The organism is Gangjinia marincola, assembly GCF_039523415.1.
GTDB classification, from domain to species: domain Bacteria; phylum Bacteroidota; class Bacteroidia; order Flavobacteriales; family Flavobacteriaceae; genus Gangjinia; species Gangjinia marincola.
This window is the reverse complement of sequence record NZ_BAAAFG010000015.1, coordinates 403,699-519,041: the sequence shown is the minus strand read 5'-3', so window position 1 is coordinate 519,041 and position 115,343 is coordinate 403,699. Positions and strand designations below refer to the sequence as shown.

The 115,343-nt window shown below is 36.9% G+C and carries 102 protein-coding genes (1 of these 102 running past the window's edge); 30 read left to right on the top strand and 72 right to left on the bottom strand.

Going from position 1 to position 115,343, the window contains the following annotated elements:
* Window positions 1–33: 33 nt before the first annotated feature.
* The 4 genes from ABD000_RS10145 (at window position 34) to ABD000_RS10130 (ending at window position 7,640) form a co-directional block, all read left to right on the top strand.
* Window positions 34–1,110 (top strand): hypothetical protein, encoded by a 1,077-nt coding sequence (locus ABD000_RS10145; RefSeq protein ID WP_343766866.1) that lies wholly within the window; start codon window positions 34–36, stop codon window positions 1,108–1,110.
* 550 nt (window positions 1,111–1,660) lie between these two features.
* Entirely contained in the window at window positions 1,661–4,384 is a 2,724-nt protein-coding gene (locus tag ABD000_RS10140; protein WP_343766863.1) for a sensor histidine kinase, read from the top strand.
* Entirely contained in the window at window positions 4,384–5,133 is a 750-nt protein-coding gene (locus ABD000_RS10135; RefSeq protein WP_343766861.1) for a LytR/AlgR family response regulator transcription factor, read from the top strand. The genes ABD000_RS10140 and ABD000_RS10135 overlap by 1 nt, the downstream gene beginning before the upstream one ends.
* A 116-nt stretch (window positions 5,134–5,249) precedes the next feature.
* The gene (locus tag ABD000_RS10130; protein ID WP_343766859.1) at window positions 5,250–7,640 is read left to right on the top strand and encodes a T9SS type A sorting domain-containing protein; all 2,391 of its coding nucleotides are present in this window, start codon (window positions 5,250–5,252) and stop codon (window positions 7,638–7,640) included.
* A 63-nt stretch (window positions 7,641–7,703) separates the two neighbouring features.
* Here ABD000_RS10130 and ABD000_RS10125 read toward each other — a convergent pair whose 3' ends face one another.
* From ABD000_RS10125 to hemH, 3 genes are read right to left on the bottom strand one after another with little or no spacing between them, the layout of a single operon-like run.
* Complete coding sequence (locus tag ABD000_RS10125; protein WP_343766856.1) at window positions 7,704–8,705, bottom strand: metal-dependent hydrolase; 1,002 nt, start codon at window positions 8,703–8,705, stop codon at window positions 7,704–7,706.
* Between the two features lie 4 nt (window positions 8,706–8,709).
* Window positions 8,710–10,089: an MATE family efflux transporter gene (locus tag ABD000_RS10120; protein ID WP_343766853.1), complete on the bottom strand. Its 1,380-nt coding sequence runs from the start codon at window positions 10,087–10,089 to the stop codon at window positions 8,710–8,712.
* Window positions 10,089–11,132 (bottom strand): ferrochelatase, encoded by a 1,044-nt coding sequence (hemH, locus tag ABD000_RS10115; protein WP_343766850.1) that lies wholly within the window; start codon window positions 11,130–11,132, stop codon window positions 10,089–10,091. Before hemH ends, ABD000_RS10120 begins: the two co-directional genes overlap by 1 nt.
* Before the next feature lie 197 nt (window positions 11,133–11,329).
* On the opposite strand from hemH, the gene ABD000_RS10110 reads away from it, so the two are divergent.
* From ABD000_RS10110 to ABD000_RS10100, 3 genes are all read left to right on the top strand, one after another.
* On the top strand, window positions 11,330–14,239 hold the full coding sequence (locus ABD000_RS10110; protein ID WP_343766848.1) for a sensor histidine kinase: 2,910 nt from the start codon (window positions 11,330–11,332) through the stop codon (window positions 14,237–14,239).
* Entirely contained in the window at window positions 14,236–14,985 is a 750-nt protein-coding gene (locus ABD000_RS10105) for a LytR/AlgR family response regulator transcription factor (protein WP_343766844.1), read from the top strand. Before ABD000_RS10110 ends, ABD000_RS10105 begins: the two co-directional genes overlap by 4 nt.
* Window positions 14,986–15,093: 108 nt before the next feature.
* Window positions 15,094–16,653, top strand: a complete 1,560-nt coding sequence (locus ABD000_RS10100; RefSeq protein WP_343766842.1) for a T9SS type A sorting domain-containing protein — start codon at window positions 15,094–15,096, stop codon at window positions 16,651–16,653.
* Window positions 16,654–16,713: 60 nt separating this feature from the next.
* Here the strand turns inward: ABD000_RS10100 and ABD000_RS10095 are convergent, their stop codons facing one another.
* Window positions 16,714–17,607, bottom strand: coding sequence for an AraC family transcriptional regulator (locus ABD000_RS10095; protein WP_343766839.1), 894 nt, complete (start codon window positions 17,605–17,607; stop codon window positions 16,714–16,716).
* 194 nt (window positions 17,608–17,801) lie between these two features.
* Here ABD000_RS10095 and hemA point away from each other — a divergent pair, with 194 nt between their 5' ends.
* The 10 genes from hemA to ABD000_RS10045 all read left to right on the top strand — a co-directional run bounded on the left by hemA (window position 17,802) and on the right by ABD000_RS10045 (window position 27,305).
* Window positions 17,802–19,055 carry a glutamyl-tRNA reductase gene (hemA, locus tag ABD000_RS10090; protein ID WP_343766836.1) on the top strand — a complete coding sequence of 418 codons (1,254 nt, stop codon included), beginning with the start codon at window positions 17,802–17,804 and terminating at the stop codon, window positions 19,053–19,055.
* A 2-nt stretch (window positions 19,056–19,057) separates the two neighbouring features.
* Window positions 19,058–19,963: a hydroxymethylbilane synthase gene (hemC, locus tag ABD000_RS10085; protein ID WP_343766834.1), complete on the top strand. Its 906-nt coding sequence runs from the start codon at window positions 19,058–19,060 to the stop codon at window positions 19,961–19,963.
* 8 nt (window positions 19,964–19,971) lie between these two features.
* Window positions 19,972–20,649 (top strand): uroporphyrinogen-III synthase, encoded by a 678-nt coding sequence (locus tag ABD000_RS10080; RefSeq protein ID WP_343766832.1) that lies wholly within the window; start codon window positions 19,972–19,974, stop codon window positions 20,647–20,649.
* Between the two features lie 59 nt (window positions 20,650–20,708).
* Entirely contained in the window at window positions 20,709–21,734 is a 1,026-nt protein-coding gene (gene hemE, locus ABD000_RS10075) for a uroporphyrinogen decarboxylase (RefSeq protein WP_343766825.1), read from the top strand.
* On the top strand, window positions 21,731–22,639 hold the full coding sequence (gene hemF, locus ABD000_RS10070) for an oxygen-dependent coproporphyrinogen oxidase (protein ID WP_343766823.1): 909 nt from the start codon (window positions 21,731–21,733) through the stop codon (window positions 22,637–22,639). Before hemE ends, hemF begins: the two co-directional genes overlap by 4 nt.
* A 63-nt stretch (window positions 22,640–22,702) precedes the next feature.
* The gene (gene hemB, locus ABD000_RS10065) at window positions 22,703–23,695 is read left to right on the top strand and encodes a porphobilinogen synthase (RefSeq protein ID WP_343766819.1); all 993 of its coding nucleotides are present in this window, start codon (window positions 22,703–22,705) and stop codon (window positions 23,693–23,695) included.
* 88 nt (window positions 23,696–23,783) lie between these two features.
* Complete coding sequence (locus ABD000_RS10060) at window positions 23,784–24,881, top strand: CNNM domain-containing protein (protein WP_343766818.1); 1,098 nt, start codon at window positions 23,784–23,786, stop codon at window positions 24,879–24,881.
* A complete protein-coding gene (locus ABD000_RS10055) occupies window positions 24,878–25,354 on the top strand; it encodes a methylated-DNA--[protein]-cysteine S-methyltransferase (RefSeq protein ID WP_343766815.1) in 477 nt (158 codons plus the stop codon). Before ABD000_RS10060 ends, ABD000_RS10055 begins: the two co-directional genes overlap by 4 nt.
* Window positions 25,355–25,430: 76 nt before the next feature.
* Window positions 25,431–26,585, top strand: coding sequence for a serine hydrolase domain-containing protein (locus ABD000_RS10050; protein ID WP_343766811.1), 1,155 nt, complete (start codon window positions 25,431–25,433; stop codon window positions 26,583–26,585).
* A gap of 6 nt (window positions 26,586–26,591) precedes the next feature.
* Window positions 26,592–27,305 carry a 3'-5' exonuclease gene (locus ABD000_RS10045; RefSeq protein WP_343766808.1) on the top strand — a complete coding sequence of 238 codons (714 nt, stop codon included), beginning with the start codon at window positions 26,592–26,594 and terminating at the stop codon, window positions 27,303–27,305.
* 81 nt (window positions 27,306–27,386) lie between these two features.
* On the opposite strand, the gene ABD000_RS10040 is transcribed toward ABD000_RS10045, so the two are convergent.
* A complete protein-coding gene (locus ABD000_RS10040) occupies window positions 27,387–30,497 on the bottom strand; it encodes a S8 family serine peptidase (protein WP_343766802.1) in 3,111 nt (1,036 codons plus the stop codon).
* A 262-nt stretch (window positions 30,498–30,759) separates the two neighbouring features.
* On the opposite strand from ABD000_RS10040, the gene ABD000_RS10035 reads away from it, so the two are divergent.
* A complete protein-coding gene (locus ABD000_RS10035) occupies window positions 30,760–32,442 on the top strand; it encodes an ABC transporter ATP-binding protein (RefSeq protein ID WP_343766796.1) in 1,683 nt (560 codons plus the stop codon).
* A 186-nt stretch (window positions 32,443–32,628) separates the two neighbouring features.
* Here ABD000_RS10035 and ABD000_RS10030 read toward each other — a convergent pair whose 3' ends face one another.
* From ABD000_RS10030 to trhO, 6 genes are all read right to left on the bottom strand, one after another.
* A complete protein-coding gene (locus ABD000_RS10030) occupies window positions 32,629–33,282 on the bottom strand; it encodes a CoA transferase subunit B (RefSeq protein WP_343766794.1) in 654 nt (217 codons plus the stop codon).
* A gap of 134 nt (window positions 33,283–33,416) precedes the next feature.
* Window positions 33,417–34,121 (bottom strand): CoA transferase subunit A, encoded by a 705-nt coding sequence (locus tag ABD000_RS10025; RefSeq protein ID WP_343766792.1) that lies wholly within the window; start codon window positions 34,119–34,121, stop codon window positions 33,417–33,419.
* Window positions 34,122–34,222: 101 nt separating this feature from the next.
* Entirely contained in the window at window positions 34,223–36,538 is a 2,316-nt protein-coding gene (locus ABD000_RS10020) for a penicillin-binding protein 1A (protein ID WP_343766790.1), read from the bottom strand.
* A gap of 5 nt (window positions 36,539–36,543) precedes the next feature.
* The gene (locus ABD000_RS10015) at window positions 36,544–37,032 is read right to left on the bottom strand and encodes a gliding motility lipoprotein GldH (RefSeq protein WP_343766787.1); all 489 of its coding nucleotides are present in this window, start codon (window positions 37,030–37,032) and stop codon (window positions 36,544–36,546) included.
* Complete coding sequence (locus tag ABD000_RS10010) at window positions 37,022–38,182, bottom strand: PSP1 domain-containing protein (RefSeq protein ID WP_343766784.1); 1,161 nt, start codon at window positions 38,180–38,182, stop codon at window positions 37,022–37,024. The genes ABD000_RS10015 and ABD000_RS10010 overlap by 11 nt, the downstream gene beginning before the upstream one ends.
* A 104-nt stretch (window positions 38,183–38,286) precedes the next feature.
* Complete coding sequence (gene trhO, locus ABD000_RS10005) at window positions 38,287–39,318, bottom strand: oxygen-dependent tRNA uridine(34) hydroxylase TrhO (protein ID WP_343766781.1); 1,032 nt, start codon at window positions 39,316–39,318, stop codon at window positions 38,287–38,289.
* 367 nt (window positions 39,319–39,685) lie between these two features.
* Between trhO and recA the strand changes: the two genes are divergently transcribed.
* The 4 genes from recA (at window position 39,686) to ABD000_RS09985 (ending at window position 43,251) form a co-directional block, all read left to right on the top strand.
* Complete coding sequence (gene recA / locus ABD000_RS10000; protein WP_343766778.1) at window positions 39,686–40,693, top strand: recombinase RecA; 1,008 nt, start codon at window positions 39,686–39,688, stop codon at window positions 40,691–40,693.
* A 113-nt stretch (window positions 40,694–40,806) separates the two neighbouring features.
* Window positions 40,807–41,229, top strand: a complete 423-nt coding sequence (locus tag ABD000_RS09995; protein ID WP_343766775.1) for a hypothetical protein — start codon at window positions 40,807–40,809, stop codon at window positions 41,227–41,229.
* Between the two features lie 16 nt (window positions 41,230–41,245).
* Entirely contained in the window at window positions 41,246–41,794 is a 549-nt protein-coding gene (locus ABD000_RS09990) for an RNA polymerase sigma factor (RefSeq protein WP_343766773.1), read from the top strand.
* Window positions 41,794–43,251 carry a hypothetical protein gene (locus ABD000_RS09985; RefSeq protein WP_343766769.1) on the top strand — a complete coding sequence of 486 codons (1,458 nt, stop codon included), beginning with the start codon at window positions 41,794–41,796 and terminating at the stop codon, window positions 43,249–43,251. The genes ABD000_RS09990 and ABD000_RS09985 overlap by 1 nt, the downstream gene beginning before the upstream one ends.
* Before the next feature lie 92 nt (window positions 43,252–43,343).
* Here the strand turns inward: ABD000_RS09985 and ABD000_RS09980 are convergent, their stop codons facing one another.
* Window positions 43,344–44,084 (bottom strand): lysophospholipid acyltransferase family protein, encoded by a 741-nt coding sequence (locus ABD000_RS09980; RefSeq protein WP_343766767.1) that lies wholly within the window; start codon window positions 44,082–44,084, stop codon window positions 43,344–43,346.
* A gap of 170 nt (window positions 44,085–44,254) precedes the next feature.
* Between ABD000_RS09980 and trpS the strand changes: the two genes are divergently transcribed.
* Window positions 44,255–45,226, top strand: coding sequence for a tryptophan--tRNA ligase (gene trpS, locus ABD000_RS09975; protein WP_343766760.1), 972 nt, complete (start codon window positions 44,255–44,257; stop codon window positions 45,224–45,226).
* Here trpS and ABD000_RS09970 read toward each other — a convergent pair whose 3' ends face one another.
* Together ABD000_RS09970 and dprA are read right to left on the bottom strand one after the other, a co-directional pair.
* A complete protein-coding gene (locus tag ABD000_RS09970; RefSeq protein ID WP_343766756.1) occupies window positions 45,227–45,952 on the bottom strand; it encodes a hypothetical protein in 726 nt (241 codons plus the stop codon). It abuts the gene before it with no gap.
* A gap of 2 nt (window positions 45,953–45,954) precedes the next feature.
* On the bottom strand, window positions 45,955–47,049 hold the full coding sequence (gene dprA, locus ABD000_RS09965; protein ID WP_343766753.1) for a DNA-processing protein DprA: 1,095 nt from the start codon (window positions 47,047–47,049) through the stop codon (window positions 45,955–45,957).
* Window positions 47,050–47,125: 76 nt separating this feature from the next.
* Between dprA and ABD000_RS09960 the strand changes: the two genes are divergently transcribed.
* A complete protein-coding gene (locus tag ABD000_RS09960; protein ID WP_343766751.1) occupies window positions 47,126–48,172 on the top strand; it encodes an HU domain-containing protein in 1,047 nt (348 codons plus the stop codon).
* Window positions 48,173–48,245: 73 nt separating this feature from the next.
* On the top strand, window positions 48,246–48,758 hold the full coding sequence (locus tag ABD000_RS09955; protein WP_343766748.1) for an acyl-CoA thioesterase: 513 nt from the start codon (window positions 48,246–48,248) through the stop codon (window positions 48,756–48,758).
* A 6-nt stretch (window positions 48,759–48,764) separates the two neighbouring features.
* Here the strand turns inward: ABD000_RS09955 and ABD000_RS09950 are convergent, their stop codons facing one another.
* The 19 genes from ABD000_RS09950 to ABD000_RS09860 form a co-directional block, all read right to left on the bottom strand.
* Entirely contained in the window at window positions 48,765–49,973 is a 1,209-nt protein-coding gene (locus ABD000_RS09950) for a murein hydrolase activator EnvC family protein (protein ID WP_343766744.1), read from the bottom strand.
* Complete coding sequence (lolB1, locus tag ABD000_RS09945; RefSeq protein ID WP_343766741.1) at window positions 49,973–50,797, bottom strand: lipoprotein insertase outer membrane protein LolB1; 825 nt, start codon at window positions 50,795–50,797, stop codon at window positions 49,973–49,975. Before lolB1 ends, ABD000_RS09950 begins: the two co-directional genes overlap by 1 nt.
* On the bottom strand, window positions 50,798–52,171 hold the full coding sequence (locus ABD000_RS09940; protein WP_343766738.1) for a tetratricopeptide repeat protein: 1,374 nt from the start codon (window positions 52,169–52,171) through the stop codon (window positions 50,798–50,800). It lies immediately after the preceding gene.
* An 8-nt stretch (window positions 52,172–52,179) separates the two neighbouring features.
* Window positions 52,180–53,199, bottom strand: a complete 1,020-nt coding sequence (locus ABD000_RS09935) for a sugar phosphate nucleotidyltransferase (protein WP_343766736.1) — start codon at window positions 53,197–53,199, stop codon at window positions 52,180–52,182.
* Window positions 53,200–53,337: 138 nt separating this feature from the next.
* A complete protein-coding gene (gene dut / locus ABD000_RS09930) occupies window positions 53,338–53,772 on the bottom strand; it encodes a dUTP diphosphatase (protein WP_343766734.1) in 435 nt (144 codons plus the stop codon).
* A gap of 21 nt (window positions 53,773–53,793) precedes the next feature.
* Entirely contained in the window at window positions 53,794–55,260 is a 1,467-nt protein-coding gene (locus tag ABD000_RS09925) for an oligosaccharide flippase family protein (protein WP_343766732.1), read from the bottom strand.
* An 85-nt stretch (window positions 55,261–55,345) separates the two neighbouring features.
* Window positions 55,346–55,873 (bottom strand): hypothetical protein, encoded by a 528-nt coding sequence (locus ABD000_RS09920; protein ID WP_343766730.1) that lies wholly within the window; start codon window positions 55,871–55,873, stop codon window positions 55,346–55,348.
* Window positions 55,874–56,169: 296 nt separating this feature from the next.
* Complete coding sequence (gene atpG, locus ABD000_RS09915; RefSeq protein ID WP_343766727.1) at window positions 56,170–57,030, bottom strand: ATP synthase F1 subunit gamma; 861 nt, start codon at window positions 57,028–57,030, stop codon at window positions 56,170–56,172.
* 105 nt (window positions 57,031–57,135) lie between these two features.
* Window positions 57,136–58,710, bottom strand: coding sequence for a F0F1 ATP synthase subunit alpha (atpA, locus tag ABD000_RS09910; RefSeq protein WP_343766725.1), 1,575 nt, complete (start codon window positions 58,708–58,710; stop codon window positions 57,136–57,138).
* A 31-nt stretch (window positions 58,711–58,741) separates the two neighbouring features.
* Window positions 58,742–59,293 (bottom strand): ATP synthase F1 subunit delta, encoded by a 552-nt coding sequence (atpH, locus tag ABD000_RS09905; RefSeq protein WP_343766722.1) that lies wholly within the window; start codon window positions 59,291–59,293, stop codon window positions 58,742–58,744.
* 5 nt (window positions 59,294–59,298) lie between these two features.
* Entirely contained in the window at window positions 59,299–59,799 is a 501-nt protein-coding gene (locus ABD000_RS09900) for a F0F1 ATP synthase subunit B (RefSeq protein WP_343766720.1), read from the bottom strand.
* A gap of 88 nt (window positions 59,800–59,887) precedes the next feature.
* Window positions 59,888–60,082 carry an ATP synthase F0 subunit C gene (gene atpE / locus ABD000_RS09895; RefSeq protein WP_343766718.1) on the bottom strand — a complete coding sequence of 65 codons (195 nt, stop codon included), beginning with the start codon at window positions 60,080–60,082 and terminating at the stop codon, window positions 59,888–59,890.
* Window positions 60,083–60,114: 32 nt separating this feature from the next.
* Entirely contained in the window at window positions 60,115–61,281 is a 1,167-nt protein-coding gene (gene atpB, locus ABD000_RS09890; RefSeq protein WP_425545359.1) for a F0F1 ATP synthase subunit A, read from the bottom strand.
* 88 nt (window positions 61,282–61,369) lie between these two features.
* Entirely contained in the window at window positions 61,370–61,759 is a 390-nt protein-coding gene (locus ABD000_RS09885; protein WP_343766716.1) for a DUF6168 family protein, read from the bottom strand.
* 4 nt (window positions 61,760–61,763) lie between these two features.
* On the bottom strand, window positions 61,764–61,976 hold the full coding sequence (locus tag ABD000_RS09880; protein WP_343766714.1) for an AtpZ/AtpI family protein: 213 nt from the start codon (window positions 61,974–61,976) through the stop codon (window positions 61,764–61,766).
* Window positions 61,948–62,349, bottom strand: coding sequence for a bactofilin family protein (locus ABD000_RS09875; protein WP_343766711.1), 402 nt, complete (start codon window positions 62,347–62,349; stop codon window positions 61,948–61,950). Before ABD000_RS09875 ends, ABD000_RS09880 begins: the two co-directional genes overlap by 29 nt.
* Window positions 62,350–62,380: 31 nt before the next feature.
* Window positions 62,381–64,978 (bottom strand): type IX secretion system periplasmic lipoprotein PorW/SprE, encoded by a 2,598-nt coding sequence (porW, locus tag ABD000_RS09870; protein WP_486323393.1) that lies wholly within the window; start codon window positions 64,976–64,978, stop codon window positions 62,381–62,383.
* A gap of 86 nt (window positions 64,979–65,064) precedes the next feature.
* Complete coding sequence (locus ABD000_RS09865; RefSeq protein ID WP_343766707.1) at window positions 65,065–65,781, bottom strand: ABC transporter ATP-binding protein; 717 nt, start codon at window positions 65,779–65,781, stop codon at window positions 65,065–65,067.
* A 17-nt stretch (window positions 65,782–65,798) separates the two neighbouring features.
* A complete protein-coding gene (locus ABD000_RS09860) occupies window positions 65,799–67,283 on the bottom strand; it encodes a DUF5687 family protein (RefSeq protein WP_343766705.1) in 1,485 nt (494 codons plus the stop codon).
* Between the two features lie 99 nt (window positions 67,284–67,382).
* Here ABD000_RS09860 and ABD000_RS09855 point away from each other — a divergent pair, with 99 nt between their 5' ends.
* Window positions 67,383–68,435, top strand: a complete 1,053-nt coding sequence (locus ABD000_RS09855) for a 2Fe-2S iron-sulfur cluster-binding protein (protein ID WP_343766702.1) — start codon at window positions 67,383–67,385, stop codon at window positions 68,433–68,435.
* Window positions 68,436–68,532: 97 nt separating this feature from the next.
* Here ABD000_RS09855 and ABD000_RS09850 read toward each other — a convergent pair whose 3' ends face one another.
* From ABD000_RS09850 to ABD000_RS09840, 3 genes are read right to left on the bottom strand one after another with little or no spacing between them, the layout of a single operon-like run.
* Complete coding sequence (locus tag ABD000_RS09850; protein ID WP_343766696.1) at window positions 68,533–69,555, bottom strand: glycosyltransferase family 9 protein; 1,023 nt, start codon at window positions 69,553–69,555, stop codon at window positions 68,533–68,535.
* A gap of 5 nt (window positions 69,556–69,560) precedes the next feature.
* The gene (locus ABD000_RS09845) at window positions 69,561–70,169 is read right to left on the bottom strand and encodes a DUF4254 domain-containing protein (RefSeq protein ID WP_343766691.1); all 609 of its coding nucleotides are present in this window, start codon (window positions 70,167–70,169) and stop codon (window positions 69,561–69,563) included.
* A gap of 47 nt (window positions 70,170–70,216) precedes the next feature.
* Window positions 70,217–71,131 carry a DUF6427 family protein gene (locus tag ABD000_RS09840; protein WP_343766688.1) on the bottom strand — a complete coding sequence of 305 codons (915 nt, stop codon included), beginning with the start codon at window positions 71,129–71,131 and terminating at the stop codon, window positions 70,217–70,219.
* A 66-nt stretch (window positions 71,132–71,197) separates the two neighbouring features.
* Here ABD000_RS09840 and ABD000_RS09835 point away from each other — a divergent pair, with 66 nt between their 5' ends.
* Complete coding sequence (locus ABD000_RS09835) at window positions 71,198–71,443, top strand: DUF6341 family protein (protein WP_343766685.1); 246 nt, start codon at window positions 71,198–71,200, stop codon at window positions 71,441–71,443.
* A gap of 63 nt (window positions 71,444–71,506) precedes the next feature.
* On the opposite strand, the gene purD is transcribed toward ABD000_RS09835, so the two are convergent.
* Window positions 71,507–72,778, bottom strand: coding sequence for a phosphoribosylamine--glycine ligase (gene purD / locus ABD000_RS09830; RefSeq protein WP_343766682.1), 1,272 nt, complete (start codon window positions 72,776–72,778; stop codon window positions 71,507–71,509).
* Between the two features lie 95 nt (window positions 72,779–72,873).
* On the opposite strand from purD, the gene ABD000_RS09825 reads away from it, so the two are divergent.
* A complete protein-coding gene (locus ABD000_RS09825) occupies window positions 72,874–74,181 on the top strand; it encodes a phenylacetate--CoA ligase family protein (protein ID WP_343766679.1) in 1,308 nt (435 codons plus the stop codon).
* On the opposite strand, the gene ABD000_RS09820 is transcribed toward ABD000_RS09825, so the two are convergent.
* Genes ABD000_RS09820 through ABD000_RS09695 form a run of 26 tightly spaced genes read right to left on the bottom strand, consistent with a single transcriptional unit; the run spans window position 74,178 to window position 102,652 of the window.
* Entirely contained in the window at window positions 74,178–74,933 is a 756-nt protein-coding gene (locus ABD000_RS09820) for a glycosyltransferase family 2 protein (protein WP_343766676.1), read from the bottom strand. The genes ABD000_RS09825 and ABD000_RS09820 overlap by 4 nt on opposite strands.
* Before the next feature lies 1 nt (window position 74,934).
* Window positions 74,935–76,287, bottom strand: coding sequence for an undecaprenyl-phosphate glucose phosphotransferase (locus ABD000_RS09815; RefSeq protein WP_343766673.1), 1,353 nt, complete (start codon window positions 76,285–76,287; stop codon window positions 74,935–74,937).
* Window positions 76,288–76,293: 6 nt separating this feature from the next.
* Window positions 76,294–77,283 (bottom strand): UDP-glucuronic acid decarboxylase family protein, encoded by a 990-nt coding sequence (locus ABD000_RS09810; protein ID WP_343766669.1) that lies wholly within the window; start codon window positions 77,281–77,283, stop codon window positions 76,294–76,296.
* A 1-nt stretch (window position 77,284) separates the two neighbouring features.
* Window positions 77,285–78,592, bottom strand: coding sequence for a UDP-glucose dehydrogenase family protein (locus tag ABD000_RS09805; RefSeq protein WP_343766667.1), 1,308 nt, complete (start codon window positions 78,590–78,592; stop codon window positions 77,285–77,287).
* 20 nt (window positions 78,593–78,612) lie between these two features.
* On the bottom strand, window positions 78,613–79,797 hold the full coding sequence (locus ABD000_RS09800; RefSeq protein ID WP_343766663.1) for an O-antigen ligase family protein: 1,185 nt from the start codon (window positions 79,795–79,797) through the stop codon (window positions 78,613–78,615).
* Window positions 79,798–79,800: 3 nt separating this feature from the next.
* Window positions 79,801–80,502, bottom strand: a complete 702-nt coding sequence (locus tag ABD000_RS09795) for a WecB/TagA/CpsF family glycosyltransferase (protein WP_343766660.1) — start codon at window positions 80,500–80,502, stop codon at window positions 79,801–79,803.
* Between the two features lie 22 nt (window positions 80,503–80,524).
* A complete protein-coding gene (locus ABD000_RS09790; protein ID WP_343766656.1) occupies window positions 80,525–81,682 on the bottom strand; it encodes a hypothetical protein in 1,158 nt (385 codons plus the stop codon).
* Window positions 81,669–82,661 carry a polysaccharide deacetylase family protein gene (locus tag ABD000_RS09785; protein WP_343766651.1) on the bottom strand — a complete coding sequence of 331 codons (993 nt, stop codon included), beginning with the start codon at window positions 82,659–82,661 and terminating at the stop codon, window positions 81,669–81,671. Before ABD000_RS09785 ends, ABD000_RS09790 begins: the two co-directional genes overlap by 14 nt.
* Window positions 82,661–83,506 carry a sulfotransferase family protein gene (locus ABD000_RS09780; protein ID WP_343766649.1) on the bottom strand — a complete coding sequence of 282 codons (846 nt, stop codon included), beginning with the start codon at window positions 83,504–83,506 and terminating at the stop codon, window positions 82,661–82,663. Before ABD000_RS09780 ends, ABD000_RS09785 begins: the two co-directional genes overlap by 1 nt.
* The gene (locus ABD000_RS09775; protein ID WP_343766648.1) at window positions 83,496–84,701 is read right to left on the bottom strand and encodes an O-antigen ligase family protein; all 1,206 of its coding nucleotides are present in this window, start codon (window positions 84,699–84,701) and stop codon (window positions 83,496–83,498) included. The genes ABD000_RS09780 and ABD000_RS09775 overlap by 11 nt, the downstream gene beginning before the upstream one ends.
* Window positions 84,702–84,754: 53 nt before the next feature.
* The gene (locus tag ABD000_RS09770; protein WP_343766645.1) at window positions 84,755–86,629 is read right to left on the bottom strand and encodes a heparinase II/III family protein; all 1,875 of its coding nucleotides are present in this window, start codon (window positions 86,627–86,629) and stop codon (window positions 84,755–84,757) included.
* Between the two features lie 31 nt (window positions 86,630–86,660).
* Window positions 86,661–87,911, bottom strand: coding sequence for a phenylacetate--CoA ligase family protein (locus ABD000_RS09765; protein ID WP_343766643.1), 1,251 nt, complete (start codon window positions 87,909–87,911; stop codon window positions 86,661–86,663).
* Window positions 87,912–87,916: 5 nt separating this feature from the next.
* On the bottom strand, window positions 87,917–88,981 hold the full coding sequence (locus ABD000_RS09760) for a glycosyltransferase family 4 protein (RefSeq protein ID WP_343766640.1): 1,065 nt from the start codon (window positions 88,979–88,981) through the stop codon (window positions 87,917–87,919).
* On the bottom strand, window positions 88,975–90,195 hold the full coding sequence (locus ABD000_RS09755; RefSeq protein ID WP_343766637.1) for an O-antigen polymerase: 1,221 nt from the start codon (window positions 90,193–90,195) through the stop codon (window positions 88,975–88,977). Before ABD000_RS09755 ends, ABD000_RS09760 begins: the two co-directional genes overlap by 7 nt.
* 19 nt (window positions 90,196–90,214) lie before the next feature.
* Window positions 90,215–91,498 (bottom strand): flippase, encoded by a 1,284-nt coding sequence (locus ABD000_RS09750; protein WP_343766634.1) that lies wholly within the window; start codon window positions 91,496–91,498, stop codon window positions 90,215–90,217.
* Between the two features lie 9 nt (window positions 91,499–91,507).
* Window positions 91,508–91,987 (bottom strand): hypothetical protein, encoded by a 480-nt coding sequence (locus ABD000_RS09745; RefSeq protein WP_343766631.1) that lies wholly within the window; start codon window positions 91,985–91,987, stop codon window positions 91,508–91,510.
* Window positions 91,974–93,182: a UDP-N-acetyl-D-mannosamine dehydrogenase gene (gene wecC / locus ABD000_RS09740; protein ID WP_343766628.1), complete on the bottom strand. Its 1,209-nt coding sequence runs from the start codon at window positions 93,180–93,182 to the stop codon at window positions 91,974–91,976. Before wecC ends, ABD000_RS09745 begins: the two co-directional genes overlap by 14 nt.
* An 11-nt stretch (window positions 93,183–93,193) precedes the next feature.
* Window positions 93,194–94,318 carry a non-hydrolyzing UDP-N-acetylglucosamine 2-epimerase gene (gene wecB / locus ABD000_RS09735; RefSeq protein ID WP_343766625.1) on the bottom strand — a complete coding sequence of 375 codons (1,125 nt, stop codon included), beginning with the start codon at window positions 94,316–94,318 and terminating at the stop codon, window positions 93,194–93,196.
* A complete protein-coding gene (rfbD, locus tag ABD000_RS09730) occupies window positions 94,315–95,163 on the bottom strand; it encodes a dTDP-4-dehydrorhamnose reductase (RefSeq protein WP_343766622.1) in 849 nt (282 codons plus the stop codon). The genes wecB and rfbD overlap by 4 nt, the downstream gene beginning before the upstream one ends.
* Window positions 95,160–95,723, bottom strand: a complete 564-nt coding sequence (gene rfbC, locus ABD000_RS09725) for a dTDP-4-dehydrorhamnose 3,5-epimerase (RefSeq protein WP_343766619.1) — start codon at window positions 95,721–95,723, stop codon at window positions 95,160–95,162. Before rfbC ends, rfbD begins: the two co-directional genes overlap by 4 nt.
* The gene (gene rfbA / locus ABD000_RS09720; protein WP_343766616.1) at window positions 95,724–96,581 is read right to left on the bottom strand and encodes a glucose-1-phosphate thymidylyltransferase RfbA; all 858 of its coding nucleotides are present in this window, start codon (window positions 96,579–96,581) and stop codon (window positions 95,724–95,726) included.
* Complete coding sequence (gene rfbB / locus ABD000_RS09715; protein WP_343766613.1) at window positions 96,578–97,594, bottom strand: dTDP-glucose 4,6-dehydratase; 1,017 nt, start codon at window positions 97,592–97,594, stop codon at window positions 96,578–96,580. Before rfbB ends, rfbA begins: the two co-directional genes overlap by 4 nt.
* Window positions 97,587–98,573 (bottom strand): hypothetical protein, encoded by a 987-nt coding sequence (locus ABD000_RS09710; protein ID WP_343766611.1) that lies wholly within the window; start codon window positions 98,571–98,573, stop codon window positions 97,587–97,589. Before ABD000_RS09710 ends, rfbB begins: the two co-directional genes overlap by 8 nt.
* A 1-nt stretch (window position 98,574) precedes the next feature.
* Entirely contained in the window at window positions 98,575–100,266 is a 1,692-nt protein-coding gene (locus ABD000_RS09705) for a DUF6909 family protein (RefSeq protein WP_343767314.1), read from the bottom strand.
* A gap of 19 nt (window positions 100,267–100,285) precedes the next feature.
* Window positions 100,286–101,776: a GH3 auxin-responsive promoter family protein gene (locus ABD000_RS09700; RefSeq protein WP_343766609.1), complete on the bottom strand. Its 1,491-nt coding sequence runs from the start codon at window positions 101,774–101,776 to the stop codon at window positions 100,286–100,288.
* Window positions 101,777–101,785: 9 nt separating this feature from the next.
* On the bottom strand, window positions 101,786–102,652 hold the full coding sequence (locus tag ABD000_RS09695; RefSeq protein WP_343766606.1) for a M23 family metallopeptidase: 867 nt from the start codon (window positions 102,650–102,652) through the stop codon (window positions 101,786–101,788).
* Between the two features lie 123 nt (window positions 102,653–102,775).
* Here ABD000_RS09695 and ABD000_RS09690 point away from each other — a divergent pair, with 123 nt between their 5' ends.
* The gene (locus ABD000_RS09690) at window positions 102,776–102,964 is read left to right on the top strand and encodes a Sec-independent protein translocase subunit TatA/TatB (RefSeq protein WP_343767311.1); all 189 of its coding nucleotides are present in this window, start codon (window positions 102,776–102,778) and stop codon (window positions 102,962–102,964) included.
* Window positions 102,965–103,014: 50 nt separating this feature from the next.
* On the opposite strand, the gene ABD000_RS09685 is transcribed toward ABD000_RS09690, so the two are convergent.
* From ABD000_RS09685 to ABD000_RS09675, 3 genes are read right to left on the bottom strand one after another with little or no spacing between them, the layout of a single operon-like run.
* A complete protein-coding gene (locus ABD000_RS09685) occupies window positions 103,015–103,995 on the bottom strand; it encodes a DUF4837 family protein (RefSeq protein ID WP_343766604.1) in 981 nt (326 codons plus the stop codon).
* 16 nt (window positions 103,996–104,011) lie between these two features.
* Window positions 104,012–105,640 carry a lytic transglycosylase domain-containing protein gene (locus tag ABD000_RS09680; RefSeq protein ID WP_343766602.1) on the bottom strand — a complete coding sequence of 543 codons (1,629 nt, stop codon included), beginning with the start codon at window positions 105,638–105,640 and terminating at the stop codon, window positions 104,012–104,014.
* Window positions 105,641–105,653: 13 nt separating this feature from the next.
* Entirely contained in the window at window positions 105,654–106,838 is a 1,185-nt protein-coding gene (locus tag ABD000_RS09675; RefSeq protein ID WP_343766599.1) for a phosphoglycerate kinase, read from the bottom strand.
* Window positions 106,839–106,970: 132 nt separating this feature from the next.
* Here ABD000_RS09675 and ABD000_RS09670 point away from each other — a divergent pair, with 132 nt between their 5' ends.
* Complete coding sequence (locus ABD000_RS09670) at window positions 106,971–108,128, top strand: DNA polymerase III subunit (RefSeq protein ID WP_343766597.1); 1,158 nt, start codon at window positions 106,971–106,973, stop codon at window positions 108,126–108,128.
* A 205-nt stretch (window positions 108,129–108,333) separates the two neighbouring features.
* Here the strand turns inward: ABD000_RS09670 and ABD000_RS09665 are convergent, their stop codons facing one another.
* The 6 genes from ABD000_RS09665 to ABD000_RS09640 all read right to left on the bottom strand — a co-directional run.
* Window positions 108,334–108,567 carry a hypothetical protein gene (locus tag ABD000_RS09665; RefSeq protein ID WP_343766595.1) on the bottom strand — a complete coding sequence of 78 codons (234 nt, stop codon included), beginning with the start codon at window positions 108,565–108,567 and terminating at the stop codon, window positions 108,334–108,336.
* A 384-nt stretch (window positions 108,568–108,951) separates the two neighbouring features.
* Window positions 108,952–109,467, bottom strand: a complete 516-nt coding sequence (locus ABD000_RS09660; protein WP_343766593.1) for an OmpH/Skp family outer membrane protein — start codon at window positions 109,465–109,467, stop codon at window positions 108,952–108,954.
* A 215-nt stretch (window positions 109,468–109,682) separates the two neighbouring features.
* The gene (locus ABD000_RS09655; protein WP_343766591.1) at window positions 109,683–110,558 is read right to left on the bottom strand and encodes a class I SAM-dependent methyltransferase; all 876 of its coding nucleotides are present in this window, start codon (window positions 110,556–110,558) and stop codon (window positions 109,683–109,685) included.
* Between the two features lie 25 nt (window positions 110,559–110,583).
* Complete coding sequence (mnmG, locus tag ABD000_RS09650; protein WP_343766589.1) at window positions 110,584–112,455, bottom strand: tRNA uridine-5-carboxymethylaminomethyl(34) synthesis enzyme MnmG; 1,872 nt, start codon at window positions 112,453–112,455, stop codon at window positions 110,584–110,586.
* Window positions 112,456–112,462: 7 nt separating this feature from the next.
* Complete coding sequence (gene ybeY, locus ABD000_RS09645; protein ID WP_343766587.1) at window positions 112,463–112,882, bottom strand: rRNA maturation RNase YbeY; 420 nt, start codon at window positions 112,880–112,882, stop codon at window positions 112,463–112,465.
* Window positions 112,875–115,343: the 3' portion of a DUF4175 family protein gene (locus ABD000_RS09640; protein ID WP_343766584.1), read on the bottom strand. Its footprint extends 1,020 nt past the window's final position; the window shows 2,469 of its 3,489 coding nt (coding positions 1,021–3,489); its start codon lies off the right edge, out of view; its stop codon occupies window positions 112,875–112,877. Before ABD000_RS09640 ends, ybeY begins: the two co-directional genes overlap by 8 nt.

The following is a 115,343-nucleotide window of genomic DNA, read 5'->3' as shown; positions in this document are numbered from 1 at the left end:
CTATCTTAGCCAAAAATATTAACACTTTATTACATGAGAACTGCTGTATTAAAAACATTAGCACTGCTTTTTTTGACTACGCTGGGTTTTGGTCAAGAAATAAAAAATCAAACAGAACAAATCAAATCCCTAAAACCGGGTAACTATCGAAAAGTAGAGTTAATTGATGACAAAAAGGGAGGATTTAATTATGACCTTTATCCTACTCCTATTGTATTGAAAGAGGTCAAACAAGATCCTAATTTTTCCGAACACAAGTATTTCGTCCTTGAAGAAGATGGTACAGATTATAATTATGTGATTGATAATATGGCATTTCCTGTAACATTTGGTAAGGAATATTTTATGGGTAATGAAAAACTACAAAAAAAGGTTGGCTATGTGCCGCGCGAGTTTAGTAAAGGGCGCACTGTACGTGCCTCTGTGATCGATGGAATCATCTACGATTATAACTGGAAGTTCGATGCTAAAGATAAGAGCACTCATATCCCCTATCGTTTGCTGGTACATGAATCATTCCTCAAGGAAGAAAACGGAAAAGACAGTAACGAGAAGAAAAAGAAACTATCCCTTAAAGAACGTATGATGCAAAAAATGGCCGGTAATAATCCTGAAATGAAGGCAGCACTATATGTAAATAATAAATTGAGAGATATGAACGCTGCTCAAATAGGGCAAGACTACATTCAAGCAGCACTAGCTCAACAGAAAGAGGTAGAGCCTAAATGGTTAGCCGACAAAAACAATGCAAGAAGGGTAAAACTACTCGATGATCGTCGTGAATTGATGTACAAAGCCATGAAAAAGTACAATGATGATTTAATGGATACTCCTGAATGGAGAAGAATCCAAGAAAATAATCGACTAGCTAATGCTGCTGCTGCAAAAAACAGTGTTACCATAAAAAACGGATTTGGTAAGGACGTTTATGTCTATGAAGAAGGGTCTATGAATGGTACGAGGATAAATGCAGGAAGTACTGGGACTTTTAGTTGTTCATCGTCATATTACTATGCTTTTAACGGCAATGCAGGAACCAGAGGTGGAAATGCAGGACCAAAAGCCTACAGCGCCAATTCATCTTGTGGAAGCACGGTGACTATACAATAGAATTCTCAGCCTCGTTGAAAACATCCAATATGAGTTTGATTCAAAACTCATATTATAAGTTTCAAACAAATACATCTTTTTGATCAAAAACTTGTTCTTTTGAACAGAATTGAAAAGTAAAATCTCTTATGCGTTAATAATATCTTCAAACTAAATAGAAGTATTTTTTATAATTCGAAGTGACGTTTGATTCACCCGACTGATATGGGATCAGTCGGGTTTTTTAATAGCCAGTAATTCTGCTCCACAATTTGGTTAAAAGAAATTGTGTGCTTTCAAGTCTTTTGCGATTTTCTTTAGCAATAAATCTCTTTTGTTTAGAAGTTGAATATCTACAGTCCTAAATAGAATAGTATTTTTGAATATTATGATTCGCGGCTATTTCATATTATTCCTACTCTGCATTGTTAAACTGTATGCGCAAGAGCCTGTAGTCATTCATCTTAACGAAAAAGATGAATTACCAGATATTGAATTTTACGATATGTTAGAGGACCGTAAGTCTTTTATCTGGTTCGCCGCAGACAGAGGCCTCTTTAGATATGACGGAGTGAAATTTAAGGAATTTACACATCCTGATAAGAGAGGTTATTCTGTTTTTTCGCTTAGTGAGGATCATATTGGCAGAATATGGTGTATTAATCTGTCTGGGCAGGTTTTTTATGTAAATAAAAATGAACTCGTTTTATTTTTGGATTTAAAAGATGAATTAAATGGTGAACTTCCTTATTTGACAGCTATTGGTGAGTATGTTTATCTTTTTTGTAATGAAAAAATTATTGCACTAAGTCCTAAGGATAAGACATTCTCCATAGACAATTTTGGAAGTAATGCACTAGGAGTACCTACACTGTTTCATGATACTTTGATGGTGACATTTGAAAATAGCCTGTTACAGCTAAATCCCAAAAAAATGCTTTTTGATGATAGCGAATTAACTAAAGCTAACGAGAGAAGAAATAAGAACTTACTTTTTCCTCATCAAAATAAATTATATGCACTAGGTTCAGGAATTGACAATGAGATTTTTGAAATTGACATTATCCTAAAAGAAGTACTGAAAATAAGGTTACCACCCGCTCTTTTGAAATTAGATGTTCATACTATAATCCCTATTGATAGAAACCTTTGGATTTGTACGCGTGATGGTATCTTTATTGGAGATATAGAAGATAATTCCATCGTCATAAAACGGCATTTCTTATCTGGCATATTTATTACAGATGTGGTTAAAAATCAAGAAGGTTTATTCTGGATTTCTACGCTGGATCAAGGTATTTACATTGTTACAGATTTAAATGTATCCAAATTCAATTCTCCTTCACATCATATCACCACGATGGTAAAAATTGATGAAAGTCAAATTTTATATGGAACTATTGAGGGTGAACTTTATTTATATAACCTCAAAGATTTCTCAATAAAAAAGCTAAACACACCTAAAACCATAAATATTTCTGCTTTACACTACGATAAACAAAATGGTATTTTGTACGTAGGGTCTAGTCAAAATGGTTTTGCTTTAACTGATAATTTTTCTAATGTTATTCTCCTCCCTTTTGGACTTAGTGCAAAAAGCATAACAGAGGTCTCTCCAAAAGAAATATTATATGCTTCAGCAGGCTTGAGTTCTTTTTTATCATTGACTGATGACTTAGAACTAATCGAGTCAAAAAATATTCGAGAACATAGGGCTTATAGTGCTCATCATAATCCAATTACAAAATATAATTACGTAAGCGATATTGATCATTTTATCAGTATTGATTCATCGCACAACGAAAGCATAATAACCTATAAAGGAGAAAATTTTTATTCTTCACAGATGGATGCTGATATCAATGGTATTTCATGGATTAGTACCTTTCACCATGGAGTATTGGGGGTGAAAAATGACTCTGTAGTATATGCCTTCGATAAAAACGAGGGATTATTATCTGACCAAATATTCGCTATACATACTCATCAAGATGAAATATATATTGCTTCAGATAAAGGGATACAAGTATTGAATTCGACTACTCATTCATTGAGGACATTAATTGATTTGCAAACCAATTTTCCTGCAAGGATTAATGGTATGGAAATTTTCGATCAAAACCTTGTAGTTGGCACTAATCAAGGTGTTTACGGAATTAATAATAACTACAAACAAAACAGAGAATTTATCCCAAATATTTATATTAGTTCCTTAAAAGTCAAAGATGAAGCGATAGAAGTAAAGGATACTCTTTATCTTCCTTTTGACGAAAACACAATAGAACTTAGTGCTCATGCTAACTTATACAAAGCAAATGATCGGCTGCTCTTTGAATATAGTTTACAGGGCAAAAACGCAGGCTGGTTTCCACTTGAACAGGGAGGAAACAGTATTGTTTTTTCTAACCTAGAACCAGGTCTTCATAGTATAAAAATTAAGGCGAAGGATTCGTACACCAATTTATCTTCCAGAATTAAAGAAGTAGTGGTTTTTATCGAAAAACCTATTTGGCGCAAATGGTGGTTTATACTGTGGTTTTTTGCTATTCTTTCTTTTATTCTATTAACATTATTTCGATTTTTTTTACACAAGCAGAATCTTGAAAAAGTAAAGGCTATTGAAGAATTAGACAGAGAAAATCAGTTAATTCTATTGAAGCTAGAAAACCTACGCTCTCAAATGAACCCTCATTTTGTTTTTAACGCACTTAATTCTATTCAAGAATATATTGTCATTAATGAAAAAAACTTAGCCAGTAATTACTTAGGCAAGTTTGCAGATCTAATGCGTTCATTTCTTTCACTAAGTAATAAAGGATACATTTCAATAGAAGAAGAAGTAAAAAACCTTAACATGTATTTGGAATTAGAGAAAATGCGATTTGAAGAAAAATTAGTATATAACATCCAAGTGGATGACACACTAAATCAAAATGAGATTTATATCCCTACAATGCTGATACAACCTTATGTAGAAAATTCGTTAAACCATGGATTACTACACAAAAAAGATCAACGTATACTAAACATATTTTTCACCAATAAAAATTCTACTCATTTTAAATGCATTATTGAGGACAATGGTATTGGAAGAAAAAAAGCGGAAGAAATTAAACTAGAACGTAGGCCTGAACATAAATCATTTGCAACTAAAACGACAAATAATAGATTAACCCTAATCAATTACGGTAAGGTTAATAAAATTGAGCTGATCATTGAAGATTTATATGATTCGAAAAATATGCCTTGTGGAACTAAAGTAATCTTATTTATTCCTTTAAACTTAATCTCTTAATGATGAAAGTAGTAATAATTGATGATGAGCCAAAGGCAAGAAAACTTTTAAATACGTTACTTACACAGGAATGCCCTCAAGTGAATTTTATAGTTGAAGCAGAGGATCTATTGAGTGGTATTGCCCTGATAAAAAAGGAAATACCAGATATAGTTTTTTTGGATATCGAAATGCCAGGTCACTCTGGATTAAAAATTTTAGATTTTTTAACCCCAGAAGAGATTAGTTTTGAAATTGTTTTTACTACTGCCTATAATGAATATGCCGTAAAAGCATTTGAACTTTCAGCTATAAGTTATCTTCTTAAACCTATTAGAGCTTTTCAAGTAGTAGAAGCTGTTGAAAAAGTTAAAGCATTAAAAACGACTCATCAGATATCGACTAAATTAGAGGAGTTAAGAGAAAACCTAAATACACCTACCTTTAAAAAAATCGGTTTAGTTCATGCCGAAGGAATTAAATTTGCGAATTTTAATGATATCATTATGATGGAAGCCGATAGCATGTATACCAATATAAGCTTATTTAATGATACACTATTAGTGAGTAGACCGCTTAAACACTACGTTGAATTATTGGAAAAATCTTCGCTATTTTTTAGACCTCATCGATCCTATCTAATTAATTTAAATTACATCAAGGAATATATTAAAAAGGATGGCGGATATCTTATTATGGAAAATGATAAAATAGTTTCTATCTCTAAAGATAAAATTGCAGTATTATTCGACCGTCTTAATAATATCTAAAGATGCTTTAAAAAATAATTAGGCTTCTTTAGAAGATAGCATCTCGAATTCAGCAGGTGGCAAGCGTTTTAAACATTCATAAATATAGATTTGTTCTATAATTTAACAATTTATTTATGAAAACACTTTTACCTCAACCTCCTTTCATTCAAAAAATAGCGCAACGTGCACTGTTGCTATTTGGATTAGTAATGATAGGCATGAATGCCGGTGCACAATGTAATTCTACCAACTACAACTCAGAAAATTGTGGTGATCAGCCAGCTAATATGCCTGATCAAAATTCTGTCGTAGCTAAATCTGCCACTAATAATATCTATTACATGTACTCCTCTGCGGGTCAACCTTGGGGGAATACTTCCAATTCTGATGCCATGGACCTAGCCTTTGGGGCCGGTAACTGGACGACTGCTTTTTATGAAAGCGCAGATGCTGCAGTTATTTTTTCTTCAGCGACCTCTTCTGTCTATATGGAAGGTGGTGACACTAATACGAATGCGTTAAATACATTTTTGGCGGGTAATCAAGCCGCCATTGAAGCCTGGGTAAACAGCGGTGGGAGTTTATTGATTAATTCTGCTACTAACCAAGATGTTGACGTTACCGCAGGTTTTGACTCAACTACAATTGTAGATAATGGTAATGAGCCATCGGTTGATGTGGTTGATACGAATCATCCTACTTCACAGGGCCCTAATGCAGTAACGGTAACAACGTTTACAGGAAACAGCTTTTCTCATGCATCGGTAACGGGCACAGGTTTAAATCCTATACTTGTTACTACGGGTAATGCCTCTAAAGTTATTCTAGCCGAAAAATCTTTTGGTGCAGGGCATCTAATGGTGGGTGGTATGACCAACGCTAACTTTCATACTCCTAACGCAGATGCTGTAAATTTTAGAGTCAATGTTTTGGTATATATGGATGAGCAGTCAAACATATCTAATCCGCTTGGTAATAAAGATATTTTAGTAGTAGCTTCTCCAGGTACTGCTGCATGGGGAGATGATGTTGTAGCTAAATTAGAAAGCACAGGTGAACTAGATGCAGAATTTTTTAATTCTGGTAGCGGTACGCCAACTTTAGCTGAACTTAATGAATATAAAACGATATATGTTTTTACCGACGCATCTCCAGCCGATCCAGCAGCACTTGGCAATGTATTAGCTCAATACATAGAAGGAGGAAAAGGTGTTTTGGATGCAACTTTTACAGCAAATGTCCCCATTGCGGGAAATTGGAGCCAATATGAGCTGTATAGTGCTTCAAATCAACAAAGTGATGATGCAGATCTTGGAAATATTCTCTTATCTGATGATGATTTAGTTGAAAATCTTAATTCGTTCACAGGTACCTATAGAAATACCGATGGGACATTGAGTGCAAATGCCACAGTGGTTGCGGAATATAACGATGGTGACAATACACCTCTAATTGTTAAAGCTTCAAATGTTGGCCCACAAAACGTTAGACGAGTATTTTTAAATTTCTATCCTCCATCCTCTGATGCGCGAAATGATTTTTGGGATTCTTCAACAGATGGCGCACAAATGATGGTCAATGCGGTTAAATGGATCATTTTTGGAAGTGATCCAGGTCTTGGCAATAAAGATGTACTAGTTATAGAATCTTCCTCTAATAATGACTGGGCCGAGGATGTGGTGGAAAAATTGGAAAGTACAGGGGAACTTGATGCCGATGTATTTTTCGACCTTAATAATAATATACCCACACTTGCTGAATTGAATGAATATAAAACCATTCTTTTTTATACTGATGGTGGGATTCAGGATGCAACAGCCTTTGGTGATATTCTAGCAGATTATATTGAAGGGGGTAAGGGTGTTCTTAATGCTGCTTTCTCCGGGCATATTTCTCCAGATGGAGGTTGGTCACAATACAATTTATATGATGCAACTTCATTTAACAGTGGTTCACAACATACCCTGGGTACAGTAAATTTGCCAGGCGATCCAATTATGGCTAATGTAAATTCTTTTGACGGCGGATCTAATTCTTATCATGACATCAACGGTACGTTAAGCGCAAATGCCACTGTTGTAGCAGAATGGAGTAACGGTAACCCACTAATTGTAAAAGCAGATGATGTCGGCCCACAAGAAGTTAGACAAGTATTTTTAAATTTCTTTCCTCCTTCAGATATTGAAAGAGCTGATTTTTGGGATGAAACTACAGATGGAGCACAAATTATGATCAACGCTGTAAAATGGGTCATTCAAGGAAATGATGTGCTAAACTCTAAAGACTTTAATACCAACACCATATCCTTTGGATTATATCCTAATCCAGTACAAGACATGCTTAATGTTGAGATGGGTGCAGATGCGCAATTCAACTCTGCTGAAGTATATAATCTACAAGGACAAAAAGTAACTGCCTCGACTCAACCTACGGTCAATGTTGCAAACCTATCTAGCGGAATTTATCTTATCAAGGTAACTTCTTTAGATGGGGGTATTCAAACTAAGCGTTTTATTAAAAAGTAATTTTTTTCATAATTCGTATTGACGCTTAGTGTAAACCCGACTGGTGTAGGACCAGTCGGGTTTTTAATTGCCTTTTAATCTACCCCATAGTTTATTCAATAGAAACTGTGCACTTTCTGGAGTTTTACGATTTTCTTTGGCGGTGAATTCACCATCTCTTTGGGTCAATTCGTAGGCAAATACAAAAACCTCTTCGGTTTCATTGATGGGCATTAGTCCAAATCGTAAGTCATAGAAAAACCAAACACCTTCTATTTGTTCCATCAAATACCAGCCTTGGGCAATATAAATCAACCGCTGAACGTTCTTTTCTTGGCGAATTTCTTCGGAAGCATTTCTCTGCTTCTTAAAGCGTGTAAAAGTGATAGGCCTAGTGTCAAAAAAAGAATATTCCCCCAGCAAATAAGCGTCTTCAGTTTCTACATTTGCGTTCCATAGGATCGTATTGAAAGCTGAAGGTCTTGTTAATATTCGGGTGTAGGCAATTTGCTGCTCTTGTAACGCAGCTTCAAACTTTTGATACGTGATATACTTTAATATAACTGTTAGCAGCAGGTATCCTGTGGATAAGTAAATCCCAAGCCAGTTCGTTTTTTTCCGCGAAAGCGAACCTTTTTTCTTGAATAAAACCACCATTACACAACATAAAAAAGGTAGTGTGTACAAGGGGTCGATCACAAAAATACTGTTGATGGCTATACGTGTATCTAACGGCCAAAAAAGTTGCGTTCCCCAGGTGGTAAAAGCATCTAGTAAGGGATGGGTGAATAATCCCCAAAAAAATAACCACGCCCAAGGCTTCCATAATAAGTGCTGCTTACGTTCTAGTTTTGACGTAAGCCAACCTAATGCCGGTGCCATGAGGATGGAGAAAAAAATGGAATGACTAAATCCACGATGGATTTCTGTGGCAGTGATTTTATCTGTAAAATAGTTTGCAGCCACGTCTAAATCTGGGATCGTCCCTGCAATAGCGCCATATAACAATGCTTTATTGCCAATTTTATGACCTAACACCGCTTCACCAACCGCAGCTCCTAACACGATTTGAGTTAAGGAATCCATAAGTTTATGATGATTCTGATACTAGTTCTCGTTTTACTGCCCTACGTAAGTAATATCCTGTGACCACTGTAGAAAGCACGTCGGCAATAGGAAATGATATCCAAACTCCAAACACGCCTAAAAAACGGGGTAAAATCAAAATCAACGGAATTAAGAAGAAGCCTTGCTTAGTGAGACTAAGCAGTAATGCGGGAATCGCCTTACCTGTCGCCTGAAAATACGATGCGCCAATTAATTGTATCACAATTACCGGAGTAGCAGCAAATACCCAGCGTAATGCATTTGGCGTTCGTGCCAATAATTCTTTATTATTGGCCAAATTTTCTGCGGAAGAATCGCGATTGCTGATGAAAATTTCTACAATAGGTTCTGGAAACAGCATAATCACCGCAAAAATGATCAAGGCCAATATCCCGGAATAAATGATAGAGGTGTTAATCGCTTTTCTAACCCGCTGAAACTTGTCTGCTCCATAATTATATCCCGCGATAGGCATAAAACCTTGGTTTACTCCAATCACCGGGAATAAGGCAAACATCAACATGCGATTGATAATACCGTAACTGGCGACATCCATTGCGTCTCCATAGGTGATCAACACGTTATTTAGTAAAATAGTAAGCACGCTAATTACGCCTTGTCTGGCTAAGGTGACAGCACTGAGGCTATTAATTTCTGAAACAATTTTTTTCTTGAGTTTGAAGCATTCCACAGAAAGACGCAACTCACTTTTAAACACAAAAAACCAGAGAATAAAGGCGAAACAAAGCGCATAAGAAGTAAACGTAGCCCATGCTGCTCCTTCCATCCCAAAATCAAATACATGGATGAGCAAATAGTCCATGAAAATGTTACCTATGGCTGGGATGATCATCGCATACATGGCAAACTTAGGCTTACCTTCTGCTCTTATGACATTATTTCCCATCATGCACATCGCCAGCATCACAATCCCATAGAGAACAATGCGATAATATGTCAACGCCAAGTCTTTAAAAGATTTGTCTGCGCCAAAGAATTCAATCAACCTATCCTGAAATACTAATCCTATTAGGGCAAGTGCTCCAGAAATTAAGAGCGTTAGCGTGATTTGATTCCCAAAAACGCGCAACGCTTTATCATTATCGCCAGAACCCAAAGCTCTAGATAGTACAGAGCTTCCCCCTATCCCGAAGGCTAATCCAATTGCTCCAATAAAAAAGGTGATGGGTATTACAACGGTAATGGCAGAAATGGCCAAGGGACCTATCCATCTCCCTACAAAAATGGTATCCACAATCATATTTAGCGACATGACCAGTATACCAATGGAGGCAGGTACTGCCTGCTGAATAAGAAGTTTAGAAATAGGCGCTGTGCCCAGCTGTTTGGATTTACTTGCCATTAAGCAATGGCGGTTTTTGTGTCTACGATCGCCCACTCATCAATCCAGCGCGAAAGTACTTTTACCCAATCTTGGCGATCATTTAAACAAGGTATGGTGGTAAATTCTTTACCTCCCACTTCGTGAAAGATTTCTTCACCTTCCATCGCAATTTCTTCTAGCGTTTCTAAACAATCACTCACAAAGGCGGGTGTTACAATGGTCATATTTTTGATCCCCTTTTTACCCATTTTTTCAATGGTTCTGTCTGTATAAGGTTGCAACCACGGATCAAAGCCTAGTCTGGATTGAAAGGACGTTGAATAGGTATCTTCTTTAAGTTCAAGGTATTGCGCGACCAATCGAGTAGTTTCAAAACATTGATGACGATAGCAATACTGATGCGCCGGCGAGGGTGATTTACAGCAAGATCCATCTATTTTGCAGTGAGATTTAGTAATGTCACTTTTTCTAATGTGGCGCTCTGGAACTCCATGGTAACTAAATAACAGATGTTCATAGTCCACATGATACAGTTTTTCTTTAATGCTCTCTGCCAATACCCTTATATAGTCAGGATGATTATAAAAAGGCGGCATGGTCGTGAAACTCATATCAGGAAAGTGTTCTCTACGTAACTCTTCGGCAAGTACTAAGATAGTCTCTGTAGTAGCCATGGCGAATTGTGGATAAAGCGGAATTAAAAATACCTCGTTTACTCCCTGATCGTGTAATTTTTGAAGTCCTTCTTTTATAGTTCCGCTACCATAACGCATAGCTACCTCAACGGGTACGCCTGTCATTTCATCTACTTTCTCTCGTAGACGTTCAGAAAGTACAATAAGCGGTGATCCTTCTTCCCACCAAATTTTTTTATAGGCCTTGGCACTTTGCTTTGGCCGGGTATTTAGAATGATTCCTTTTACGAGTAGTGTACGCGCCCATTTAGGCACATCAATTACGCGTTCGTCCATTAAAAATTCACCCAAATATTTTTTAACGTCTTTAGGGTCGGTACTATCTGGAGAGCCCAGATTGACCATCAAAACACCTTTATTTCTCATGTAGCGTATTCTTTTTCAGTAGCATCCAAAAATACGAATTACCCTATAGATACACCTTAAAATTATGTGAAGGAACCCAAAGCCTTAAGTTTAAAATTTAAATGCTTTAGCAAGGTGATCATAAGTCTTAGCAATCAAACAATATCCTTTAGCAATTATTCTCATGCTTCTATAGTCATAATTTTATATTTGTGTTTATGCGGGTGTCGATTTTATTTCTTTTTATCTCCTCTCTATGCATTGCGCAGCACCCTGCTTATCTTAAGCTTGGTGATCGTGATCAGGTTCCAGATATCGAATTTTATGATTTACTGGTAGATCAAAAAGGAAACCGATGGTTTGCAGCAGATAAAGGATTATTTAGGTATGATGGAACGACATTTATTGAATATACAAATAAAGAAAAACGCGGATTTTCTATCTTTGACTTAAATGAAGATCAACAAGGTAGGATCTGGTGTCTGAATATTTCTGGTCAAATATTTTATGTAGAGAATGATGAACTGATCATATTTAAAGATCTTCAAAAGGAGCTAAAAGGTTATCTGCCTAAATTAGTGGTTAGTGATAACAAACTCTTTCTTTTTGGGCTGGATGAAATCTTCCAAATTGACATCAAGACCAAAAATTTTGCGCGTATCGTTTCTATCGATGGAAGAAGAGAAATTGCTGAGCCTGCGCTTCATGGAGATATGTTGATCACATCCATTGATGATAAGCTCATTGATCTGCTTTCAGGAAAAGCGCTATCAACGGATAACGCGTTTCTTAGAAACAACCTTGTTAAGAGTGCATGGTATTCTTATCAAGGAACATTATTATATTTAAAGAAAAATAAAACCAATAAACTTTATAGATATAATTTAGAGCGCAAAACACTAATCGAACTAAAACTACCAGAGGTTTTAAGGTATACCAGAGTTCAGAAGTTCAGTATCATTAATAACGAGTTATGGTTGTGCAGCGAAAAGGGTGTTTTTAGTTTAGCTATAGATAAGGACAATGTGATCGTAAATGATCGATGGTTTAAAGATTTTCATATCAGTGATATTGAGAAAGATCTGCAAGATCATTATTGGATATCAACACTCACCGAAGGACTTTTCTTAGTCCCTAATCCAAATATATGTACACTTACCGGAGTAAATCACAATATTACAGTCTTAGAAAAAGAAAATGATAGTGTTCTCTTCTTTGGCACACGTGATGGGAATATATATGGCTTCAATCGAAAATCACAAAAGATCATTTCTCAAGCCCTTTTAAACAAAGGAGCCATCAAAGACTTAGTTGTTCACAATGAAAAAGGAGTAATATACGTGCTTGCTGATCGAGGTGGTTCTATCCATTCCTTAAAAGGTCTAAGCAAAATAGGTAATTTTAATGTTGTTGCCGGAAAGAGTATTGATCTAGTCGATAATAATAGACTTATTTATGCTTCGGCAGGGAGTAGTGGTTTGGTTGAGTTTGACAAAGATTTTAATAGCCATAAGATAGTTCTTCAGTCACCTAAACGATCTTATGCAAGCAGTTTTAATACTTTTAATACTACAGCTTGGGTCGGTAACGTAGATCAATTGATACGATATGATCGTACCTGGCTACCATCAGAAATAAAATATAATAATGAAGCACTTAGTGTTAATCATATTACTCATGCTACCCATGGTCAAACCTGGTTGGCCTCCTTTGATTTAGGAGTTATACATATCGATCAAAATGAAAGTACGACGCTTATAGATCATGACAAGGGGCTTTTGTCATTCAAAATAGCTGCCCTAAAAACAGATAAAAATAGCCTTTGGATAGCATCAGATAAAGGAGTTCAATTTTATAACACTCACAAGGATGAGTTACAATCCTATACATCCTTCAATGGTATCCCTACAAATAAAATAACTGATGCACTGATTTATGATGATACCGTCTTATTTTCTACCACCGCAGGTATATTTAGTCTTAACAAACAAACTTTAGGGACCAAGCAATACTTACCTGAAATTTTGATAGAAAGCTTAACAATCAATGATAATTCAAGAGAGGTGTCAGATACGTTAAAACTGAGCTTTAAAGAAACCAAAATAGGTATGAAGTTTCGATCTAATGTTTTTAGAGCAAATGACCATATTCAATATGCATTTAAATTAAAACAAAACGATAGTGTAGGCTGGTCCACCTTGGATTTAGGGAATAATAATCTGGTTTTTAATAGTCTTGGTGCCGGAAAATATCAACTAAAATTAAAGGCAGTCGATCGACTAACCAAAGCTGAGTCCCCTATAAAAACAATCTACTTTTCAATTGAACAGGCCATTTGGAAAACATGGTGGTTTTTACTTTGGTGTTCAACTGTAGTGATTTCAATTATTTTAGGGATAGCCCGGTATATTATAAAGCGCAAAGCTATCGCAAAACAAAGAGAGCTTAATCAACTAGAACAGGACAAGCAAATGATCCTGCTTAAATTAGAAAATTTACGATCTCAAATGAATCCGCATTTTGTATTTAATGCGCTCAATTCGATACAGGAGTATATCATTTTAAATGAAAAACACCTTGCAAGTGATTACTTAGGTAAGTTTGCCGACCTAATGCGCAAATATTTAGAGCACAGTAACAAAGAATACATAACATTAGCCGAAGAGATAGATAGTCTTAAGATGTATCTTGAGCTAGAAAAATTACGCTTTGAAGATCAGTTAGAATACAGAATTGAAGTAGATCAAAACATTCATCAAGAGCTCATAGAAATACCTGCAATGCTTCTTCAACCTTATGTAGAAAATTCCATAAAACATGGTTTATTGCATAAAAGAGGTCAACGTAAGCTACATATAGAATTTAAAAATCAAACCGATTATCTTATATGTGTCATTTTAGACAATGGCATTGGCAGAAAAAAAGCGAACGAACTTAACAATCGAAAAAAATCAAATCACAAGTCTTTTGCCACAAAAGCAAATGCAAATCGAGTAACCCTGATGAATTTTGAAAAAAAAGAGCAGATTAATGTTCGAATAATTGATTTATTCAATGATAGGGAAGAAGCAATGGGAACAAAAGTAAAAATCACAATCCCAAAACAGCGTAAAGAAATTAATGTATGACAGCCGTTATTATAGATGATGAACCAAAAGCGCGTTTATTATTAAGCACCATCCTAAAAGATGATTGCCCTGATATCAAACAACAATATGAAGCCGAAGATTTATTACAAGGCATTAGGCTTATTAAAAAATATAAGCCAGAACTCGTATTTCTTGATATTGAAATGCCGGAGCATTCAGGATTAGAATTACTTGATTTCTTAAGTCCAGAAGACATATCCTTTGATTTAATTTTTACCACTGCTTACAATGAATATGCGTTAAAAGCATTTCAGCTTAGTGCTATTAGCTACCTGTTAAAGCCTTTGCGACCACAGCAGGTCATAGAAGTCGTTCAACGTGTAAAAAGCAAATTGCACACCACTCAAGTATCAAAAAAATTAGAACAACTTAAAGAGAATCTAAATTCACAACAGTTTTCAAAAATTGGTCTTACTCACGCCAAGGGAATTACTTTTGTCAAGATCAACGATATAATTTTGTTTGAAGCTTCTGGAATGTATACCTCGGTATTATTAAAAAATGAAGAAATTGTCGTAAGCAAACCACTTAAATACTACGTTGAATTATTAAAAGATCAACCTCTTTTCTTTAGATCACATCGTTCATTTCTTATCAACCTTAATTTCTTAAAGGAATTCATACGAGTAGATGGAGGCTATTTACTCATGGAGAATAATAAACGCGTCTCTATTGCAAAGGATAATGTGGATTCGTTCCTAAAAGCTATTCAAGAAAGGTTTTAGCAATTAAACCAACCTATCTAGCAACTCAGGAACTTGCTTTAGCAATTTTGCCAGTGACAGCAGTACATCTTGCTTGTATTATTGTAGTAAATTCTTAAAACACTTATAATGAAAAAGACTTTACTTTTTATGCTAGGCGTAAGCCTAGCAAATTTAATGCACGCGCAAATTTATGTAGACCAAACTGCTACTGGAGACAACAATGGTACTAGCTGGGATAACGCGTATGTTGATCTACAAGATGCACTGACTAATGCTAATCCAAATGATGAAATCTGGGTCGCTCAAGGAAGATATGTACCTCCACAAGCAGGACGATTTGCTTCTTTTATTACCCAACCTTCTCAAATCGGTCTAAAAATTTACGGCGGATTTAATGGTATAGAAACTGCACTAAACCAGCGTGATTTTAGAAATAATCCAACAGTTCTAGATGGCGATAAGAACGGAGATGATACTCCGGGAGTCATTGATGCTAATAATGCATTTAGACAAGATAATGTCTATAATGTAGTCTTAATACAAGGAGATGACGTCACTATTGATGGTTTCACCATAGAAAATGGACATGCAAACGGTAATGATCTTCCTCAACAAAATGGTGCTGCCATTAGAAAAACTCAAGCTCCAGCGAAACTGACCGTAAAAAATTGTTTGATCACAAATAATTACGCTAATACCAGTGCTGCAGGTATTTTCTTTTGGGTTGACAAGGTAGGTTCTGAATTGATCGCAGAAGGAAATGTATTTACGAATAACAGAGCTCAGTGGGGCACAGGCATTTATGCTGTATTATTAGACCCTAATCCTACTGCTACGATGGACGTGCGCGTTTTAGGAAATTTATTTGCGAAGAACGAGGCCATAGGTGGTAATTCTTTAGGTGCTAGCGCACTTTGGGTAAGGGGCCTTGCTACACAGGGAATAGTTGATGTAGATATTATTAACAATACGATCTACAACAACGTAGATAATGTACTCTCTAATCAAGGAGAAACCAGAACCACGGTAGGCGTAGACGCTGTAGGAACAAGTACTATTTCCACTACCTATGCAAATAACATTAATGATAATAATGCAGATTTAAGCGGTACAGTCGCTTCAAATAATATTATGACTGTTTTAAGCGGGACCTATTTAGGTAATGAAGCAGATGTTTTTATAAATAACAATCTAACTGATGTAAGTTTTGGTGGTGCGGCAGACATTCCGCCCGCTTCATTAGCTAATAACATTTTAGGAAACCCATCTTATGTTGATGAAGCAAATAATGATCTTAATTTAGTTCAAGGATCTTTGGGAATAGACGCAGGAGATAATACCTCGCTCCCAGCAGGATTTACAAGTGACTTAGCTGGTAATCCAAGAATCGTCAATACTACTGTTGATGCAGGAGCTTTTGAATTTCAAGGAAATCTTTCTGTAAGTAGCCTGAACAAAGAAAATTTCAAATTATCTTTTTATCCTAATCCGGCAACAGATGTTCTAACGATTAATGCTGAAAACAAAAAATTGACAGAAATTTCTATCTTCAGTCTACAGGGAAGAAAGATTTTGCAATCAAAAAATAATACAGTCGATGTGAGCAAACTGCAAGCGGGAATATACTTGGTCAAAGCTGTATCACAAGAAGGAATAATAATGACCAAAAGATTTATAAAAAAATAAGATCTTCAAACACCCAGAATCGTTTATTTAATCCTTTGGTCATTTTGACCAAAGGATTTTCTAATTTTGAGTTTGCATGTACTGCTTTGGTGTGATTCCAAACTTCTTTTTAAACGCTGCAATAAAGTGGCTTGATGTGCTATATCCTATTTTTAAACCCACTTCATTCACATTGTGTTGCCCTTTTTCTAATAAACTACGGGCGTATTCTAATTTATAATCTACTAAAAACCCGTAAACAGTATCCCCGTATATTTCCTTGAATCCTTCTTTTAGTTTTTTGAGAGATAATCCTATTTTCTCAGAGAGTTCCTGCAAGGTAGGAGGCTCTGCCATATGCTCAATAATAAGCTGTTTGGCCATTTTTATTTTGCGCACATTCTCTTCATCTGCTAAAAAAGGGCATTGTTCAACATCTGGCTCATCGGGATGATTAAAATATAATCCAATAAGTTCGTATGCCTTTCCTTTAAGGTAAATATCACGGACAGATTCGTGTAAATTAAAATTGAGCATTTGATTAAGCACTACTGCCGTAGAGGGAGAAATCACACCGTCTTTATAGTACTTCTTACTCTTATTCTCCTCGCTCAAAAAGTCAACATAGCTAGCCTCTTGGGAAAAGAGCGTATGAAATTTTTTCAGGTGAACTAATATTGAAACTAACCAAGAGTTTTCAGCAATCTGTAAATGCAAAGGCAAATCCTGCTGCGGATTATACAGTAGCAATGACTTCTGTTCGCTTAAGGGCAAGCGGTAGTTTCCGTTATTAAAAACAAAAATTCCGTTTCCCTTAGCACAAAAATGAAACTGAATATAAGAGCTATCTACCTGATGCTTAAATTCTTCCAGAGAATCAGAATTATTTTTATGGGTGATGATGATAAAGTCATCTTCTATGTTTACCAATTCGCTTGAACTTCTAGCGACATTTTTTTCAATATTTTGTTTCATACCTATACTTTATTATTTAGAATTATTCCAAATAAGAGTCTTTAATCCTCCTAATTTATTGACATTTGATGATATTTCAGTCAAAAATAATTAAATTAGTTCGATACGAACCGCTATCGTTATAATTAGTACTTATAGCGTTATCTAATTAGATGCTTGCCACCTAATTTTGCATTCCAATTGTGTTAGAGTCTATGCAGAATAGAAAAGAGGCAGGTAGTTCTATCTTTTACGTGATAGGATTAAGCTACAAAAAAGCCGACGAAGAAGTTCGTGGTCATTTTAGCTTGTCTGAAGACGCTAAACGCAATGTCATTCTTCAAGCTAAAGAACAACATATTCCCGCCGCTTTAGTTGTTTCCACCTGTAACCGTACTGAAATTTACGGTTTTGCGCAGCACCCCTATCAACTTATCAAGATTTTGTGTGAAAATACCGTTGGAACAGTAGAAGAGTTTGAGGAGGTTTCTTACGTATACAAAAATAATGATGCTATTGAGCACATGTTCAATGTAGGTACCGGGCTTGACAGTCAAATACTGGGTGATTTCGAAATTATAAGTCAGCTCAAAAAAGGCTTTAAAGAAGCTAAAAAGCATCATATGACCAATCCGTTTTTGGAGCGACTGCTCAATGCGGTGATCCAGGCAAGTAAACGCATTAAAAACGAAACGAATCTTTCTACAGGAGCGACTTCGGTAAGCTTTGCATCGGTCAAGTACATCTTAGAAAATGTTCCAGAAGTCTCTGAAAAAAATATTTTACTTTTTGGAACTGGAAAGATCGGTCGTAATACCTGTGATAATCTCGTAAAACACATCGATAACAAGCATATTACGTTAATAAACCGTACTAAGGATAAAGCCGAAGCACTAGCTGGAAAATTTGATATTACCGTAAAAGATTACGCCAATTTACAGGCAGAAATTAGGCAGTCTGATGTTTTGATCGTAGCAACCGGTGCGCAGCAACCTACCATTTCAAAAGAGTTACTATATCCCCAAAAAGAGCTACTCATTTTGGATCTATCTATCCCAAAAAATGTGGCTAACGATGTAGCAGAAATTCCCGGAGTAACCTTAGTCCATCTGGATGATTTATCAAGGATGACAGATGAAACCATTGAGAATAGAAAAGAAGCCATTCCGCTTTCGCGGAAAATCATCAGCGAAGTAAAAGCAGATTTTGACACATGGTTGGCCTCCCGAAAATTCGCACCAACCATCAAAGCACTTAAAACAAAGTTAGAGACCATCAAAGATGCCGAAGTTGATCACCAACGCAAAAAAATATCCAACTTTGATCAGGATCAAGCCGAAATTTTAAGCTCTCGCATCATTCAAAAAATCACTACGCACTTTGCCAATCACCTCAAAGAAAACAGCACTGATGCCGAAGATAGTTTGACGTTGATTCATAAAGTATTTCAGTTAGATCATACCAACTAAGCATGTCAAAGGTCATAAGAATAGGGACCAGAGATAGTGAACTTGCACTCTGGCAAGCAAACACGGTTAAAGATCAATTGGAAGAATTAGGCCATCAATGTTCACTCGTTCCGGTAAAATCAACCGGGGATATTGTGCTGGATAAACCCCTATACGAATTAGGTATAACCGGGATATTCACTAAAACACTGGACATTGCTATGCTCACCGGTCAAGTTGATATCGCGGTACACAGCATGAAGGATGTTCCTACCGCTTTACCGCATGGCATCGTCAAAGCTGCGGTTTTAAAACGACATAACGCCCAAGACATTTTAGTGCATAAAGGAAATCTGGACTTTTTAAAAACTAAGGGCAAAATCGCTACCGGAAGCTTACGCCGAAAAGCACAATGGTTACATCGTTTTCCTGATCATGAGGTAACAGATTTGAGGGGGAATGTAAATACCCGACTCCAAAAATTGAAGGATTCCGATTGGGATGGGGCCATCTTTGCCAAGGCAGGCTTAGAGCGAATAAACGTTTTACCTTCTCATCACACCGTATTGGATTGGATGCTTTCTGCCCCAGCGCAAGGTGCCATGATGGTAGTTGCATTACAAAAAGATGAAGAAATTTTAGAGGCACTTGCTCCCTTAAATCATCATGAGTCTGATATTTGCACATACATAGAACGTGACTTCTTACGCACCTTAGAAGGTGGATGCACGGCTCCTATCGGGGCTTTTGCATCCATAGAAAATGACATCATTTCCTTTCATGGCGTTTTACATTCGCTCAATGGCAAAGAGAAAATTAAGGTCGACAAAGAGTTGCCCATAATTCAATACAAGAATATGGGTAAGGAATGTGCCCAAATATTACTACATAACGGGGGCGCCAAGATGATGAAACGAATTAAAGAGTAGATGGGGTAATGCGCATTCTCTCCACCAAAATATTGACCTTAGCTCAAAAAAATCATCTCATTCATGCTGGTTTTCATTATGTGGAGCGAAATTTTATTGAAACTCTAGCGATAGATTTTGACGTTCCGCAAAATACTGAGCACATCATTTATACCAGTCAGAAGGCTGTTGAAGTAATAGCAGAAAAGCGGGACCAAATTAACTTGCAACATGCTCATATCTATTGCGTAGGTGAGAAAACAGCTGCCTTTGCTAGAGAAATTGGATTTCATGTTGTTGAAATTGCCCCGAACGCAGCAGATTTAGCTAAAAAGCTTATTGAATCCTACGCAGATAAGGCTTTTACCTTTTTCTGCGGAAAACAACGTAGAGATGAGCTGCCTCATGCATTGAAGGAAGCTAAGATTAGGGTTGAAGAAATTGTGGTTTATAAAACTATGCTCACTCCTGAAGAATTAAGAGGTCATTTTGACGGTATTCTTTTTTTTAGCCCAAGTGCCATTCAAAGTTTTGTGTCTAAGAATACTTTTTCAGAAGAAGTAACCGCATTTTGTATTGGTGCGACCACCTCTAAAGAAGCTGAAAAGCACACAAAAAACATTGTGGTAGCCAATCATCCTTCCGTAGAGAATGTATTGGTACAGGTAATAAAGAAATTAAATAGGTCATTTCGACAAGCTCAATGACCAGAATACGAAATATACTATTAAAACGAATCCTAGGCAGGAATTTAGGATAACATATTATGATAAAAAACGATCTATTTCTAAGAGCATTAAAAGGGGAAAGCGTAAACCGCCCGCCGGTTTGGATGATGAGACAAGCAGGACGTTATCTGCCAGAATTTATGGCGCTCAAGCGTAAATACGATTTCTTTACACGTTGCCGTACGCCAGAATTGGCTTCAGAAATCACGGTGCAACCTATACGTATCATAAAACCAGATGCGGCGATCTTATTCTCAGATATTTTGGTGATCCCGCAGGCCATGAATATTGATGTTGAAATGAAAGAAGGGATTGGACCTTGGTTACCTAATCCAGTTCGCACAACGGCAGATGTAGAACAAGTGATTGTTCCAAATATTGAGGAAACCTTAGGGTATGTGATGGATGCTATTGATATGACCAAGGAGATGTTGAATGATGACGTCCCGTTGATTGGTTTTGCAGGATCCCCATGGACTATTTTATGCTACGCGGTAGAAGGTAGAGGCTCTAAGAGTTTTGATAAGGCAAAACGTTTTTGTTTCTCTAATCCGCAAGCAGCTCATGCACTGCTTCAAAAAATAACAGACACTACAATTCTTTACCTAAAAGAAAAAGTAAAACACGGCGTGAATGCAGTACAAATTTTTGATAGTTGGGGCGGGATGTTATCTCCTGTAGATTATCAGGAATTCTCCTGGCCATACATTAATCAAATTGTAGATGCGCTGGCTGACGAAACTGAAGTCATTGTTTTTGCAAAAGGCTGTTGGTATGCCCTAGAAGATATGGCAAAAAGCAGGGTCTCAGCGCTTGGCGTGGATTGGACGTGTTCCCCGGACCTAGCAAGAAAATTTACGGGTAGTAAGGTCACCTTACAAGGTAATTTTGACCCTTCCAGATTATTTTCGCCTATTCCTGACATTCAAAAAATGGTCAAAGAAATGATCGATGGCTTTGGGAAAGATAAGTATATCGCCAATTTGGGGCACGGTATATTACCAACAGTGCCCGTAGATCATGCAAAAGCATTCGTAGATGCGGTGAAAGCATATGAGGCATGAAAGAGCAATTCTTAACATACATAAATCATCTACAAAACACCATTTGCCAAGCCTTTGAGAAAATCGATGGTAGAGCGACTTTTCAAGAGGATTTTTGGGATCGTCCCGAAGGTGGCGGAGGCAGATCGCGCATCATAGAACATGGAAATGTCTTTGAAAAAGGCGGTGTTAATACCTCAGCGGTACACGGCACACTACCCCAATCCATGCAAGCCTACTTTGGGGTTGAAGATGCAGACTTTTTTGCTTGTGGTATTAGTCTGGTAATGCATCCGTATAATCCGTTTGTACCAACAGTTCACGCAAATTTTAGATACTTTGAGATGTATGATAAACAAGGGGAAATTGTAGATCAATGGTTTGGTGGCGGATTAGATTTAACTCCGTACTACGTATTTGAAGAAGACGCCTCTCATTTTCATCAGGTGTGTAAAGCTGCTTGCGATCAACATGATAAATCTTTTTATCCCGCGTATAAAAAACGTTGTGACGAATATTTCTGGAATGCGCACCGCGATGAAGCACGTGGCGTAGGCGGATTATTTTTTGACTATTGCAAAGCAACCAGCGAAATGAGCATGCAGGACTGGTTTGCCTTTGTGACAGAGGTAGGCGATCATTTTTTAGAAGCCTACATTCCTATTGTTGAAAAAAGAAAAGACACTCAGTTTAAGGCTTCTCATAAACGCTGGCAAGAAATACGCCGTGGGCGATACGTAGAGTTTAATTTAGTGCATGACAAAGGCACCTTATTTGGGCTTAAAACTAATGGGCGTATTGAAAGCATTCTTATGAGCCTACCCCCAACCGTTCAATGGAAATACAATTATCATCCTGAAGAAGGTAGTGCAGAAGAAGAGCTGATTAATACTTTAAAAGAACCTAAAGAGTGGGTCAATCCCTAAAACCAAATCTCAGTTTTCTTTGTGTTTAAATGCTAAAAATTTACTGATAAAACATCGACATTTATGTTCCCATTAAGAAGAAACCGCCGCTTAAGAACAAATGAAGCTATTAGAAGCTTGGTACGAGAAACGATCATTAGCCCGAATGACTTTATTGTTCCGCTGTTTGTGGTCGAGGGAAAAAGCGTGAAAGAAGAAATTCCTTCTATGCCTAATTATTACCGCATGAGTTTAGACCTATTAAAAAATGAGGCCAAAGAATTATGGTCGTTAGGCCTCAAATCTGTGCTGCTGTTTGTCAAAGTTGATGACCAGTTAAAAGACAATGCAGGCACAGAAGCACTTAATCCTATTGGCTTAATGCAACAGGCAATTAAGACCGTAAAAGATGCCGCACCAGGGATGTTAGTAATGACAGATGTGGCGCTTGATCCTTATTCTATCTATGGGCATGATGGCGTGGTTGAAGAAGGCATCATCGACAATGATGAAACTAATCACATCCTAGCAAAAATGAGCGTTTCTCATGCTCAAGCAGGAGCAGATATCGTAGCGCCCAGTGACATGATGGACGGCAGAATTTTAAGCATACGTCAAACCCTTGAAAATGAAAATTTTCAGGAGGTAGGGATCATGAGTTATAGCGCTAAGTACGCCTCGGCCTTTTATGGACCGTTTAGAGATGCATTGGACTCAGCTCCCGTGGATCAAAAAAATATCCCACAAGATAAAAAAACCTATCAGATGGATCCTGCCAATCGGGATGAAGCCATTAAAGAAACCTTGATGGATATTGAAGAAGGAGCAGACATTGTCATGGTGAAACCCGGCTTATGCTATTTAGATATCGTGAGAGATATCAAAGAAGTGGTTGACGTACCAGTTGCCGTATATCAAGTAAGTGGTGAATATGCGATGCTCAAAGCAGCGGCAGAGAAAGGATGGCTGGATCATGATGCCGTAATGATGGAACAGATAACCGCCGTTAAGCGTGCGGGAGCTAATATGATCGCTTCTTATTTTGCAAAGGACGTAGTGAGGTATCTTCAGCAATAGCCAATAACGAAGCTGCAAAGGTGTTATCATTTCTTTAATAGTTTATGCGCGTGTAAATTGTGTACCTTAGCAGTAAGAACAAACATTCATGAGCCTACTTCTTTTTTACGCTTTTATTTCTATTTTCTTTTCGTTTTTATGCTCAATTCTAGAGGCAGCGCTACTTAGTGTTACCCCAACCTTTATCAATATCAAAAAAGAAGAAGGCAAGAGTTATGCAACGACCTTAGAACATCTTAAAGAAGACGTCGATAAGCCACTTATCGCGATTCTTACACTTAATACCATTGCACATACGGTTGGAGCGATATTAGTGGGTGTTCAAGCCGAAAAGCTTCCGTATAAGGTAGAGCTTTGGGGAATCAATATGGTAGGAATTGTTTCTGCGATTATGACCTTTTTGATTTTAGTGCTTTCTGAAATTATCCCAAAGACCATCGGCGCTACCTACTGGCAAGGATTGGCGAACTTTACATCAAAAACCTTAACTATCATGATATTTCCGCTTAAATACACGGGAATATTGTGGTTCTTACAACTCACCACCAAACTCATTGGTAAATCTGAACACGGCAGCGTACTTACACGTGAAGACTTCTCTGCCATGGCACAAATAGCCGAAAAAGAAGGTGTATTCGAAAAATCTGAATCTAAGATCATCAACAATCTGCTTAATTTTCAGCAAATTCAGGCGAAGGATATCATGACGCCACGCACTGTAATGAAAATTGCTTCTGAAGAAAAAACGGTCAGAGAATTTTTTGAGAATAACCAAAGTCTACGTTTTTCACGTATCCCCGTATATAAAGGCAGCGTTGATAATCTGGATGGGCATGTTTTAAAGGCTGAGGTGTATAAAGAAATGGCTAAAGGCAACGGTGGCATGAAACTGGCTGAGCTCAAACGTGATATTATGATCACGAATCGCAATATTCCGATCCCAGAATTATTTGAAAAGTTTGTTGAAACCCGAAATCATATCGCGCTTGTGGTAGATGAATACGGTACGATCAGTGGTTTAGTCACGATGGAAGATGTGATTGAAACCTTACTGGGTCTGGAAATTATGGATGAAAGTGATCACGTGGAAGACTTACAAACCTTAGCCCGCCAAAACTGGGAAAAACGTGCTGAAGAACTAGGCTTATTACAAGAACTCTTCGATAATAAATCTAAAGAAGAATGAAAACAGCAGTGATGGATACGCCCATAGGCGCACTGCAAATCAAAGGAGATCAAGATGGAATTTGCGAGGTACTTTTTATTGAAGATACCGATTTTACTCAACCCCAAGAAATTCCGTCGCTACTGTGGGATGCTGTAAATCAACTTCAAGAATACTTTGATCAAAAAAGAACATTCTTTGATTTAAACCTAAATCCCGTCGGGACAGATTTTCAGAAAAAAGTCTGGAGAGTACTGGCTGATATTCCCTTTGGTAAAACAACCTCGTATTTAGCTATTGCCAAACAATTAGGGGACCCTAAAGTAATTCGTGCAGCAGCCTCAGCCAATGGCAAAAACCCCATTTCAATCATCATTCCATGTCATCGCGTGATTGGGAGCGATGGGTCCTTGACGGGTTATTCCGGCGGACTCCACCGTAAGAAATGGCTGCTGGCACATGAAAGTCCGGTGACACAGCAATCTTTATTTTAGGTAGCCTTAAGTTATTCGATTAGTACATCGACTGATTGATAACAATTTTTTATCTTTCTTTTTTAAATCCTCTCCTTTGAAAAAAATACTATCCTTTTTTAAATGGTTGCTGGCTGTGTTGCTTCTGCTCATTGCACTCCTTTACATCACCGATTATGATTATATCTTAAAAGGAGTACGTGTGGTATATATGACCGGTCATACCACAGCTTTCATTGATGATCATGTCTATTTTGAGAATGATACTATTAACAGTGGTCAACCTCAACAATGGCCATTGCATAAAGCCTATAATTCTGTTGAGGTAACCGAAGAACTTTCAGAAGTAAATCAAAAACTGGGAACCATTGCCTATGTCATCATTAAAAACGACAGCATTTGGTTTGAAGAATATGCGGAAGATTATGGTACCTACTCACATACCAACAGTTTCTCCATGGCAAAAAGCATAACCACGGCACTAATGGGAAAAGCCATACAACAAGGTAAAATCAAAGGATTAGATCAAAAAATTACCGACTTCTATCCTGAATTTGCTAATGCGGAAGCTACTGTGGGCGACTTAGCCTCGATGACATCAGGTATGAATTGGGAAGAAAGCTACAAGAGCCCCTTTAGCATCACAGCGCGTGCTTATTACGATGATGATTTAGCCGAAACCATACTGGATCAAGAATTTACCCAAACACCGGGTGAGGCATTTCAATATAAAAGTGGAAATACACAGCTATTAGGAATGATTATTCAAAAAGCAACCGGTCAAAAACTTGCTGATTACCTGTCAGTATCTTTTTGGAAACCTATGGGCATGAGCGACTCGGCCTACTGGCAATTAGATGATGATGAAAATGAGTTAGCCAAAGCTTATTGTTGTATTGCTAGCAATGCACTGGATTTTGCACGCTTTGGTAAGTTGTTTAAAGATGGAGGATCTTGGAATGGAAAGCAGCTCCTGGACTCAGCTTTTGTCGCTACTGCTACTAAACCACGTTTTAAAGGAGAGCCCTATGGCTACGGCTTTTGGATAAGCAATCACATGAATAAAGATATTTTTGTGATGCGCGGTATATTAGGGCAGTATGTGATTACTATACCAAAAGATAATGTGATCATTGTTAGACTTGGTCACCAAAGGGGTACAAAAACCGGTAATAATGCCTTTACCAATGATTTTTATACCTTTATTGAAGAGGGATATACAATGATGAAAAATGCCAACCTTCTTAAATAAAACGCGGTGCTTTCAAAACTCAACATAGAACATATACTTTTCTTAGACATTGAGACTGTCCCAGAGTATGAGAATTTTGATTCGCTAACTCCTGAAAAAAAAGCCCTGTGGGAACATAAATCTCAATACCAACGAAAAGAAGATTACACGGCCGAAGAATTTTATGACCGTGCCGGTATTTGGGCTGAGTTTGGCAAGATCATTTGTATTTCTGTGGGTTATTTTAAAAATAAAGGGGACATTAGAAACTTTAGAACTACAACCTTTTATGGAGAAGAGAAAAGTCTACTGCAAGACTTCAAAAATCTATTAGAAACTCACTTTAATCGACCTCAACATTTGCTATGCGCCCATAATGGAAAAGAATTCGACTTTCCTTATATCGCACGCCGAATGCTGATTCACGGCATTGCACTGCCGTACAAGCTCAATCTTTTCGGTAAAAAACCTTGGGAAGTACCCCATTTAGATACCTTAGAGCTTTGGAAGTTTGGCGATTACAAGCACTATACGTCATTAAAATTACTGACCAATGTATTAGGTATCCCTTCTCCTAAAGAAGATATCGATGGCAGTATGGTAAGAGACGTCTTTTACAAAGAGAACGATCTGGATCGCATCATTGAATACTGCGAACGCGATGTGGTTGCTATCGCTCAGGTTTTGCTTCGGCTTAGGCAAGAGGATTTGTTGGATGCCACCGAAATAACTTCAGTTTAACCCTTTATTAAATAACAAAAAGCCCTCCATCGCATTTGCGACGGAGGGCTTTTCCGCTTGACGGAAAATAATACAACGTTACTATTTTCTAATTAGTTTCTTGGTTTCTATCATTCCATTTGAAGAGGTTATTTTAACCAAATAAACTCCGCTTTCTAAACTAGACACGTCTACATCATCTGTTAATTGATTAGTAGTAATATTAGTATAGGCCTTCGCCATCACTAACCTACCGCGTACATCAAAGATATTCATAGTTACATCTATAGCGTCTCCTTCCACATCTAATCCCATTGTGATTTTTGCAAGATGAGATGCAGGATTTGGAGATATCGTTACGTCCTCTTCTAAGAAAGTAGTTGATGTAGTGTCATATACATTTGTTCCTCCAAGCACAGCAATGCTATTTGTTGCATTAGCTGTATTTGCTGTACCGCGAATGCTTACTTGATCGATATAAATTTGATCTGCATTGGCTGAGGCATCACATCTAAATCTAAATCTGGCGTTAGATGGGAATGCATAGCTTGCGCTAGGAATATTTACCGTTGCTGTATAGAACGTATTGTTCTCAAAGTTAGTTCCTCTAGCGTAAGTCGCGACTGTTCTCCAGCTTGATCCATCATAATACTGTACCCAGAAGTCTTCTCCATTCTCCATGCTGTATGCATAGAAATAAAATTCAACCGATACGTTATCGTAGGCACGTACATCATAAGTTGCTGCGGTTGTCATAGAAGATGCAGTTCCAGAATTATCTCTAATTCTAATAGAATAAGATCCTTCATAAGATCGTGACCCATTATAACGATAGCAATCACTACCACCATCACTCCAGCCATCCCATCCGGTTTCAAAATAACTCGCTAATAACAGGTCGTCCAAAGCTCCCCCACCTCCCGGTACAGAGGTTGTAGTTACAGATACACTATTGCTGCTTGCCGATACGTTACCGGCTGCGTCTTTTGCACGAACGCTAAAACTATACGTCGTTGCTGCGGTCAAGCCTGTGATAGAAGCAGATGTCCCCGCCGTTTCACCTAACAGAGAGCCGCCTTGATATACTTCATAAGCAGTAACACCTACGTTATCACTTGACGCATTCCAAGAAAGATTTACCGTAGTTTCTGTTACGTTTGAGGCGGAAAGGTTAGCCGGTGCACTTGGTGCAATAGTATCTGCTCCATCACCACCATTCTCAACACAGAATGTGGTACTCTCTGAAGTACCGAAGCTTCCGCCAGACTTGATCAAACCTTCTGGTGAAGAAAGTGTATACTGACCATTACCATAAGCACAGCAAATCCCGTCACCGTAACTATCTGTAATGGTAAAGGTGTATTCTCCATCTTCTAAGGCTCCCATAGTGGTATTTACAGTCGTATTTGCAGCGCTGTATCCGCTACCAGAGGCTACTGTCACGCCGATTGCATTCGTAAGTGTCCAAGCAGTTTCTGCAGGATAATTATCTAAGGTAAGTGATAAGGTCACATCATTGGTTACACAAGCTACAGGATCTGTTGGACCTCCACCAGTTGATGATGTTAATCCTGTTACGATAAGACTAAAGTTTTGGCTTCCGCCAGAAAGTGATCCTTTGTTCGTTACCGTGATCGTGTAAGTTCCTGATGCATTTGCAACATCTACACGCTCATATGGATCAACACTGTTGTCTCCTTTTCCATTTGTTGTAATTCCTGTTAATCGATAGGGATTGTATGTATTTCCACTTTTCGTTACCCTAATATCTAAATCATTCACTAATGCCGGGACAGAAGAGTTGGTAGAATTATTTACTTGTCCGGGAACATCTGTCCATGAAATTGAAGCCATGAGCGTATTTACGTCTGCCACATCTACCGTCATGGTATAAGATTGACCAGAAGTCAATGTTAACTCTCTAATATCTGAACCTACCCCATTTGCAGTAATGGCTTCTGCAGCTCTTTTAGTATTCATTAATCCCCATCCATAGACGGCATCTGGACCTGCTGGACCAGCATCATCTGCCGTATGAAGTGCTAACCCTTTTAGCGTAGCCGCACGCATAAACGTTCCATTGAGGTCATTGTAATGTTCTTGTAATAAAAGTAAACTCCCAGTGACATTTGGAGATGCCATCGATGTACCTGTAATACTTGCATAGGCATTATCACTGCTCTCATAAGTAGAGTAAACACTAGTTCCATTACCTGTAATATCTGGCTTTATTCTAAAATCATCAGTAGGTCCTTCACTACTTGAACTGTTGATGGATACGCTAATTAAATCTCCATTAGATGCAATATTTGCATCCTGGGCATTGGCAACTACTAAGTTATTTTTTGAAGTAGAATGTCCCGTCAATTTGTCGTAAGATGAATTTCCACCAAGGGGATTACCGTTATAGCTATTTTGATTTCCATCGTTACCGGCGGCAACGACCATGAGATAATAAGGTGCATTGTGCATTACATTATCCCAATCTCTAGAATCCTGAATGTAAGCACCAAAATACTGATCTGGTACGAGGTCTGAACGGTATCCATAACTGTGGTTAGATAATAACATCCCATTCGCTGCTGCGTTGGTCGCTTCTGCAAGGTCATTGTTCCACATATATCCGCGTACGCGAGAATTTGGTGCCATTCCCTTTGCATTCGCCTGTACGCCAGAAGCAGTGATTGTACCGGTTACGTGAGCCGCGTGAAAATTAAGTTTTGTGCCACCTTCACTAGCCGCATCTTGAATAGTAACTCGGTTTGTGCCACCAGCACCATCGTATTCTTGATGGGTAACTCTCGCATGACCTCCATCCCAAACGTAAGCCGTCATGTTTTGACCATCAAGATTTAATCCAAGACTACCCCCACTATTTAGGTGATCAGCACGAGTCGATCTTGCCGCAGCAACGTTGTATGTTCTGTAATAAATAGGACTTCCATCATCGGCAAAGCGCTGTAACTCTGCAACCCCTCCATCCTGAAGAGTAAGTCTGATGGGTAAATTTCTAGTATTTGCTAATTGAATAGCATTTTGTTTTTCTTTTCGATAGTTATCTGAAAATTGACTCTCCAACTGTATCAGTGTAGAAACATTTGATTTAGACTTAATCGCCTCAAGCTGTGGTTGAGTTTGCGCATGCGCGACGAATCCGCCGGCTAAAACCATCATAGCAATGAGGTTTCCCTTACGTAATAATTTCATTTTCATGAATAAAATAATTAATGATTAGTGTTATGAGTTTTTAACTCGCTATTAAAGATTTATATTATTCTCAAAAATTTGATCAAAAAGAATCACTAATTGAATAAACATTAGAAAATTTTTAAAAACGATTTCAAATAACTGTTAATAAAATCTTAAGTCAAAATTTTTTCGACAAAAGACAACATTTTTATATGTTAAAATTGACAATTTGATAACACTAAATTAATATTGCCCCGATACTGTTAATTGATTGTACATTTGTGTTATGAATCAACAACATCCCCTTGCAAAAATTACTAATCTCTCAATTACATTTTCTCAAAATGAAGAAAAGACCAAGGTTGTTCATACCATTAGCTTTGAAATTCGGTCAAATGAGATATTAGGTGTTGTTGGCGAATCTGGTTCTGGTAAATCGGTCATGTCCCTTTCGCTCATGGGATTACTTCCTGAAACTTCACAAATCGATGCTGATAAGATGTTGTTTCAAGAAAAAGATGTTTCTCGTTTATCTGAAAAAGAATGGCAACGCTTACGCGGAAATGAAATTGCGATGATCTTTCAGGAACCTATGAGTTCCCTCAATCCAAGCATGAGGTGTGGTAAACAGGTTACAGAATTACTTCTCAATCATACAAAACTCACATCTACCGAAGCAAAAAAAGAGGTCATTCAACTATTTGAAAAAGTAAAACTACCCCGACCCGAAGCGATTTTCAAAAGTTATCCCCATCAACTCAGCGGTGGTCAAAAACAGCGCGTAATGATCGCCATGGCCATATCCTGTAAGCCCAAACTTCTCATTGCAGATGAACCCACCACCGCGTTAGATGTAACCGTTCAAAAAGAAATTCTGTCTTTGCTAAAAGAGATACAACAAGAGACTAATATGAGTATTCTTTTTATTTCTCATGATCTGGCCGTGGTAAATAATTTTGCAGATCGGGTCATGGTCATGTATCAAGGCTATATAGTGGAAAAGGGAGAAACTAAACAACTATTTAATCATCCAACTCATCAATACACTAAAGCGCTGATTGGTGCCAGACCAAGTACCACATCGCGCTTAAAACGACTTCCGACTATTAAGGATTTTCTAGAAAACCGAATTTCTTCTGACATCATATCACCTCACCAGCGAGAAGAAAATCACAACCTCATATACAGTAAAGAACCTTTACTTCGTGTTGTGAATGTGAAGAAAGAATACATTTCTAAGACAGGGGTTTTTCAAAAAAATAATATTGTAAAAGCAGTAGATAAAGTATCTTTTGATTTATATGAAGGAGAAACTTTAGGTCTTGTGGGAGAATCAGGGTGCGGAAAATCAACCTTAAGCAGTGTCATTTTACAATTGACTCCGGCTACTAAGGGAGAGATTATTTATAAGGGAAAAGATCTTACTACGCTTTCGCGGAAAGAAATGCAATCCTTAAGGAAAGACATTCAAATTATATTTCAGGATCCGTTTTCTTCCTTAAATCCTAGAATTTCTGTGGGTGAAGCCATCATGGAACCTATGAAAGTACATGGATTGTACGACACCAAAGCCGCCCGAAAAGAAAAAACCATCGAACTCCTCAAACGCGTAGGACTTACCGAAGCTCATTTTTATCGCTATCCGCATGAATTTAGTGGCGGTCAACGCCAGCGCATTGGAATTGCACGCACTATTGCTCTACAGCCTAAGATTATTATTTGTGATGAATCTGTTTCAGCCTTGGATATTTCGGTACAGGCACAAGTACTTAATTTACTTAATGAACTAAAAGAGAACTTTGGATTTTCATACCTCTTTATATCTCATGACCTTGCCGTAGTTAAATTTATGGCCAATAAGTTATTGGTGATGAAGGACGGTAAAATTGTTGAGCAAGGAGAAGCAGATGAGGTTTATACAAATCCTCAAAAAGAGTATACCAAAGAATTGATTAAGGCGATTCCTTAAGGACAAAAAAGTTATAGGCTGTAAAGACCCCAGAGGGTTCGTATTTCGACAGGCTCAATAACCAAGCTTTGGGGTCTATTTTATTTCAGACAAAAAAATCTAAAATGAATGCTTTGTCACTCCTGCGAAGGCAGAAGTCTATTCTATATTAGAAAGTGAAAAAAGTCTGCTTACGCGGATACAATATTAAAACTTCATCTCAGGCACATCACCCTTAACAATGAGTTCACCTTCTGTGGCTTTTTTGATCTCTTCGATAGACACACTCGGTGCACGTTCCAATAATTTAAAGCCGTTTTCAGTTACCTCTAGTACTGCCAGATTAGTGACTATTTTTTTTACACATTCAACTCCGGTGAGCGGCAAAGAGCAGCGTTTTAAAAGTTTGGATTCTCCGCGTTTGTTGGTGTGCATCATCGCCACAATAATATTTTCTGCACTGGCAACTAAATCCATGGCTCCGCCCATGCCTTTTACCATTTTACCCGGAATTTTCCAATTGGCGATATCGCCATTTTCAGCTACTTCCATCGCGCCTAAAATGGTTAGATCAACATGCTGACCTCTAATCATCCCAAAACTGGTCGCCGAATCAAAAAAACTGGCTCCCGGCAAGGTTGTAATGGTTTGTTTACCCGCATTGATTACATCCGGATCTTCTTCACCCTCAAAGGGGAAAGGTCCCATACCTAATACGCCATTTTCACTTTGAAATTCTACCTGGATATCATCCCGTACGTAATTTGCTACTAAAGTCGGTATACCAATACCCAAATTGACATAATATCCATCCTGAACCTCTTGTGCTATTCGCTGCGCAATTTGATTTTTATCTAACATATCTATTCCCTGCGCAGGCAGGGATCTTTTTGATTATTTCTACTTCTGTCATTCCGCACTTGATGCGGAATCTCACTATTTTTAGCTATTAAAATCAAATGGATTCTGTGTCGTAGCACAGAATGACATCTAAATCAATCCTTCTTCTCCCTCACCGTTCTTTGCTCAATTCTCTTTTCATAGTCTTTTCCCTGGATGATGCGATTGACAAAAATACCCGGGATATGAATCTGATTAGGATCAAGACTGCCTGCGGGTAAAAGTTCTTCTACCTCTGCAATTGTGATATTTGCCGCTCCGCACATATTAGGATTAAAATTTCTGGCAGTCCCTTTAAAGATTAGGTTTCCCGCCTCGTCTCCCTTCCACGCTTTGATAAAAGCAAAATCTGCTTTAAAGGCATGTTCTAGCACGTGCATTTTACCGTTAAATTCACGAGTTTCTTTTCCCTGAGCGACTTCGGTTCCATATCCTGCAGGCGTATAAAAAGCGGGTATTCCGGCTTGAGCAGCTCTGCATCGTTCTGCCAGGGTTCCCTGTGGGATTAGCTCTACATCAAGTTCTCCATTAAGCATTTGCCGTTCAAACTCATCATTTTCTCCTACATAAGAAGAGATCATCTTTTTGATTTGCTTTTTCTGCAGTAACAATCCCAGACCAAAATCATCCACCCCTGCGTTATTAGATATACAGGTGAGTTCCTTAAGGTTTAACTCGACCAAATGTGCGATCGCATTTTCAGGTATACCGCTTAAGCCAAATCCGCCTAACATAAAAGTCATTCCGTCACTTACTCCTTCTAACGCTTCTGCTATAGAGTTTACTCTTCGGTTTATCATATTTCTAATATTAACCTCTGAAAATTACGAAAATCAAAATAATTCGGCATAAAAAAGCCCATAAAGATTTTCTTCATGGGCATTAAAATGATGTTATGTTTTTAACGAAAATCTAGCTGTTCATTCACTTGTTCTATTTGATTGAGCTGTTGCTCTCCCAACTCTTTACAATTAACAGAAATAGACAATTTATCGGGTTTTTTAAATCGCTCTTTTGAAACTTCTAACTCTTTATGTTCATATACAGATTTCATATACATCCCCCAAATTGGGAGAGCCATTGTCGCTCCTTGACCTTCATTAGTGCCCGCAAAGTGGACTGCCCGATCTTCGGCACCTACCCATACCCCGGTAACCAGATTTGGAACAATACCCATAAACCAACCGTCACTATTATTTTGAGTGGTTCCTGTTTTTCCTGCGATTGGATTATCAAACTCGTAAGGATAACCTGTCACTCCTTCGTATTTTTTTGTTCCTTTTGCCCAACTACCTCTTAATCTTCTTCCAGATCCTGATTGCGTTACGCCTTCCATCAAATTAAGTGTAACGTAAGCTGTTTCTTTACTCATCACATCATCACTTTCGGGAACATGTTGATATAACACTGTCCCAAATTTATCTTCAATACGATCAATAAAATTTGGTTCAACATAAACGCCCTCATTTGCGAAAGCTGCATAAGCCGAAACCATTTCATATACGCTTAAATCTGGTGTTCCTAGTGAAATGGAAGGTACTGGCGGAATTTTTTCTTTATCAATCCCTAATTTACCTACTAATTCCAACACTTCGTTAGGACCAACCTCATCGATCAAACGTGCTGTGACTGTATTTACAGAGTTGGCCAATGCATCTTTTAGGGTCATCATACCGGCATATTCACCGTCACTATTTCTAGGAGTCCAGTCTTTAGTGTTTCCATGCTTTCCTGCTGGGATCGTATATTGAGAACGGGGTAAACTATCGCATGGTGAACGTTTTACTTGTGCAATGGCCGTAGCATATATAAAAGGTTTAAATGTTGATCCAGCCTGGCGTTTCCCTTGATATACGTGTTCATACTTAAAATGTTTAAAATCAATTCCTCCAACCCACGCTTTTACCGCTCCGGTCTGTGGTTCAATGGATACTAACCCTGTGTTTAAAAAAGATTTGTAATATAATATAGAATCACGCGGAGTCATCGTAGTATCTATGTCTCCTTTCCAAGAAAACACACTCATCTCGATAGGTTGATTAAAGGATGCTTTTATTTTTTCTTCACTAAATCCCTTTGCGCTCATTTGTCGCCAGCGATCTGAAACCTTCATGCTTCGAGTGATTGTTTTTTCAACGTCGTCTTTTGATATATCGCGGAAAGGCGCCGTTTTATTTTTTTTCTGTTCTTCTAGAAATAAACGTTGTAAGTTCGACATATGTTTATCTACAGCGTCCTCTGCTATTTGTTGCATGCGGCTATCAATGGTCGTATAAATTTTTAGTCCGTCCTTGTATAAATTGTATTCAGATCCATCTGGTTTAGGATTTTTTTCAATCCAGTCTCCTAAAAACTTTTGCAGGTGACCTCTAAAGTAAGTTGCAATACCTTCATCATGACCCTCTGGCGAAAAATCTATTTCTAGCGGAAGCTTTTGAAGGGAATCTTTCTCTTTTTGAGAAATAAAACCCAAACGGTGCATATTATAAAACACCTGATTTCTGCGATTTAAATTATTCTGCTTAAATTTTTCCTTACGCGGATTATATAGATCAGGATTTTTAAGCATTGCTGCTAACGAAGCAGACTCCTGAATATTAAGCTCTTCAGGTTCTTTTCCAAAGTAAATTCTAGAGGCGGAACGTATCCCGATTGCCTGATAAATGAAGTCAAACTTATTGAGATACATGGTTAGGATTTCTTCTTTAGTGTACTGTCGCTCTAGCCTGATTGCAATGATCCATTCTTTTGCTTTTTGCGCAATTCTTGATATGATATCACGTGAAGGTTGTTCTGTAAATAAGAGTTTTGCTAACTGCTGGGTGACGGTACTTGCTCCTCCCTTACTTCCTAAATATGCGACAGCCCTTGCCGTTCCCCGTGCATCAATTCCACTGTGTTTATAAAAACGTTCGTCTTCAATTGCGATGATTGCCTGCGGCAGATGATCTGGTAAATCTTCAAATATTACTGGAGTTCTGTTTTCTTTATAATATTTCCCTAGTGTTTTACCATCTGCAGAGAAGATTTCGGTAGCGAGATCGGTTTCAGGATTTTCAAGTTCTTCTAAGGAGGGAAGGGGACCAAATACACCCCAACTTGCTAAAAGAAATACAAGAAATACTAATAACACACCGGTTCCAAATAAACTCCAAAACCACTTTATGTATTTTTTAAAGCCGTTGTTAGAAGAATTCTTCTTAGTTGCTTTTGCCATAATTATTATCTTGTTTTAGGCTTTTCAATTCTAAATCCAACTTCAGTTATTCCTGCTAGGATTTCATCTCCTTCAACAGTGCCGTTTTCGCGCATTGCCTGAAATATTTCTAAGGTATACTCCCCGTCTTCAGAAAAAATAATACCTTCCTTATACCACAGCTTATTTTCTTTAACATCGCTAAATCCCTCTCCCATCCATTCCCCATTTGGAAATGCCATTCTATATTCTAATGTGTCTGTAATTACTTTACCATGAGGGAACTGCATCTTAGTGATAAGAAACAGATTGCTGTATGGAAATGAATTTGTACTGCGAAGATTAATAAATAAATTGTACGTGTTTAATGTGTCTGGCGGCGTCATGGTAAATGTAGCAGGTTGGTCAATCTTCCATCCATTTGATGTAGTTTGATATTCATCAAAGACATGCGTTTCATCGCAACTTACCAAACTGATTATAAGAACAACAAGTATATGTATTTTATTGTGCATTTTTTTGGGACTTGCGCTTTGCTTTTCTTGAAGATTTTTTCCGTTTGTTATTTCTGCTTCTGGGCTTATCAAAACGATTAATGCTGTCTTGACCTACCACATTTTCAAAGTTAGTTGTTTCTTCTACTTCTACTTCTGTGACAAAATCTTCCAGTCCTGCTACCGGTTTTCCACTTTTAGCCCGCTCAATAATTTCATTTGCTTTTACAACAGTAAGCATATGCCAATTTGTCCACTCACCCTCATAGGCATACCAGAGCATTCCTTTAAAAATATCTATTTTTTGACAAATAGCCATTCCCTTTGCTGTCTTTAGTTTTACATCTTGCTTAGGAAAATCCTTTAGTGCATCCAGATATGCATCTAATTCATAGTTGAGACAACATTTAAGTTTGCCACATTGCCCGGCAAGCTTTTGTGGGTTTAGGGATAATTGCTGGTAGCGTGCCGCAGAGGTATTAACAGATCTAAAGTCGGTTAGCCAGGTAGAGCAGCAAAGTTCTCTCCCGCACGATCCTATTCCTCCCAGTCGTGATGCTTCTTGTCTAAAGCCAATTTGGCGCATTTCGATTCGCGTTCTAAACTCTTGTGCAAACTCTCTAATGAGCTGCCTAAAATCAACGCGCTCTTCTGCCGTATAGTAAAACGTTGCCTTTGATCCATCTCCCTGAAATTCGATATCGCTAATCTTCATTTTGAGTTGAAGTCGCAGTGCTATTTCCCGCGCCCGAACTTTCATTGATTCTTCTTTATCGCGTGCCATTTGCCATATATCAATATCTTTTTGTGAAGCTTTACGGTAGATTTTTTTTACTTCTTCGTCTTCCTCTTTCACCTTTTTACGCTTCATTTGAACGCGCACCAGCTCTCCTGTAAGGGTTACAATACCTATATCATGTCCGGGAGAGGCTTCAGTGGCTACAATATCACCAATGCTAAGAGAAAACCGATCTAAGTTTTTGAAAAAGTGTTTACGACCATTTTTAAATCGTACCTCTACAATGTCAAAGGGAGTTGTGCCTTGAGGAGGCCTCATATTTGAAAGCCAATCGAATACGGTAAGCTTATTGCATCCATCGGTACCACAAGTACCATTATTTTTACAGCCTTTGGGCTGCCCGTTTCCTGATTGGCAGGTAGTACATGCCATAGTGTTGGATATATATTGAAATGTCTATCGGACTAGCCGATAACATTGATGATGTTACATAAACGTTAAAGATACCAAATAATTATGGGACCATTTAACGCAACCTATTTTTTAAAGGCTAATTTTTCAGAACGACCCTTTTTAAAGATTTGATTGCTGTTGCCTTTACCTTTTCGCAGGGCTTTTTGTTCTTCATAGGGCAAAGCAGCGATTTCTTTACATTCTTGTGAACAACAGGTATTCATTTTTTCTTGACAGTCTTCACATTGTATAAATAATAAGTGACAGGCCTCATTCGCACAGTTTATATGTACATCTGCCGGTTGCCCACATTGATGACATTGCGCAATCACATCTTCACTAATTCGTTCTGCACGTCTATCATCAAAAACAAAGTTCTTGCCGATGAACTTATTCTCTAGTTCCTTTTCATTCACCTGGCGGGTATATTCAATGATTCCGCCCTCTAATTGATATACGTTTTTAAATCCTTTATGTTTAAAGTAGGCGCTGGCCTTTTCGCAGCGAATCCCGCCGGTACAATACATAAGGAGTTTTTTATCCTCCTTGTGATCTGCAAGCTCCTCTTCAATAATCGGTAGTGAGTCTCTAAAGGTATCTACATCTGGCGTGATGGCTCCTTGAAAATGACCAATCTCGCTTTCATAGTGATTGCGCATGTCTACAATAATGGTGTGATCATCTTCTGCCAGCTCATTAAATTTTTCGGCAGTGACGTGAATTCCCTTGTTAGTAACATCAAAGGATTCATCTTCTAATCCATCTGCTACAATTTTATGGCGCACTTTTACCTTCAGCTTTAAGAAAGATTTACTGTCCTGTTCAATGGCGATATTCAATCGTACATTGTTTAGAAAATAAATAGCGTCTATAAAAGCCTTAAAGGTTGAAAATTTCTTGGCCGGGACAGATAATTGTGCATTAATCCCCTCATGTGCAACATAAATTCGACCTAAAACTTCTAGCTCATCAAAGGCTACAAATAAATGATTTCTAAAAAGTAAGGGGTTACCAATGTGTGCATATTGATAGAAAGAAAGCGTAAGACGTTCTTCACCGGCCTCATCAATAAGCGCTTCTCTTTCTTTAGCACTTAAGGTGTTGTACAGTTGCATGCTATACGTGTTTAAGTGATTAGAATGCAAAGATAGTATTTGCGCGCGCTTTTAAAACAAAAATGCCTTTGATATTGTATCAAAGGCATTTTTACGAAGGCTAATTCGTTATTAAAAATTAATGGGCTCTTAAAAGAGCTTTATCATTAGTCTTACGTTAGCCTCCGTCTAAACAAAAACTGCTCATCACGGGATGCGATGAGCAATTATTATTTGCCGATAAAACATTCTTTATTTGAAATTTCATAGGCGTTGTTCACATTGCTTACTTAATAGATGCAGAAAAATAAAAAAGGTTGCGTCATAAAATTGTACTGGCTAAAAAGAAGTGGTATTTTAGCAGCGATTCAATCTGAAAATTAGACGCATGAGCTCAGAGAAAGAAGCAAAATTAAAAGCATTAAAACTTACCTTAGATAAATTAGATAAAACGTACGGCAAAGGAACGGTCATGAAAATGAGTGATCAATCGGTACAGGATATCCCTGCAATCCCTACGGGTTCTTTAAGCCTGGATGTAGCATTAGGAGTAGGCGGGTATCCTCGTGGTCGTGTCATTGAGATATATGGTCCTGAATCTTCTGGTAAAACAACACTAACATTACACGCAATTGCCGAAGCTCAAAAAGCAGGTGGAATAGCAGCGTTCATTGATGCAGAGCATGCTTTTGATCGTTTTTATGCTGAAAATTTAGGAGTGGATCTGGAAAATCTAATTATTTCGCAACCAGATCATGGGGAACAGGCACTGGAAATTGCTGATAACCTGGTTCGTTCTGGCGCAATTGATATAATCGTCATAGACTCTGTAGCTGCACTTACTCCTAAGAGTGAAATAGAAGGAGAAATGGGAGACTCAAAAATGGGACTTCATGCCAGATTGATGTCCCAGGCCTTAAGAAAGTTAACTGCCTCCATTAGTAAGACAAATTGTACCATGGTATTTATCAACCAATTAAGAGAAAAAATTGGTGTCATGTTTGGAAATCCAGAGACAACTACAGGTGGTAATGCGCTTAAATTCTATGCCTCGGTACGATTAGACATTAGACGTAGCACGCAAATTAAGAATTCAAATAGTGATGTGATGGGTAACCGTACCCGCGTAAAAGTTGTTAAAAACAAGGTGGCACCACCGTTTAAAATGGCTGAATTTGATATTATGTACGGCGAGGGTGTTTCTAAAGTAGGAGAAATCATAGATATAGGTGTTGAATACGAAATTATCAAAAAAAGTGGCTCATGGTTTAGCTATGAAGATACAAAGCTTGGTCAGGGACGAGATGCCGTAAAAAGTCTATTAAAGGACAATCCTGATTTATTTGAAGAACTTGAAAAGAAGATTCACGATTCAATAAAGATAGCGAAAGAATAGTATGCTATAGAAAGTCAAAATGATAAAAATCCTGAAGCTTTTTCAGGATTTTTTAAGTTTATACGCAACCATTCCATTTAAACTGCATCTATAAAATATTAAATGCAATTGTGATGAATTGGAAAAACGTTGTAGCGATACTATTTATGGTGTTTGTCGCCAGCTGTAGTTTAGACGATGGTGATGATTTCGTTTTCGATGTGGCCCCTACTATATCAGTAGATCTGCCTGATAGTTTGCAAAAAGGTCAAACGTATCAGTTCAAAGTCATCTATGAGCGTGAATCCACCTGCCAGGCAGGTTATGGATTTAATTATAGCACAGACGGCAATGAGCGGTTTATTAGTGTTCTAACTCAAACACAGGTAGGAGCAACGAATTGTGTTGAAAATGATACGCTCACTGGAATTATTTCGTTAAATTTTATTGTTGACGGGACTATTGATGATTTTTACGTCTTTAACTTTTGGCAAGGAGAAGATGAGGATGGTGAGCAAGAATACCTAAGTATAGAAGTGCCCGTGAAGACTGATTAATTTAATTCAAACCTCATTGAGTTTAAAACAGCTCATAAAAGCATGCGAAAAGAAAGATGTTAAAGCGCAAGAGCAGCTATACCATCTGTATGCTGGAAAATTGTTTTCGGTTTGTCTTAAATATTCCTCCAATTATCAAGAGGCTCAGGATAATTTACAAGACGCTTTTATAAAAGTTTTTAATAAAGTTGAACAATTTAAGCACAAAGGCTCTTTTGAAGGTTGGATCAAACGCATAGCGATTAATACATGTTTACAACGTTATAGAAATCAAACGCTATTTGAATTAGTTAATGAAGAAGCTATTGCAGAAGTACAAGAGGTTGAAATTGGAGAGGATGAGTTAGACCTTTCTGATTTACTAAGCTTAATCCAGGAATTACCAGATCGCTATAGAATGGTATTTAACCTGTATGTTTTAGATGGATATTCCCATAAAGAAATTGCCGATATGTTAACCATAACGGTGGGAACGTCAAAATCTAATCTTTCAAGAGCAAGATTAATATTAAAAGAAAATATCGTATTGCTTCAAAAAAAAAGTGAAGCAAAGTCCATATCATAATGAGTAGTAAAAAACATATCGATCGCGTATTTCAAGAAGCCTTTAAAGAGTTTGAGGAAACTCCACCGGCGTCTAACTGGAATGCGATTTCTAATCGCCTGCATCACAAGAAGAAACGTAGAGTCTTGGCATTACCTCTTTGGTATAAGCTGGGCGGTGCAGCTGCTGTACTGGCTCTATTGACTTGGAGTGTACTATCTTATTTCTATCAAGAATCACCTACGAATCAGATTGTAGATGAAAAAAAGGTAACGCCATTTCCATCTAATAAGGAAGAGATTTTTTCTGTTTCGCCTAAAGATTCAGAAACAGAAGCCACTAGCAAAGAGGCATCCTCATCGGCAATCACCACTAGTGCAGTAGAAAAAGATAAATTTTTAAATGACAATAACACATCTCTTGGAAAAAAGAGTATTATCAGTTCATCTTATACCAAAGTAACTAAAGCGTCTCAAAAAGAAGCTTCAAATGTTGCTTCATCTACGCAAGAGAATACGTCTTCTCAAGCTATCGACACTCAGCAGAATTCACAAAAATATACTAGAGAAAATTCTTTTTCTGTTCCTTTGGAAAAAAACGAACAAGAGCAGGCAACTTCAATACGTATTGCACAAGCTGAAATGAATACTAAAAAGGATGAAAATTCCAATACAGCTTCCTCAGAAAAAATCTCGCTCATAGAAGAAGCTCAAAAAATAGCCGAAGCCGAAGAAATCGTTGCGCTTTCTAATACTTCTACCAAACGCTGGGAAGTTAAACCCATGGCCGCTCCTGTATTTTATGGTGGTGTTGGTGATGGCAATGCAATAGATACACGTTTTAGCGATAACAGTACAAGCAGTGATATAACACTGGCTTACGGTGTAAATATTGGTTACGCCATTAATGACAAGCTTCAAGTTCGTACAGGAGTCAATCAAGTTTCTCTAAGTTATAACACTCAGGATATTTCATTCAATCCCTCTGTAGGTGCAGTTTCATTAGATAATGTAACGAATGTAAATGCGGCGAGAAACATAGAAATTCACGATGGAATTCCATCTACTCCTAACGCAATGGCGTTTGGCGAGATTCAAAATAGAGTGATAGAACCTATTCCGGGATCTATTAATCAAACCTTAGGTTACATTGAAGTTCCAGTTGAACTTTCGTATAAATTAATTGATCGTAAAGTTGGTGTAAATCTTATTGGTGGTGGGAGTACATTATTTTTAAACGATAATGCCATTGGCATTGATAGTGAATTTGGAAGAACAACAATTGGGGAAGCTAACAATCTAAATGAAGTAAGTTTTTCTACCAACGTTGGACTAGGATTGGATTACGAATTAATGAAGAATTTTAAACTGAATCTTGAACCTGTTTTCAAGTATCAGATCAATGCATATAGCGAGAATCCCGGAAACTTTAGACCCTACTTTTTTGGAGTCTATAGTGGATTTAGCTTTAAATTTTAGTTTTAGGTTAGTTTTAGTTGGTTAGGTTAGTTATTGCGAAAGCAATGATGGAGGATGCCGCCCCCAATAAATGGGGGGCGGTTTTCTTTTTTCTAAAACTGTTGAGTAATTAATTCCCGTTCAATAATATCAAACGCCTTTTGTCGTAATTCTTTTTTATCCTGTTGACTCATGTTATGGGTCTCTATAAACGACTTTATTTTACCCCTGAGTGTTCCCGGTTTACCACTAATAAAAGTGTACGAAAAATGCTTCTTATTATCATAAAATACCATAGGAACAACAGGAATTTGATGATCAATCGCCAATCTAAAAGCACCGTCTCTAAAGGTGTCCAGAACAATCGTCTCATCATCTGGAACGCCACCTTCAGGAAAAATACAAATACTTATCCCCTGATTTAATCGTCTTTGAGCTTGTTCAAAAACAGCTTGTTTACTTTTTGCATTCGTACGATCAACCAGAATACAGGTTCGCTTGTAAAAAAAACCGAAAATAGGAAATTTGGCAAGCTCCTGTTTTCCTACAAATACAAAAGGCTCTTTAATAATGTAAAGCATCATCATGATATCTATCATAGACGTGTGATTGGCAATTAACATATAGCTTTTTCCCGTTATCAAATCTTCTTCTTTTTTAATTTTAAGCCTAAAGCCCATACTAAACAAAATCACCTTTGCCCAGATACGTGCTATCTTAAAAAAATAAGGATACCAGGTTTCTTTCAACACCAAAATGATTAACAATGGGGAGAAAAGAACAATCACAATTGTTAAGACAATATAAAACCATATACGCCAAAGAATGATTGCGATATTTTTAATCCACTGCATGTTGTATAATTGAAAATAGAGTCACCGCAAAAGAACGAAAAAAAATTACCTTTGTCCCTCATGTGGGCATAGTAAAAAGATCTCTCTGAGTAATGAGAGATTATATTAAGCCTGCTAAATGTAAAAGGTAATACTAGTTTAAAAAGGTTTTCGCCTTCGCGGAAAATATTATGGCACGAATACTTACAGGAGTTCAAAGTACCGGCACACCTCATTTAGGAAATATATTAGGTGCAATACTCCCGGCTATTGAAATGGCAAAAAATGCCGAAAATGAGTCTTTTCTATTTATTGCAGATATGCACTCATTGACGCAGATCAAAGATGCAAAAACATTACGAGAGAATACACTGGCAACAGCTGCCACTTGGCTTGCCTGTGGTCTAGATGTTGAAAAAACTGTCTTTTATCGGCAGAGCGATATTCCTCAAGTGACAGAACTTGCCTGGTACCTCAACTGTTTCTTTCCTTATCAGCGCCTTATGCTAGCGCATTCCTTTAAAGATAAAGCAGATCGATTAGAAGATGTTAATGCAGGTCTTTTTACCTATCCTATGCTTATGGCTGCAGATATATTGTTATACGATGCAGAGTTTGTTCCCGTAGGGAAAGACCAATTACAACACATTGAAATGACGCGTGATGTAGCCGCTAGGTTTCATGCGGCTATGAATACTGAAATATTTGTTCTACCAGAACATATAACACAAGAAGAAACCATGTATGTCCCAGGTACAGATGGGGCGAAAATGAGTAAATCCAAGGGAAATATTATCAATATCTTTTTACCCGAAAAAAAACTGCGCAAGCAAATTATGGGAATTAAGACAGACAGTACACCAATAGAAGATCCTAAAGATCCAGATACCTGTGCGGTGTTTGCTCTATATAAGCTTATGGCCTCTCCGGAAGCTGTTCAATCCATGCGTGCTAATTATGAAGGCGGAAATTATGGTTACGGTCACGCTAAACAAGCGCTGTTTGAAGAACTACTGAGCTCCTTTAAAACCACTCGTGAAAGGTTTGACTATTATATGGAAAACCCTTCTCAAGTCGAAAAGGCGCTTGCCATTGGTGCTACTAAAGCCTCAAAAACAGCAGATGCTGTATTAGATCGTGTACGTAAGGTTTTAGGATACTAATTATAAAATTTCGTCGTGTAATTGATATTTTGTGGGCGTTAAGTAGTACTTATATAGTATAAAGACCCCTATCACGGGGAAAATATGCTCTAGGGTAGCAACGATGACCATTTCACTCACCTCTTGATTTTCTACCACGTAAATGAATGCCTGTGCAAATTCTGATAACAACAATATAAGTACGGCAATAAACATCCATAGTGTTTTTTGAGAGGTAAGCGCAATAAAATTAGCAAATGCAAAAAAGCTGATGAGTATAATCATAAACAGATAAGCAATGACAATAATGTTTTGAATACTATTTAATTCTTTGTCGCCCACATAAAAAAGAATACCGCCTGCAACAAATAAAAGCATAAAGAATATTCCGTAAACAGTAAGCTCATTGCCTTTTAAAAAGCTCTTTTTAAACCTTCGTATATTTTCTAAGAGGATCATTACATAGCCAATGAAATAGATGATTGCTCCTATAACAATAATATCGTATTTTTTAGGAGGTTCTCTTAATAGATAGATAGTATATAATAGTAATCCTACAGTAAAACATCCAAGGGTATAGGCTAACCACCTGGAGTTTGGACGTTGCAAAGAAACGAAAGCAACTGTAAGTAATAATGTAATTACACAACGCGTCAAATAGGTGTACTCCAGGTTAGACGTAAAGGCAAAATAACTAAGGGTAAGAAGTAATAAGGTAAAAAATGCTTTAAGAATGTTTAAAATCATATTTAAATTAATTCAAATAATTTTCCCGGTAAAGGCCTTACCAATCCGTTTAGTTCCATGTTGAGTAAAATCGACGCTATCTTATAACCGGCTATATCGGTATTTAAGGCTATTTGATCCAGATGCAACTTCCCTTCTTTTAATACTCCATAAACTGCTTTTTCTTCGGCATCCAGTTCTACAAAGAGGCTTTTTTGTACTGCAGGCTTCTCATCAAGTTGCCATCCTAACATATAAACTAAATCTGCTGCACTGGTTAGCAAATGAGCCTTCTGTTGTTTAATTAAATTATTACATCCTTTACTTTGCGAATCTGATGTTCTTCCGGGAACAGCAAAAACGTCTCTGTTGTACGAATTCGCTATTTCTGCAGTGACTAATGAGCCTCCTTTTTCGGCACTCTCAATCACTATCGTTGCTTGCGAAATACCTGCAATGATACGGTTTCTTTTTAAAAAGTTATTACGCTCAAACTCATCAGAGCTCCAAAAATCAGTGTAAAAACCACCGTTTTCTTCTACTTGTATGGTGTATTTTTGATGTGTCTTAGGATAAATTTGATTAAGCCCATGAGCAAGACAGCCTATTGTTTGTAAATTGTTCTTGATTGCGGCTTTATGTGCTGTGATGTCTACACCATACGCAAATCCCGAAACAATAATTGGATTAACAGGACCAAGTTCTTCCATCAATCGATTACAAAAGTCAATACCGTGTGATGTTACTTTTCTTGTTCCTACCACACTAATCACCTTTGAATTGTTCAAATTGATATTACCTCTACTAAAAAGCAACAATGGTCCATCAAGGCAATGTTTTAAGTTCTCAGGATAAGTGCTATCCATAAAGTAGGAAACATCAACTGTGTGCTCTTTGATATAGGATAATTCTGCGGTCGCAGCATTGCGATGAACAGGATCAAACAAATCCTTTATACGTGCCTCACCTATTCCATCAATTCTCAATAGATTTGACTTCTTTTCCTTGAAAATTCCTTCGGCAGAACCTACATGGTGTAATAATTTTTTTGCTGAAGCGTCTCCTATATTGGGAACATGTTGTAAGGCTAATAGGTAAAGTAACTCAGAATCATTCATTCACAAGATGATAATATTAAGCAATGTCGGAAAAAAGATTTGTTAATAAAATATAGGCCAATAGATTTTTTCCCCTGTGAAAAATTTTAATTTTGAATATATGCGTTTGGATACTCACATCTCTGATTTATTATATCGCTTTGACTGCGTAATTTTACCAGAATTTGGTGCTTTTTTAGGTCAACGCCAATCTGCACGTGTGCATCACATTACCCGGGCATTCTATCCGCCAAGAAAGCAGTTGTCTTTTAACAGTCAATTGACTACAAATGATGGCATCCTTGCAAATTATGTCGCTACTGCAGAAGGAATTAGTTATGAAAATGCTGTGATTAAAATCCAGCAGTATGTGCGCTTTCTCAGGGCTACGCTTCAGGAGCAAAAAAAACTAATCATTGATCAGATTGGTTCTTTTTCGTTAACCGAAGATCAAACACTACAGTTTCAGCCGTCGTATCATTTAAATTATTTAACAGAAAGCTTCGGGATGCAGACCTTCACTTCAGAAGCAATTAACAGAGCAATTCTAGAAGAAAAGGTTATTGCGTTACAGCCTGAAGAAAATACAGTTCCAATCGCTTCAGCATCGCAACCAGAGCCTACGCCAAATATTGTTGCAGCTGAGTCTCCTACAGTCATTACGCTGGAGCAAGAAGAAAGCAACCCTCGTCGTAAAAAACCGTATTGGCGGTATGCAGCCGTAGGTTTACTGGCTATTGGAGTTGCAGGTTATTCTGGGCTTAGATCGTATAGTAATGCTGTTCATTCTCATAATCTTGCTGCCCAACAGCAAGCTGAACAGCAATTAGAACAAGAAATTCAAGAAGCTACTTTCTTTGTTTCTTCGCCTTTACCCAATGTGAGTTTTGTGCTTACTAAAGAATCTTTTAAGTATCATGTTATTGCTGGGGCATTTAGAGTAGAAGCAAATGCACAAAAGAAAGTTGATCAACTTAACGCTAATGGTTATGAAAACGCCAGACTTGTAGGCGTAAACTCTTACGGACTGCATCAAGTGGCGTATCAAAGCTTTAATGACCGATCTGATGCAGTGAATGAATACCTACGCATAAAACGCGAAGAGGACACCAGCGCATGGCTGCTGACTAAAGAAACGGACTAAGCTTTTTGGAATAGTTTATCATCCTTAAGCATCCCACACAAACTGTATTTGATATCTTTGTCCAAAATTTTCTATGGACGCAAAATCTCCTTCTCAATCCTGTACCACGCTTACAGATTTAGTACTCCCCAGTGAAACCAATCCTCTTAATAACCTTTTTGGAGGGGAGCTTTTAGCCCGTATGGATCGTGCTGCCAGTATCGCTGCGCGTCGTCATAGTCGTAGAATTGTGGTCACGGCATCTGTTAACCATGTAGCTTTTAACCGCTCTATTGCATTAGGAAGTGTCGTAACTATAGAAGCAAAGGTGAGCAGGGCATTTAGTACTTCTATGGAGGTGTTTATCGATGTGTGGATAGAAGATCGTGAAAGTGGTGCGCGTAGTAAGGCCAACGAAGCTATCTACACGTTTGTAGCGGTAGATGATATGGGCTTGCCTGTAAAAGTACCTGCTATCTCACCAGAATCTAAACTGGAAAAAGACCGTTATGACGGAGCTTTACGAAGAAAACAGTTAAGTCTAGTTCTAGCTGGTAAGATGAAGCCCAGCGAAGCAACTGAGTTAAAAGCAATTTTTGAAGAGTAATATTCTCTACATCTTGTAAATCCAATGCGCCGGATTTAGTTTTTGCGTATTCCTATAAATATAGAAGTTTACCGTTGCTTTACCGGTAGACACACTTAGTCCTACTTGCCCTAAAGGCTGTTTTAGCGTGACTACATCCCCTTTTTTAACAAATACCTTGGACAAATTATTATACACGGTAAGGTAATCTCCATGGCGTACAAAAACCGCTTTATTTGAGCCTTTAACTTGTTGTACCTCACTCACCGTGCCACCAAAAACAGCTCTCACTTCTTCGTTTACTTTTGTATCAATACGCACGCCATTACTATTGATGGTGGCCGTTTTGACAATAGGATGAGGTTGTTTGCCAAAACGCATTGAGACTCGCCCACTGGCGACCGGCCAAGGGAGTTTACCTTTGTTGCTGGCAAATTCTTCGGCCAGGGCTTTGGCTTCAGGACTCAGCGCAAATTTTTCGCTTTTAGTAGTTCCCTTGGCTTTATTTGCTCTGGCGATTGCCTCCCATATCAAGCGATCAATTTCTGCATCAATCTTATCAATCTCTTGCTGTTTTTGTTTGATTTCGGCAGCATAAACCTGTTCTTTTTCCTGTATCCCTTTAACTAATACTTCCTGTTCAGCTTTTGCTTTACCCAAATCTGCTTGTACCTTTTTATTATCGGCCAACAACTGCTGCTTTTCCTTTTTTTGATTTTCTAAATCCTCAATCAACAGCACCAATGTATTGGTTTGACGTTTGATTTCTTGTCCTTGCTCTTTTTGATACTCGGCATACTGCTGCATGTATTTGAGCCGTTTATAGGCCTGCAAAAAATCTGCTGAAGACAGCAAAAACATGATCCTGCTTTTTTGAGAGTTACTGCGCCTTGATTTAACGATCATGGCAGCGTAATCCTTTTTGGTTCGCTCCAATTGAACTTTGAGGGTATCTATTTCTGTATTAGTTTGATCGATTTCTTTAGTGAGTAAATTTGCTTCCTGATTGGTGACTCTGATCAAATCCTCTGTGATCTTAATACGATCATTTAGGTCTTCTACCTGTGCCAATACAGATTGTTTCTCTTTTTTCACAAAAGAGCTGAGTTCATTAAGTTTAATAATTTCTGCCTTAAGCGCTTCTCTCCTTTTCTCAAGGGTCGCTTTGGTTTGTGCTGAAGCGATTTGGCTTGCGCCGAAAAAAACAATTAGGTATAAATACAGGAATACTCTCATTATTCTACCGTAATTTCTTCATAGCCAGAAGGGATTGAAAAAGGAAAACTCATAGGATCATTTAGCTCAATTCCTCTAAACTCTACTTTTATCTGGCTGGTTTCGTCTTTTTGACGGGCTAAAATTTCTACGTTCTGTGGATAAAGTTTGTCGCCTATACGTTGATATTCAGTATAACTTACCTCTAAATGCTCCCCAGAGTCCACTTTATCTATCTGTTGAAAAGCTGTCTTTAAAGTCGACGGCTGCAATAGGAAAAGCTTACGCAGATTTCCCAGCTCTTTCTTTGGAGTGAGTTGTATAAAATTATCTTTAAACGTTACCTCAACCTTTTTAGGAGTTACCTCATCCATGACTTGTCCCAACAATACATTTTGAAGCTGATTAAAGGTTAATGGTGTTCCTAAAAACTTGCTTATGATGTCAAAATCACCATCAAAATAGGTGCCGCCGATCTTTTCGTAATACTGCACCTTATCTGGTGTGATCATTGCCTTTGCAACTGTAATTAATCCGGCAAATTTTGCACTCATCCAAATGGTTTTGTCTTTTTCCATTCTAAGAGAGATGGTGACAGACTGTGATTTTTTTGCGTCACTGTAATTAATCCGCAATCTGCTTTGAAGCGTTTTAAAGCTTGGCGCCGCCGTGTTGTGTTGTCTAATAATTTCTACGGCAGATGTGGATGTTCCATCTGCGCTTATGATTCGCTTAGTTGATTTACATGAGGTAAGTAATAGGCCTGCTATTAGTACAGCATATAAAACTCTGATTGGTCCAATAAAAGGATTTCCTTTAATCTTATTCTGAATAGAACTTCTCATTTACTCATTGCTGTTTTGCACATTCTTAGCTTTTTCTCTGTATTCTTTTGCTTTAACTTCATCTCCTTTTCCTGCGTACGCCATTGAGAAAGCCTCAAAAAATGACGCCGATAAAGCGGTATTCCCGGCCACAAAATCAAGTCCCATCATTAACAGATCAATGGCTTCATCATACTCTTGTAATCCGTTAAGTGCTTTTGCCTGCAATACATATAATTTCGCCTGGGTTGGATATAGCGCCAGCGTATTTTCAGTAAGTTCTTGAGCCTCTTTAAATCGTTTTGCCTTTAATTGTAAGTCCGCTGTTTTTTTAATGAGAGAAAGATTAGTCGTCTCTTGTTTTACAGCGCTTTCATAAAAGCCTAATGCCTTTATGGTGTCATTTTTAGTGAGATAAAATTCCCCTAACATGCGATCCATACCTTCTCCTGATCCTGAGGTAACGAACTCCTCCAAAATAGTTTTAAGGTCTGGTTCTACCTCTGGGTGTGTTTCGGCGTAGGTAATGAGAGCGTTAAGCGCATCAAATTTTGTAGTAGGGTCAATTTCATTGCTGCTGATTACCGCTTTAATTGAATAAACCGCTTTTGAAGTCTGCTTGCTGGCAATGTAATCTTTGTATAGTACAACCTGTACATTGGGATCTTGTGGACGTACGACTTCCAGTTTTCGCATCATTTCTTTGACCTTATCGGGCATATCAGCCGTCTTATACGCCTCAATAAGTTCGATGTAATAGGTGTTATTTTCAGGATCAGTAGCGATTCGCTTTTCTAGGTTTGCTATTTTACCTAAAATGTTTCCGCTTTGCGCATAAATACGAGTGCGTAAAGAATCTCTATATAGACTCTGTCCTTGTGCTACATCAATTTTATCTAAGGCAAGCAAAGCCTTGTCATACTCGCGGGTAAGCATGTACAGATTGGCTAATTTTTCTTGATATTTCATGTCAAAGCCCAGCAGTTGATGAGTCGTTTCTATAGCTTTTTCGTATTCTTTTTGAGCAAAATACACCTCGTAAAGCTGCACCAACAAATCTTCGTCTTTAGGCTTAAGTTCTAAGGCTTCCTTTACATTTTTTTCGGCTTTTACGTAGTTTTTAAGTGCAGTATGATTTTTAGCAAGTTCATAATACACCACAGCATCGAGAGGTTGAAGTTTTTGACATTTTTCTAACGCCGTAATGGCCTTTTCATAGTTCTCAATTCCTTTTTGCTTTAAGGCTTCAAAAAACAGCTCTTGAAACTCGTCACTTACATCTCCTAAATCATCTACATTCACATCTGCTCCAGGCCGAATTTCATCCTGAGCGAACCCAACCGCAGTCCAATAAAGCAGCGTAATGATCAAGGTTATTTTATGTAAATGATTCATGTGACTTCTTATTCTAATACGCTGTAATCGCCTATACTTATTGTCTTAAAGTTGCCATCATAGGTGGCGTGATTACCTATCATCGCGTTTTCTAACTGGGCATTTTTAATGCTTGTATTGGTTTGAATCAAGCTGCTTTTAATGACAGAATCCTCCACCACGCAATGATCACCTATCGACACATGTGGTCCCAGCGTGACGTTCTTTAAAACCACATGTTCTCCGACAAAACAGGGCGGAATGATAGATGCATTTTCCAGTTTAGCAGAAGATGCTACCAGCTGTTCTTCTTTGTCTTCATGTAAAAAGTTCAGCATCCTGCTGTTGGTCTCCACCGTAACGTTCTTATTCCCGCAATCCATCCATTCATCTACTTTGCCTGTGACAAAAGTTTTTCCATTAGCCATCATGCGCTTGATCCCATCATTAATTTGATATTCTCCCCCATTGATAATGTTATTGTCCAATACATACTGGAGCTCTTGTTTCAAAACGCCAATATCTTTGAAATAATATATTCCAATCACAGCAAGATCAGAAACATATTCTGTTGGCTTCTCAACCAACTCTACAATCTCTTGTTTATCATTGAGTTTGACCACACCGTAGGCTTCGGGTTGATCGACTTGTTTTACCCAAATCACACTATCTGCGTTTTTATCCAAATTAAAGTCTGCTCTAATCAAGGTATCTGCATAGGCAACCACTGCAGGACCAGAAAGCGAGGATGCGGCACTCATAATCGCATGACCTGTCCCTAGAGGTTTATCCTGACGATAAATAGAGGCTTTGGCTCCTAAGCTTTCCGCTAATTCGGTAAGATTATGTACTACGTCTTCGCCAAAAAATGCGGGGTCACCTAAGATAAACGCAACCTCATCGATGGGTTCACCCAACACCTTTGCAATGTCGCTTACCAAGCGATGTACAATAGGCTTGCCTGCCACAGGGATGAGTGGTTTAGGTACGGTTAACGTATGCGGTCGTAATCGTGAGCCTCTTCCGGCCATGGGTACAATAATCTTCATAATGTTCCTCTCCCTAGCCCTCTCCAAAAGAGAGGGAATCTATACGGGTAATTTTTAATTAAACCTTGTTTTTTCGCTTGCGCGGAAAACTTTTATTTATCGTATTTATCTTTAAGGTTTTTGAAACCTTGAAGAACTTTATTTTACTCCTGTACTGCCGAAACCTCCACTCCCGCGGGTGGTTTCGTCCAATACTTCTACTTCTTCCCACTTAGGTTGTTCGTGTTTCGCAATGACTAATTGAGCTATGCGCTCCCCATCCTGCACGACAAATTCTTCTTGAGACAAATTAATCAAGATGACTCCAATCTCTCCTCTATAATCTGCGTCAATCGTACCGGGTGCGTTGAGCACAGTAATTCCTTTTTTTGCCGCCAGACCACTGCGGGGTCGTACTTGTGCCTCTACGCCTTGTGGTAGTGCAATAAACAAGCCGGTTTTTACTATTGCCCTTTCTAAGGGTTTTAATGTAATTGACTCTGCAATACTGGCTCTAACATCCATGCCCGCAGAACCTGCAGTTTCGTATGCCGGTAGTTCGTGTGAGGATTGATTTATAATGCATATGTTCATATGTTGAACTTTTAGTTGTTGCTAAGTTGATTTACTTTCGGCAAAAATACGTTTTAATTGCTTTTGTTCTTGCCAATACACTAGTCCAATAAACAAGACTAATAAGCCAATCCCTACGGCTAAGTTTTGGCGAAAGCCATAAAATGATATTGCTGAAAATAAGGTCGCGGTTAAAACATAGCCTAAAATCTTTTTGAGGTTGTAGGGAACTTTGTAATACTTTCTTCCGAAACTATAGGATAACACCATCATGGTCGCGTATGCCATCAAGGTCGCTACCGCCGAAGCCATGTAGCCGTATAGCGGAATAAAAATTATATTTATAGCAATGGTTATAACTGCTCCAACCACCGAAATATATGCGCCGAATTTGGTACGGTCTGTAATTTTATACCAAACCGAAAGATTGTGGTAAAGTCCTAAGCATAAGTTTGCCAAGAGAATAATAGGAACGATTTCTATTCCTTCCCAGTAACTCGAATCTGGAATAAGGAGTCGTTTAATATTATCCTGAAAAGCTATGACTGCTAATAGAATAATACTGCCAAATATGCTAAAGTATAGAGTGATTTGGGCGTAAGTGTTCTGGGCATTTTTTGCAGAAGCGTGATTAAAAAAGAATGGCTCAATTCCCAACCTAAAAGCAGTACCAAAAAGTGCCATAAAAACGCCTATTTTATAGCAAGCGCTATAAATACCTGTTTGACTATCAGCAATATCATCTGGCAGAAGGTATCTCAATAATATTTTATCTAAGGCTTCATTGATGGTAAATGCTAAACCTGCAACAAGTACGGGGAGGGCATATTTCATCATCCCTTTCCAAATAGTTGCATCAAACCCAAACCGAATTTTAGCATATAAAGGCGAAAGTAATCCTAAAGTAATGGCACTTGCGATGAGATTTGCGATAAATATATAAGCGATTTGATGGTTTGGAACATAAATCGTTCGCCATATGCCCGTCTCTAAGGCTAATTTTGGTAGCCATACCAAGAAAAAGATATTGAGTAGCAGGTTGATGAGCACATTGATGATTTTGATGGTCGCATACCTCAGCGGACGCTCATTAGCTCTATACCACACAAAGGGTAATACGGCTAATGCATCAAGACCTAAAATTAAAAGCCCATAGGTGATAAAATCTGTTCTGTAGTCCAGCAGGTTTGCTAATGAATCTCTGCAGAGGATTGCTACGCCAATAAAAATTAGTGTTGATATGGTTAGTGAAGTGAGTGTAGTGGATTGAATCGCTGCTTTTTGGTCTTTATGTTTGTTAACAAACCTAAAAAAGGCAGTTTCCATCCCGTAAGAAAGCAATACGTTACCAAGAATAAGATATCCCATCAAGGAAGCGTAGACACCATATTCATTATTTTTTAAAACGCTGGTGAATAAGGGTACGAGAATAAAGCCTATTGCTCTGGGCAGTACCGTGGCTAATCCATAGATAAATGTTTGCTGAAAAAGCTTTTTAAAGACGCTCAATTGCGAAAATTTAAGTCATAAAAATACGCAAATTGAAGCCGTCTTGAGAATAATTTAAACTGAAGAATCAAGAGAATATGAACAGCTATTGTTTGCTGTCGTTACCGCCATTGGGTGCTATCATGGGCATATCCATGTTTGGCATTTTTTTGATCTTGTCAAGCTTGATGTAATGCATTTTTTGGTCTACCTTATAACTTACTACAGCTTCACTTTTAGTCAGGTCAAAGGGAAAATCTTCGTTCTTTTGGGGCACCTCATTCTGAGCTTCTTTAGCAGGATCAATGTCCATAATCATATCGGCCTGATCCTTACCTATAGGATTTTTATCTGTTCTAAATCGGCCTACATAAAGTCCGGGTTCTCTGGTGTCTTGTTGTAAAACGACCATTTGATTTTGAAAATACACTCCGTGTAATTTTAAGTTGTCTTTCTCACTGGATGCAGGAATAAATAAATTAATCCCTGATCCTCCACCCTGGATACCGGCTGTCCACTCGTGATAGTACGCTTCACCAAATTGAAAGGGAGATTTGTCTTGAGCAACGAATTTGTTTTGCGTCGCGCATCCTGCAGAAAATATAGTTACCAAAGTCAAAAGAAGTACTCTCATCATAGTTGTTTTAAATTCCTTTATAAGCACCAGCTAAGTCAAGAAATCTATTTAGGTTAAAAGTATGAACAAAGTTAGTGCCAACAAAACGATTTACTACAAGTTAGCTGATGCACCAAAATAAGAAATCCCTTGTGAGTTATCACAAGGGATTTAATGTTATTGAACGATTTAACTTCTTAATGAAGTTTAAGAAGATTCCCGCTTTGCTCCTCCGCTGAAGCTTCGGTGACATGCGGACGCGGAATGCGTTTAATTATTCAGAGCTTCCGCTTTTTGGAACATTTGGCTTGCGCCTAATTATTCAGAGCCTCTGCTCCTCCAACAATTTCAAGAATCTCATTGGTGATGGATGCCTGTCTTGCTTTGTTGTAGGTGAGTTTAAGTTGGTCTCTTAACTCGGTAGCATTATCTGTTGCTTTGTGCATGGCCGTCATACGTGCCCCATGCTCTGCCGCTACAGAATCTCTTAAAGCTTTGTACAATTGCATTTTAAGCGCCTTGGGAATTAATCCCTGTACGATCTCTTCTTGCTCTGGCTCAAAAATATACTCTTGTACTTTGGTTTCTTCAGCTTCTTCGGTTACTAAGGGTAAATATTGCTCTGTAGTAACGATTTGCGTTGCAGCATTTTTAAACTTATTATAAATCAATACTACTTTGTCGTAAGTACCTTCCGCGAAAGCGGTCATCACTTCTTCGCTAATCGTCTCAGAATTTTCAAAGGACATATCATCAAAAATTGCTGTGATATTTTTATAAATTTTAAACTCCTTTGAAAGAATATCATTTGCCTTTTTACCAATAGTCAAAAGCTGCATGTTCTTGCCTGCAAATTCATTTGTCGCCAAAGCTTTTACGCCTTTGACAATATTTGAATTAAAGGCTCCGGCTAAGCCTCTATTAGAAGAGACTGCAATAATAAGTACGTTATTCACATCACGCTTTTCTGAATAAACGCTTGCGCTATCTCCTTCAAGACTTGCACTTAAGGATTGTAATAACTCGGTCAACTTAGTCGCGTAGGGACGCATTTTTGTAATAGCGTCTTGTGCCTTGTTCAGCTTTGCCGCAGATACCATTTTCATGGCACTGGTGATCTGCATCGTTGAACTAATCGACGTGATTCTACCGCGTAATTCTTTTAAGTTTGCCATTCTTCCTATCCTAAATCCTTTCCTAAGGAAAGGACTTTTTTAGTTATACTTTATCAAACCGTTCCTCCTTGTTTTCCTTCCCTTTGGGAAGGTTAGGATGGGATATTAATACTTAGAAGATAAATCCTTAGCTACTGCTGTAAGGGTGTCAATCACCTCATCGGTTAATTTACCTGCTTTCAACGTATCTAACGTATCCCTGTGCTTTGCATCTAAAAACTCAAGGTATTCTGCCTCAAATTCTTTTACCTTCTCTACCGGCACGTCTCTAAGCAAGTTTTTTGAACCTGCATAAATAATTGCAATTTGATTTTCTACCGGATATGGATCATTTTGTGCTTGCTTAAGGATCTCTACGTTACGCTTACCTTTTTCAATCACATTAAGCGTAGCTGCATCAAGATCAGATCCAAACTTAGCAAAAGCCTCTAATTCTCTAAACTGTGCCTGATCCAGTTTTAAGGTTCCGGCAACTTTCTTCATGGATTTAATCTGCGCAGATCCCCCAACACGTGATACCGAAATACCTACGTTAATCGCCGGGCGAACACCTGAATTAAATAAATCTGATGTCAAGAAAATCTGACCATCTGTAATCGAAATTACGTTTGTAGGGATATAGGCAGATACATCTCCTGCTTGAGTTTCAATCAATGGCAATGCCGTTAATGAACCTCCTCCTTTTACCTTATCCTTAAGTGAATCTGGTAAGTCATTCATGTTTTTTGCGATCGTATCATCATCAATCACCTTAGCCGCACGCTCTAACAAACGTGAGTGAAGGTAAAATACATCTCCAGGATACGCTTCACGTCCCGGTGGACGACGTAGTAAAAGAGATACCTCACGATACGCTACCGCTTGCTTAGATAAATCATCATAAATAATTAATGCAGGGCGACCTGTATCTCTAAAGTACTCCCCGATTGCGGCTCCACCAAATGGTGCATAAACCTGCATTGGTGCAGGATCTGATGCATTTGCTGCTACTATAGTCGTATAGGCAAGCGCTCCTTTATCTTCTAACACTTTAGCAATCCCGGCAACAGTAGATGCTTTTTGACCAATTGCTACGTAAATACAATATACCGGCTCACCAGCGTCATAAAATTCTTTTTGATTAAGAATGGTATCAATACAAACGGTTGTTTTACCTGTTTGACGGTCACCAATCACCAACTCACGTTGTCCTCTACCAATCGGTACCATCGCATCAATTGCTTTAATCCCAGTTTGTAATGGCTCAGTTACCGGCTGACGAAAAACTACTCCAGGAGCCTTACGCTCAAGAGGCATTTCAAAGGTTTCGCCTTCAATAGGACCTTTACCATCGATAGGATTTCCTAAGGTATCTACTACACGGCCTACGATTCCTTCACCCACATTAATCGAAGCAATACGCTGTGTACGTTTTACCGTATCTCCCTCCTTAAGCATGCTGGAAGGACCTAAAAGTACCACACCTACATTATCCTCTTCAAGGTTAAGTACGATCCCTTCAAGACCGGCCTCAAACTCTACCAATTCACCGTATTGTGCGTTACCCAAACCGTACACACGTGCAATACCATCACCTACTTCTAGGATGGTACCCACTTCATCAAGTGAAGCTTTTGCTTCAAAACCTGAAAGTTGCTCTTTTAATATTGCTGAAACTTCAGCTGGATTTACTTCTGCCATTGTTGTAAGCGTTTAGTAATAGTATTCTATATTATAATTTAGACACGTACGCGTCTGTTGTTAACTCTCGTTTTAGTGCACTTAGCTTCCCTGCTATGCTCGCATTATATTGAAGATCACCTACTCGTAGAACAAAACCACCGAGAATGCTTTCATCAATTGTGTTTTTTATACTAGCTTCATGGCCTGTAAGTTCTTTAACCTTAGCCACGATCTTTTTCTCCATATCCTTAGTCAAAGGTACAGCCGTGGTGACTGTTGCAACCTGGCTGTTATTCAATTTATCATAAAGCTGAATATACTTCGCAGCGATATCATCCAGAATCTCAACACGCTTATTCTCGATAAGCACATCAAATAGATTCATGGTTTCTGCAGAAGCATTTTTAAACACACTTCTAAGTACGTTTCGCTTGATATCTGACGCAATCACAGCACCCATTAATACCCCTGAAAGTTCTCCATTTAAGGCTAATGTATCTTTGATTTGCTGCATATCTACATATACCTTTTTAGCACTTCCTTTTTCCTGTGCCAGTTCCAGTAATGCTCTCGCGTAACGTATGGATGCTCTACTCGTCATTGGTATTAATTTAAGGTAACATCACCTAACATGTCATCAACTAATTTCATTTGCTTGTCTTTGTTATCAAGCTCATGACGTACCATTTTCTCTGCAATTTCTACAGAAATTTTTGCCACCTGGTTTTTGATATCTGCTAAAGCAGCTTGCTTTTCACTCTGGATAGCTTCTTGGGCTTTAATCAAGATTAAATCTGCTTTTGCTTGTGCCTCATCAGTAGCATCTGCGATCATCTTGTCTTTCATTGCACGGGCATCTTTTAATAACGAATCGCGTTCTGTTCTTGCTTCTTGCAAGAGTTGATCATTGTCTGCCTTAAGGTTTTGCATTTCTCTTTTTGCGGCTTCGGCTGCATCAAGAGCTCCCTGTATACCTTCTTCTCGTTCATTGAGTGAGTTGAGAATTGGTTTCCAGGCAAATTTTACCATCAAAAAAATAAGAACCAACAGTATGACTGTTTGCATAATAAACAGCCCTGGTGAAAAATCGTTTAATAATTGATCCATAATTGTTTCTTCTAAATCTTTGTTTGTTTAATTAACATCATGTCCTGCAACCAACCGTTGCAGGTTCATGATGTTTTGGTTTTATGGCTTACTTTCCTAAGAAAAGAGCACCAAATGCTAAACCTTCAAGAAGTGCAGCAATGATAATCATTGCAGTCTGGATTTTTCCAGTCGCTTCAGGTTGACGAGCAATACCTTCCATTGCCTTACCACCAATCTGTCCTAGACCAATACCAGCACCGATTACGATTAAACCTGCACCTACTAAATTTGGAACTGTCATAACAAAATATATAAATAATTAAACAAAAAATTCTAAATAAAATTCTCTTTTACTTCTTCTGCGACACCAGCCTCTTCATGCCCATGATCGTGATCATGTTCTGCAACAGCCATGCCTATGAACAGCGCAGATAACATGGTAAAAATATATGCTTGTAAGAAAGCAACAAGTACTTCTATCAAGGTTATAAATAGCGATAATGCAAATGATAAAGTCGTTGAACCTACAGCCGTCATTTGAGCTTTAAGTGTGATCATTATAGCAATCAAACTCATTACCACGATATGTCCTGCACTAATATTTGCAAACAGACGCACTAATAAAGAGAAAGGTTTGATTAGAAAAGCACCCGCTAGCTCAATAATCGCTAAGACAGGTCTCAATAAATAAGGAACACCAGGCATCCAAAGCATGTGCATCCAATAATCTTTGTTCCCGCTAAATGTATAGATAATTAGAGTGAATATTGCCAACGCAGCGGTAACTGCTATTTGACCGGTAACATTAAATCCTAGCGGAGTCAAGCCTGCAAGGTTTAAAATCCAAATGAAAAAAAATACAGTCATTAAATACCCTGTAAATCTTCTGTATTTTGGTCCGATATTAGGTTTTGCTATTTCGTCGCGAACATAGATTACAAGAGGCTCTAATACTCTTCCAAAACCTGTGGGGATATTTTTCTTTTTGTATTGTCTTGCTAAAGAAGAAAACCAAAACAACATAAGTAATCCGATGACAAGGATTCCAAAAACACTTTTTGTAATAGAAAGATCTAGGGGTTTTGATGCATTAATGGGATGACTTTCTTCATCAAAGCGAACCGTTGTAGCTCCTTGTTCTAATTCATATATCTTACCGTGGACTTTTACGAATCTGGCGCCATTTTTCTCTACCACAACCTCTCCTTCATCATCATGATGAAACGCTGAAGACATAAAGGTTACTAAACCTTCACTTGACCAAAGAATTACAGGCAGTGGAAAACCTACATGCTTGCGCTCACCAGCATCGTTTGTATAAGAATACAAATGAAAGTCATGTGCATCTTTGATATGATGAAGTATATATTCGTTAATTTCTTTGTCTGTATTGACCCGATCTCCTTCGTTAGAAGATTCTGACTTAGCGAAGATATTGACAGGAGCTGTCAACATTAAAAATAAGATAAGTAAACTAAAAGATTTTAATTTTAACTCCATTCCTTCTTGATCAAAAAATTAGCTTCCTGAAATTCGGCGCAAATGTAAGGAATAAATCCTATTTAAAAATGACTAATAAGTATAATTTTTAGCGTTGTTTCCTATTGAGAATTTTAGCCATAAAAATCACTTCGAAAAAGAGAAAAAATAATGCTGGAATAAGCAACGATAGGCGCTCTATCAGCGCTAGCTTTTCAATTGAAAAAATAGCGTTTCTATAAGCCACAGAAAAAATTAACACCTTAACTACTACTGTTGCTAAATATATAAAGCCTAATTGAGGCTTAATTCGTTGATATGATGAAAAAAAATCGGCAATAGCAATCACCAAAAATGCAAAAAGACCAAAATAGAGATAAATACTTTGCAGTGAGAATCGAAGGACTTCTTCTTGGTTAGCCAAGTACGAATTATGCGACCAAAAAAGCAAACCTCCCGCAAAGATAAGTGAGGAGGTATAAACCACAACTAATTTCAATTTGCTATTTGTTTAAGGTATTGACTTGTCTAATTACCACAAACATGGATAAAAAGATCGCAAATAAAGTTACCATAGGCTCAAAGAAAGCCTTCTCATATTCCTCATCTAGCCAAGAACCCAATAAATTTCCTAAAAATATTGTAGCCCCCATTTGGAAGGCAATGGTTGAAAATTTAGCCCACTGATTAAGCGGTTCTTTCTTTCTTTTGGTCATTAGATAATGACTTTACGCCGCCCTTCATAGAACAGGTTGCATTAAAGTTTGCCCCTGGTTCTACAGCAAGTTTACCTATTACCACATCTCCTTCGATATGAGCTGTAGAGCGAAGGGTTAATGTGCCAGATACATTTAATTTACCGTTAAACTTTCCTTCAAAGTCTGCATTTTCGCATTCTAAGCTTCCATTGATGTAGCCACTACGACCCACAACTACCTTGCCGGGTGTTTTAACGGTTCCTTCAATATTCCCTTCTATTCTAAAACCACCTTTGGCGATAATATCACCTTTAATGGTAGTTCCTTGCGAAATTTTATTTTGCTCCTTAGAAAGGTCTGCAGATGCGGTTTGTTTTTTTTCTGAAAACATAATTTGGGGTCTTTTATATGTTAGTTTAAGGCTAAGGTTTTGATTTTTCTTCAACTAAAAACTCACCTCGTCCTTTTTTTGACTTGTAAATATCAACATTTTTATGGATTTCTACAATTTTATAATTTGCCGAGGAGATTACGAAGAAAGGTCTCTTAATTTTATAGTCACGGCGCTCTGCTAGTAATTCTGCAAATCCTTGAGCTCCTAAACTGGTATTCAATCCATGAACTACCACAAATATTTCATCTGGATTATACCGGTCCAGTGTAACACTCATATCGCCATAATTGAGATCCTCTATTGCAAGCGCAAGTGTTTGGGACAAGTCCATTGCCTGATCAATATTTTTATAATCATATGGATATACCACATGAAATTTTCGTTGATCAGTGTCGCTTACAAAGGCAGAATTTTCTAATACCGGAATGTTCTCTTTGTATAACTCGTTGGCCTTTTTTCCTTCAGGTGACTGGGGATAGTTAAGCGCAACGTAGTTAATACCAGATTTATAGGTATTAAACCCGTAGAGTTTTCCGGCAGCGGTGGCTTTTAATAATTCAAACTTGGGAACTATGGGATCTCCACTAAACTGCGTGATATATTTTTCTGCGGAAGCGATTACCTTTTCAAATTCCTGTTTGTCAAATAAACGATAAAGATCAGTATAGATCGCTTCTGGGCTATTGATTTCTTGGTTATAACCATCTGGATTTTTAAGAATAGCAGCGTATCTGGAATCCGGATGATTTTGTATAATGTTTTGTTTGATTTCTTCGGCTTTAGCCAACCTATTTTGCGCTAAATATATTTTATAGAGATTATATTTTGAAGGGATGATCAGGCGATCTTCGGGCTCATTACTTAATAAAGCGGTAAACTTATCTTCAGACAATTCAAACTCTTCAAATTTTTCTTTATAAATTGTCCCTAACTGGTAATAAGCAAAGTCGCGGTCTATTTTTATGCTGTCAATAATATTTTGATCTGTGGGTAATTGGGATATATAATTTTCAGGGTCGTATAAAGGATTATTTTTGGCGACAGCAGAGGATTTATCAATGTCTTTAGCAGTAGAAGATAAGCCTACACTTATGGTAGAGGTATAACGCCAATCGTCTTTAAGTTCAATGTCTCCCCATATCGCAAAAAACTGTTGTTTACCGTAGGCAGCAACGGTTTGGTTGTAGAAATAAAATTGCGTTTTATCACCCGGTAGTCCGGTAAAGCCTCTATTTGCTCCGGCAGTGTTTTTTACCTTAGAATAAAGATTTTTAGCTATGGCTTCTTGTTTTTCGGCTTCTAATCGTGCTAATTCGGCTTGTTTTAAACGTTCAATGTAATCCTCAAAAAAGAGGCGCTGATCTTCTTTTGACATGGCTAATAAAGACAAAATACTATCTTTCTCTTTGGCGATTCCTTCATACAGAATTACATCATCCAGATTTTCTCTTTTTCTCTTTATACGCCTAAAAAGTTTAGTATTTTCATTTAATTTTGTGAGTGTACTATCGTAATACGCGCCCGCAACTGGGTATTTAGCTTCATCAAAGCTAAAGTCTCCAAGTGTAAGGTAGGAACGCGCATTTAAAAAATTATCAGGACTATTGGTTCGTAAAGACTTATTGTAAAATGTCGTGGCCAAATTGACAGAGTCTTGCTTTTTATAAAACTCTGCAAACTCAACGTAAATCTTATCAAGGTAAGGTCTGTTTTCACGGTCTTCTTCTAATTCAATCAACAACTCTTTGAAGGCAATAATGTCTTCTTTGGTAGTATCAAAGTTTTCCGCTTTTTCAAAATATGCGTTTGCCTGATAGATTCTTGGTGTTTTTCTATTTAGCGCTATCACCTCATCAAAAGCCATATTTGCACTATCTATCTTAGCCAAGCGATCATATAATTGCCCTTTGATGTATAACAGCCTGCCTTTTTTCTCATAATCTTTCAATAGAGGTATAGCTCTTTTTAATGAAACTAATGCGCTGTCTTTATTTTCTAGATTTATATATGCCTGCGCTATCATTGCGTAAGCATCTGCTTTAACTTCTTGGTCAAGATCATCATCCTCCTGCTCTATCATCTTAGTAAGCCGCTCAATTGCTGTTTCATTGTAATCTAGGCGTATATTGATTTTTTGTTTCCAAAGCCTAACATGATTGACCTTATCGCTGGTAGGGTATCTGTTGAGAATATAATTGAGTGCATCTAATGCGGGAATAAATCGTTGATCGTAATAACGGGACTTTGCTAACAATAAAAACGCCTCGTCCATTTGATAATTGGCTTCACGACCTTTTATGATCATGCCGTGCTTTTGGATGGCTTTAGTGGCTTTTTCTTCTGCAATATCAAATCCACTGGCAGATGTAGATGATCCGGGTAATGCGATATCGTCCTTAATCTCCATTCGCTCAACGGGAAGTATTTCCCAGTAATTATCCTGATAACTCTGCTGGAGCTGTTGCTTAGCCTGTTCTAATGCCAGATTACCATTATAAAGAATATTATAGTAGGTGCCCATTGCATGAAAGTTACGGTTGAGCCAGTTATCTTTTTTCCTGGAACAACTCGATACGACAAGCAATAAGACTGCTGCGAATGATAGAAACGTTATTTTTTTCAACATAAAAAGATCTATGATCTTAACTCTATGATACTCTTTTTAGTATACGAGAGCGGCAAAAATACGCTTCTTTTTTGTAGCTATAAAATTTACTCTTGCGTAACAACTTCTTCTCCTGAAAAGTATCGCTCTAATTCTGTTAACGTGGCGGTACTTGTTTCAAGATCTTTCACAACTTTTCCCTTTTCTAACACAACGATTCGTTCGCATACTTCGGTTACATGGCTAAGGTCATGGCTGGAAATTAATACCGTAATTTCTTTATTATCTGCCAGCTCTCGAATTAATTTTTTTAGCTTAATTTGAGTCGATGGATCAAGGTTTGCAAAAGGTTCGTCTAAAATGATCACTTCAGGATGCCCGATGAATGAAGCGACAATTCCTACTTTTTTTTGATTTCCCTTAGATAGATCACGTAGGTATTTTTTCTTGTTTAGAATTTCATCATTAAAAAATTCTTTAAACGGCTCTAAGAACCCATTTATATCAGCTTTGTTTTGACCTCTAAGTTCGCCTATGAAATAGAAATACTCTTCAGGTGTTAAATAACCGATTAAAAAGCTCTCATCAATAAAGGCGGTGGTGAAGGGTTTCCACTGTTCACTTTCATGAACGGCAATTCCATTATTCTCGATATGACCCGTTGTGGGTTGAATTAGATCCAACAGCAAACTAAAATATGTTGTTTTTCCGGCTCCATTATTTCCTACTAATCCAAAGCTTTGTCCTTTTGGTATTTCAAGTGATTCAATATCCAGGACTGTAACTCCTTTGTATTTTTTCGTAAGATTTTGAGATGTGATCATGTGATATAGATATAAAATTATTCTCCTTCTTGTTTGAACCCTGCAATCATGCTATACTTATTCTTACGGTAATACCCGGCAATGATATTCATAAAATATCCTCTCAAGGCAATACCTATAATTCCTAGAACTCCCAATACAATTGTAGCCGCATCAAAACCAATAAGCTTGTAGACGCCGTACCAAATCAGTAGTGGTAATAACATTAGTGGTAAACTCACTAGCCATTGCGTCGCCCCAGTGCCTTGATAATTCATGAATGGGCTCTTTTCTAAGTCGATTTTCTTTTTATTAAATGATCCTGCAAAAAGCAAGACAGGAATATTTACTCCAATATTATACAACGCACAGGCTACATTTAAGGCAAGAATATTCCACCCAAAGTATACGTATGGTATACTTAATAAAAACAATACTACTACACTAAACGTGATTAAGCCCGCTTTAGATGCCAGATATTTTCGTAATGGAATATTTTGCGACATCATCATGCTGTAATACCCACTATCCCAGGAAGGAATGAACTGGCCAAAGTTGATCATGAAAATCCCGGTCATGAAAATCCCGACAAAAACAAAAAAAGCAGGCATTCCCTGGTACGTTTCTTGCGGATAAAAGATCAACCCATACCCCAATAACACCAGAGATAGCCAAATAGTAGTCTTTGGGCGCTTATTGCGCCAAATAAGCTTAAGATCTAACTGAAGAAATGGAGCAATCTCTCCAAATCTGCGCGTCCAACTTAAATCTGTCGTTTCAGCTTCTTTGGTTTTTGTTTTTAAAGAAGCATCTAAATAAAATCGTGAGTTGAGAACATTAAAATTCCATACATAAAGACCTACGACAATGAGTAGCGGTATAATAGCTAAATAAGGTTGGATTATAAGGGCATTAAGCATCTTCCCAGTAAACGCTGTAATTCTAAATATATCTAAATATTCTAGGACAATAAGAACAACTGCAACGATTATAAATGGCAAGAACGCCTTTAAATTATCTGCAAACTTCTTTTTAATCAAGAAATTTGCATAGTTGGTTGCATATACTAAACAGATCATTGCAAATGCCCATGCAGCCATATTGAGCGCCCCGTAGTCTCCTTCTTTAGCCGCAAAAACAGCAAACGGTATAATGATTAGAAGATCTAACAGGTTAAAAAAGCTTACAAAAGACTTAAGTAAAACAAAGTGTACTACTTTTTTCTTTGGAACATTGTTGATCAATAAGGGTTTGATACTTATTACGGGTAGTGTTTGCATAAAAAAGCGTATCACCAATTCTGCTGCTAACCAAAGTAATACTAAACGATTCACTAAAACCACAGGATCCTGATCTGGAAATACTTTCTTTAGACCGGGGTAGAGTGCAACGCCCATTACTAAAAAAGCTACTGCAAAATAAATCGCTAGGAACGCCATTAAAATTTTTAACGCAATACTCTTTCCTAAGCTGGCTGATCTAAAAAAGGATTTCCACTGTAGTGAAATAAAATGTTTATACATAGGATGAATGACTTAGCTATTCTTTAGTACTCAAATTTATCATTTTGTTACAGTAATAGTTATATCCACTTCTCTATTTTTGCCAAAATTTTATACTGAATGGGTGCATTTCATACATTACGCATAAAACATATTGAACGTGTTACAGTAAAATCAGTCGCAATTACCTTTACCGTTCCTCAAGAGTTAGAAGAAGAATTTACATTTTTAGCCGGTCAATATGTAACCTTAAAAACCACCATTGATGGTGAAGAAGTTAGAAGAGCCTATTCGATTTGTAGCTCTCCGTCAAGCGGAAAACTAACCGTAAGCGTAAAAGAAGTAGATCAGGGTACATTCTCCCGTTATGCAAATCAACAGCTTAAAGAAGGAGATACTTTAGAAGTTCATGCCCCGGAAGGCAAATTTACCTTTACTCCAAATCCCGAAAATGATAATGCTTACGCTGCTTTCGCAGCCGGAAGCGGAATAACTCCCATCTTATCTATCATAAAAACGGTCTTAACACAAGAGCGTAAAAGTAAATTTGCTTTGGTGTATGGTAACAAATCGCCAGAACTTACCATGTTCTATGAAGATTTATTGGAATTACAACAGGAATATAAGGACAGATTTTTTGTGGATTATGTCTTTAGTCAAACCAATGAAGAAAACTGCCTATTTGGACGAATTGAGAAAAGCACCGTGAACTACATGCTAAAAAATAAGTTTAGCGCATTTGATTTCACATCGTATTACTTATGCGGTCCTAAGCCTATGATTGATATGGTAAGTGAGGTACTAAGTGATCAAGGAGTTGGCGACAGTCGGATTCATTTTGAGTTGTTTACTACAAATGATGTAGAAGGTAAAGTAGAAACTGACTTAGATGGTCAAACCTCCATCAAAATAATTGTTGACGATGAAGAATCGTCCTTTCACATGCCTAAGACGTCAACCATTTTAGAAGCTGCTTTGGACAAAGAGTTAGATACACCCTATTCATGTCAAGGCGGAATTTGCAGCAGCTGTATCGCACGCATCAAAGAAGGCTCTGCCGAAATGAAAAAGAATCAAATTTTAACGGATAGTGAAGTGGCCGAAGGACTTATCCTAACCTGCCAGGCCCACCCTACAAGCGATACCGTTGTAGTTGATTATGATGATGTATAGCTTCAGCAAGATCAGCCGCCAACCGCAAGCTAAGTTAACATTGATCGAAGTCTTTAAGCTTGCCGAAGCGACCCGTATACAAATTGAAATCGCTTAATTACCCTAACACTTCTTCAACTTTTTCAATTAGCATCGCCGGGGTAATAGTATTGATGGCATTTTCATAACCCGTAGGGTACTTATTTCCATAGATTGAAGTTGGAATTGCAGGATACGTTTCACGATCTGAGAGTAGTTGATGTTCAAATGGTTGAGCAAACGGAGTGAATCCTGCATAGGGATGGGTTACGCCCCACAACGTAATGACGGGTACATTATAATTTGCAGCTAGATGCCCATTCCCGCTATCCATACTGATCATCAAGTCGAGATTGGAGATAAGTGCAAGTTCTTCAGGAAAAGTGAGTTCTCCTGCTACAATGATTACAGTATCACCTTCTTTAAGTCGTGATAGCGTGTTGGCTTCAGTTGAAGCACCAAATAAAAAGATACTGTAGTCGCGTTCAATCAATTCTCTAACGACAACCTTAAGCAGGTCTAACGAATATTGCTTTCCAGCGTGAGCCGCAAAAGGAGCAATGCCAATCCATTTTTTTTGTTGAGACCCTGTGAGTTGGATGATTCTTTTTGAAAGTTTTTGTTTTGAGAGAAACGTTGGGTCAAGCGACAATTTAAATCCTAATGTTTGAAAAACATCTGCATAGCGCTGATGGGTTGGCTTAAGTTGTTTAAGGATTTTAGTATTAGATTGTACCAACGTTTTCTTTTGAGCTCTGCCCTTATCAATAACTGCCTTAGGCCGATTTTCTAGAAACATCCCCAACAATTTTGTGCGAATAACATCGTGCAAATCTGCAATATGGGTATAACTGATATCGTTGAGCTCTTGTGCTAAACGACGTAGACCCAATATTCCCTTGTGTTTTCCTCTAATTTCTGCAGGATGAACAGTAACATTTTCTATGGATGAAAATATAGCTGCGAACATATGCTGGGTGACTACGGTAATTTTTACCGATGGGAAACGTTCAACTAAATTGAGTAATAAGGGAATGGTCATAGCAACATCTCCCATTGCAGACAGGCGTACCACTAAAATGTGAGCTGAAGGTTTTGTCACCCGATCTATTTTTGCTTTCTAAGTACTGGATTCAATTCATCATCGTTGTACATCTTCATTTGCTTATATACTTTCATGTACTTATCTCCAGAAGCAATATCCTGTAATAATTGATCAATAGCAGAAGATAAATCTACCCGTTGTTCTAACAAAATATCTAGTTTTGCTCTACACGATTTTTGATGTGCTTCACTTGCATCACTGCGTGAAGCTTCTTCTTGCATATGATAGATTTTCAATGCGAGGATAGATAAACGATCTATTGCCCAGGCCGGACTCTCTGTGTTTATGGTAGCGTTTTCATCTGGCTTAACGTCTTGATATTTTTCAAGAAAGTAACTGTCAATGTACTCTACCATATCTGTTCGATCTTGATTAGATGAGTCAATTTGTCGTTTTAGCGTAAGTGCAGCTACGGGATCAATTTGCGGATCTCTTATAATGTCTTCGTAATGCCATTGTACCGTATCAATCCAGCATTTACGATAAAGTAAATGTGCGATTAAATCACTATTCTTATCATATGGATTCGCAAAAGGTTGGTTTACTTTATCCACCACGTGATAGGTTTTAATAACTTCTTTAAAAATGGTATTTGCTTTTTTTGAAAACATAGATGTGTTTTAGCTCTTAGGGTACAAAGATAAACTTCTTTCGCTGTTTATGAATATAGAAATAAGCTGAATGGAAGCAGGATAATTATCCACAGTAGTATTTCTTTAAATAAGGCATCGCCTTCTTGCTGAAAATAATTTGCTGTTATGATGGAAAAGGGAGCCGCTAGAAAAAGTAATTCTGATCCTTTTTTTACCGGACTTAATAAGACTAATGCTATTGCAAAGAACAGATATGCCAAAATAGTAATATGACCTCCTTTTATATTAGCCGAAGCTCTTTTAAGTACTGAAAGATACGTAAATAAGCACCAAATGAGTAGCGTTAGTAAAAAGCTTAGCGGAATGATAATCCGTGCGGAATTATATATTGAAAAATCTCCCGAAGATGAATAATTCACCGATAATAAACGTATCGCAAATAAATTTTCTATGCTTATCAATAGTATAACTACCGCACCAATAGCCACAAAAGGAATAAAAAAGTTCTTTTTATCTCTACGCCCGTTGATGGCGATCACAACAAACACAAGTATTAGAAATAAACTACACCAAGAGAAAAACAAACTTGCCACTACAAAAGTCAATGCAGCATCAAAAAATTTACCTTTAACTTTTGGAGTGTCGTTCGTTTCGACCAATCTAAAGACACCTACTACGCACAATACATTCGCAAAGAGTAAGCTTACATCATCAAAGCTTAATCCCAGCGTAGAAACAAAGCCTGTAAAAAAAAGTAATGCTAACATATTCACTCTGGTAAGGTGATTTTTTACCGCCATTTGATGGACTACAAAAACTGTAGACAGCAAGCATAAAAGTACAATCACCTGTCTGCCAATATCTAGCTCTATGGGAAATATTGGAGCAAAAATTACAATGAGGATATAGCTCAAGAGCATATAAACCAATAGCATGATAAAATTGATTGGTTTAGAATTTTTAAAAAAGCTTGTAAGCATATACTAATTTCTTACTTTTGTAACCTAAAGATAATTCTCTTTTAGTAGAGGATGAACTTATACAATATGGAAGATTTTTTTAAAGGTATCGAATCGTTTTTTGTTGATTTTTTATTTTCACCTTTTGAAGCATTACGCGCAACTGAATTAGAAAGTTGGTTTATGGCAAACGGACTCAACTGGATTTTTATGATTATTGGTTTTGTAGCATTTGTCTATTGGATGATACAATTGAAAAAATTCAATGACAATAATGAAGAGAACCGTGAAGTAATTTCACATTCTTTTTTACACAACAAGGACTTTAGATAATCCTACAATGCTCATCGGCTTTTTCAAATCCCTTTGTAAATAATATAAAGGGATTTTTTTATTTTAGAGATCAAAGCCAATATCTTTTCTTATGTATTTACCTTCAAAAGATATGCGTTCTACATTTTGATAGGAAGTAGCGAGTGCTTTTTTGAAATCTTCAGCCATTGAGGTTACGGCAATCACCCTTCCTCCATTCGTCACTAATTCATTATTTTTTAATGCCGTTCCTGCATGAAAAACAATTGAAGACTCTATTGTTTCAACACCGCGAATCACTTTTCCTTTTTCGTACGCTTCGGGGTATCCACCAGATACTAACATAACCGTAGCAGCAGCATTGGAGTCTATCTCTAATTCTACCTCATCTAAGCTTTGATTTGCGGTGTGCTTAAAGAGTTCAACAAGATCTGATTTAAGTCGAGGTAGTACCACTTCGGTTTCAGGATCACCCATGCGTACATTGTATTCAATGACATAAGGCTCATTGCCCACATTGATCAATCCAAGGAACACAAATCCATTGTATTGCATAGCTTCGGCTTGAATTCCTTGAATGGTTGGTTTGATGACTTTTTCTTCAATTTTCTTCATGAGAGCTTCATCGACAAATGGCACAGGAGATATCGCTCCCATCCCGCCTGTATTTAATCCAGTGTCACCCTCACCAATACGTTTATAGTCTTTTGCTGTAGGGAGGATTTTATAATTCTTCCCGTCGGTGATCACAAAAACGCTCATTTCGAGTCCGTTCAAAAATTCTTCAATAACTACAGTCTCACTTGCCGCTCCAAATTTTTTATTGGTCAGCATTTGGGTGAGTTCTGCTTTAGCTTCGGCAAGATCGTTAAGGATTAATACTCCTTTTCCGGCAGCAAGGCCATCAGCTTTTAGTACATAAGGGGCTTTTAGCTTGTCTAAAAATGCTTTTCCAGCATCAAGTGTTTCCGCAGTAAAACTTTGATAAGCCGCAGTTGGGATGTCATATTTTTGCATGAACTGTTTTGCAAAATCTTTACTTCCCTCAAGCATAGCTGCTTTTTTAGAGGGTCCAATAACCGCAATATGATTAAGTTCTTTATCCTCATTGAAAAAATCATAAATCCCATTTACCAGAGGATCTTCAGGTCCTACAACTAACATTTTAATAGAATGCTCTAGGACGAACTTTTTTATTCCCGCAAAATCATTAAGGTTTAATGGAACATTGATGGCTATAGCTTGTGTACCGGCGTTGCCTGGGGCAACATAAAGATGGTCACATTGTTTGCTTTGCACCATTTTATGAGCAAATGCGTGCTCCCTGCCGCCTGATCCAAGGATAAGAATATTCATTTAAAGTATTTTTTGATGCGTCAATCGCAAATTGATGCTCATGAATTAAAATCAAAAATAAATGTTTGTACCTTGCTTGCCTAATATTTTAAGCATTGAATTTATTTGATTTATCCTTACGCTTAAACGGCTTCCCAATTTTAGAGGCGAAGAAAAAGCTAGCAGAAATTCAGAAAATTCCAGAAGCTGACTACGCCAATTATATTACGCAGAAAAAGCTTGAAATAGTCACATTTCATCAACGTCATAATTCCTTCTATCGTGAAATTTCTAAAGGAATACTTCCTCAAAATTGGGAGCAACTTCCTATTCTCACAAAAAGCGATTTACAACAACCTCTTGAAGCAAGACTTTCTGATGGATTTAACCCTAAAAATATATATGTAAATAAAACTTCCGGGTCCAGCGGACATCCTTTTGTTTTTGCGAAAGACAAATTTTGCCACGCTTTAACCTGGGCACGGATTAATGCTTTGTACAACCAACATGGTATCACAAATGGGGTCGATAAAGAAGCACGTTTTTATGGAATTCCCAAGGCTGGTGTTGCCAGAAAGAAAGAGCGATTTAAAGATCTTATGGCCAATCGATATCGCTTTTCAATTTTTGATTTAGGTGTTGAACGACTTGAGAAAATTCTAATAAAATTTGAAAAGGAACCATTTGTTTCTATAAATGGCTATACTAGTTCTGTTGTTTTATTCGGAAGGTATTTAGATAGCAAGAATATAATTTTAAAAGATTACTGCCCTTCCCTAAAAGCTTGTATTGTCACGGCAGAAATGCTTTTCCCCGAAGATAAAACCATGCTCACAAAAGTGTTAGGGGTTCCAGTTGTAAATGAGTATGGCGCATCTGAAGTTGGAATAATGGCATTTACAAATCCATTAGATGAATTTGAGATAGATACCTCAACCCTTCATTTAGAGGTGTTAGATGATCACAATATACCAGTAAGGTACGGGGAAGAAGGCAACATCGTAGTTACTTCTCTTTTTAACAAAGCGCATCCCATTATTCGATATAAAATTGGAGATCGCGGAATTATTTCACCTGACTCCAGCGCAAAAAAAACAATTTTAAGCGACGTAAAAGGTAGAGTTGATGATATTATTAAATTACCCAGTGGTAAAGTTGCTGCTGGTCTTACGTGTTATTATATTACTAAAAAAGTAGTGGATATCAATAAGGCATTAAAAGAGTTTGTAATCACTCAAACTCACTTAGATCGTTTTATTGTATCCTATGTAAGTGATCAAAACCTCACTCCAGAAGAAAAGAATCTCATTGAAAAGTCTTTTGAAGAATATTTAGAAGGAGGATTAAAAATTACGTATGAACGAGAAGAAGTTTTAGATCGCTCAAATCGAGGCAAATTAAAGCAATTTAAGTCGTTGATTTAATTTTTATACTTCAAATATCCATAGTACATCCAGTTCACCATATAATAAGCACTTTTTAAAAGAGATAAGTCTTCTACGTTTCTATAAAAGTACCATTGTGATGAAATTAATTTGAACTTATTTCTAGACAAAGAGTTTTCGCGAATTCTGTAGATCGCTAGAGGTTCTTTAATCCCTTGAGCAAATGGGATATCCTTTAAGTATCTTAACCATAATCCCATATCTTGGCGCTTGCGAACCAATGGCATATACTTTTTGCCTAACGTCTTTAGGTGTATAAATGCAGTTAAGCAGGCAATGGAATTACTTTTCAATATGGCATCATAATCGACCTTTGCAGGAACAACAAAGTCTGAATAGATAAATTCTAATTCTTCATTCGATCTTCGATATGATGAAAAAACAAAGGGTACACCAGTAATATTGATCTCTTCTAAGCTTCTGGATATAAAATTAGGAAACCAGATGTCATCGCTATCAATAAATGTAATAAACTCTCCTTTTGCGTGTTCTATTCCTTTATTTCTTGCCACTGCACTACCAGAGTTTTTATCTAATGAAATAACCTTAAGGCGAGAATCCTCTATTGCTAGCTTTCTCAGCTCATTAAGGGTATTATCTGTTGAAGCATCATCCACAATAATATGTTCCCAGTTTTCATATTCCTGATTACGTACAGATTTTATAGTATCGCTAACGTACTGCTGTGAATTATGTGATGGAGTGATTATGCTAACTAGTCCTTCTTTCATCTTAATATGCCTTTTCTTCTCCTTTGATAGCATTGATGATTGTAAGCAAAATAATTTTTAAGTCTAAGAGAATTGACCAGTTTTCCAGGTAAAAAATATCATGTCTGACACGATTGATAATATCATTTTTAGACTCCACCTCTCCTCTATATCCACTTACTTGTGCTAAACCTGTTATGCCTGGTTTAATAAAATGACGTACCATAAATTTATCTATACGCTCTGCATACATATGGGTATGACTTACCATATGCGGACGAGGGCCAACTACAGACATCTCTCCTCTAAACACATTAATAAATTGTGGGAGCTCATCTATACTGGTTTTACGAATAACTTTGCCTATCTGTGTAATACGATTGTCATTTCTCTTGACCTGATGGATATCTGCGGTCGGATTAGGTTTCATTGATCTAAATTTATAACAATAAAACTCCTTATAATCAAGTCCATTTCTTTTTTGTTTGAAAAACACAGGTCCTTTTGATTCTAGTTTAATCAGGATAGCCAAAATAGGCGTCAACCAGGATAGTAGAAATAGGATCACAAAGGTTGAAACGAATAAGTCAAAAACACGTTTAATCAATTGATTAATGGGTTCATCAATTGGAATACTTCTTAAGGATAAAATTGGGATATAACCATAGTACTGATAATTAAGGCGCTTTGCGTAAATCTCTCGTGAATCTGGTAAAAATTTGACTACCTTGAGATTATTATCTGCAAACGCTATAATTTCATCTAGCTGTTTTTGAGATAATTTATCGATAGAACAATAAATTTCATCAATTTCTTGCTCAATAATATACTCTAAATGCTGCTCTAATTCGTTACTTTTTTCTGAAACATCAAAAAGTGCTTTGAATTTGTATCCATAATCTGGATTATATACAAAAAAATCTTTGAGCTGTCGTGTTTTTCTGTTTTTCCCAAAGATTACTACGTTTCTAAAATTTCCACCAAGCGTTGATCTAAATCTTTTAAGTAAATAGAAAATGAGAAGTTTAACAATGAGTATTGTTGAAAAAACAATACCAATATAGATTCCTATCTGTTGGACAGGTTTATTATACTGATTAAATATCCCAAAAAAAGCAAAGACTATTAAGGTAAAAATGGCAAATTGACGAATGGACAGCGTTAATATCTTAGTGACCTTAGTAAATCTATAGACTTCATAGAAATCTGTATTCATGGATAGAAAAATCCACGCTATAGAAGAAAAACAGCAATAATAGAAGTACCCGATTTTATCAAACGACAATCCTGAAGCAAAAAGCAGAATAATTAAAATATCCAACAGATAAGAAATTGGCCTTAAATAGCCAGAGTATCTGCCGTGCTTAAAAATCATATGAAATTATTTTCTAATATGGCTTGAAAAATCTTTATGTTCTTTTTTAAATAACTCTTCTTGAGATAAGTTTTTAAAATAATCATATGTTTTTGCCATACCCTCTTTTCTGGAAACTTTTGGCTCCCAACCTAAGATTTCTCTTGCTTTAGTGATATCAGGTTGACGTTGCATGGGGTCGTCTTTTGGTAAATCCATATATACCACTTTTTGATCTGTTCCTGTCAACTTAATAATTTCTTCTGCAAAATCTTTGATTGATATTTCATTTGGATTTCCAATATTTACAGGATTGCTGTAGTCACTCATTAACAAACGAAAAGCACCCTCGACCTGATCATCTACGTAGCAAAATGATCTTGTTTGAGAACCGTCTCCAAACACAGTCAGGTCTTCTCCTCTTAAAGCTTGTCCCAGAAAGGCGGGAATTACCCTGCCATCATTCAGTCTCATTCTTGGCCCATAAGTGTTAAATATACGTAGTATACGTGTTTCTACCCCATGAAATCGATGGTACGCCATTGTAATGGCTTCTTGAAAACGCTTAGCCTCATCGTACACACCACGTGGGCCAATGGTATTCACATTTCCATAGTATTCTTCAGTTTGTGGATGTACTAACGGATCTCCATACACCTCTGATGTACTTGCAATTAAGATTCTTGCGTTCTTTTCTTTTGCCAAACCCAATAAATTATGTGTCCCTAAGGCACCCACTTTGAGGGTTTGAATTGGGATTTTTAGATAATCAATAGGACTTGCCGGAGATGCAAAATGCATGATATAATCTAAATCTCCAGATACATTTACAAACGTGGTTACATCATGATGGTAAAATTCAAAATTGGGTAATTTAAACAGGTGTTCAATGTTTTTGAGGTCACCAGTAATTAAATTGTCCATTCCTACTACGTCAAATCCTTCTTTGATGAATCGATCGCATAAATGTGATCCTAAAAAACCCGCAGCACCTGTAATTAAGACCCTTTTTGACATTTTAAACTGTTTTGCGCCCTATGGAATAGTAGGAAATATTTTGATCTTGCATTTCTTCAACGTCATATAGGTTTCTACCATCAAAAATTACAGGATTGTTTAATTTTTCTTTGATTTTATTAAAATCCGGTGTTCTAAAAATGCTCCATTCTGTACAAATTAAAAGTGCATCTGCGCCATCAAGCGTTTCATACATGCCGTTCGCAAAGTCTATTTTATCCTTAAGTTTACGTTTTACGTTTGGCATAGCTTCAGGATCAAACGCGGTTACATTTGCGCCCGCGGCAATTAATTTATCTACCATATACAAAGAAGGAGCTTCTCTAATATCATCTGTTTCGGGCTTAAATGCTAGTCCCCAAAGCGCTATTTTTTTTCCGCTTAGATTGCCTTTAAAATAAGATTCTATTTTTGGCATCAATACTGTTTTTTGGTCATTGTTAATATCAATGACTGAAGAGAGGATTTTAAATTCAAAGTTTGCATCTTTCCCAGACTTATGTAGTGCCTTTACATCTTTTGGAAAACAAGATCCACCGTATCCTATGCCTGGAAATAAGAAACGTTTTCCAATTCTTGAGTCCGTTCCCATACCGCGTCTTACATGATCTACATCTGCTCCTACTTTTTCGCAATAGTTTGCTATCTCATTCATGAACGTGATTTTTGCCGCCAAAAAAGAGTTTGAAGCGTATTTAGTTAGTTCGGCTGATTTCTCGTCCATCACAATGATTGGATTTCCTGAACGTACAAAAGGTTTGTAGAGGCGTTTCATTAACTCTATAGCTCTTTCACTAGAAGAGCCTATAACAATACGTTCTGGCTTTAAAAAATCATCTACCGCAAAACCTTCACGCAGAAACTCAGGGTTTGAAACGACGTCGAACTCAGTACTCGTGTACTCTGCAATGGTTTCTCTTACTCGATCTGCCGTCCCTACAGGAACCGTACTCTTGTCCACAATCACTTTATAATCTGTAATATACTCTCCTATGTCCTTTGCAACACCAAGGACGTAACGTAAGTCAGCTGATCCGTCTTCATCTTCTGGTGTGGGGAGTGCTAAGAAAATAATTTCGCCGTGATCAAGACCCTTATGTAAGTCTGTTGTAAAAGTAAGTCTACCTGCCTTAATATTTCGCTCAAACAATACATCAAGATGAGGCTCATAAATAGGCACTTCACCAGATTGCATTTGTTTTACTTTATTTTCATCTATGTCAACACAAATGACTTCATTTCCTGTTTCGGCTAAACAGGTTCCAGTAACTAATCCTACATATCCTGTTCCTACAACGGTTATTTTCATGTTATTTCTTTACAACTAAGTTATACAACATCTAATTGATGCTTTTTTGTTTTTAAAGGTTCATAGACCAAAAAAATCATTACCAGACCAACATAATATGCTCCTATTTGACGATGGTATAAATTTTCTATTAAAAGAAAAAATACAATACTCAAGAGTAATGCTATTTTTACGTAATCCTTCTTTCTGGCTACAAAAGTGCCAATAAAAATAGCGATAAACAACAAAAAGGCAGGTATCCCTGCACTTAACATGAAATCAACAAATTGATTATGTGAATTTATCACGTTTTTGTTTGTTTGATGGTTAATTCTTTTTGTTACATTTTCTTTAGTACCTTGAAAACCTATCCCTTTTAATATATAATCGTAATGTTTTAGCATATGAAACGATTCATTCCATGCATCACTGCGAATATCATCCTGAAAAATATAATCTACTATTCTTTCTTTTTCTACAGAACGATTAAAGCGATTCCTCAACTCTGGACTTGATACAAATGCAATGCTTAAAACTAGTACAAGACCTAAGACTGAGATTAATCGATCTACTTTCTTTGTTTTATAGAAAAGGCTCAACAACACAAGTATGCTGATTAAAACAATTCCCAGCCTGGAAGAAATGAGTAATACAAATGCAGTAACAATGACGATATTTATTGCATAATATCTATTTAACGGCTTAAACTTGCTTCCAATTAAATCTACTGATAAGATTATACTTATCACACAGAGGAATCCCAAGTATAAGCGTTCAATGGGCAATGCATTTGCAATATGGTCTCCCTTAACAAATTGATAGGTCTCTACTGATCCAAGATAATAGCTTAACATATTACCTACAGAAATGAGTACGCATAAAAAAACCGATCCAATGAAAATTTGTTTAACGTACCTAAGATTGTTGATGGGTAAAATTAATCCTATAAATAATAATGAGAGAATTATTCTTCCAGGAACATCTAAAGGTTGCTCAGGATGAAAGATTAGTTGATTGAGAAAAGTGTACGCACTAAATACGATCAAAAGGACAATAGGAGGTAGTATTACTTTTTTTGTATCCTCCTTTCTAATTACAAAAGGAAAAAGCAGAATCAAACTAAACAACAAAATATTAGGTCCAATCCTAACATATCTTTCTAGTGGGAGTAAAAAACAAATTCCATAGAATAGAAGAACATACAATTTTTGTAGTAACTGTTGCATGTTTTACTCTTTAACTTGTCTCATTTTTTCTTTCATAACCATCCATATAAATTTGGTGTTCCCGACTAAATATCTTTTCCACATACGCCTTGGTTCTTGTAAAAACCTGAATAACCACTCCAGTCCTGCTTTTTGCATCCAACGTGGTGCACGTTTTACCTTTCCTGATATAACATCAAAGCTACCGCCAACACCCATAATGAAATTTACTGCTTTTAGTTGATCTCTATAGTCGTAAAGAAAGTTTTCCTTCATGGGAGAAGATATAGCTACAAATAACATGTTAGCACCACTTTCACTGATCTCTTTTGCGATTTGTATTTGCTCATCTTTTTTAAAATAGCCGTTTCTGTAACCTGCTATAATATGGTCTCCGTAGTTTTTCTTATACAAATTTACTACTGTTTTAACGACCTCTTCTTTTGCTCCCAGTAGATATATTTTATAGTTTTTTTTTGAAGCGTATTCTACCAAATTTATCATAAGGTCTATTCCTGCAACCCGCTCTTTTAATGGTTTTCCTAAATATCTTGAAGCCCAAACCACCGCTTGTCCATCTGCATTAATGATATCACTGGAATTTACACTTTCTTTTAATTCATAGTCATTCTGCATTTGTACAATCTTCCCCGCATTGACAACAACATGGTGAAGCTGTTTCTTTTCCTCGATCGCCTTTTGAACCATTTCAAGTGTCTCTTGCATGGTTAGATTATGTATAGATGTATTAAATAATTCTTGTTTCAAATGAAGTAGTATCTGAGGTTTTTAAAATTTGCTGTACGAACACGATGTACATTACCACGGTTGGGTTACTTAAAAAATTTCCTGAAAGCATAATAATAAAGCTCAAAAAAAATAATAGCGCTACAGCCTTATAATTCAACGTAAATGTAACAAGTAATTTGTAATACATATAGATGTAAAGTATTGTCCCAACAAGTCCAAAAAAATGCAACACATCAATTAAATCCAATTGAGATCTCACATAAGGATCATCAACTCCTCCAAAAAGATAATGTATGAAGGACCAGTGATTAGTGATATGTGGTAGTGTTCGATTTATGAAAAGATCATTTCTAAATGACAATATAGATGATAAAATCCCTTTTTCTTCTTGAATAGTAGTAAAGCTTGTGTAATTATAGAAAACAATATAAAATAAGCCAAGCCCAATGAGTGATACTAGGCTGATTAATAATACCCTTGCTTTTGTTGAAATACACATTTTATAAACTTTGAAAAAGCCAAAAAACAATATAGAAAGATAGACAGACTTTGTCCCAATAAGTAGTGAGGATATCATAACGATAACAAATAAACTATCATATCTTAAAGGTAAATTTCTTTTAAAAAGTACATAAAAAACGGCAATGAGGTAGAAATAAGATGAAGTGGATGAGTTCCTTAACAATCCATTGTAACCAAATCGTCCATATTTGTATGTTTCAAAGACATGAATGTCAAAAATAAGTCCAAGAATAATAAACATGGCATTTACTATAATAAGGAGCTTAAATGCTTGTATTAAAAACGACTTTGCCTTTTTTGATAGAGGATTAAAGTAAAAGTATTGCAATACTAATAATGCAAAGATGTACTTACCAAAAATTTTTATGCTATACATAGTAAAGCCTCCTATCAAAAAATTTTGTCCCAATATAAATCCTGCGGTTAAAGTCAAGAATCCAATTATAATCGACTTTCTTTTTTTTAAAGAGACAGTCATCTCCATTAAAAAATAAAGTGCCACACTAATTTTTGTGAATAATTGAATTGAGTTAGGAGAATTAGCATAGAATCCTATTTTACTTATAAACTCAGTTATATAAAAAAGAATTAATATACTGCCTGCGAAATAGGTTTTTAGATTAAACAATTTCATAGGTCACAAAATTGTGATGATCCTTAGTAGATTCAATAAATTCTTTTAATTTTTTTAACGAATATGGTGTAAATGCTTTAGGATGCCCTATTAATACAAAGTGTTTATGCGTTTTTGCACGTTGTGTATAGTTAGTAAAAGCTTTTTGTATTAATGTAGATTTGAAACCATCTATAGATACGACGCTGTAAGAAGAGATTGTGAGCAATTTCAATTTTTGACGCGTTGATAATGGTATGGCAGAACCATCACCAAATGGTTTATGTTCCTTGTTCTTAATAAGCTTTTTTGACGCAAACTTCCAAAAAAACAAAGGAGTGACTTTTATTGAACTAATGGGAACTTCAAGAAATTTTCCATTCTCTTCTTGTTTTGTGAGATTTTCATCAAAACTGTACTGGGTCACGTAAGGATCGATAGCTCTAAAGTCAAAATTTTGTAGTGAGGATGAGTAAAATCCTTGAGGATAGACAGAACTATCAATACGCAGATTGTTTGACTCAAAGCCTGGTTTTAGGTTAGAAAAAGGTTGAGCACTCCACCCACCTGCCCGATATGCTATTGGCTTTTTATTTGTGATTTTTGTTAATACATTAGTATAGCGATCAAAAATATTAGTTACTTCCTCCTGTTTGAAACAATCAAGACGATATCGCTTTGTATTCATATGCCATTTCTTACCGTCAAAAAAAGAATCTTCCCAGTGAGGATGTATATGAAGTTCGATCGAGTGACCCTTTGCAACAAGTTCTTTTAATTGATTTTTTATGACGGTGTAATCGTCTTCTAGTTGAGGGTATTGTTTCTTTTGTCGTTCTAACGCAAGAAGATAACCAGAATCAACAAAAAAAGTGGCTGAAATATTATAAGGATCTAAAAGTTCTGTAAGGTGATTCGTAGGTTTTATGATACTCTCTTGTACTGATCCTGTATGCGCTCCAAAAAATAATTCGTAATCTAAGGTTATGAAGATATTCATCACATCTTATATTTATTAACGATCAATAAAGGTAAAGATAGCATGTAATATAATAGCTGATGACTTCTTTTCATTTCTTGCCTCCAAGAAATTTTTTGACTAATCTTAATTTGATTTTTTGAAACAAGACGATTTCCCCCAATAAAGTGTGGCGTCTTTATTTCCTTAGACAGTAACGCTGTTTCTTTAAAATTGAAAACATGTTCATAAATTCGCTCAAGAGTTTTGTTAGGATTATTAATAAAGTCTTCGTACCTAATCTTTATTATGTTTTTATCCATACGTGCAATTAATTCACCTATTGTATTGATAAGAAGATAGTAGATAAGAGATGAAAATGGCGACCTTGGTGTTTGTACTTTTTTCTTAAAAGAATGTATAACACCCCGCACATCGCGAACTAAGAAAACACCTTTAATCTCATTTTTATTGCTTTTTCTTAATAAAAGATAACGTGCAATGTATTTAGAAGAATCCAACATCCAAGTAGAAGATGTAGCTTTACGAATAGCTGAAAATACTTCTTCATTTGCCTTTATATAATCCCGTGAATTGTGATTGCTTAAAAGATAATTCAATATATAGCGATGATTGTGTTTTTTCTCAATACTCCTATAATTTTCATTTGAGACGTGACTAAACCTAATCTCTTTTATAATTTCTTTCCAAAACATACATGCATCAAGAACACTACCACACGAGCACGACTTGTTGTCAAAATAATATTCGAAAAATTGATGTAGTTCGCCAACGGTTTGAATGTTTGGATGTGTATGTAATGCAGATGCCAATAACGTCGTACCGCTACGACCGGCTCCTAATAAATAAATTATTTTATTTTTCAAAAAGAGGTTTATTAATAAGTTTTTGGTCTCTTATATAATGATAAACACACAAAGATAAGATTAAGCTAAAAATTTTAATACCTAACTCCCTCTCTAGCATACTTTCTGTAAGGCAACTAAATAAGAAAGACAACAGCAAAACGGTATAAAAATAGTGTTGAGAAATGATCGTATATCTTAAAAAAACGACTATCACAGTTATAAATATAGAAAGCCCTATTAGGCCTGTACTCGCTAAGTATTCAGCATATTGGTTATGTGCATTAAGATTTTTAGCATAAGCTATTTGATCATCCATCTTATTATACTGCTCAAGTCTTAAAATATCATCTGTTGTAGATCCTGCTCCAATAATTGGATGCTCTAGAAAAATATTCCATGAAGCGATAAGGCGTGAGAACCGCTTGTCTCCTAATTCATCATCTGTCAAATTAAGCATTTTCACATATTTACGCTGTAAGTATTTTGAGGGATGAACGTAAATTACAGCGGCAAATAGCATAATTACAGCTGTACTAATAAAAATGAACCGTTTCTTTTTAAAGAAAAGTGTAAATCCTATGCTTAAAAGGATCAATAAAATAATTGAATTTCTTGAAACCAGATGAAATAGAAATAATATAAAGAAAAATATTACTGCGTAGATAAGTATTCTCTTTGAGTTCGCTAATTCTTTAGCCTTTTTACCCAATAAGTAGTATTTCACTAAAAAACTAATTGCAATAATTATAATAAATCCTAAATAGGGAGGATGAATATCTAATATTCTTGTCAAGTATATGTTACTACGTTTCCACGCCAGTAAGTTTGAAAGAGGTTCGTTATTTCTTACTACAGCCTGTATTGCATTGATCCAGCAGATCGTTATAGCTATAACACAACCTAATACTAACGCTTTAAAAATTATTTGATCTAATCGTTCAGAGCGCTTCGCTAATACAACCATAGATAACGGTAATAACAAAAATGGAAAATATCGCACTACTTCTTCAATTCCTTTACTTATATCCCTGGCATTGATTAATCCTACTAATTTTATTACAATTAAGGTCATAGGGATAATCCCTAACCAGACTAGATTTTTTATTTTAAATTCACTCTTGCTTTTAGTATAGAGATAGAAACAATAAATTGCGGAGCCAACAAGAAACCAAGTGCTTATATTCTTATGAAGCGGTAAAAGCAAAGCTGTCATGAAAATCAGACTCTCTTCTATTGTATATTTTCGTATATATATTTTGCTTAACTTCATTTATATGAAATCCTTAATGAAATGGACCTTGTTTCTTTACTTTTTATAGTGGTGGTGTATACTAAGGTCTTTGCCTGAACTTTTACATTATATTGAGGAGAATACCAACCTTGTAAATTATCCTTCTCTCCTTCGCTAATAGAAGCTTCGTTGAGCCAACTACCTTGTAATATTATTTTTTCATTTTCATTTATAAGAACAATTTTTTTGTTTGCCTCTTGGATTATGACATTTGGATGAAAATGCAAAAAATAATGAATCGTTTTAGATTTTTTGTTGTTGTCTGAATTAATGAGAACATCCCTAATTTGAATTTCTTTATCCATTCTATTGAAATATATGGCTCTTTCATGCTGAATAGATTGAGATCTAAATGCGTTGGTTGTTGCTCTGCAAAAGGCTTTCTCCTGACTTGATGTATACTCTTGAACCGTTGTTTCCGGAAGATTTATCCAACTCATTCTTCCGTTATTTACGGCATGATTTTTATTGTTGACAGAAATGGTATTATGTGCTGAAATTCCCTTAAAATAGTTTCGCCAATGTGTAAATTTTTTATGATATTGATAGGTGCCGCTATCAACTAAAAATTCTTTTCCGCGTAAGCTAAAATTAATATGAAAAATATCAGAATGTCCATGAGCGGCAGAAATGTAATCTCCAATTGTACCACAATCAAAGGAGAGTTTTGCTCTTTCCTCTTGATCGTAGAGAAACAGGTATCCAGAATCTTTGAATAGTGTATCGTTTAATTCATTATATCTCTTTATTGAGTTGAGTGATTCTCCATAAATCAGATAATTTCTAGCATCAACCTCTCCATCCACACAGTAATTATTATAAAATAAATGATTAGAAGATTTTAATAGAGATTGGTATACTGAATATTTCTTGTCGAAATAAGGAAGGATAACAGCACCTTCATCATTATCACCAAATATAGTACTCAATCCTTCATAGCTTATGTGACTTGTAAACTTGAACAATGATTCTACTTTTTCTAAAACTGAAGAAGGTATCTTAATCTTAGTGCGTTTTAAAAAGTCAATTGCTATCAGAATTTGTTCAGAAATCTCTGCATGGTAATGTGTACATAATTCCATATGAACACCATCCTTATTGATTTGAATATTGATCTGGTCATAGAGCAGGTTTTGCCACCGAGTTCTCTCTTTATGGGGTAATTCAAAATAACATGATAAGACCACTAATCCCATCGTTTCTGCCATGAGATGATTATTTGCAGAAGAGTAACGGGAAAGGTGGTTTTTTAGATAAATATAACTGTTTGAAAGAATGCGTAAGATTGTTTGATCGCATGACAGGGAGATCAAACCTCTGCCCTTTAAAGCTTGATGTGAGTAAACTAAGTTCACAGCCCGTATCGCTACTTCAATCCCCGAAGTCCAGTGTATAGAATATAAATAGGGATTTTGTTCATCCCAACTGGTTATCATACCATCAATTATACTCAACATCCTTTTATCCTTTTCTTCTATCGCTTTTAATGATAAGAAAGGCAAGAAGTACATTCTGGATAACTCTGCAACAACTTTTACATCTCCTACAACATCAAAATCTTGTCGATCAACCTCACTATAATATTTTATGGGTGAACTTATGTTATTATGATAATCTTTTCTCCAATCATCAACCTCGTATACATTTATTAATTGATCAAACAACAGATATTGTGACATATCATTTTTACCCTCGAATAATTCTTTAAGCACTGACTCACTATAGGTTACCGCGTGAAGAGATGGATTAAGCTTGAGAAGTTTTGGTTGACGGGTGGATTGTATACGTCCCTTAAATTGATGTTGTATAAATTGAGGGATGCGATAAAAGAATACTTCTTTTACGCTCATTAATTTTAATCGATTATAATACCATTGTAATTTATTCAAGACGGCTGATAACGAGTTTAAATTTATTACTAGAGGTTTTTATCAGCTCATCTTCATGTATGAAATTGATGTTGAAGGTAGCCTGATCCCCAATTCTTTTTTTAATATTATAGATAATTTTGTCTTTTTCGGTGTTATTGAATTGTTGTTCAATGACGAGGTTAACGTCGAATTCTGCTTTTTTGTCCTGAATGATCTGGGCATATTTCACGTTATTTATTCCTTTAAAAACGTGGTCCATCCTACCTATCTTACTTCCATCATTTAAAACAACATAATCGTCCACCCTACCTATGATTTTTTGAATACGGATAGGTTTCTTTGAAACAATTTCTACTTGGTCATCTACCCTATATCTAATGAGTGGAAATCCAGGATTTATTAAATTGGTGGTTAGGATATGATTTTCTTTATATTCATTGTAACTATAAAGTTTAGCTTCTTCATAGAATTCTTGATTAAATTGTACTAAAGAGATTGTTCGCTCTGCATTACCATAACGATCAAAAATTTTAGTATTCAACATTTTCTCAATCTTTTCTTTTTGATGATCGTATAAGGTTTCTGAAGAAGTAAATACAACAGGTACATTGAGTGATCTTTTTAAAGATTGACAAAAATTAGATAGGATTTCAAGGGAGCTGGGATATGCCAGAATAGCATTTGGTTTGAAACGTTCAATTTCATCCAGATAAAACTTAGCGTATTCACTTGATAAGTTATAGCTTGAGAGATATAATGTATTTGAAAACTTATCGAAGTATTTCATCCTACTTTTATCTAAAACACCTCTAAGGGAAACTACTTTCTGTCCATAATGATGCCCGGCGTTATTTCGAAATACTTCATTATGAGCAGCCTCGTTTAACACACAATCCAGATCGTAATAAACCTTGAGAGGAGAGCCAGAAGTTCCGCTGGTATGACTAGTATGTCTTATTCTATTGCCTATGTATAACTTGTCAATTTGGTCTTTTATAATTGCTTTTGTTATTGGAGGTAAATTCTTGACGTCCTCCTGATTTTGAATTTGACTAAGGTTTACTCCGTGATCATCATATAGTTTTTTATAAAACAAAGAATTAGTGTAGGCATTCTCAATATGTGCTCTAATTTTTTCTTGTTTTAGTTGCTCTAATTTATCGTTAGAAATAGTATAGTAGTCATTGACTTTTTTCAATCGCCTCTTAAATAAAAAGCCATATTTTAAATGAGCATCTAAGAAACTTTTCAAAAAGTTCATTCTACCTAAATTTTACTGTAAATTTTGTTTAGTTTGTTTAAGACATTTTCTACGTAGTATGGCTCAACCAATTGTTTACTGTTATGACCATGATCAATTATCTTTTTAGGCGTCTTAACGTAACTAAGTATTGCTTCTTTAATGGCATGCACATCTCCCGGCCGTATAAATATACCATTAAAACTCGGCTTAAGAATTTGAGGTATGCCACCAATTTGTGTCGCTATGAGTGGGAGTTCATAGTTCATCGCTTCAAGTAATGAGATTGGTAAACCTTCATGATAGGAGGGTAAAATCATTATATGTGATTTCTGGTAAAGATCAGATTTTTGCATATGATTAATCCATCCTTTAAAAGAAACTATTTTTGATACGCCAAGTTCTTCTATTTCTTGTAAAAGTTTTTTTTCTTCGCCTCTACCCCCAATAATAAGCTGTATATCTTCCTTTATTTCATTTTCTAATAGTGCAATTGCCCGAATAAGATCAAAAATACCCTTATCTTGATTTATTGTTCCTAGGAACAATAGGTTTTTCTTTTGATCGAAATTTTTAGGCCGCGGAGTCCCTCTGATGATCGGATTATTGAGAATGTAGATATTTTGATTTGAAAATTCCTTTTCAAAATATTCTTTCCACTCCTGAGAAAGAACAATTAATCCGTGGCAGGAATTAATCATATGTGAGACAGCATTCTTTACCAAAAAACCGGAGTTTTGATAAAAAATGGGATACTTACCTCCATGAATATGATAGACTACTTTTTTTCTTAAAAGTTTAACTATGAGAAAAAACATATATTTTCTATAAAAACTACCATAAGAAGCTCCATGTATATGAATTATAGCTATCCTGCGATAATAGCAAATGAGGTAGATAAGAAAATGAAATAATCTAAAAGGCAGCAGCAAAAAGTTAATGTGCTTATTTTGAACTAGTGCAGAACTAAAAAAATTAAAATCTTTCCCGATGAAGGTTGCATATGTTTTTAACACTGAAGCTATTCCTCCTCTTCTACGATGATAGTTGGGCCCTATAAATACTACTTTATCAAAATCCTGTTTCACCATCTAATTATTAAAGCGACAGAGCTTAATACCAACGTGCATATAAATACTGCTCTAATTACTTGAACAGATTCATTGTTTAATTTCAGCTTAAAACGGGGGTTAAAAATAAACAGTAAAACCAATAAGAAATATATCAACTTTGGATCTATAGGAAAGTTACCCGCACGCACACTCCAGAGTAAGTTGAAAAAGAAGGCAATGTATAATATCACATAAAAGGGTGATTTAAACGTAGTAAATCTTCTATACAGGATGCTTGAAATATAACCTATTATAAAGGGTATTATTAAGCTAAATATTCCAAAATCCATATAATAACTATAAGGAATTGCAGCAGATCGTGCTGTTTTTGATCTACTAAAATTTTTCTGCAAATATGTCGCTCCATGGTCGCTATACCCGGGAATTAATACCGAAAGATAAATTCCAAGCGTATATCTACCTGCAAGTGTTTTACCATCTAAATTATTTACTACTTCAGCACCAAATTTTTGAGATCCTGTTAGATCACCATGGACAACCCAGGCAACAACTTCTAAGGTTGATCTTTTTTCAGAAAGGTCTAGTTTTTCTTTACCTCCATGTCTTTTTATCTGTACCCAGCCAATCAAAAATATAACAAAGACAATCCCGACTAAAATTCGTCTGAATAATTTCAGACTTATTTTCTTCATATTAGCGTATAGGAAAATTGCTCCAAGTACGGTGAATACCAGCAATGATCTTTCTGCAAAAAGCAGGTTTAAACTAACTGATAAAAGAAATTGTAGTAGATAAATGAATTTTTTCTGTTTTAAAAAGAAATAATACGCAATGATCCCTAAAAGAGCCATCATTTTAGTTGGAAAATCAACAAATCCTCCTAAACGTCCCAGTTTAGTCCTGATATATGGATCTGAGCTAAATAAAGGGATATCGCCAATGTAAATGAATTTTGCAAAGAAGAAAAACAAGCTAACTCCAAAAGCCAGTTGAAAATAGCTTATCATACTATTCTCTACCTCCCGCGACTGAATGACAGGTTTCTTTTGATAACAATAATATCCTGCGAGGTAGAAAAACACATAAAGCGCATATAACCAAAAGTAGTCTCTTGTGTTACCAACTAAATGTCCACTCCAACCTAATCCATTAGGAATAAATGCCAGTGCACTAATGAGTAAAAAGAACACTAGGTAAAGGTGCGGATGGGCTACATATTTGATCCACTTCATTTTAAATCGTCTTATGGTATTAGTGAATCCATGACTTAATTGATTTTTTTCTATATAAATACACTGCTCCCAGTATATTCCAAACCATCATCCCTACACCGCTTGCGAATGCTACACCTTTCGCTCCAAAAGATTGAACCAAAATGAGACTTAATACTATATTAATTATCAAAGATAATAAGATAAATTGTTGCAATTTTACCTGCAATCCAGTCATTTGAAATAGTGGCCCTACAGGTCCGGTCAATACATTAGTAATTTGAGCAAAAATTAAAATTCTAAGGACAAGACTACCTTTAATATATTCTTCTCCAAACAGTCCTAAAAAAAATTCAGGAAACAACATTAACGTAAGAAAGACTGGAATACCACATATCATCATTAATCTGGATGCAAAGGATACAGAATTATTCAATAGGGTCTCATCATTTCTAGCATAGAACTCTGCAATCTTAGGTGTTGTTATTGTTGCCACAGCGTTATATATAAAAGATACTGTCGCAGCAAGTTTGACTGCCGTACTATAAATGCCGATAGTTTCCTTGCTACTAAAAAACCCCAACAAAAATATGTCGCTCCATCCCATAAGCATAACGATGGATGAAGATATCATCATAGGATAAGATTCTCTTAAAATGAATGACGTACTAAGATGATCTACTTTTGTACTGGAAATGTTTTTATATCTAAAAAAAAGATGGGTAAAAGCCAGGAAACCGGTAGCCAGAATCCCAATTGAATATGCCAGAGTAGGAATTTGCAGGTTTACATATCCTTTTAGGTATAAGATCCATATTAGGAAAAGTGGAAAGGCAAACTTGAGTATGTGTACGTAAACTCCAAATGGGGTAGTTTCTTTTTTTCCTTTAAAAATACTTCCGCAAATCTCCAATAACGATATTGCAGGTATCCCTAATGCGGCCCAGCGAATATTTACGACGATATCTGGCATTTGATACATATATGCTATCAAAGGAGCTAAAAAAAATACTAGGGCTCCTACCAAAATTGAACTGATTATCGCAATAATAGCTGATTTACGTATAATATGTTTCTCTTGCGAGGAATTGCGAGATGATGCTATCCACTTTACTAAAGAAGTGTCAATTCCAAGTTTTGCTATAATTACTCCTACTGATAAGAATACTAAACTTATAGCAAATCCGCCTTGTATAGTAGGTCCAAACTTACTGGCTACAATCCATGTAAATAAAAATCCAAATCCATAGCCAACTACCCTGGTAAAAAAAACTTTAATTGCCTTTTCTAGTATTTCTTTGCTGTTTGCAGAAATGTTCAGCATGGATAAGTTTTATAGGCTAACTCTAGTGATGAAAATATTATCTCCATAACGTTCTTTGTATTTACCCCTATTATATAAGAAAAGTCTCATCTTTTTTATATAACGAACCGGAGTATTTACTTCTCTGATAATGTATTTATGATCGTTAAATGTGTGTAACTCTGGTTGAAAATCCCAACTTAAATAACTTTTCCCATCTGGCATAAATTTGGCCTGATCACCCTCCAGTTTTAAGTGAATTCCAAAGCTATATTTTTTAATTACCTCAGGAGTAATATCATCATTTAACATAATGGCAATGCGATATGAGTTATCATCCAGCTTAAAGAAGCCAATTTTTTGAACACTTACTTCATCATTGATTTTTTTATAAATTTCTCTGGAGTTTTCTAATTCATATAGCCCTTTATTCAAATGATCTGTTACTATATCTGTACAGGAAATTAAGAACAGAAAGCTTATTACCGGTATTTTTTTATAGGTTGCCACAAAAATCTAACGTTATTTTATGTTCTATTTTTGGTAGGTGTTTAAATTCCTTGTGCGCTACTAAAAAAACGATAATGTCTGCGTGTAGGATAGCATCATTTGCAGGGACTATTTGTCGATCCGTTACAGCACCAACTAAGTTAGGTTCAACCTCAAGTGTCTTAAAACCTTCTTTTTTAAGCGTATCTGCTACTTGGAGCGCAGGTGACTCGCGCAAGTCATCAATATCTGGTTTGAACGCTAATCCCATACATGCAATAATGGGGTCACGATCATGCTCAATTTTAAACGCAAGTGCTTTGTTTTTCACCTTTTCAATCACCCATTGGGTCTTATATACATTACGCTCTCTGCTGGTTTTAATTAAGGTGCTTTCATTAGGAAATTCTGAAACTATAAACCAAGGATCTACAGCGATACAATGACCCCCTACTCCTGTCCCGGGGTTTAAAATATTTACTCTGGGGTGTTTATTCGCTAACGCGATCATTTCCCAAACGTTAATTTCTGCTTTATCACAAATCATCGAAAGCTCATTGGCAAATGCGATTTGATTGTCTCTGGAAGCATTTTCTACCAGTTTTACCATTTCTGCTGTTTTCGCATTGGTGGGATGGAGCTGTCCCGAAACGAAATGCTTATAAAAAGCTATTGCTTTTTGGGTCGATGCCTGGTCTATACCTCCAATAGCTCTATCATTATGTTGCAGTTCGTGTAATATGTTGCCTGGTAATACACGCTCAGGACAGTAGGCAATATATATATGTCCTTTTAATTCTGGTCTGGTAGTATAAATAAGCTCTTCCATTTTACGCGTAGTACCAACAGGACTGGTTGATTCTAAGATTACCAGAACACCTTTCTCTAATACTGGAATTATGCTCTTTGTGGCTGATAACACATAAGAGAGATCTGGCATGTGATTATCTTTAAACGGGGTTGGAACAGCAATTAAGTAGACATCAGCTTTTACAGGGCTTGTAGTTGCCGTTAGATCTCCTTTATGGACAACATGATGAACTAAACCATCCAAATCAGGTTCTACGATATGTATTTGGCCCTTGTTAATCGTTTCTACAACGTTTTCTCGTATATCGATCCCGGTTACACGTAAACCCCTGCTAGCGATTAGGGCTGCTGTAGGTAAGCCTATATAACCTAATCCCATCATTACTACGCTTGGTTTGTTACTCATCTGATCAAATTCTATTGTTCTAAGATATAATTCATAATACGCTCTGTTGCTTTGCCATCACCATATGGATTATGAAGCATTCCCATTGTTTTATAATATTCTTGGTCTGTGAGGAGTTTATTGGACTCCTCAACTATTCGTTTTGTATCTGTTCCAACAAGCAAGACCGTTCCTTCCTTTACAGCTTCTGGCCGCTCTGTGGTATCTCTTGTTACTAATACAGGTTTACCTAGACTTGGTGCTTCTTCTTGTATCCCACCGCTATCTGTTATGATAAGATAAGACTTTTCCATTAACCAAATAAAAGCTGGATACGCTAGAGGAGCTACCAATTTTATATTTTCTATTCCTCCTAAAAGGTGATGCACCGGCTCCTTTACATTAGGGTTGAGATGAACCGGATATACAATTTCTACTTTACTGTTTTTGGTAGCAATATCTTTAAGTGCTGTACAAATCTTAATCAGACCTTCTCCATGATTCTCCCGTCTATGACCTGTAACCAAAATAACTTTTTTTGATAAATCAATCGTACCTTTAATTGTTTCTATTTCCTTGTCCCTAAATGAAGATTCATTTACCTTTTCAATTCCGTATAAAAGTGCGTCAATCACCGTATTGCCAGTTACTAAAATAGAATCTTCGGTAACATTTTCCTTGAGCAAATTTTCTTTAGAAAGTATCGTAGGCGCAAAATGAAAATCAGCAATCTTGCCGGTGAGTTGTCGGTTAAATTCTTCTGGAAAAGGATATTGTCTGTCAAATGTTCTTAACCCAGCTTCAACATGACATATTTTTGCTCCACTATAAAATGCCGCTATTCCCGCCGCCATTGAAGTCGTAGTATCCCCGTGTACATACACATAGTCAGGCTTTACCTCTTCAAGTACGGGTTTCATTTGCTCAATTATGGTTGCAGTCAAACTATATAGGTTTTGATTTGGTGTCATTACGTTTAAATCAAAATCTGGCTTAATTTCAAAAAAATCAAGTACTTGATCAAGCATTTCTCTATGCTGAGCAGTCACGCAAACTTTTGTGTCAAAACGATCATCTTTTAAGAATGAGTTCACCAACGGAGCCATTTTTATAGCTTCTGGGCGTGTGCCAAAAACGATGAGGTTCTTTTTTTTCATGTCGTTTCTATTAAGTGCGTAAGACTATCTTGCCATGAGAGAATATCTGGATACATTTTTAGTGCTTTTCTCTTACTCAAAACACTATTCATAGGTCTTTTTGCTTTGGTCTGATAAGCATTTGAAACAAGAAGGTCAACCTCCTTGCTCCTTCCTAGGCCATTAGCAATGGCTTTAGCAAAATCAAACCAGGTACATCTTCCTAAGTTACTAAAGTGATACGTTCCATACTGCTGAATATTATTCTTGATTAAAAACAACACGTACTCAGTCAAATCATTTGCATTAGTAGGGGTTCCTATTTGCGCTGTAGTGATACGTAATGTTGATCCTTGAGCTATCTTTTTTTTAATTGTTTTATAAAAATTATGTCCAAATTGGGAATATAACCAAGAGGTTCTTATAATGAAATGCTTACTGCATATCGCCCTTACGTATTCTTCTCCTTTTTGCTTTGACACTCCATAAACATTGATGGGATTTGTTAGATCCGTTTCCAGGTATTCTCCCTTATTGTTTCCATCAAATACGTAATCTGTAGATACATGTATAAGGGTTGCGTTATGCTTTTCACATGCTTCGGCTAGGTGTTTGGCTCCTAATGCATTAACTTTAAATGCCTTTTCCTGCTGAGTTTCTGCTAATTCAACATTAGTAAATGCTGCAGTATTGATGCAATAGTGGACCTTATGTTTGTCAAAAAAAGAGTCTACTTCCGCTTGACGGGTAATATCAAGTGAGCTTGACGGGGCTAGAATAAACTCGACCTCATTTATAGTTTTGCTGTGTAAATCTATACATTGCGCTAACTGACCGTTTGCCCCTGTAACTAGTACCTTTTTCACCCTTGAGCTTTTCTATCGTCTAGATACTCCCGTAACGTAGGAAGATCTTTATCTTTTTTTGAAAGAATCATATCATCTTGATTTAAGTGCCAGTCAAGATTCAACTCTGGGTCGTTATATCGAATTCCTCTCTCACTGCCCTTATGATAAAAATTATCGCACTTATAACAAAAGATGGTATTCTGTTTAAGAACAGAAAAACCATGAGCAAGACCCCGGGGAATAAAAAGCTGAAAATTATTTTCTTTGCTTAATTTTATGCTGAAGCTTTTTTTAAATGTTTTACTTAGTGGGCGAAGGTCAACAACCAAATCTAGTACTTCTCCTTCAATTACCCGTACTAACTTAGATTGAGCATATTTACCCTCCTGAAAATGCAAGCCTCGTACTGTACCATATGCTGAAACCGATTGATTATCCTGAACAAATTTAGGATTTAGCCCCGTCAATTCAGTAAAGGTCTGGCTGTTATATGTTTCCATAAAGCTCCCTCTATCATCTTTAAAAACCTTAGGCTTAATCAAATAGCAGCCTTCAATAGGTGTCTTATCAATATTCATCTATGGTACTTTAGAAAAATTTATACTATAACCACTTTTTAGAAAGGGAGCAGCTAATTGATCCAATTGATCTCTTGAGATATATCCCATCTGAAATGCAACTTCTTCAATCGCCCCGATTTTTAATCCCTGTCGCTCCTCAATGACCTGTACAAATTGTCCCGCCTGCATCAAAGAATTAAATGTTCCTGTATCTAACCAAGCAGTTCCTTTATCGAGAATACTAACATGTAATTTATCTCTTTTTAAATATTCATTATTCACATCTGTAATTTCCAATTCACCTCTGTCGCTGGGGCTTATATTCTTAGCGATGTCTACTACTTCATTATCGTAAAAATAAATTCCGGGAACGGCGTAATTGGATTTAGGGTGGGTCGGTTTTTCCTGAATGCTTATTGCTTTACCTTTATTATCAAACTCTACAACCCCGTAACGTTGCGGATCATGAACGTGATAAGCATATATAATTCCTCCCTCAGGGTCATTATTGTGCTGTAATAATTCTTCTAATCCAGACCCGTAAAAAATATTGTCTCCTAAAATTAAGGCTACTTTATCACCCCCAATGAAATCTGCGCCAATAATAAATGCTTCGGCCAGACCATTGGGTGCATTTTGAACAGCGTATTCAAACCTGCATCCCAAATTTTCTCCATCTCCTAACAAATTTTTAAAAGCTGGTAGGTCATGAGGAGTAGAAATAATGAGTATTTCTCTTATCCCAGCGGACATTAATGTAGATAACGGATAGTAAATCATGGGTTTATCATAAACAGGCATTAATTGCTTGCTCACCGCTAGTGTACATGGATGCAATCGGGTGCCAGATCCTCCCGCCAGAATTATTCCTTTCATGATGTATATTTAGTTAAATACCAATCAATGGTTTTTGTAATGCCGGTCTCAAAATTCTCGTCTGCTTTCCATCCCAGCTCATTCTCAATTTTACTTGCATCAATCGCATACCTAAAATCATGACCGGGTCTGTCTTTAACAAAGGTAATTTGATCAGCATAACTTCCATTATTTCTCGGTTGCTTTTGGTCCAATACTTCACAAATTTTATTCGCTATATACAAATTATTGCGTTCGTTTCGTCCACCAATATTATAGGTTTCTCCTAGTTTTCCTTTAGCTAAAACAAGTTCAATTCCTTTGCAATGATCCAACACGTATAACCAGTCCCGTATATTTTCGCCATCACCATAAATTGGAATGTCTTCTCCTGCGATTGCTTTTCTAATAATCGTTGGTATTAGTTTCTCATCGTGCTGATGGGGACCATAATTATTGGAGCAATTTGTGGTCACTACGGGCATACCGTATGTGTGAAAGTAACTACGCACAATAAAATCTGAAGCTGCTTTTGATGCACTGTAAGGGCTATTGGGCGCATATGGTGTTTCTTCGGTAAATAAACCTTCTTTACCTAATGTTCCATATACTTCATCTGTAGAAACATGTAAAAATCTTACTTGACTATACTCTTCTTTTAATTTAAATGGTGCGTCCATCCAATGAGCGTATGCAGTGTGTAAGAGATTAAAACTACCTGTTATGTTCGTATCAATAAAAGCACCTGGATTTTTGATAGAGTTGTCTACATGAGATTCTGCTGCAAAATGTATTACCTTTTTAAAACCGTATGTATTAAATAAGTTATTTAATGTACGCTTATCACAGATATCTCCTTCTATAAAAGTATAATTAGCCTCTTGAGAAACATTTATATATTCCAGATTGGCGGCATACGTCAATTTATCAAGATTGACAATGTGCTCCTGGGGGTGGTTTAGTACATAATGATTTACAAAATTTGATCCTATGAATCCGGCTCCTCCTGTAATAAGGATATTTTCTTTACTCATGAGATTGGGATAACTTTTTTAAATATGTATAAAACCTAATGCAAAGAACCACAGCTACGAATAAACCGATCAAAAGCACAGGTAGTATTATCATTTTATTCGCTAGAAGGCCTTGTTTTACAACAGTTAGTTTGGGATTATTAAGTAACAAAATAATATCGTCACTTCTAATTAATGCAGAACGTAAACTTTCATTTTCTTTTATAACCTCTCTTTTGGTCAAAATCAAATCGTTTAATTGAGCATCTTCTTGCGAGTCTATGTAAATACTACTAGGTAAGCTTGAGGTTTGAGGAGTCTTTACTCTTTTGATGAGTGTGTCGATCTGTTTAAGAATAACTTTATTCTCAACAATTCTAGCATTGATATCGTCCAGATAACTGGTTCGTAATTTTTTAAGATGTGCATTATTACCTAAAAATTCAATAACCCGTTTAATGGTTTGATTAGAAGCACTGCTACTGGTGGTGATTTTAATTTTATGTTTTTGATACTCAGTATAAAAAGCCTCAGAACTCAATAGGTCTTCTTCATATTTTATTTCGTTGAAAAATGCTTCCAAACTCCTAGGATCAACTTGTGTTCTTGAAATTAAATCGACTACATTCACAATAGGCGAAATTTTTATGCCTAATAAATCAGCTCCGTTTTCATCAAGTTTAAAACCATTTTCAACCAAAAAGACAGAATCTCTCTCGGCAACTTTGCGATTTAATAATTCAACAGCAGAATACACATAACTGGTCGCATCATAATTATTATGCACTACTAGAGTAGCTTCTTTTACAGGTTCAGCTTGTTTATTTAAAAAATATCCTATTACCGCACCAACAATAAGAAGTACGATAATGACAATCGCATATTTTAGGAAAAACTGGATTATACTATAAATGAAGATCAAAAATTGTTTAAACCCATCTTTAATTTTTTGAAAAACAACACCTAAATCGATCTCATCGTTATATTGCTGATCACTCATACTAAGCTTGATTAAATATTTGTTCTAAAATTTTTTCGGTAATCAAATAGGTAGGTTTTACACCTGTAGTTCCAAGTCCGCCTGAAGCTAACGTACTTCCCGTTTCTAAAGGATTATCACTCGCATAATAGGCATACCTCACTTTAACTTTTGGTGAAATACTCCCGCGTAATTTGGACGCTGCCTGAATAGCCTTTTGATAATGCGCACCTTCCATCTCAAGCCCAATGACGTTCCAGGTCGAGTCGTGAAAAAACTTAAGGATATCTCTATTTTGTAAGGAAGTCCCTAAAACGGTTACCATTGCACCACTAAAAATAGATAGACCATTGCCTTCTAAATCTTTCTTTTTTAATCGGTTTTTAAAGGGATAATTATCTGCTGTTCCCTCAAAAAGATGGGCACTAGGGATCATAATGTCTCCCTTACCACCCTCTAAGATACCTGCCTTACCCATTATAGAAATTGATTTTACATCCAAATGGATGTTCTGATCATCAATACGATAAGGTTTTAATAATTCATCCATGGTCTCATAGGCCTGTTCCCCAAATGCATAATCCATCACAATAATTACAGGCTTTTCTTCTTTATCCTCTAAAGTAGTACAAAATCGTTGATCAGGGCAATTAAATCCGGCTGTGTCAAATAGTTGAACATTAATATTAGCGCCGCTTTCATCCGTAATAAAATACATCCCCTGGTTGAGCGCAAGTTTGAGTACACGTTGCCGCAGTTGCTCATTGTTAGACTTGCTCAATTGTTCATAAACATACTGAGTTGAGTGCTTTTTAATCAAAGAATCTAAGGCTTGAGGCGCGTATAAAGTGTTCATTACACTATGCATATTTGCACTAACAATGTGTAATGGGCGATTAATTAAATTATGCTTTACCAGCTGTTTTTTAATAGCGTTTGCCCAGCGTTCACCGTGTATGTGATGTCCTAAACGCTCTCTTAACACCGGGCTAAAGGTAATAATGCGTTTTGTTTCATCAATATCCTCTTGAATACTTAGCTTACCTAACCAATAGACTATATGAAGAAAACGTTCTCCATTTTCTTTAAGCGCAAATTTATCATACACCTGTAGGACCTCCTCAAACGTTCGTCCTAAAATATTGGCCGTGTGTGTAATCGCAATTTCTCTTTCCTGTTGTGTAAGATCCTTTTTTCTAAGGACAGCTTTTTCTAATTTCTCCCAGTCTCTTGTGGTATTACCTTCTTCATCGATAACCACAGCATCTCTGATTTTTTCGGCCTCAATAAAAAGGAATGTGAGATGGGTTAAAATATCGTATATCTCTGAGCGTCCTCGCGTAATTTCGATGTTCATCTGCTCCTCATCAATACGATAGCAATTTCTTCTTCGTTTAGGAGGAACAATTGGGGTGAAATGAGAGTTCTTATATCCTTCATCACTGGTGAGGTTAATAAACTTACATTCCTCGATTCCCAGCGGTAATCGATCCATTATATAGAGTAAACCGTTGAGCTCAATTTTTTCTTCGGCTACAGTACCATATATTTCAGGACGTAGTGTGAGCAAGGCTTCTTTAAGGCTTTCTCCAGAAACTCCTGTGGGCTTATAAAATCCGCGATTAAACAGGTGACGCATTGTAATGTAGAGTCGCTCAATGGCGTTTGAGCTCTCTTGTGCGCGCGTTCTTCCTGGTATGGTAATCATCGTCATAATTGCGGTCAAAGGTACATTATTTTAGCGTTTCAAGAACATCTGCGATCTTTCGATCATTCGATAATCTGGGGAGTTTATTTTGTCCTCCTAGCTTACCAATAGATTTCATATATTTTTTAAATCCCTCAGGTGCTACTCTGGTTATTTTTAAAGGTCGAAGGATACTCCCGCTAATTAAATCATCGTAGTATGTATTTTGCTGCTGCATGGCCTGATCAATCGCTTCCGCGAAAGCGGACAAATCCTTAGGTTCTTGATTGAATTCGATCAACCATTCATGATAGGGCAAGCCCGAAGCCGGGTTAACCTGTGGTGCTACCGTAAATTCATTGATAGTCGCTTCCTCTTTAGCCAAAGCGATATTCAACGCATTTTCCACCTCATTGGCGATTACGTGCTCACCAAATGCCGAAATAAAGTGTTTAATTCTTCCTGTAACGATAACACGATAGGGTGAAATACTGGTAAATTTAATAGTGTCGCCCAGATTGTACGCCCATAAACCTGCTGTAGTAGAAATGATCATGACGTAGTTTACATCTAACTTAACGTCACCAATGGTCAAACGGGAAGGATTCTCATCAAAAAATTCGTCTGCCTTGATAAATTCGTAAAATATGCCTGAATCTAATAGAAGTAGTAATCCTTTATTTTTTTGCGAATCCTGAAACGCAAAAAATCCCTCTGAAGCTGGAAAAAGCTCAATACTATCTACTCTTCTGCCGATGAGCTGCTCAAATTTTGCACGATAAGGTTCAAAATTAACACCGCCATAAATGAAGAGATTGAACTTTTTAAAGAGATCCCCAACGGGTTTATTAGTGCGTTCAATTAGCCGTTCAAAATACATTTGTACCCAGGAGGGAATACCGCTTATCACGGTCATGTTTTGATCTATGGTTTCATCTACAATCGCATCTACCTTAGTTTCCCAATCCTCAATACAATTAGTCTCCCAGCTTGGTAAACGATTTTTAAGTAAGTAGGATGGTACGTAGTGAGCCACAATGCCTGAAAGTCTCCCTAGTGAGATTCCACTTTTTTGCGTAAGCTCTGGACTGCCTTGCAAAAAGATCATCTTACCGTCTACAAAATTGGCGTTTCCCGTTTCTTTGATATAGCAAAGCAAAGCATTTCTAGCGGCCTTAATATGGGTAGGCATGGATTCTTTGGTCAACGGAATATATTTCGCTCCGCTAGTTGTTCCAGAGGTTTTTGCAAAGTACAAGGGTTTGCCTGGCCATAGAATATCTTCTTCCCCTTTAACGACACTGTCAATGTAACTTCTTAACCCTTCATAATCACAAACGGGAACTTGTTGGGCAAAGTCTGCAGGATTTTTAATCAAACTAAAATTGTGTTCTTTACCAAATTTAGTTTGCTCTGCCGTTTTAATCAATTGATGAAAGACCCTAGCTTGAGTCTCTACGGGTTTTTTTATCCAGCGTTGCATTTTTCCAACTTCTCTGGTGGCAAAAAGTTTTGCTGCAATGGATTTTAGTGACATTTACAGGGGTTATTCAAAGTTGATATAATTAGTTGGATCAACCGGATATCCATCAATCCAGAGTTCAAAATGTAAGTGAGGTCCTGTGGTTAACTCACCCGTGTTGCCTACAATGGCAATCACCTCTCCTGCTTTAACGACCTCTCCCTGCTCTTTACTTAACGATGAATTGTGTTTATAGACAGAAATTAATCCATAATCATGCTCCACTAAGATTACATAACCTGTCGCGCTGGACCATTCTGAAAATATCACTGTTCCATCTGCAGCTGCCTTTACAGGGGCATCTTTTGTCGTAACTACATCTACCGCATAATGTTTGTCATCTATATTGTATGGAGACGAAATCGACCCTTTTACGGGTGGGAACAGCGCAATTTCGATTTGAGTCATATTGGTCTCAAACGTATTAAATTTTTCTTCCTGTTCAACTTCAATGCGTAAGAGTGAGTCTGCTTCATTAGCGCTAAAGTCGACTGTTGCTGGATCAATTGGCTCAAGAGTTAAGTTTTCCCTGCTAAACGCCAGGGAATCTACCTCGCCGCTAAGTACTCTGCGAATTGAATTATAATACTGATTGTTTAAGGCGATGGCTTTTTGAAGTGAATCGGTTTTAAACGTTAAATCTACAGCTTGGTTTTTTAGTTTAGTTGACGAATATCCCGGAATGTATTCCCGTATAGGTGTAAAAGCAATTAATACAGTCGTTAGCGCAATTAGTAATATAGCAGAAAGTGTAAAAGCAACAAACACATTAAGACGCGTAAGTTTATATGAAAATCGCTCTTCAAAAGTATCTTCATTAAGAACAACCAGCCTGTACTCGTGTAGCCATTTTTTTGCCAGTTTTTTCTTATTTCTTTTTTTCCCCGCCATGATGTACAAAGATAAACATTCTAGCTTTTACGACCCTGCTGTTATTATGCTATCATTAAACCTACTGCGTATAACGAGAGTATTGAAGATTAATTATTAACTTTGTACTCTAAATAAAAAATGATGGTAATACTTGATATGATATATGGCGTTATTGGTCCATGGCAATGGGTCATCATTGGAATAGTGATTTTATTGCTTTTTGGCGGAAAAAAGATACCAGAATTAATGCGCGGCTTAGGCAGTGGTATTAAAGAATTTAAAGATGCCTCAAAAGAAGATGAGGACGAAAAAATAGAAGAAAAAAAATAAGCTTGTCCTCCTATCTATACAGACCCTTTAGTATTCTTAAAGGGTCTTTTTTATTGGATAACCACAGATCTAAGAATCGCCTCAAGCTCAAATATTTGATCCCTTTTTGCGGCTGATGGTTTAAATACAAAGCCTTCTATCACGACATAGCGGTCCTTCTCTTTATCCTCAATCACATAATTCACAAAAGGGCCGGCCATAAAGGCGTTAGTCACATCCCACATTCCCTTAGTCTCATAGGCTTTTCTTCCCGCTACATTTGCATCAAAAAGATAAGGAGCGAACGCTTTTTCGGTTTGCATATAGCTTCCTTCCAATGGTCCGGGGATATGTGCAGCTCCTATAGAGTCCCTCATTTTTATTATGCTGGTCACTACACTGTCTTTATTAATCCTATGATACGGAATCTGATAAGCCAGAATTTCCATGCTTCCGTTTGGGATTTCTTTTCTTATCCATACAAAATCATCTTCCTGTTTTGCGTAACGGTATGCAGTAGGAAATTTTAGGGTGATTCCTAAAGCTTCTTCCAAAGGCTCTGTGTCATTTAGAGATTTTCGTACACGTCTTATCTTTTCTGATCGCTCTGTACTTTTGTACGCTGCAATCATCTTATCCCCATTTTCCTTAATGAGTTGATGAACTGCCTCTTTATTAGGACCGGTAATAACAAATCCCTGTTGAGGCTTGGCGTATTTATTTACAATAGATTCTATTCCAGCAGTTTTAGCTTGTTGAATTTTGAGAAAAATTCTGCTTTTTTTGGTAAATCCACTAAAGGTTTTTGGTGTAATGTGGCTCATCGAAAATAAGGGTTCCTCCTGGGGCAAGCCATCTACCGGTGCGGCAAAAACTTCTCTTATCACCTCACCTGTTTCTCCATTCCAACCTTCTTCGGGCATTACGACAAGCAGGGTATTTATGTTTCCAGAAGAATTTGAAAGTATTAAATCATTTTTTGTATTACTGTCTTTGCTTCCGCAGGAAATTAAAAATGCGCATGAAAGAGCAAAAAAGATTGTTTTTTTCATAGTGAGCTTTTTGAGGTTAGCCTTTAGAAACTTTTAGTTTCATTCCGGTTTTGATCAAGTTACCACTAATACCATTCCACTTTTTAATGTTTTGAACTGTGACACCAGGAAAACGCTTTGAGATCTTCCAAAGCGTGTCGCCCTGCTTCACCACATAGATCTTTGTGTTGGCGCTGTTACGGGCTTCTTCTTTAGCTTGAGCAATACCACTAACGGCATTTTTTGGGTATACCATAATACGTTGACCAACCTCTAATTTATCTGTAGTAAGTTTATTCCAGCGCTTTAAGCTTGAGATTTTTACTCCGTATGCCATTGCAATAGCTCCCAATGTCTCTCCTCTAATTACATGATGATTGACTAAATCTCCATTTTCATATAAATGCGGAAGTTGCGCAATATTATTTCTGTTTTGTTGCTCTGCATAACGGTATATAGCTTCTTCATTTGCTACAAAGATCCCCAGCTCTTTTTTAGGAAGTCGCAATGCGTATTGTTCTCCTTCTACCTTTGGAATAATCCCCAGCTTGAACGTAGGGTTGTAAAACTCTATTTCGCTCACCGGCATATTGGTTGCTTTTGAAACTTGATCAAAGGTAAGTGTTGACTTGACAGAAATTGTATCTGTATTTACATAAGGAGTTGGTGACTGTAAGGGTTGAAAACCATGTTCATCTGCATATTCAAAAATGTAAAGTGTTGCTAAAAAAGACGGTACATACCCTGCTGTTTCACGGGGTAAGTATTTTCTAATCTCCCAAAAATTTTTCTTTCCTCCACTTCTTCGTATGGCCTTTGTCACATTTCCCGGACCAGAATTATAGGCTGCGATGGCAAGTTCCCAATCTCCAAACGTATTGTACAGTTTACTTAGATATTCACACGCCGCTTTTGTTGCTTCAATTGGGTCTCTTCTTCTATCCACATAGCTATTGACCTCAAGATCCATCATCTTGCCCGTTCCATACATAAATTGCCATAGTCCAGTCGCACCAGAGCGTGATTTGGCCTTAGGGTCTAACGCCGACTCAACTATAGCCAGATATTTCATCTCTAACGGGATATCATACTTATCTAATTCTTCTTCAAATAAGGGAAAATAGTATTGGCTCACTGTCATTAACTCCTCATACGTTTTTTTGTGCCTGTTCAAAAACATATTAATGACACTCTCTAAGGTTTTATTATGAGCGACATTAAAAGGCGTTTTGCTGTCTAATTCGTTTAATCTACTTTTTAATAATGCTGTAGAGATGTTGCGATCCAATACTTCTGGAATATAATGCTGTTCGCTAAAGTCCTTGCCAATTTTACTGTAAAGCCGGGAGGCGATAAGTTCATTGCGCCACAAACTATCCATTCTGGCTCCTTCGGGATTATCTGTAAGGTTTTCTTTGAGGTTTGTGTTTATTTCCAGAGGTCTCTCTGTAGAAGATTGGATTATATCACCGTTTTGGTTAAACGCAGAATCCAATGTTGTGCGCCGAATTGCCGGAGCAACCTGCTTACGCTTTTTCTTTTTAATAGAAGAAAAGAATTTACCTGATGTACTCGTCTTGATTTTTCCGGTTTCCTGTATGTATTCTTGTGCATGGGTTGAATAGACAAAAACCGCCAATAGTAAAAAACAAAGGTTTCGTTTCATAAATAATTTGTTGTTAGTCTTCTAAAGCAGCGATTCCCGGTAAGGTTTTTCCTTCAAGCATTTCTAGCATGGCGCCGCCGCCGGTAGAAACGTAGCTTACCTTATATTCAAAGCCAAATTGTTTTACTGCGGCAACAGAGTCTCCTCCTCCCACCAAAGAAAAAGCTCCATTTCTTGTCGCTTCAGCAATAAACTCTCCTAATGCTATGGTGGCCTTTGCGAATGGTTTTATTTCAAAAACCCCTAGAGGTCCGTTCCATAAAATTGTTTTGGATTGCTTAATCGCCTCTTCAAAGATTTGTAAGGATTTAGGTCCTGCATCCAGTCCCTGCCAGCCATCTGGTATTTTATCAATAGGTTCTATCGTTGTGGCCGCAAATTCTGAAAAACTATCTGCAGCAACTACATCTACTGGAAGGTATACCTGAACTTTTTTTTGTTTGGCTTTTTCCAGGATAGAGAGCGCTAACTCTTGTTTATCATCTTCACAAATAGAACTTCCAATGTTTCCTCCCTGAGCTTTGATAAATGTATAGGCCATCCCACCACCTATGATGAGGTTATCCACTTTGTCAAGCACATGTTCAATAACTGTAATTTTAGAGGATACCTTTGCACCCCCCAGTACTGCGGTAACAGGCTTTTGTGGATGATGCATTACTTTGTTTAAACTCTCTATTTCTTTTGAAAGGAGTTTTCCAGCGCATTTATGTTCCATAAAGTTGGCGATGATCGTTGTAGAAGCATGTGCACGATGCGCCGTTCCAAAAGCATCATTAACGTAAATATCTCCCAAAGAGGCTAGTTTCTTTGCAAATTCTTTATCCCCTTTTGTTTCTTCATCATGAAACCTAAGGTTTTCCAATAAAATAATTTCACCGGGTTTTAGTTTCGCCACGGCTTCTTTAGCCTTGGGACCTACACAGTCCTCCACAAAAATTGTTTTTACGCCAATGATTTCTGAAACTTTGCGACAAATATGACGCAATGAGAATTCTTCTTGTACTCCTTTTGGACGACCTAAGTGAGATATTAAAATAGCGCTTCCTCCATCTTCTAATATTGAAAGAACAGTAGGCTTAGCTGCCTGAATCCTTGTGCTGTCCGTAACCTCAAAATCGTCGTTTAGCGGAACATTAAAATCTACCCTGATTAATGCTTTCTTATCATTAAACGAAAAATCTTCAACCTTTTTCATATAAAACGCGCTTTGACTAATCTCAAAAATACTATTTATCCCTAAACATAAAAGGGAACTTATCCTAAAACATGAATAAGTAATAAACAGGGTTATGAGCAGGTAAACTAAAAATGCTATTTTCGCTTTTGTATGTTATTTAGCGATGTCCTAGGGCATAATCATCTCAAAAATCATCTTGTTACTTCTGCTGAAAGAGGCAGAATTCCGCACGCTCAATTATTTGTGGGTAGTTATGGTAGTGGAATTTTATCGACAGCTATTGCTTACGCACGTTACATATTATGCGATATAAATGATTCTAAAAAAAACGAAGATATAAAAGCATGTCATGCTAAACTTGATTCATTATCTCATCCAGATCTTCATTTTGCATTTCCTGTAACGACTAATAGCAAGATAAAAAAGAATCCATCTTGCAATCTTTTTATGTCAGAGTGGATGATATTTATAAAACAAAATTCCTACGCAAATGTCTTTGATTGGTATCAATACCTTGGTGTAGACAATAAACAAGGTCAAATTGGGGTCAATGAAGCTACAGATATTCTTAAAAAACTATCCCTTAAATCATATGAAGGAGGGTATAAGATCATGATTATTTGGGGGGCTGATAAATTAAATTCTGCCGCTGCCAATAAATTACTTAAACTCATTGAAGAGCCACCTGATAAAACCCTGATGATTTTATTGGCTGAAGAAGAAGAAAAGTTACTTCAAACGATTCGCTCCAGATGTCAGGTATTACATTTCCCTTTGTTGAGTGATGCTATTATTGCTGAAGGACTTATCAAAAATGAAAGTAGTACGCGTGATATTGCGCTACAAATTGCCCGTCAAGCGGAAGGAAATTATAATAAAGCCTTGCATTTACTTAAAAATGATGGAGAAGATCAGGCGTTTGAGGAGTGGTTTATCTCATGGGTAAGAAGCGCCTTTAAAGCCAAAGGTAACAAGGCGGCTATTCACGATCTTATTAAATGGAGCGAAGGAATCGCCGGAAGCGGACGTGAGGTGCAAAAACGTTTTTTAAACTATTGTACAGATTTCTTTAGACAGGCGTTGCTACTTAATTATGGAGCAGAGGAATTAGTGTTTTTAACTCCTAATTCTAAAAATTTTGATTTAACCAAGTTCGCCCCTTTTGTACATGGTGCAAACATTATCAATATCGTAGAAGAGCTAGAAAAGGCGCGATTACATATAGAGCGTAACGGCAACCCAAAAGTAATCTTTACAGATCTATCCATTAAGCTAACACGTCTGCTCCATACCAAAGAAAGTCTATAATAATAATTAAGACGCTTAGTGAAAGGGTGTTCTCATCATTGCTTTTTCTATATTTACTAAACGCCTTGATTTCCATTTACTTGCTACTTGAACTTATAACCTATTCCAAGTTGGAAAATTGCCATGTTAGTGTCAAATGAATCTTGGTCAGATAGATTTGCGATTCCTACATTATAGCGTGCATTAAATAATAATCCAATATCGGTCAATTCATATCTGGACAAAAAGAGAGACCATAATCAAATGATTTGGTAGAGTCCTCTACTGCTGATTCTGCAGAAACCCGAATTCTAAATTGAGGCCCAGCTTCAATGCTTAATCTCTCTGCAGGACATAACTTAGCCAGTCCAAGGACACGAATAAAGTTAGCTTCAGTATCTTCTGATCCTTCAGCAAAGTATAATACTTCTGGTTGTATATGAACTTGCTCATTTGTCAAAGGGATATCTGCAAATCTTCCTATAAATGCTCCTGTTCTTCCGTCAAGATCTCCTTCTTAACCAAATTTAGAAAAGTTCACTCCTACTTTAACTCCAAAAGCTACATCTTGAGAATGACATAAATATTAACTAACAGACCTATACTGATTAATAAAATTCTTTTCATCTGTACGGTTTTAAATATTAGTGTGATAGGAATTATCTAAAAACGAGTTAAATCATTCATTAGTAATGGATTAAGGAATTCTAATCAAGAACAGACCTTGAATCATATTGATAACCTCAAAACTAAGCTGTAAGAAAAGAACCTACCTGGCTAAGAAGAATCCATAAAAAAACCCATTTTTTTCAAAATAGGTTTACGTACTGAAGAATAAAAACTACTATTGCGCAGTATCATTGGTTTTGTTGAGCTCTTCTAGAACTTTATCTGTTATATCCAGACCTTCTTTTGCATACATAATGTTGGCACTTTCATTAGAACCGTAGATGTAGGTGTAATTATTATTTTTACCATACTCCTTTACAAAATTTTTGACTTTAGTTACAATTGAGTCAATTACAGCATCACTCTCTTGTCTAAGCATCTGGCTTCTAAGTTGTTGCTGTTGCTGGAGCTGTTGTTGTTTTGTCATTAATTCGGCCTCTTTTTCTTGACGTTTTGCAGCAGACATGCTATTCATGCTATTTTGATACGCCTGTACTTCTATTTGAAATTCCTTTGCAACAGAATCCATTTGAGCTCTCATCCTATCTGACCTCACTCCAAACTTAGATTCTGCATCCTTCATTTCAGTATATTCCTGAATCAATTTAGTATTATCAACATAAGCTGTTTTAGGTTGTTCACACGACGCCAAACTGATTGCTCCCAAAACAATTATAATTATTTTTTTCATAGTAAAGTTTAAAATCATTATTTATTAGAAAGCGCAAAAATAATCGCTTCTTGAGAATTTCATCTGTTTTTATTGAAAAAGAATTGTATTATATTAATCAATAACTACAAAATATCTGATAATTAAAATCTATTAAAAACAGACGTTTTTATATGTCAAATGAGACACGATTTATTGTGCTTGTATAATTGTCTTTCTTCTCTGCTAAAACGTTCTTAAATCGCGTTATTTGGCTTTATTCGTTTAAAAATATAAATTAATGAAGAATATTCACCCGTTTTGGATGCATGGGCATTAGATCTAAATCCCACAAGCCCTGCTTTGATATAATTCATTTTTCCGCTGATATATTTTTCAGAAAGGAGAGCAACATAAAAAGCATCAAATTTCATAGGCTTTGTATCTGTCAGCTCAAAGCCGTGCTTATTAAAAAGTTGGGTGATACCATTTGCAGAAAAGTGCCAAAGATGTCGTGGCACATCGTATGCTGCCCAAAATTCTTTATAATAATTTGCATCATAGCTCTTAAAGTTTGGAACAGCAATAAACAGGACTCCATCCTTCTTTAAAATACGATCCAATTCTCTAATCTGTTTCTCAAGATCAGGAACATGTTCTAGAACGTGCCACATCGTAATGACATCAAAAAAATTATCCTTAAATGTACCCGAATCCGTATTTAGTGTAGCCCCCTTTTTCGTTGCCAGTATTCTGGCATCCTTATTTGGTTCGATCCCGTGGACTGTCCACATAGGTCTTTTTTGAATTACGGATGCTACGAAACTGCCCGTACCAGCACCAATATCTAGTATATTTGCCTTCATTGGGGCGTAAGAATTAACCAGCTTTATTTTCCTGTTAAGCATTAAATTTTTGACTCCTCCATAAAGACGCTCAAAAATAGTTCGTCTGGCATCAGTATGAGAAATATAATCTTCACTTTTATAGTACTTAGGAAGATCTGTAATGTAAGGCTGTGGAATTGTTTTTAATATATCGTAGGTATCATCCTCGACTAAAGAAAATTTCTCACCAGTGACGCTATGATCCGTCACATTTAAGTAAGGTGGATTTTGAGAGCTTTCTTTCATAGCGTAAATCGTTCCACGTGGAACCCTACCTTCCCAAGAAAACTAACAATGTGGAAATATCTGCCGGACTCACGCCACTAACTCGCGAGGCTTGCGAAACCGTTACCGGTTTAATGGCGGCTAGCTTTTCACGGGCTTCAAAAGACATTGATTTTAATTTAGTGTAGTCAAAATTGGTTGGAATTGTTACATACTCCAGCCGCGTTAATTTATCGGCATTTAATTTTTCCTTTTCAATGTAACCGGCATACTTCACTTGAATCTCGGCCTGTTCCATAACTTCATCATCGACTTCATTATGACCCATAAACCTGGAAACAGCGTTAATATTTTTCAAATCTTCCAGCCGTACATTTGGCCGTGCAAGAATTTTAAACATTTTATCCTGTTGTTTCACCGCTGCAGAATTACGCTCTTCAAGTATAGGATTTATTTCTTCAGGCTTTACGCTGGTCTCCTTAAAAAATTCTACAAACTTATGCGAAGCCTTACGTTTCTTTTCCATCTGTTTCAATCTATCCTCTCTTGCCAAACCAAGGTTGTACGATCGTTCTGTAAGCCTAAAATCTGCATTATCCTGACGCAATAAGGTTCGATACTCCGCCCGTGATGTAAACATTCTATAAGGCTCCTCAGTTCCCTTTGTTATCAAATCATCTATTAAAACACCGATATATGCCTCATCGCGTCTCAACAAGAAAGGATCTTTATTCTTAATCTTAAGAGCCGCATTTATTCCCGCCATAATACCTTGTGAGGCTGCCTCTTCGTAGCCTGTAGTACCATTAATCTGACCAGCAAAATATAGCCCCTTTATGATTTTTGTCTCCAACGTGTGCTTTAGCTGAGTCGGCGGAAAATAATCATATTCAATAGCATAACCAGGTCTAAAAAATTTGACGTTTTCAAAACCCTTTACAGATCTCAATGCATCATATTGAACTTGTTCTGGCAATGAGGTGGAAAAACCATTTACATAATATTCAACTGTATTCCACCCCTCTGGCTCAACAAACAACTGATGCCTATCCTTATCTGAGAAACGATTTATTTTATCCTCAATACTGGGACAATATCTCGGTCCTAAGCTTTTAATTCTACCATTGAACATGGGAGAACGGTCAAATCCCTCACGCAGCTTATCATGAACGTCATTTGATGTATACGTCATATGGCACGAACGCTGACGCTGCAGTGGTTTCGTTTCGGGCATATAACTGAACTTAGCAGGATTTTGATCTCCGGGTTGCTCTACCATTTGATCAAAATCCAAGGATCTCCCATCTACTCGCGGAGGAGTTCCCGTTTTCATGCGTCCGGCTTCAAAACCATACTCTATTAACTGTTCGGTTATACCGGTTGCTGCTCTTTCTCCTGCTCTTCCCCCGCCAAATTGCTTTTCACCTATGTGAATTAATCCATTGAGAAACGTTCCATTCGTTAAGACGACAGTGTCCCCTTTTACCTTAATTCCAAGAGAAGTTTGCACACCTTTGATTTGACCAGCCTCAACGATCAATCCTGAAACCATTTCCTGGTAAAAATCCAAGTTCTCAGTACGTTCCAAACGCTCTCTCCAATGTTGAGCAAACATCATTCGATCACTTTGAACGCGCGGGCTCCACATAGCGGGACCTTTTGATTTATTCAACATCTTAAACTGGATAGCACTGGTGTCACTAACCAGTCCACTATAGCCTCCCAATGCATCAATCTCACGAACAATTTGTCCTTTAGCGATTCCTCCCATAGCGGGATTACAAGACATTTGTGCTATATTTTGAAGATTCATCGTAATAAGAAGCGTAGTACAGCCCATATTGGCAGCAGCCGCTGCAGCTTCGCTACCTGCATGTCCGGCCCCTACTACAATTACATCATATTTCTCTCTAAACATAATCCTCCTATTGCTCCACGTGGAACATCTCTAATTTGTCATTTTCCTTTTTCCGCATTTCAGCTTTTTGATCCTCGGTTTTATCGTTATAGCCACAAAGATGTAAAACTCCATGAATCACTACGCGTTGTAATTCCTCTTTATGTGACACTCCATATTTATCAGCATTATACTTTACTCTATCATAGGATATATATATTTCACCCGAAATAGTTCTCCCTAACGTATTATCAAATGTAATAATATCGGTTAAGGTATCATGATTCAAGAATTTTTGATTCAATCCCAGCAAATAATTATCGTCACACAAAATAATATTCAATTCGCCCAAAACTTTATCTTCAGTTTTAACGGCTTTTCGTATCCATTCCTTCCAAGTATCTAAAAACTGCATCTGCCCCTCTACCTCGTTAAAAAAGCTAATCATTTTTCGACTTAAAATAGGTTTGTACCTTCTCTTTAAAATTGGGGCGCAAAGGTAAGGCTTCCCGATCTAAAATTTCGATGAGGTTAAAATATTCTTTAGCCTTTTGTATTTGCTCTACATCATTAGTGAACACCTTAGTGCTTGTAGAGGAATTTCGCTCCTCCTTTTGACCTTGTTGATAAGCGGCTTGTTCTAACTTCAATAATTGATGCTTTAGTGCGTCAAGCTTTTGAATAACTGAATTAGTTAAACCATTATTAATCAACTCATTTTCAGCATCTTTCATAGATTCTAGAAGATTTCTTGCTTTACCATCTAGTCCCTCTTTTTGCAAGCGATTCTCCAAATCATTTCGTAATTGCTGTTGTTGTTTGTAGATTTCATACAATTCTGCATTGTTTAAGCCATCCTGACTATCCTTATTCCCGTTACCTTCCCTTTTTCCATTACCCTTTGCGTCCTTTCCGTTCTCAGAATTTTCACCGTTATCACCCTTTTTTCCCTTACCGGATTCTTCATTATCTCCTTGTTTACCAGATTTACCTTGACCTTCTCCAGCTTTACGTTGAGCTGATTTCGCTTTTTCCCCTAGATCTTCTTGCTTTTGAATAATGTCAGAAAGTTGAAATCCACGACCTTTACCTTTCCCCTTGCCACTCCCTGATCCTGATCCTGATCCACCAGACTGCATGTCTTCCAACGCTTTGGAAAGCATATACGCCAAGTCATTAGCTCCGGTTACCACATACTGTTGACTAGCTGTGCCTTGATTTAACTGATTCTCTGCTAAACGTTCTAACGCCTTATCCAGATCAAACACTATATCAGTCAATTTTTCAGTAATCTTCTCTGTTATCCGTGGGTTTCTTAATGCTAATGCATATAAACTGTCATCAACATGTATAAAATTCTCTTTTAAGATATATTGCTGCCTCAGCTTTTTTGAGAACGAAGGATTTCCTCTATCCAACGCTTTAAAACTATTCATTAAATCCTCCTGCTCTACAGAAAAAACAACCAGGTTATCTAATATTTGCCGAAGCATCTCGGCATCCTCCGATTCTCCTTCCTGAGAACTGGATTGCATATTCATCGCCATTTGAGCACTCATTTCTTTCATTTTCTTAGCCGCACTTTTTTGTTTTTGTCGTGCTTTTTGAAATGGTGAATTTGGAGAGTCTTGTGGAGAATCTTGTTCTTCGTTTGAAGGGTTCCCTTCCTCCTTATTATCTTCCTGACCTTCCTCCTCTTCCTGTTTACCCTCTTCTTCTTGTTCCTTAGTTTCTAAATTCTCTTTAGCCTCATTCTGATCATTCTTTACTGCCTCTTCTTTCCCCTTATCTCGATCCAGTGCAATGGGCTTATTTAGCTCATTGTTTTCTTTTTGCAATTCATTAAGATCCTTTTGAAGTTCATTAAACTTCTCATTGAGTTCTTCCTGCTTTTCTGATGTATTGTCGTCTTGGTTTTTCTTAGCTAATTGCTCTTGCTTCTCGGCTAGCTTTTGTAGATCCTCAGTGATTTTCTCTGCCTTTTGTTCTACATAATATTGTTTTGTTAGCTCAAGTAATTGTTCCAGATTACGCTTTTGATTTTTATTTCGCTTTGCTAAGTCTTCAAGTTTTCTATTAAGTTCTTCTTTATCAATTTTGTCTTGATACTTTTGAAGTTCTTCTAATAACTTTTCATTTTCCTCAAGTTTGCTTTCATTTCGTTCTAATCTCTCTTGCAAATCCTTATTTCTAGGATCAATCTTTTCCTCGTCATTCCTGAACACGCTCAGATTTTCCTTAAGCTCTTTAGTATAATTTTTCATCAACTGCTCAGCCATTTGCTGGCGCTTTAAAAAATCTTTTAATTTTTGCTGGTCATTATAATTAAGAGACGTTTTTTCTTTTTGCTCTTGGTTAATTTGATAAAGCTCTTTTTGAAAAGCTTCTTTATTCTTTATATTTTGATCTAGTGCTTCTATGTTTTTTTGCTGCTTTTGTAACTGTTCCCTCTGCTTCTCCTCTTTGGTGTTCTTTCTAAATCCATTCGTTCCAGATCGGGTGCTTTTAGATCCATTTACTTGGTCATTATCAAACACCTCAAAGTAATACTCATAAGCTACACCTTCTTCAACATCTAATCCACCAGGGAATATAAATAAGAACTGATCGACCGTTCCCTTTCCGGTCTTAATCTCACTGACTTTTCTATTTAATTCGTTTTCCTGCGGATAATATACTATACGCGTCTTTTTTAATCCATAATCATCACTGACCTCTCCTTTGATATAAACTGATTGACTATCGGTGGAGTCCAATTTGGTTTCAATCCTTATTGTTGGAGATAAATCTTTTATGACCTTGAGTTGATAAGCTAGTCGTTCGTAATTTTTCACTTCATCATTAGAGGTAATTAGCTCATATCCCAAACTGTTCCTTATTGATCTACGATATGTAAAAATTGTGTTTTT

Coding starts and splice junctions, on each gene's coding strand:
- atpG (WP_343766727.1), bottom strand. CDS start 57,030: ATGGCAAACTTAAAAGAATTACGCGGTAGAATCACGTCGATTAGTTCA.
- ABD000_RS09790 (WP_343766656.1), bottom strand. CDS start 81,682: ATGAAATTGTTTAATCTAAAAACCTATTTCGCAGGCAGTATATTAATT.
- ABD000_RS10015 (WP_343766787.1), bottom strand. CDS start 37,032: ATGCACAATAAAATACATATACTTGTTGTTCTTATAATCAGTTTGGTA.
- ABD000_RS10120 (WP_343766853.1), bottom strand. CDS start 10,089: ATGGCAAGTAAATCCAAACAGCTGGGCACAGCGCCTATTTCTAAACTT.
- ybeY (WP_343766587.1), bottom strand. CDS start 112,882: ATGATTAGCTTTTTTAACGAGGTAGAGGGGCAGATGCAGTTTTTAGAT.
- ABD000_RS09835 (WP_343766685.1), top strand. CDS start 71,198: ATGGAAGATTTTTTTAAAGGTATCGAATCGTTTTTTGTTGATTTTTTA.
- ABD000_RS09710 (WP_343766611.1), bottom strand. CDS start 98,573: ATGAGTGATCAGCAATATAACGATGAGATCGATTTAGGTGTTGTTTTT.
- ABD000_RS09845 (WP_343766691.1), bottom strand. CDS start 70,169: ATGTTTTCAAAAAAAGCAAATACCATTTTTAAAGAAGTTATTAAAACC.
- atpH (WP_343766722.1), bottom strand. CDS start 59,293: ATGACGAGTAGAGCATCCATACGTTACGCGAGAGCATTACTGGAACTG.
- ABD000_RS09855 (WP_343766702.1), top strand. CDS start 67,383: ATGGGTGCATTTCATACATTACGCATAAAACATATTGAACGTGTTACA.
- wecB (WP_343766625.1), bottom strand. CDS start 94,318: ATGAAAAAAAAGAACCTCATCGTTTTTGGCACACGCCCAGAAGCTATA.
- rfbB (WP_343766613.1), bottom strand. CDS start 97,594: ATGAGTAAAGAAAATATCCTTATTACAGGAGGAGCCGGATTCATAGGA.
- ABD000_RS10105 (WP_343766844.1), top strand. CDS start 14,236: ATGACAGCCGTTATTATAGATGATGAACCAAAAGCGCGTTTATTATTA.
- ABD000_RS10055 (WP_343766815.1), top strand. CDS start 24,878: ATGAAAACAGCAGTGATGGATACGCCCATAGGCGCACTGCAAATCAAA.
- rfbC (WP_343766619.1), bottom strand. CDS start 95,723: ATGAATATTGATAAGACACCTATTGAAGGCTGCTATTTGATTAAGCCT.
- ABD000_RS09840 (WP_343766688.1), bottom strand. CDS start 71,131: ATGCTTACAAGCTTTTTTAAAAATTCTAAACCAATCAATTTTATCATG.
- ABD000_RS09680 (WP_343766602.1), bottom strand. CDS start 105,640: ATGAAACGAAACCTTTGTTTTTTACTATTGGCGGTTTTTGTCTATTCA.
- ABD000_RS09760 (WP_343766640.1), bottom strand. CDS start 88,981: ATGGTGAAACAGGATTTTGATAAAGTAGTATTTATAGGGCCCAACTAT.
- ABD000_RS09815 (WP_343766673.1), bottom strand. CDS start 76,287: ATGATTTTTAAGCACGGCAGATACTCTGGCTATTTAAGGCCAATTTCT.
- ABD000_RS09765 (WP_343766643.1), bottom strand. CDS start 87,911: ATGAACTTTTTGAAAAGTTTCTTAGATGCTCATTTAAAATATGGCTTT.
- purD (WP_343766682.1), bottom strand. CDS start 72,778: ATGAATATTCTTATCCTTGGATCAGGCGGCAGGGAGCACGCATTTGCT.
- ABD000_RS09995 (WP_343766775.1), top strand. CDS start 40,807: ATGAATTGGAAAAACGTTGTAGCGATACTATTTATGGTGTTTGTCGCC.
- ABD000_RS10100 (WP_343766842.1), top strand. CDS start 15,094: ATGAAAAAGACTTTACTTTTTATGCTAGGCGTAAGCCTAGCAAATTTA.
- ABD000_RS09980 (WP_343766767.1), bottom strand. CDS start 44,084: ATGCAGTGGATTAAAAATATCGCAATCATTCTTTGGCGTATATGGTTT.
- ABD000_RS09805 (WP_343766667.1), bottom strand. CDS start 78,592: ATGAAAATAACCGTTGTAGGAACAGGATATGTAGGATTAGTTACTGGA.
- hemE (WP_343766825.1), top strand. CDS start 20,709: ATGATAAAAAACGATCTATTTCTAAGAGCATTAAAAGGGGAAAGCGTA.
- ABD000_RS09950 (WP_343766744.1), bottom strand. CDS start 49,973: ATGAGAGTATTCCTGTATTTATACCTAATTGTTTTTTTCGGCGCAAGC.
- ABD000_RS09820 (WP_343766676.1), bottom strand. CDS start 74,933: ATGAAAGAAGGACTAGTTAGCATAATCACTCCATCACATAATTCACAG.
- ABD000_RS09700 (WP_343766609.1), bottom strand. CDS start 101,776: ATGTCACTAAAATCCATTGCAGCAAAACTTTTTGCCACCAGAGAAGTT.
- ABD000_RS09770 (WP_343766645.1), bottom strand. CDS start 86,629: ATGAGCGTAAAAGAAGTATTCTTTTATCGCATCCCTCAATTTATACAA.
- recA (WP_343766778.1), top strand. CDS start 39,686: ATGAGCTCAGAGAAAGAAGCAAAATTAAAAGCATTAAAACTTACCTTA.
- ABD000_RS09985 (WP_343766769.1), top strand. CDS start 41,794: ATGAGTAGTAAAAAACATATCGATCGCGTATTTCAAGAAGCCTTTAAA.
- atpA (WP_343766725.1), bottom strand. CDS start 58,710: ATGGCAGAAGTAAATCCAGCTGAAGTTTCAGCAATATTAAAAGAGCAA.
- ABD000_RS10025 (WP_343766792.1), bottom strand. CDS start 34,121: ATGATAAACCGAAGAGTAAACTCTATAGCAGAAGCGTTAGAAGGAGTA.
- ABD000_RS09935 (WP_343766736.1), bottom strand. CDS start 53,199: ATGAAGATTATTGTACCCATGGCCGGAAGAGGCTCACGATTACGACCG.
- ABD000_RS09875 (WP_343766711.1), bottom strand. CDS start 62,349: ATGTTTTCAGAAAAAAAACAAACCGCATCTGCAGACCTTTCTAAGGAG.
- ABD000_RS10095 (WP_343766839.1), bottom strand. CDS start 17,607: ATGAAACAAAATATTGAAAAAAATGTCGCTAGAAGTTCAAGCGAATTG.
- ABD000_RS09670 (WP_343766597.1), top strand. CDS start 106,971: ATGTTATTTAGCGATGTCCTAGGGCATAATCATCTCAAAAATCATCTT.
- ABD000_RS09955 (WP_343766748.1), top strand. CDS start 48,246: ATGGACGCAAAATCTCCTTCTCAATCCTGTACCACGCTTACAGATTTA.
- dprA (WP_343766753.1), bottom strand. CDS start 47,049: ATGAATGATTCTGAGTTACTTTACCTATTAGCCTTACAACATGTTCCC.
- ABD000_RS09900 (WP_343766720.1), bottom strand. CDS start 59,799: ATGGATCAATTATTAAACGATTTTTCACCAGGGCTGTTTATTATGCAA.
- atpE (WP_343766718.1), bottom strand. CDS start 60,082: ATGACAGTTCCAAATTTAGTAGGTGCAGGTTTAATCGTAATCGGTGCT.
- wecC (WP_343766628.1), bottom strand. CDS start 93,182: ATGAGTAACAAACCAAGCGTAGTAATGATGGGATTAGGTTATATAGGC.
- ABD000_RS10080 (WP_343766832.1), top strand. CDS start 19,972: ATGCGCATTCTCTCCACCAAAATATTGACCTTAGCTCAAAAAAATCAT.
- ABD000_RS09690 (WP_343767311.1), top strand. CDS start 102,776: ATGGTAATACTTGATATGATATATGGCGTTATTGGTCCATGGCAATGG.
- ABD000_RS10125 (WP_343766856.1), bottom strand. CDS start 8,705: ATGGATTCCTTAACTCAAATCGTGTTAGGAGCTGCGGTTGGTGAAGCG.
- ABD000_RS09795 (WP_343766660.1), bottom strand. CDS start 80,502: ATGCAAGAGACACTTGAAATGGTTCAAAAGGCGATCGAGGAAAAGAAA.
- ABD000_RS09920 (WP_343766730.1), bottom strand. CDS start 55,873: ATGAGAGTACTTCTTTTGACTTTGGTAACTATATTTTCTGCAGGATGC.
- ABD000_RS10110 (WP_343766848.1), top strand. CDS start 11,330: ATGCGGGTGTCGATTTTATTTCTTTTTATCTCCTCTCTATGCATTGCG.
- ABD000_RS10040 (WP_343766802.1), bottom strand. CDS start 30,497: ATGAAAATGAAATTATTACGTAAGGGAAACCTCATTGCTATGATGGTT.
- lolB1 (WP_343766741.1), bottom strand. CDS start 50,797: ATGAGAAGTTCTATTCAGAATAAGATTAAAGGAAATCCTTTTATTGGA.
- ABD000_RS09655 (WP_343766591.1), bottom strand. CDS start 110,558: ATGAAAGAAAGCTCTCAAAATCCACCTTACTTAAATGTGACGGATCAT.
- porW (WP_486323393.1), bottom strand. CDS start 64,978: ATGTTGAAAAAAATAACGTTTCTATCATTCGCAGCAGTCTTATTGCTT.
- hemC (WP_343766834.1), top strand. CDS start 19,058: ATGTCAAAGGTCATAAGAATAGGGACCAGAGATAGTGAACTTGCACTC.
- ABD000_RS09860 (WP_343766705.1), bottom strand. CDS start 67,283: ATGTATAAACATTTTATTTCACTACAGTGGAAATCCTTTTTTAGATCA.
- mnmG (WP_343766589.1), bottom strand. CDS start 112,455: ATGTTTAGAGAGAAATATGATGTAATTGTAGTAGGGGCCGGACATGCA.
- trpS (WP_343766760.1), top strand. CDS start 44,255: ATGGCACGAATACTTACAGGAGTTCAAAGTACCGGCACACCTCATTTA.
- ABD000_RS10145 (WP_343766866.1), top strand. CDS start 34: ATGAGAACTGCTGTATTAAAAACATTAGCACTGCTTTTTTTGACTACG.
- ABD000_RS10060 (WP_343766818.1), top strand. CDS start 23,784: ATGAGCCTACTTCTTTTTTACGCTTTTATTTCTATTTTCTTTTCGTTT.
- atpB (WP_425545359.1), bottom strand. CDS start 61,281: ATGGAGTTAAAATTAAAATCTTTTAGTTTACTTATCTTATTTTTAATG.
- ABD000_RS09750 (WP_343766634.1), bottom strand. CDS start 91,498: ATGCTGAACATTTCTGCAAACAGCAAAGAAATACTAGAAAAGGCAATT.
- ABD000_RS10130 (WP_343766859.1), top strand. CDS start 5,250: ATGAAAACACTTTTACCTCAACCTCCTTTCATTCAAAAAATAGCGCAA.
- ABD000_RS09705 (WP_343767314.1), bottom strand. CDS start 100,266: ATGACGATGATTACCATACCAGGAAGAACGCGCGCACAAGAGAGCTCA.
- ABD000_RS09810 (WP_343766669.1), bottom strand. CDS start 77,283: ATGTCAAAAAGGGTCTTAATTACAGGTGCTGCGGGTTTTTTAGGATCA.
- ABD000_RS09970 (WP_343766756.1), bottom strand. CDS start 45,952: ATGATTTTAAACATTCTTAAAGCATTTTTTACCTTATTACTTCTTACC.
- trhO (WP_343766781.1), bottom strand. CDS start 39,318: ATGCAACTGTACAACACCTTAAGTGCTAAAGAAAGAGAAGCGCTTATT.
- ABD000_RS10135 (WP_343766861.1), top strand. CDS start 4,384: ATGATGAAAGTAGTAATAATTGATGATGAGCCAAAGGCAAGAAAACTT.
- ABD000_RS10030 (WP_343766794.1), bottom strand. CDS start 33,282: ATGTTAGATAAAAATCAAATTGCGCAGCGAATAGCACAAGAGGTTCAG.
- hemB (WP_343766819.1), top strand. CDS start 22,703: ATGTTCCCATTAAGAAGAAACCGCCGCTTAAGAACAAATGAAGCTATT.
- ABD000_RS10010 (WP_343766784.1), bottom strand. CDS start 38,182: ATGGCATGTACTACCTGCCAATCAGGAAACGGGCAGCCCAAAGGCTGT.
- ABD000_RS09865 (WP_343766707.1), bottom strand. CDS start 65,781: ATGATCACATCTCAAAATCTTACGAAAAAATACAAAGGAGTTACAGTC.
- hemH (WP_343766850.1), bottom strand. CDS start 11,132: ATGAGAAATAAAGGTGTTTTGATGGTCAATCTGGGCTCTCCAGATAGT.
- rfbA (WP_343766616.1), bottom strand. CDS start 96,581: ATGAAAGGAATAATTCTGGCGGGAGGATCTGGCACCCGATTGCATCCA.
- ABD000_RS09660 (WP_343766593.1), bottom strand. CDS start 109,467: ATGAAAAAAATAATTATAATTGTTTTGGGAGCAATCAGTTTGGCGTCG.
- hemF (WP_343766823.1), top strand. CDS start 21,731: ATGAAAGAGCAATTCTTAACATACATAAATCATCTACAAAACACCATT.
- ABD000_RS09755 (WP_343766637.1), bottom strand. CDS start 90,195: ATGAAGTGGATCAAATATGTAGCCCATCCGCACCTTTACCTAGTGTTC.
- ABD000_RS09785 (WP_343766651.1), bottom strand. CDS start 82,661: ATGAATATCTTCATAACCTTAGATTACGAATTATTTTTTGGAGCGCAT.
- ABD000_RS09940 (WP_343766738.1), bottom strand. CDS start 52,171: ATGAATCATTTACATAAAATAACCTTGATCATTACGCTGCTTTATTGG.
- ABD000_RS09880 (WP_343766714.1), bottom strand. CDS start 61,976: ATGACCAAAAGAAAGAAAGAACCGCTTAATCAGTGGGCTAAATTTTCA.
- ABD000_RS10035 (WP_343766796.1), top strand. CDS start 30,760: ATGAATCAACAACATCCCCTTGCAAAAATTACTAATCTCTCAATTACA.
- ABD000_RS09775 (WP_343766648.1), bottom strand. CDS start 84,701: ATGACAGCTTTGCTTTTACCGCTTCATAAGAATATAAGCACTTGGTTT.
- hemA (WP_343766836.1), top strand. CDS start 17,802: ATGCAGAATAGAAAAGAGGCAGGTAGTTCTATCTTTTACGTGATAGGA.
- ABD000_RS09675 (WP_343766599.1), bottom strand. CDS start 106,838: ATGAAAAAGGTTGAAGATTTTTCGTTTAATGATAAGAAAGCATTAATC.
- dut (WP_343766734.1), bottom strand. CDS start 53,772: ATGAACATATGCATTATAAATCAATCCTCACACGAACTACCGGCATAC.
- ABD000_RS09695 (WP_343766606.1), bottom strand. CDS start 102,652: ATGGCGGGGAAAAAAAGAAATAAGAAAAAACTGGCAAAAAAATGGCTA.
- ABD000_RS10020 (WP_343766790.1), bottom strand. CDS start 36,538: ATGGCAAAAGCAACTAAGAAGAATTCTTCTAACAACGGCTTTAAAAAA.
- ABD000_RS09800 (WP_343766663.1), bottom strand. CDS start 79,797: ATGCAACAGTTACTACAAAAATTGTATGTTCTTCTATTCTATGGAATT.
- ABD000_RS09685 (WP_343766604.1), bottom strand. CDS start 103,995: ATGAAAAAAACAATCTTTTTTGCTCTTTCATGCGCATTTTTAATTTCC.